The sequence below is a fragment of the Paenibacillus yanchengensis genome (genome assembly GCF_042684845.1).
In the GTDB taxonomy this organism is placed as follows: Bacteria; Bacillota; Bacilli; order Paenibacillales; family Paenibacillaceae; genus Pristimantibacillus; species Pristimantibacillus yanchengensis.
In genome coordinates, this window is record NZ_JBHUMH010000003.1 from 1 (window position 1) to 84,401 (window position 84,401).

Annotated in this window: 93 protein-coding genes, 2 rRNA genes, 2 pseudogenes and 1 other annotated feature; of the genes and pseudogenes, 90 read left to right on the forward strand and 7 right to left on the reverse strand. The window is 40.1% G+C overall.

The annotated features are described in order from the left end of the window. The 10 genes from ACFSTH_RS00240 to pssA form a co-directional block, all read left to right on the forward strand. Window positions 1–126, forward strand: a 23S ribosomal RNA gene (locus ACFSTH_RS00240); the annotation flags it as partial. 79 nt (window positions 127–205) lie between these two features. Then, window positions 206–322: ribosomal RNA gene (rrf, locus tag ACFSTH_RS00245) — 5S ribosomal RNA — on the forward strand. Window positions 323–961: 639 nt separating this feature from the next. Next, on the forward strand, window positions 962–2,419 hold the full coding sequence (locus ACFSTH_RS00250; RefSeq protein WP_377770017.1) for an aldehyde dehydrogenase family protein: 1,458 nt from the start codon (window positions 962–964) through the stop codon (window positions 2,417–2,419). A gap of 246 nt (window positions 2,420–2,665) precedes the next feature. Further along, the gene (locus ACFSTH_RS00255) at window positions 2,666–3,127 is read left to right on the forward strand and encodes a CtsR family transcriptional regulator (protein ID WP_377770018.1); all 462 of its coding nucleotides are present in this window, start codon (window positions 2,666–2,668) and stop codon (window positions 3,125–3,127) included. A gap of 63 nt (window positions 3,128–3,190) precedes the next feature. Continuing rightward, a complete protein-coding gene (locus ACFSTH_RS00260) occupies window positions 3,191–3,715 on the forward strand; it encodes a UvrB/UvrC motif-containing protein (protein WP_377770019.1) in 525 nt (174 codons plus the stop codon). Window positions 3,716–3,741: 26 nt separating this feature from the next. Next, on the forward strand, window positions 3,742–4,827 hold the full coding sequence (locus tag ACFSTH_RS00265; protein ID WP_377770020.1) for a protein arginine kinase: 1,086 nt from the start codon (window positions 3,742–3,744) through the stop codon (window positions 4,825–4,827). Further along, window positions 4,824–7,289, forward strand: a complete 2,466-nt coding sequence (locus ACFSTH_RS00270; RefSeq protein WP_377770021.1) for an ATP-dependent Clp protease ATP-binding subunit — start codon at window positions 4,824–4,826, stop codon at window positions 7,287–7,289. Before ACFSTH_RS00265 ends, ACFSTH_RS00270 begins: the two co-directional genes overlap by 4 nt. Before the next feature lie 201 nt (window positions 7,290–7,490). Continuing rightward, the gene (gene radA, locus ACFSTH_RS00275) at window positions 7,491–8,858 is read left to right on the forward strand and encodes a DNA repair protein RadA (protein WP_377770022.1); all 1,368 of its coding nucleotides are present in this window, start codon (window positions 7,491–7,493) and stop codon (window positions 8,856–8,858) included. Window positions 8,859–8,877: 19 nt separating this feature from the next. Beyond that, window positions 8,878–9,954 (forward strand): DNA integrity scanning diadenylate cyclase DisA, encoded by a 1,077-nt coding sequence (gene disA / locus ACFSTH_RS00280; RefSeq protein ID WP_377770023.1) that lies wholly within the window; start codon window positions 8,878–8,880, stop codon window positions 9,952–9,954. A gap of 33 nt (window positions 9,955–9,987) precedes the next feature. Further along, window positions 9,988–10,728: a CDP-diacylglycerol--serine O-phosphatidyltransferase gene (pssA, locus tag ACFSTH_RS00285; protein WP_377770024.1), complete on the forward strand. Its 741-nt coding sequence runs from the start codon at window positions 9,988–9,990 to the stop codon at window positions 10,726–10,728. 134 nt (window positions 10,729–10,862) lie between these two features. Here pssA and ACFSTH_RS00290 read toward each other — a convergent pair whose 3' ends face one another. Next, window positions 10,863–11,261: a DUF1573 domain-containing protein gene (locus tag ACFSTH_RS00290; RefSeq protein ID WP_377770025.1), complete on the reverse strand. Its 399-nt coding sequence runs from the start codon at window positions 11,259–11,261 to the stop codon at window positions 10,863–10,865. Between the two features lie 177 nt (window positions 11,262–11,438). Here ACFSTH_RS00290 and ACFSTH_RS00295 point away from each other — a divergent pair, with 177 nt between their 5' ends. The 57 genes and pseudogenes from ACFSTH_RS00295 to truA all read left to right on the forward strand — a co-directional run bounded on the left by ACFSTH_RS00295 (window position 11,439) and on the right by truA (window position 55,277). After that, window positions 11,439–12,536, forward strand: coding sequence for a PIN/TRAM domain-containing protein (locus tag ACFSTH_RS00295; protein ID WP_377770026.1), 1,098 nt, complete (start codon window positions 11,439–11,441; stop codon window positions 12,534–12,536). Window positions 12,537–12,592: 56 nt separating this feature from the next. Next, a complete protein-coding gene (ispD, locus tag ACFSTH_RS00300; protein WP_377770027.1) occupies window positions 12,593–13,315 on the forward strand; it encodes a 2-C-methyl-D-erythritol 4-phosphate cytidylyltransferase in 723 nt (240 codons plus the stop codon). Next, a complete protein-coding gene (ispF, locus tag ACFSTH_RS00305; RefSeq protein WP_377770028.1) occupies window positions 13,312–13,794 on the forward strand; it encodes a 2-C-methyl-D-erythritol 2,4-cyclodiphosphate synthase in 483 nt (160 codons plus the stop codon). Before ispD ends, ispF begins: the two co-directional genes overlap by 4 nt. A gap of 7 nt (window positions 13,795–13,801) precedes the next feature. Next, complete coding sequence (gene gltX, locus ACFSTH_RS00310) at window positions 13,802–15,277, forward strand: glutamate--tRNA ligase (protein ID WP_377770029.1); 1,476 nt, start codon at window positions 13,802–13,804, stop codon at window positions 15,275–15,277. A 480-nt stretch (window positions 15,278–15,757) separates the two neighbouring features. Then, complete coding sequence (cysE, locus tag ACFSTH_RS00315; RefSeq protein ID WP_377770030.1) at window positions 15,758–16,486, forward strand: serine O-acetyltransferase; 729 nt, start codon at window positions 15,758–15,760, stop codon at window positions 16,484–16,486. Next, window positions 16,483–17,907 carry a cysteine--tRNA ligase gene (gene cysS / locus ACFSTH_RS00320; RefSeq protein ID WP_377770031.1) on the forward strand — a complete coding sequence of 475 codons (1,425 nt, stop codon included), beginning with the start codon at window positions 16,483–16,485 and terminating at the stop codon, window positions 17,905–17,907. The genes cysE and cysS overlap by 4 nt, the downstream gene beginning before the upstream one ends. Before the next feature lie 22 nt (window positions 17,908–17,929). Continuing rightward, window positions 17,930–18,379, forward strand: a complete 450-nt coding sequence (locus ACFSTH_RS00325) for a Mini-ribonuclease 3 (protein ID WP_377770032.1) — start codon at window positions 17,930–17,932, stop codon at window positions 18,377–18,379. 38 nt (window positions 18,380–18,417) lie between these two features. Continuing rightward, window positions 18,418–19,170 carry a 23S rRNA (guanosine(2251)-2'-O)-methyltransferase RlmB gene (gene rlmB / locus ACFSTH_RS00330; protein WP_377770033.1) on the forward strand — a complete coding sequence of 251 codons (753 nt, stop codon included), beginning with the start codon at window positions 18,418–18,420 and terminating at the stop codon, window positions 19,168–19,170. Window positions 19,171–19,175: 5 nt separating this feature from the next. Further along, the gene (locus ACFSTH_RS00335; RefSeq protein ID WP_377770034.1) at window positions 19,176–19,706 is read left to right on the forward strand and encodes an NYN domain-containing protein; all 531 of its coding nucleotides are present in this window, start codon (window positions 19,176–19,178) and stop codon (window positions 19,704–19,706) included. 180 nt (window positions 19,707–19,886) lie between these two features. Next, a complete protein-coding gene (gene sigH / locus ACFSTH_RS00340) occupies window positions 19,887–20,543 on the forward strand; it encodes an RNA polymerase sporulation sigma factor SigH (RefSeq protein WP_377770035.1) in 657 nt (218 codons plus the stop codon). 306 nt (window positions 20,544–20,849) lie between these two features. After that, window positions 20,850–20,999: a 50S ribosomal protein L33 gene (gene rpmG, locus ACFSTH_RS00345; RefSeq protein ID WP_377770036.1), complete on the forward strand. Its 150-nt coding sequence runs from the start codon at window positions 20,850–20,852 to the stop codon at window positions 20,997–20,999. 20 nt (window positions 21,000–21,019) lie between these two features. Further along, window positions 21,020–21,229: a preprotein translocase subunit SecE gene (secE, locus tag ACFSTH_RS00350; protein ID WP_377770037.1), complete on the forward strand. Its 210-nt coding sequence runs from the start codon at window positions 21,020–21,022 to the stop codon at window positions 21,227–21,229. 24 nt (window positions 21,230–21,253) lie between these two features. Further along, complete coding sequence (nusG, locus tag ACFSTH_RS00355; protein WP_377770105.1) at window positions 21,254–21,787, forward strand: transcription termination/antitermination protein NusG; 534 nt, start codon at window positions 21,254–21,256, stop codon at window positions 21,785–21,787. A gap of 57 nt (window positions 21,788–21,844) precedes the next feature. Further along, window positions 21,845–22,270 carry a 50S ribosomal protein L11 gene (rplK, locus tag ACFSTH_RS00360; protein ID WP_377770038.1) on the forward strand — a complete coding sequence of 142 codons (426 nt, stop codon included), beginning with the start codon at window positions 21,845–21,847 and terminating at the stop codon, window positions 22,268–22,270. A gap of 134 nt (window positions 22,271–22,404) precedes the next feature. Then, window positions 22,405–23,097, forward strand: coding sequence for a 50S ribosomal protein L1 (gene rplA, locus ACFSTH_RS00365; protein ID WP_377770039.1), 693 nt, complete (start codon window positions 22,405–22,407; stop codon window positions 23,095–23,097). 33 nt (window positions 23,098–23,130) lie between these two features. Then, window positions 23,131–23,294: a sequence feature (ribosomal protein L10 leader region), on the forward strand. A 58-nt stretch (window positions 23,295–23,352) separates the two neighbouring features. Then, complete coding sequence (gene rplJ, locus ACFSTH_RS00370) at window positions 23,353–23,862, forward strand: 50S ribosomal protein L10 (protein ID WP_377770040.1); 510 nt, start codon at window positions 23,353–23,355, stop codon at window positions 23,860–23,862. A 101-nt stretch (window positions 23,863–23,963) separates the two neighbouring features. Beyond that, the gene (rplL, locus tag ACFSTH_RS00375) at window positions 23,964–24,329 is read left to right on the forward strand and encodes a 50S ribosomal protein L7/L12 (RefSeq protein ID WP_377770041.1); all 366 of its coding nucleotides are present in this window, start codon (window positions 23,964–23,966) and stop codon (window positions 24,327–24,329) included. A 141-nt stretch (window positions 24,330–24,470) separates the two neighbouring features. Beyond that, complete coding sequence (locus ACFSTH_RS00380) at window positions 24,471–25,082, forward strand: class I SAM-dependent methyltransferase (protein ID WP_377770106.1); 612 nt, start codon at window positions 24,471–24,473, stop codon at window positions 25,080–25,082. 411 nt (window positions 25,083–25,493) lie between these two features. Then, the gene (rpoB, locus tag ACFSTH_RS00385) at window positions 25,494–29,036 is read left to right on the forward strand and encodes a DNA-directed RNA polymerase subunit beta (RefSeq protein ID WP_377770042.1); all 3,543 of its coding nucleotides are present in this window, start codon (window positions 25,494–25,496) and stop codon (window positions 29,034–29,036) included. A gap of 31 nt (window positions 29,037–29,067) precedes the next feature. Continuing rightward, a complete protein-coding gene (rpoC, locus tag ACFSTH_RS00390) occupies window positions 29,068–32,691 on the forward strand; it encodes a DNA-directed RNA polymerase subunit beta' (protein WP_377770043.1) in 3,624 nt (1,207 codons plus the stop codon). A 972-nt stretch (window positions 32,692–33,663) separates the two neighbouring features. Beyond that, entirely contained in the window at window positions 33,664–34,083 is a 420-nt protein-coding gene (rpsL, locus tag ACFSTH_RS00395) for a 30S ribosomal protein S12 (RefSeq protein ID WP_377770044.1), read from the forward strand. Between the two features lie 74 nt (window positions 34,084–34,157). Next, window positions 34,158–34,628: a 30S ribosomal protein S7 gene (gene rpsG, locus ACFSTH_RS00400; protein ID WP_377770045.1), complete on the forward strand. Its 471-nt coding sequence runs from the start codon at window positions 34,158–34,160 to the stop codon at window positions 34,626–34,628. Between the two features lie 35 nt (window positions 34,629–34,663). Then, a complete protein-coding gene (gene fusA, locus ACFSTH_RS00405) occupies window positions 34,664–36,739 on the forward strand; it encodes an elongation factor G (protein WP_377770046.1) in 2,076 nt (691 codons plus the stop codon). Between the two features lie 132 nt (window positions 36,740–36,871). Then, window positions 36,872–38,062 carry an elongation factor Tu gene (gene tuf / locus ACFSTH_RS00410; RefSeq protein ID WP_377770047.1) on the forward strand — a complete coding sequence of 397 codons (1,191 nt, stop codon included), beginning with the start codon at window positions 36,872–36,874 and terminating at the stop codon, window positions 38,060–38,062. A gap of 126 nt (window positions 38,063–38,188) precedes the next feature. Continuing rightward, a pseudogene (locus tag ACFSTH_RS00415) lies at window positions 38,189–38,899 on the forward strand (ABC transporter ATP-binding protein); the annotation flags it as partial. A gap of 297 nt (window positions 38,900–39,196) precedes the next feature. Continuing rightward, on the forward strand, window positions 39,197–39,505 hold the full coding sequence (gene rpsJ, locus ACFSTH_RS00420; protein WP_005544556.1) for a 30S ribosomal protein S10: 309 nt from the start codon (window positions 39,197–39,199) through the stop codon (window positions 39,503–39,505). A gap of 58 nt (window positions 39,506–39,563) precedes the next feature. Next, on the forward strand, window positions 39,564–40,187 hold the full coding sequence (gene rplC, locus ACFSTH_RS00425) for a 50S ribosomal protein L3 (RefSeq protein ID WP_377770048.1): 624 nt from the start codon (window positions 39,564–39,566) through the stop codon (window positions 40,185–40,187). A 26-nt stretch (window positions 40,188–40,213) separates the two neighbouring features. After that, the gene (rplD, locus tag ACFSTH_RS00430) at window positions 40,214–40,837 is read left to right on the forward strand and encodes a 50S ribosomal protein L4 (protein ID WP_377770049.1); all 624 of its coding nucleotides are present in this window, start codon (window positions 40,214–40,216) and stop codon (window positions 40,835–40,837) included. Beyond that, a complete protein-coding gene (rplW, locus tag ACFSTH_RS00435; protein ID WP_377770050.1) occupies window positions 40,837–41,130 on the forward strand; it encodes a 50S ribosomal protein L23 in 294 nt (97 codons plus the stop codon). The genes rplD and rplW overlap by 1 nt, the downstream gene beginning before the upstream one ends. 17 nt (window positions 41,131–41,147) lie before the next feature. Continuing rightward, on the forward strand, window positions 41,148–41,978 hold the full coding sequence (gene rplB / locus ACFSTH_RS00440; protein ID WP_377770051.1) for a 50S ribosomal protein L2: 831 nt from the start codon (window positions 41,148–41,150) through the stop codon (window positions 41,976–41,978). A gap of 80 nt (window positions 41,979–42,058) precedes the next feature. Next, complete coding sequence (rpsS, locus tag ACFSTH_RS00445) at window positions 42,059–42,340, forward strand: 30S ribosomal protein S19 (RefSeq protein ID WP_377770052.1); 282 nt, start codon at window positions 42,059–42,061, stop codon at window positions 42,338–42,340. A gap of 41 nt (window positions 42,341–42,381) precedes the next feature. Beyond that, the gene (rplV, locus tag ACFSTH_RS00450; RefSeq protein WP_377770053.1) at window positions 42,382–42,717 is read left to right on the forward strand and encodes a 50S ribosomal protein L22; all 336 of its coding nucleotides are present in this window, start codon (window positions 42,382–42,384) and stop codon (window positions 42,715–42,717) included. Window positions 42,718–42,730: 13 nt separating this feature from the next. Next, a complete protein-coding gene (gene rpsC, locus ACFSTH_RS00455) occupies window positions 42,731–43,393 on the forward strand; it encodes a 30S ribosomal protein S3 (RefSeq protein ID WP_377770054.1) in 663 nt (220 codons plus the stop codon). Window positions 43,394–43,395: 2 nt separating this feature from the next. Then, the gene (rplP, locus tag ACFSTH_RS00460) at window positions 43,396–43,830 is read left to right on the forward strand and encodes a 50S ribosomal protein L16 (protein ID WP_377770055.1); all 435 of its coding nucleotides are present in this window, start codon (window positions 43,396–43,398) and stop codon (window positions 43,828–43,830) included. Continuing rightward, window positions 43,820–44,020 carry a 50S ribosomal protein L29 gene (gene rpmC, locus ACFSTH_RS00465; protein WP_377770056.1) on the forward strand — a complete coding sequence of 67 codons (201 nt, stop codon included), beginning with the start codon at window positions 43,820–43,822 and terminating at the stop codon, window positions 44,018–44,020. Before rplP ends, rpmC begins: the two co-directional genes overlap by 11 nt. 51 nt (window positions 44,021–44,071) lie before the next feature. After that, window positions 44,072–44,335 carry a 30S ribosomal protein S17 gene (gene rpsQ / locus ACFSTH_RS00470; RefSeq protein WP_377770057.1) on the forward strand — a complete coding sequence of 88 codons (264 nt, stop codon included), beginning with the start codon at window positions 44,072–44,074 and terminating at the stop codon, window positions 44,333–44,335. Between the two features lie 55 nt (window positions 44,336–44,390). Then, complete coding sequence (gene rplN, locus ACFSTH_RS00475) at window positions 44,391–44,759, forward strand: 50S ribosomal protein L14 (protein ID WP_377770058.1); 369 nt, start codon at window positions 44,391–44,393, stop codon at window positions 44,757–44,759. A gap of 48 nt (window positions 44,760–44,807) precedes the next feature. Then, window positions 44,808–45,161 carry a 50S ribosomal protein L24 gene (rplX, locus tag ACFSTH_RS00480; RefSeq protein ID WP_377770059.1) on the forward strand — a complete coding sequence of 118 codons (354 nt, stop codon included), beginning with the start codon at window positions 44,808–44,810 and terminating at the stop codon, window positions 45,159–45,161. Between the two features lie 30 nt (window positions 45,162–45,191). Continuing rightward, complete coding sequence (rplE, locus tag ACFSTH_RS00485; RefSeq protein ID WP_377770060.1) at window positions 45,192–45,734, forward strand: 50S ribosomal protein L5; 543 nt, start codon at window positions 45,192–45,194, stop codon at window positions 45,732–45,734. A 26-nt stretch (window positions 45,735–45,760) separates the two neighbouring features. Continuing rightward, entirely contained in the window at window positions 45,761–45,946 is a 186-nt protein-coding gene (locus ACFSTH_RS00490; RefSeq protein WP_010348808.1) for a type Z 30S ribosomal protein S14, read from the forward strand. A 30-nt stretch (window positions 45,947–45,976) separates the two neighbouring features. Then, a complete protein-coding gene (gene rpsH, locus ACFSTH_RS00495) occupies window positions 45,977–46,375 on the forward strand; it encodes a 30S ribosomal protein S8 (RefSeq protein ID WP_377770061.1) in 399 nt (132 codons plus the stop codon). Between the two features lie 31 nt (window positions 46,376–46,406). Then, a complete protein-coding gene (gene rplF / locus ACFSTH_RS00500; protein WP_377770062.1) occupies window positions 46,407–46,949 on the forward strand; it encodes a 50S ribosomal protein L6 in 543 nt (180 codons plus the stop codon). 67 nt (window positions 46,950–47,016) lie between these two features. Further along, a complete protein-coding gene (gene rplR / locus ACFSTH_RS00505) occupies window positions 47,017–47,385 on the forward strand; it encodes a 50S ribosomal protein L18 (protein ID WP_377770063.1) in 369 nt (122 codons plus the stop codon). A 26-nt stretch (window positions 47,386–47,411) separates the two neighbouring features. Beyond that, window positions 47,412–47,909: a 30S ribosomal protein S5 gene (gene rpsE, locus ACFSTH_RS00510; protein ID WP_377770064.1), complete on the forward strand. Its 498-nt coding sequence runs from the start codon at window positions 47,412–47,414 to the stop codon at window positions 47,907–47,909. Window positions 47,910–47,922: 13 nt separating this feature from the next. Beyond that, window positions 47,923–48,105, forward strand: a complete 183-nt coding sequence (gene rpmD, locus ACFSTH_RS00515; protein WP_377770065.1) for a 50S ribosomal protein L30 — start codon at window positions 47,923–47,925, stop codon at window positions 48,103–48,105. Between the two features lie 50 nt (window positions 48,106–48,155). After that, the gene (rplO, locus tag ACFSTH_RS00520) at window positions 48,156–48,596 is read left to right on the forward strand and encodes a 50S ribosomal protein L15 (protein WP_377770066.1); all 441 of its coding nucleotides are present in this window, start codon (window positions 48,156–48,158) and stop codon (window positions 48,594–48,596) included. Beyond that, a complete protein-coding gene (gene secY / locus ACFSTH_RS00525; RefSeq protein ID WP_377770067.1) occupies window positions 48,597–49,895 on the forward strand; it encodes a preprotein translocase subunit SecY in 1,299 nt (432 codons plus the stop codon). Between the two features lie 88 nt (window positions 49,896–49,983). Beyond that, on the forward strand, window positions 49,984–50,634 hold the full coding sequence (locus tag ACFSTH_RS00530; protein ID WP_377770068.1) for an adenylate kinase: 651 nt from the start codon (window positions 49,984–49,986) through the stop codon (window positions 50,632–50,634). Then, the gene (map, locus tag ACFSTH_RS00535) at window positions 50,634–51,392 is read left to right on the forward strand and encodes a type I methionyl aminopeptidase (protein ID WP_377770069.1); all 759 of its coding nucleotides are present in this window, start codon (window positions 50,634–50,636) and stop codon (window positions 51,390–51,392) included. The genes ACFSTH_RS00530 and map overlap by 1 nt, the downstream gene beginning before the upstream one ends. Continuing rightward, on the forward strand, window positions 51,392–51,694 hold the full coding sequence (locus ACFSTH_RS00540; protein WP_377770070.1) for a hypothetical protein: 303 nt from the start codon (window positions 51,392–51,394) through the stop codon (window positions 51,692–51,694). The genes map and ACFSTH_RS00540 overlap by 1 nt, the downstream gene beginning before the upstream one ends. Window positions 51,695–51,696: 2 nt before the next feature. Then, on the forward strand, window positions 51,697–51,912 hold the full coding sequence (gene infA / locus ACFSTH_RS00545; protein WP_377770071.1) for a translation initiation factor IF-1: 216 nt from the start codon (window positions 51,697–51,699) through the stop codon (window positions 51,910–51,912). Window positions 51,913–51,958: 46 nt separating this feature from the next. Then, on the forward strand, window positions 51,959–52,072 hold the full coding sequence (gene rpmJ, locus ACFSTH_RS00550; RefSeq protein ID WP_015253313.1) for a 50S ribosomal protein L36: 114 nt from the start codon (window positions 51,959–51,961) through the stop codon (window positions 52,070–52,072). Window positions 52,073–52,087: 15 nt separating this feature from the next. Next, the gene (gene rpsM / locus ACFSTH_RS00555) at window positions 52,088–52,456 is read left to right on the forward strand and encodes a 30S ribosomal protein S13 (RefSeq protein WP_377770072.1); all 369 of its coding nucleotides are present in this window, start codon (window positions 52,088–52,090) and stop codon (window positions 52,454–52,456) included. Between the two features lie 19 nt (window positions 52,457–52,475). Next, complete coding sequence (gene rpsK / locus ACFSTH_RS00560) at window positions 52,476–52,871, forward strand: 30S ribosomal protein S11 (RefSeq protein ID WP_377770073.1); 396 nt, start codon at window positions 52,476–52,478, stop codon at window positions 52,869–52,871. Window positions 52,872–52,998: 127 nt separating this feature from the next. Further along, window positions 52,999–53,943 carry a DNA-directed RNA polymerase subunit alpha gene (locus ACFSTH_RS00565; RefSeq protein WP_377770074.1) on the forward strand — a complete coding sequence of 315 codons (945 nt, stop codon included), beginning with the start codon at window positions 52,999–53,001 and terminating at the stop codon, window positions 53,941–53,943. A gap of 45 nt (window positions 53,944–53,988) precedes the next feature. Beyond that, window positions 53,989–54,372, forward strand: coding sequence for a 50S ribosomal protein L17 (rplQ, locus tag ACFSTH_RS00570; RefSeq protein WP_377770075.1), 384 nt, complete (start codon window positions 53,989–53,991; stop codon window positions 54,370–54,372). Between the two features lie 158 nt (window positions 54,373–54,530). Next, the gene (truA, locus tag ACFSTH_RS00575) at window positions 54,531–55,277 is read left to right on the forward strand and encodes a tRNA pseudouridine(38-40) synthase TruA (protein WP_377770076.1); all 747 of its coding nucleotides are present in this window, start codon (window positions 54,531–54,533) and stop codon (window positions 55,275–55,277) included. Window positions 55,278–55,340: 63 nt separating this feature from the next. Here the strand turns inward: truA and ACFSTH_RS00580 are convergent, their stop codons facing one another. Both ACFSTH_RS00580 and ACFSTH_RS00585 read right to left on the reverse strand, forming a co-directional pair. Continuing rightward, window positions 55,341–56,360 (reverse strand): DUF4097 family beta strand repeat-containing protein, encoded by a 1,020-nt coding sequence (locus ACFSTH_RS00580; protein ID WP_377770077.1) that lies wholly within the window; start codon window positions 56,358–56,360, stop codon window positions 55,341–55,343. A 19-nt stretch (window positions 56,361–56,379) separates the two neighbouring features. Further along, window positions 56,380–57,348, reverse strand: a complete 969-nt coding sequence (locus ACFSTH_RS00585; RefSeq protein WP_377770078.1) for a DUF4097 family beta strand repeat-containing protein — start codon at window positions 57,346–57,348, stop codon at window positions 56,380–56,382. 364 nt (window positions 57,349–57,712) lie between these two features. Here ACFSTH_RS00585 and rplM point away from each other — a divergent pair, with 364 nt between their 5' ends. From rplM to ACFSTH_RS00605, 4 genes are all read left to right on the forward strand, one after another. After that, complete coding sequence (gene rplM / locus ACFSTH_RS00590) at window positions 57,713–58,150, forward strand: 50S ribosomal protein L13 (RefSeq protein ID WP_377770079.1); 438 nt, start codon at window positions 57,713–57,715, stop codon at window positions 58,148–58,150. A 20-nt stretch (window positions 58,151–58,170) separates the two neighbouring features. Then, complete coding sequence (gene rpsI / locus ACFSTH_RS00595) at window positions 58,171–58,563, forward strand: 30S ribosomal protein S9 (RefSeq protein ID WP_377770080.1); 393 nt, start codon at window positions 58,171–58,173, stop codon at window positions 58,561–58,563. 237 nt (window positions 58,564–58,800) lie between these two features. Further along, window positions 58,801–59,220, forward strand: coding sequence for a MarR family winged helix-turn-helix transcriptional regulator (locus tag ACFSTH_RS00600; RefSeq protein ID WP_377770081.1), 420 nt, complete (start codon window positions 58,801–58,803; stop codon window positions 59,218–59,220). Between the two features lie 174 nt (window positions 59,221–59,394). Beyond that, window positions 59,395–60,180: a DUF4097 family beta strand repeat-containing protein gene (locus ACFSTH_RS00605; protein WP_377770082.1), complete on the forward strand. Its 786-nt coding sequence runs from the start codon at window positions 59,395–59,397 to the stop codon at window positions 60,178–60,180. 51 nt (window positions 60,181–60,231) lie between these two features. Here ACFSTH_RS00605 and ACFSTH_RS00610 read toward each other — a convergent pair whose 3' ends face one another. After that, window positions 60,232–61,113 (reverse strand): alpha/beta hydrolase, encoded by an 882-nt coding sequence (locus tag ACFSTH_RS00610; protein ID WP_377770083.1) that lies wholly within the window; start codon window positions 61,111–61,113, stop codon window positions 60,232–60,234. 221 nt (window positions 61,114–61,334) lie between these two features. On the opposite strand from ACFSTH_RS00610, the gene fdrA reads away from it, so the two are divergent. From fdrA to ACFSTH_RS00665, 11 genes and pseudogenes are all read left to right on the forward strand, one after another. After that, entirely contained in the window at window positions 61,335–63,083 is a 1,749-nt protein-coding gene (fdrA, locus tag ACFSTH_RS00615; RefSeq protein WP_377770084.1) for an acyl-CoA synthetase FdrA, read from the forward strand. A 41-nt stretch (window positions 63,084–63,124) separates the two neighbouring features. After that, a complete protein-coding gene (locus ACFSTH_RS00620) occupies window positions 63,125–64,390 on the forward strand; it encodes a YlbE family protein (RefSeq protein ID WP_377770085.1) in 1,266 nt (421 codons plus the stop codon). Beyond that, window positions 64,387–65,319: a DUF2877 domain-containing protein gene (locus tag ACFSTH_RS00625; protein ID WP_377770086.1), complete on the forward strand. Its 933-nt coding sequence runs from the start codon at window positions 64,387–64,389 to the stop codon at window positions 65,317–65,319. Before ACFSTH_RS00620 ends, ACFSTH_RS00625 begins: the two co-directional genes overlap by 4 nt. Next, the gene (arcC, locus tag ACFSTH_RS00630; protein ID WP_377770087.1) at window positions 65,304–66,248 is read left to right on the forward strand and encodes a carbamate kinase; all 945 of its coding nucleotides are present in this window, start codon (window positions 65,304–65,306) and stop codon (window positions 66,246–66,248) included. Before ACFSTH_RS00625 ends, arcC begins: the two co-directional genes overlap by 16 nt. Window positions 66,249–66,327: 79 nt before the next feature. Next, window positions 66,328–68,955 (forward strand): sensor histidine kinase, encoded by a 2,628-nt coding sequence (locus ACFSTH_RS00635; RefSeq protein ID WP_377770088.1) that lies wholly within the window; start codon window positions 66,328–66,330, stop codon window positions 68,953–68,955. Then, window positions 68,952–69,665, forward strand: a complete 714-nt coding sequence (locus ACFSTH_RS00640) for a response regulator transcription factor (protein WP_377770089.1) — start codon at window positions 68,952–68,954, stop codon at window positions 69,663–69,665. Before ACFSTH_RS00635 ends, ACFSTH_RS00640 begins: the two co-directional genes overlap by 4 nt. Window positions 69,666–69,916: 251 nt before the next feature. Further along, window positions 69,917–71,170 carry an MFS transporter gene (locus ACFSTH_RS00645; RefSeq protein ID WP_377770090.1) on the forward strand — a complete coding sequence of 418 codons (1,254 nt, stop codon included), beginning with the start codon at window positions 69,917–69,919 and terminating at the stop codon, window positions 71,168–71,170. Between the two features lie 206 nt (window positions 71,171–71,376). Beyond that, the gene (locus tag ACFSTH_RS00650; RefSeq protein ID WP_377770091.1) at window positions 71,377–71,844 is read left to right on the forward strand and encodes a MarR family winged helix-turn-helix transcriptional regulator; all 468 of its coding nucleotides are present in this window, start codon (window positions 71,377–71,379) and stop codon (window positions 71,842–71,844) included. 161 nt (window positions 71,845–72,005) lie between these two features. Continuing rightward, on the forward strand, window positions 72,006–72,944 hold the full coding sequence (locus ACFSTH_RS00655; RefSeq protein ID WP_377770092.1) for a ring-cleaving dioxygenase: 939 nt from the start codon (window positions 72,006–72,008) through the stop codon (window positions 72,942–72,944). A 20-nt stretch (window positions 72,945–72,964) separates the two neighbouring features. After that, window positions 72,965–73,573 (forward strand): flavin reductase family protein, encoded by a 609-nt coding sequence (locus ACFSTH_RS00660; protein ID WP_377770093.1) that lies wholly within the window; start codon window positions 72,965–72,967, stop codon window positions 73,571–73,573. 87 nt (window positions 73,574–73,660) lie between these two features. Further along, window positions 73,661–73,810 (forward strand): annotated as a pseudogene (locus ACFSTH_RS00665) (NAD(P)H:quinone oxidoreductase, type IV); the annotation flags it as partial. 184 nt (window positions 73,811–73,994) lie between these two features. Here the strand turns inward: ACFSTH_RS00665 and ACFSTH_RS00670 are convergent. Further along, on the reverse strand, window positions 73,995–75,107 hold the full coding sequence (locus ACFSTH_RS00670; RefSeq protein WP_377770094.1) for a nitric oxide synthase oxygenase: 1,113 nt from the start codon (window positions 75,105–75,107) through the stop codon (window positions 73,995–73,997). Window positions 75,108–75,679: 572 nt separating this feature from the next. Here ACFSTH_RS00670 and ahpC point away from each other — a divergent pair. The 5 genes from ahpC (at window position 75,680) to ACFSTH_RS00695 (ending at window position 80,511) form a co-directional block, all read left to right on the forward strand. After that, window positions 75,680–76,249: an alkyl hydroperoxide reductase subunit C gene (ahpC, locus tag ACFSTH_RS00675; RefSeq protein ID WP_377770095.1), complete on the forward strand. Its 570-nt coding sequence runs from the start codon at window positions 75,680–75,682 to the stop codon at window positions 76,247–76,249. A 12-nt stretch (window positions 76,250–76,261) separates the two neighbouring features. Then, the gene (gene ahpF, locus ACFSTH_RS00680) at window positions 76,262–77,791 is read left to right on the forward strand and encodes an alkyl hydroperoxide reductase subunit F (protein ID WP_377770096.1); all 1,530 of its coding nucleotides are present in this window, start codon (window positions 76,262–76,264) and stop codon (window positions 77,789–77,791) included. 180 nt (window positions 77,792–77,971) lie between these two features. After that, window positions 77,972–78,499 (forward strand): CueP family metal-binding protein, encoded by a 528-nt coding sequence (locus ACFSTH_RS00685; RefSeq protein ID WP_377770097.1) that lies wholly within the window; start codon window positions 77,972–77,974, stop codon window positions 78,497–78,499. Window positions 78,500–78,602: 103 nt separating this feature from the next. Next, window positions 78,603–79,358 (forward strand): N-acetylmuramoyl-L-alanine amidase CwlD, encoded by a 756-nt coding sequence (cwlD, locus tag ACFSTH_RS00690; RefSeq protein ID WP_377770098.1) that lies wholly within the window; start codon window positions 78,603–78,605, stop codon window positions 79,356–79,358. Window positions 79,359–79,446: 88 nt separating this feature from the next. Further along, window positions 79,447–80,511 (forward strand): Mrp/NBP35 family ATP-binding protein, encoded by a 1,065-nt coding sequence (locus ACFSTH_RS00695; RefSeq protein ID WP_377770099.1) that lies wholly within the window; start codon window positions 79,447–79,449, stop codon window positions 80,509–80,511. Window positions 80,512–80,609: 98 nt separating this feature from the next. On the opposite strand, the gene gerD is transcribed toward ACFSTH_RS00695, so the two are convergent. Next, window positions 80,610–81,362, reverse strand: a complete 753-nt coding sequence (gene gerD, locus ACFSTH_RS00700; RefSeq protein ID WP_377770100.1) for a spore germination lipoprotein GerD — start codon at window positions 81,360–81,362, stop codon at window positions 80,610–80,612. A gap of 148 nt (window positions 81,363–81,510) precedes the next feature. Between gerD and ACFSTH_RS00705 the strand changes: the two genes are divergently transcribed. Continuing rightward, complete coding sequence (locus ACFSTH_RS00705) at window positions 81,511–82,137, forward strand: KinB-signaling pathway activation protein (protein WP_377770101.1); 627 nt, start codon at window positions 81,511–81,513, stop codon at window positions 82,135–82,137. 3 nt (window positions 82,138–82,140) lie between these two features. Here ACFSTH_RS00705 and pdaB read toward each other — a convergent pair whose 3' ends face one another. Next, complete coding sequence (gene pdaB, locus ACFSTH_RS00710) at window positions 82,141–82,959, reverse strand: polysaccharide deacetylase family sporulation protein PdaB (protein WP_377770102.1); 819 nt, start codon at window positions 82,957–82,959, stop codon at window positions 82,141–82,143. A 121-nt stretch (window positions 82,960–83,080) separates the two neighbouring features. Here pdaB and ACFSTH_RS00715 point away from each other — a divergent pair, with 121 nt between their 5' ends. Continuing rightward, the gene (locus ACFSTH_RS00715; protein ID WP_377770103.1) at window positions 83,081–83,707 is read left to right on the forward strand and encodes a stage II sporulation protein M; all 627 of its coding nucleotides are present in this window, start codon (window positions 83,081–83,083) and stop codon (window positions 83,705–83,707) included. Window positions 83,708–83,870: 163 nt separating this feature from the next. Continuing rightward, window positions 83,871–84,092, forward strand: a complete 222-nt coding sequence (locus ACFSTH_RS00720) for a hypothetical protein (protein ID WP_377770104.1) — start codon at window positions 83,871–83,873, stop codon at window positions 84,090–84,092. The last annotated feature ends 309 nt before the right edge of the window (window positions 84,093–84,401 follow it).

The following is an 84,401-nucleotide window of genomic DNA, read 5'->3' on the forward strand; positions in this document are numbered from 1 at the left end:
GCCCCCCTTAAGATGAATTTTCCCAATTAGTAAGACCCCTTGAAGACGACGAGGTTGATAGGTTCGGGGTGGAAGCACAGTAATGTGCGGAGCTGACGAATACTAATCGGTCGAGGGCTTATCCTAATGAATGAAGCAAGCGGTGTGTAACAAGCGACGATGTTCCTATCCAGTTTTGAAGGTGTAAACTTTCTTTTGTTTGACGTTTGGTGGTGATGGCGGAGGGGAACCACGCGTACCCATCTCGAACACGACCGTTAAGTCCTCCAGCGCCGATGGTACTTGAACCGCAGGGTTCTGGGAGAGTAGGAGGCTGCCAAGCGACGAAGGGCCTGTCACAGTTACTGTGACAGGTTTTTTGTTTTGTTGTTTTAAGGTTTTTATCCTCTATAATATTCTATCGCCTTCTTTTTTTCTTTTGATACGTATCCTCTTTGCTCAGTAGATGTAATGTGGAATTTTAAATTAAAAATTCTAACGAAGAATAATCACCTTATTTACCCAACAAACGCCCTTTTAAAAATCTAAGGAAGATTTATAACGTTAATCATGCCATATACCACTATTTGGAGCTCCTTTTCTATACATAAGACTTAAAATCTTCTTTAGAAATTATTTCACCTCGATATTCATCATTTAGCGATACAATTCTTCTTTAGTCTGTGATGCCTACGGCTATTCATGCTAGTAAGGTTATAGATATATGGCAACTGACAGTGGTATCTCTTCTACTATGTATTCTTATCGGAATTACAAACGAATCTATAGAGAGGGACGTTTTAAGTAACTGCATTGCATAGCGTTATGTTTTAATTAAGTATAGCGTATCTACTTTGTTTAGTAACTACTGAGCCTAGGGGATACGCTATACATGTTGTAAATTTCAATGTCTTTGTAGGACTAAGTCGTTTCAATTTGATATGATAAAGCTGAAATAATAAAGTGACGGAACGAGGGTGGAATGATGTTGCGATATGGTGTAAAAAAGTTATGGATTGATGGCAAGTGGTGTGAAGCGACAAAGTATAGTCAATTGATTGCTCCTTATTCCAAGGAGCGGATAGCAAGTATTGCGGTGGCAGGTGAAGCTGATATAGCAGCGGCAATTGCAGCTGCTGATCGTGCGCGCCAAACAATGAAGCGAATGGCTGCTCATGAACGAGCCGCAATTTTGGAACGGGTCGCTGTGCAATTGAAGGAGCGAGAAGTGGAAGCAGCACAATTAATTGCATATGAAGCAGCAAAACCGCTGAAATTAGCTTTAGCAGAAATAGAGCGAACGGTTCAGACGTATAAGTTTGCAGCGGAGGAAGCGAAACGGATATATGGGGAGACAATACCATTAGATGCACAAAGGGGAGCGGAAGGTAAAGTTGCTTATACGATGCAGGAACCGCTTGGTGTTATCGCAGCGATTACGCCATTTAATTTTCCGTTTAACTTAGTTGCTCATAAAGTTGGTCCTGCGATTGCAGCTGGTAATACGGTCGTTTTAAAACCGGCTTCACAAACGCCACTATCGGCTTATTTTATTGCGGAGATATTTCATCAAGCAGGTTTGCCGAGCGGCGCATTAAACGTTATTACTGCTCCAGGAGCAGTAGCTGGTGATGTGCTTACTCGGGATGAGCGAGTGGCGATGATTACTTTTACAGGTAGTGAACAGATTGGAAAGCAGTTACAGCAGCAAGCAGGTATGAAAAAAGTAGTGTTAGAGCTTGGTTCGAATGCAGCGTTGATTGTAGATAATAATGTGAATATAGCGGCTATTGCCGAACGAGTAGTGACAGGAGCGTTTGCTTATCAAGGACAGGTTTGTATTGCTGTACAGCGGATTTACGTGCATGAATCGAGCTATGAGCAATTAGTTAATACGTTAGTAGAGCGAAGTAAGCAGTTAAAGTTAGGACACCCGCTCGAGCTGGAGACAAATATGTCGGCTCTTATATCGGAACGAGAAGATGAACGGGTACAGCAATGGTTGGAAGAAGCGAAGGCAAAAGGTGCAAAGGTTGTTTTGGGTGGTACGGTAATTGATGGCATATTTGCTCCGACAATAGTCGTTGATGCTCATCCCGATTTGCAAATATGTCGTGAGGAACTATTCGCACCAGTAGTAGTAATAACAGCTGTTTCATCGATGGATGAAGCATTCGTACAAGTGAATGATTCACGTTACGGTTTGCAGGCTGGTATTTATACAAATGATATGACTACTGCATTGCGAGCTGCACAACAATTAGAAGTTGGTGGAGTTATTATTAATGATATTCCTACGTTTCGTGTAGATCATATGCCGTATGGTGGAGTGAAAAGTAGCGGAATTGGTAGAGAAGGCGTGAAGTATGCTATGCAAGCGATGATGCAACTAAAGTTAGTAGTGATGAATAGTATGCCAGCTGCGATACCTCCGATTTGATCATAAGAAAAGCGTAATTGGATGTATAAATTGTACAGAAAACAGCAAACTGTAGAGGAGAAGTATTTTAAGATTTATCGGGAAAAGTGTAAAAGAAAATTTGAGTGAATAGATAAAAAAATAAAGTAGAGGGGTTGCAAAACGTAAAATTTTGCGTATAATAATTATTAAGGTCAAAGAAAGTCAAAGTCAAGTAAAGCAAGTATGAAAGTAAATTAAACTACACTATTCAGGAGGTTGGTGCCATTGCGGAATATTTCCGATCTCATTGAACAGTTTTTGAAACTTAAACTAGATAAAAGTGATGATGGCGCTGTAGAGATTCAACGTAATGAATTGGCTGATCGATTTTCTTGTGTTCCTTCTCAGATTAATTATGTTATTAGTACACGATTTACACTAGAGAAGGGATATATGGTAGAGAGTAAACGTGGAGGTGGTGGCTATATTCGGATTCAACGAGTAGAATTGCCAGCTTTGCAAATGATTTCGCACCATATTGAAAAAACGATAGGTAACAGTTTAGATCAAACGAATGCAGAAGGGTTAATTTATCAATTAGTCCAGGCAGAGATGATTACAGCACGTGAAGTAAATTTATTAAAAGCCGCTATTCACCGTGAAACGATAGGATTAACATTACCGCTGAGAGATCAAGTAAGAGCAAGATTATTACGAGCAATGTTAATTGCTTTGTTATCGCGTTAGATGTGTAGCAGCTGTCTTATAATTGTAGTATAAAGTCTATCCTATAGAAGGGAGGAATCAGGCATGTTCTGTCAAGAATGTGGTAAGCGACAGGCAACTCTTCATTTCACTAAAATAATTAACGGTGATAAAACAGAATTTCATTTGTGCGAAAGCTGCGCGAGAGACAAAGGGGAAGCGATGCCGGGAGCAACGAATAGTTTTTCGATACACAGCCTGTTGTCTGGACTGCTTGATTTTGAAAAGCTGGGCAGTAGTCCATCTGCTCTTCCGACTGACGCTCAACAATCGATGCGTTGTGAAGAATGTGGGCTTACTTATACACAGTTTAGTAAAATAGGCAGATTCGGCTGTAGTAGTTGTTATCAGCAATTTTCACCTCGTCTAGACCCATTGTTGAAACGAGTACATGGTAACACTACCCATAGTGGTAAAGTGCCAAAACGTACTGGTGGTAGAATTCAATGTAAACGTGAAATCGAACAACTTCGTAAAGAAATGCAAACATATATTCAGCAAGAAGAGTTTGAACAAGCGGCTAGTTTACGTGATCGAATTCGTGAGTTAGAGCGAAAAATAAATGGTTAATAATACGGATGAGAGGAGTGAGACTGTTGGATAAGCAACGATTTACTGAACATGCATTAAATGATTGGATGAAAGGCGGCGGTCCGGAAATTGAAATCGTCATTAGTAGCCGAGTAAGGCTAGCCCGAAACCTAGGTGATCAGCCGTTTCCGATGTTAGCGACTAATCAGCAAGCAGCGGATGTATTGGAGCAATTGCAAGCAGCAGCTCAATCGTTTGATACAGCTCCATTCGGCTCACTGGAAACAATATTGCTATCCGAGCTGGATGATCTCGATAGACAAGTGTTGGTAGAGAAACATTTGATCAGTCCAAGCTTGGTCAATGAATCTCGTGTTGGTGCTGTTTTGCTTAGTGAGAACGAATCCATCAGTATTATGATCAATGAAGAAGATCACCTACGTATTCAATCGATATATCCTGGATTTCAAATAAAAGAAGCATGGCAACTAGCTAATCAGTTGGATGATGCCTTTGAACATGAGCTTGATTATGCATTTGATGAACAGCATGGGTATTTGACGGCATGTCCAACGAATGTAGGGACAGGGTTGCGAGCGTCTGTGATGATGCACTTGCCAGCGCTGGTGTTAACTAAGCAAATTAACCGCATATTGTCGGCAGTGACGCAGGTCGGTTTAGCTGTACGTGGGCTATATGGAGAAGGTAGCGAAGCGTTAGGTAACTTATTTCAAATATCGAATCAAATTACTTTAGGATTATCTGAGGAAGAAATTATTGATAACTTGCATAGTGTGGCTGCACAAATCATAGAACATGAGAAGGCAGCTCGCAGAAAGTTGCTAGAAGAATCCAAATTACGCATGGAGGATCGTATTAGACGTTCTTATGGTATTTTATCACATGCGGCAATTATGGATTCCAAAGAGGCAGCTCAACGGTTGTCCGATGTTTGGCTTGGTGTAGATACCGGTATATTGACTGGCATCTCTTCACAAACATTAAATGAGTTGTTAGTAAAGACTCAGCCCGGATTTTTGCAAAAAATATTTAAAGATACGTTGACACCGGAGCAGCGAGACTTACGTCGAGCGGAACTAATCCGCAATCATTTGAATAGTAATTATGAAGATGGAGGTGCTAATGAATGATGTTTGGACGATTTACAGAACGAGCACAGAAGGTTTTGACATTGGCGCAGGAAGAAGCGGTACGTTTAGGTCATAATAATATAGGAACAGAGCATATATTGCTTGGCTTGATTCGCGAAGGGGAAGGCATAGCTGCAAAGGCACTAACTGGTTTTGGATTAGGATTGGAAAAAATTCAAGATGAAGTGGAAGCTTTAATCGGGCGTGGACAAGAGCAGCCAACAAATATTGCCTATACACCGCGTGCGAAAAAAGTAATTGAATTATCGATGGATGAAGCTCGTAAGTTGGGTCATACGTATGTAGGAACAGAGCATATATTGCTTGGACTGATCCGTGAAGGAGAAGGTGTTGCTGCTCGTGTGCTTAACAATTTGGGCATTAACTTAAATAAAGCACGTCAACAAGTACTGCAATTGCTTGGTAGTAGTGAGGCGGCATCAAGCAATCATAGCGCACCATCGAATATGAGTACTCCTACTTTAGATGGTTTGGCTCGTGATTTGACTGCTGCTGCTAAGGAAGGAAATTTAGACCCTGTTATTGGGCGTGGCAAAGAAATTGAGCGTGTTATTCAAGTGTTAAGTCGTCGTACGAAAAACAACCCTGTCTTAATTGGAGAGCCTGGTGTTGGTAAAACGGCGGTAGCAGAAGGATTAGCGCAAAAAATTATTGACAACGAAATTCCAGAAACATTGCGTGATAAACGAGTAATGACTTTAGATATGGGATCTGTCGTAGCTGGTACAAAATATCGTGGTGAATTCGAAGATCGTTTGAAAAAAATAATGGATGAAATTCGTCAAGCAGGTAACGTCATTTTATTTATTGACGAGCTGCATACGTTAATTGGTGCTGGAGGAGCGGAAGGAGCAATTGATGCTTCTAACATTTTGAAGCCGGCACTAGCTCGTGGGGAACTGCAATGTATTGGTGCAACAACGTTGGATGAATATCGTAAATATATCGAAAAAGATGCTGCCTTAGAGCGTCGTTTCCAACCAATTACAGTGGATCAACCGTCACCAGAAGAAGCGATTCAAATATTATACGGATTACGTGATCGCTATGAAGCACATCACCGTGTAAAAATTACAGATGAAGCTATTTTGCAAGCTGTGAAGTTGTCTGATCGTTATATTACGGATCGTTTTTTACCGGATAAAGCAATCGATTTAATCGATGAAGCAGGTTCGAAAGTTCGTTTGCAAACATATACAGTTCCACCTAATCTTAAAGAACTAGAAAATAGATTGGAAGATATTCGCAAGGAAAAAGATGCAGCAGTCCAAAGTCAGGAATTTGAAAAAGCTGCGGCTCTTCGTGATACGGAACAAAAAATTCGTAATGAACTTGATACGACGAAAAATGAATGGAAAGAAAAACAAGGTCGTACCGATTCTGAAGTGACACCAAATGATATTGCACAAGTAGTAGCTAGCTGGACAGGAATTCCGGTTACCAAAATGGCAGAAGAAGAAACAGATCGACTATTGAAGATGGAGTCGATACTACATGGTCGTGTGATTGGGCAAGAAGAAGCGGTCAAATCAGTATCGAGAGCGGTTCGTCGGGCAAGAGCCGGCTTGAAAGATCCGAAGCGTCCAATAGGTTCATTTATTTTCTTAGGACCGACTGGTGTTGGTAAGACGGAACTAGCACGTGCGCTTGCAGAAGCTATGTTCGGTGATGAAGATGCTGTTATCCGGATAGATATGTCGGAGTACATGGAGAAACATGCAACTTCTCGTTTAGTTGGTGCCCCTCCGGGATATGTTGGTTATGAAGAAGGTGGACAACTGACGGAAAAAGTAAGACGTAAACCGTACTCTGTTGTCTTGTTAGATGAAATTGAAAAGGCGCATCCAGAAGTATTTAACATCTTGTTGCAAGTGTTAGAAGATGGTCGTCTGACAGATTCTAAAGGGCGTTTAGTCGATTTCCGTAACACAATTATTATTATGACATCTAATGTTGGTGCAGATCAAATTAAAAAGAATTCATCGCTTGGCTTTACAGCAGTAGAAGATGCTGGACACGAGTTCTCTGTTATGAAAAACAAAGTGTTGGATGAATTGAAAAAGAGCTTCCGTCCAGAGTTCTTGAACCGTATCGATGAAATAATTGTGTTCCATTCATTGGAGAAAAAACATATTTCAGAGATTGTTACGTTGATGGCTGATGAATTGCGTCATCGACTGCAAGAACAAGAAATTAATTTTACCGTAACGGATGCGGCTAAGCAGTTTTTGGCAAAAGAAGGTTTCGATCCACAATATGGTGCTAGACCGTTGCGTCGAGCGATTCAAAAACATATTGAAGATCGGTTGTCAGAAGAATTATTGCTTGGTAACATCAAAAAAGGTGATACGTTCATCATTGATGAGCAAGATGGCAAACTAATTGTAGATAAATCAGATACTGTCGTTAAGCAAGAGGAAGCAGCAGAGTCAGCGAAGTAATGTAACGATCAAATAGTATAAACGAAGAAAGCTACTTAGAAGTCAGTGTAAATTGACGACTGGGTAGCTTTTTTTCTGTAGATAGATGTGCAGAAGCGGGTAGCATAGGTAAATATATATGGATGAAGTGACAAATTTTCTTTCTTGGTTGTAGAGATAATGGTACAATTTATAAGGATGAGTATGGAGTAGGTGAATTTGGTGGCAAAAGTGAAAACAAAGTTTGTTTGTACAGAGTGTGGCGCAGAATATGCCAAATGGTACGGCAAATGTCCAGGGTGTCACGCATGGAATACGATGGTAGAAGAGAAAGAAACCATATTGAAAACAAAAGGTGTAGGTTTGTCGTCGATTCATACGAAAGAAAAGCCGCAGTCGATCATACATATAGATAATGAGCGGGAACCGCGAATTGAAACTTCGTTGGTGGAATTGAATCGAGTATTAGGTGGTGGAGTTGTCCCAGGCTCTTTGATTTTGGTCGGAGGCGATCCGGGAATCGGTAAGTCAACGCTACTATTACAAACTTCACATGCGCTCGCAAGTAAAGGGTTAAAGGTTTTATATATATCAGGTGAGGAATCTGTCCGTCAAACGCGTATGCGCGCAGATCGGCTAGGTGCGTTAACTGAAACGTTGTATGTGCTATGCGAAACGAATATGGATCATGTAAACGAGGCAATCGAATCTTTAGAGCCAGACTTTTTAGTTATCGATTCTATTCAGACGGTTTTTGATCCTACGGTACAGTCTGCTCCTGGCAGTGTATCTCAAGTAAGAGAATGTACTGCTCATTTTATGCGCACAGCCAAAATAAAAGGTATTGCGACTGTGTTAGTCGGGCATGTTACGAAGGAAGGAGCTATTGCTGGACCAAGGCTACTGGAACATATGGTAGATAGTGTGCTGTATTTTGAAGGAGAACGCCATCATACATATCGGTTGCTGCGCGCGGTGAAAAATCGATTTGGATCTACTAATGAAATTGGGATTTTTGAAATGGGTGAAAGTGGACTTAGAGAAGTTTCTAATCCATCGGAGTTGTTTTTATCGGAGCGTCCGCTTGGTGTGGCAGGTTCTACCGTTGTTTGTAGTATGGAAGGAACTAGACCGGTTTTAGTGGAATTGCAAGCGCTGGTAGCGACAACGAATTTCCCTTCACCTCGCCGTATGTGTACCGGAATGGACCATAACCGAATGGCGTTAATTATTGCTGTATTGGAAAAAAGAAATGGTATGTTTTTACAAACGCAAGATGCTTATTTAAATGTCGCTGGTGGTGTAAAATTAGATGAGCCAGCGGTGGATTTGGCAGCTGCAGTAAGCTTGGCATCAAGCTTCCGAGATGCGCCTACAAGACCATATGATGTTGTATTTGGTGAAGTAGGGCTGACTGGAGAAGTTCGGGCAGTTTCACGAGCAGAGCAGCGGGTTAGAGAAGCGGCTAAATTAGGATTTAAACGAGTGATTATGCCAGAGAAAAGTATGAAAGGCTGGAAAGCGCCTGCTGGAATAGAATTAGTTGGAGTAAATACAGTATCGGAAGCTTTAAAAGCGGCACTGGGATAAAGGGGGAAGTACAGAGATAATGAAAGAACCGACACCACAAGAAATAATGAATCAATTATTACCGCTCGTAGCTCCTGGTACAGCATTTCGAGATGGACTAGAAAATGTTTTGCGAGCAAAAACAGGTGCTCTAATTGTAGTTGGTTATAGCCCGGAAGTGATGGAAGTAGTCGATGGAGGGTTTTCGATTAATTGTGACTTCTCCCCTAACTATTTGTATGAACTTGCTAAAATGGACGGTGCTATTATTATGAGTGAAGATATGCGGCGGATATTGTATGCCAATACCCAACTTATCCCTCTAAGCACTATTCCTTCTACCGAAACAGGCATTAGACATCGTACAGCAGAACGTGTAGCCAAACAAACCGGAAAATTAGTCGTATCGATATCGCAACGTCGTAATGTTATTACACTCTATATGGGTAATTTACGTTATTCGCTCAAAGATATTGGCGTTATTCTGACCAAAGCAAACCAAGCGATTCAAACGTTGGAAAAATATAAAGCGGTACTTATTCAAGCGTTAACGAATTTGTCAGCCTTTGAGTTTGAGGAATTGGTGACGTTACAAGAAGTGGCACATGTTATTCAGCGAGTAGAAATGGTATTGCGGGTCAAAATGGAAATTAAACGTTATGTTAATGAGCTTGGTACAGAAGGCCGACTGATTAGTATGCAAATGGAGGAGCTAATTGGTGGCGTGGAGCAGGATGCTTGGTATATGTTAAAGGATTATGCAAAAGAAAACAGTGACGAGAAGATTAGAGATATTCGTACAGCGCTACGCAAACTAACATGGGATGAATTACTTGATTTAACACCGATTATCAGATTAATTGGCTACCCACATGTCAATACTATTCTCGAAGAATCCGTTGCTGCAAGAGGATATCGCATTTTGAGTAAAATTCCAAGATTACCTATTATTATTATAAATAATTTAATAGAAAAATTTGGACATTTACCGCGTATTCAAATGGCTACTATCGAAGAATTGGATGCGGTGGATGGTATTGGAGAAATCCGTGCTCGCTCCATACAAGATGGTCTCAGAAGAATAAGGGAACAAATGTTTATTGACAGGCAAATATAAACCTCCTACAATTGATGGAAGCGAGGTGTGAACATGATAGCCAAATCAATTCCTAGTTTGTTCACCATTGGCAACTTATTTTTAGGTATTATAGCAATTATAATGGTCTTTAACGGAGATACACCGATGGCCGTAATGATGATAATTATAGCTATGTTACTCGATGGTGTAGATGGTCGTATTGCTCGTGCGTTAAACGCACAAAGCGAGTTTGGTAAAGAGTTAGATTCTTTGGCGGACGTTGTTTCTTTCGGTGCCGCTCCAGCGTTTATTATGTATGTAGTTGCTTTTCAAGATATGTACTCTCCAGCTGCTTGGATTATAACTGCACTATTTCCTATCTGTGGTGCGCTTAGATTGGCACGATTCAATGTCATTACGAGCAATGCTGGTTACTTCATAGGGCTTCCAATTCCGGCGGCGGGCAGTGTGTTAGCTACATTATCTTTGTTTAGTGATAGTATTCCTTTGGGAATATTAGTATTAGCGACAGTGGTGTTAGCACTATTGATGGTTAGTACAGTACGTTACCCTAATTTCAAACGTGTTGGTATTTCTAAGACAGCACTTTGGCTTGTACCGATTGTCATTATTGTTTCATTGGTACTAGGGATTATGTTTACCGATCATTTGTCCAAAATTATTTTTATTCCATTATTGCTATATGCGCTGTACGGATTTAAGAAAACATTTGATCGGCGCCATGTACGTAAAAAAAAACGAGCTAGTTCCATTGAACAAGACGAAGATGCTCCACCAGAATTTTTAGCATAACTTCTGTAGGAGATATAATTAACATTAAATATTAGAAAAGTAAGACGCTCCCGCTTTGTAATAAGCGAAGAGCGTCTTTTTGCTGTGTACGATGATCTTTTTAAAAAAAGGGTCACTGCTACAGCTATCGAACTTTACGTTAAATTAAAAACACCGAGGGTAGAACATTTTTTCGATTCATTAGCAACAACTTCTGTCAACTGAATGTCTAGCAAATTGCATAATGCAGTTGTATAAAATAAGTTTCGTCCCAGCTCAGTTTTCAGTATATCTTGACAATGTTCGCATAGATCGCCAGATAGATGGCTTTGCATCGTAGCTTTTGCTTCGTCCAGATCATCGGAGTAAGATTGTTTGCGGGCGTTAATTTCGATGCAGCCGCAATCAGTTACTGCTTTCGTAACGGCGCGATTCACAGCTGTATTGGACTGTCCAAATTTGGACATAACATCAAGTAAGCTGCGGTGTCTCAGTAGCAATTCCGATACTTGCTGTTGAAATTCTTCTAACGACGGAGTATGATTCGGTTCCACTTCTTTCACCCACCTCTATTCATGTAATCTCTCTCTATTATAGACTCCCTGAGCGCTGTTTACAAAAGTTGATTGCTAAAATAAACAAAATTTTTTTTAATAATTTTCGCTTAAATAGGGAATGGACGATTAAAGTTGTAAATATTGAACATAATTGTTAATGGAGGTGAACCATTAATGATGAAACGTATTATACAACTCATTGGTTTGTTCGTTGGCGGTTTGGCAGGTAGAGAATTATACAAGCTGTTCTCACCCATGTCGAGCTGGTCAACATTATCGTCATCGCTCTTACAGCATACAAGCACTTATTACATTAGTTTAGCGGTAGGAGCGTTAGGTGGTTTGATTGCTGCATCGATATTGGCAAGTAGAATTACAGGTTATTTGCAACAAACAGTTGAAGCTACAGCTGCGTTACCATTAAAACAATTAGTATCAGGATCACTAGGACTACTTTCTGGATTGCTGTTATCTGTTATGTTGTATCCTTCCGTAGCTGATTTGGGTGGTCTGGGACAGCTAGTACCAGCATTTTTATCGTTAGTATTTGGCTATGTAGGGCTGCGTATTGGTCTACTCAAGCAAGAAGAGTTAAGTGCTACTGTCCATATGTTGTTTGAACGTAAAGCGGGAGCCGAAGTTGCGGTAGAGGAAAGTAGATACGAAGAACATAAAATTTTGGATACTAGCGTTATTATTGATGGACGGATTGCAGATATTTGTAAAACAGGCTTTATCGAAGGAATTTTGGTTATTCCGCAGTTTGTATTAGAAGAATTGCAGCATATTGCTGATTCGTCGGATTTGTTGAAAAGAAATAGAGGTCGACGTGGGTTAGATATTTTAAATAAAATTCAAAAAGAATTAGAAATTAAAGTATTAATCTATGAAGGCGATTATGAAGAAATTGGTGAAGTAGATAGTAAGTTAGTGAAGCTGGCGAAAGCATTACACGGAAAAGTGGTTACGAACGATTATAATTTAAACAAAGTTTGTGAGCTACAAGGAGTGTCCGTTCTAAATATTAATGATTTAGCGAATGCGGTTAAACCTGTCGTGTTGCCAGGAGAAGAAATCGTCGTACAAGTAATCAAGGATGGCAAAGAATTTGGACAAGGTGTCGCTTATTTAGATGATGGGACGATGATTGTAGTAGAAGGCGGCAGAGAGTATATTGGGCTGACGATGGAAGTGTTAGTTACTAGTGTACTACAAACCTCCGCAGGACGAATGATATTTGCTAAGCCGAAATTGTTGGAAAAAGCACTGTAACCATTGTACAATATATAGTAACGTATTGAATTACAGTGTGAGGCGGTAGAGATATAGTGGTTGTAACGAATCAGTTTGGCGCAGTTATTGTAGCAGCAGGTCGCGGAACACGTATGGGGACGAAAGAAAGCAAACAATATTTGACCCTTGCCGGTCAACCGATTATTATACATACGTTGCAAACATTCGCTAAACTTGCGTTTATAAGTGAAATGGTTGTTGTTGTAGGAGAGCATGATGTAGCTAGACTACAGCAGATGGTAAGCGACTACCAGATAGATAAAGTTACAGCTGTTATCGCTGGTGGCACAGAGCGACAGCATTCCGTATGGCAGGGAATACAACATATGAAGTCGGAGTGGATACTTGTCCATGATGGAGTAAGACCGCTGGTCACTCCAGAGGCTATCGCTACATGTTGCGCTGCTGCGGAGCAAAATGATGGTGCTGCTGTTCTAGCGGTACCAGTGAAAGATACGATTAAACAAGTGAATGAGCAAGGTGTTATTATAGCGACTCCGGATAGAAAAAGCTTGTGGGCGATCCAAACGCCACAGGCTTTTCAGCGTACTATTTTGTATGCTGCGCATGAGCAAGCACAAAAGGAGCAATTCGTTGGTACCGATGATGCGATGATCGTCGAGCGAATGGGCACGAAAGTGGTGGTAGCAGAAGGGGAATATACGAATATTAAAATTACAACTCCTGATGATTTGCCATTCGCTGAATTGTTATTACAAACGAGACAACAGAGACAAGAAGGAGAGAAATTAGTATGATACGAGTGGGAACTGGTTTCGATGTTCACCAATTAGTAGAGGGTAGACCATGCATTATTGGTGGCGTCACTATTCCGTATGAAAAAGGATTAGTCGGACATTCCGATGCAGATGTATTACTACATGCCGTAACCGATGCTGTGCTGGGAGCAGTTGGATTAGGCGATATCGGCACTCATTTTCCGGATACAGATGAAGCGTATAAAGATGCGGATAGTTTAAAATTGCTAGAAGATGTTTGGAAACTAATTAAAGAACAAGGCTATCGATTAGGTAATATCGATTGTACAATTATGGCGCAACGTCCAAAAATGTTGCCATATATACCAGAAATGCGTACTATTATTGCTAAAGCATTGGATGCGGACATAACGCAAGTGAATGTGAAAGCAACGACGACAGAACAGTTAGGGTTTGTTGGTAGAGGAGAAGGAATCGCTGCACAAACCGTAGTATGTTTAATACGCCAGGAGGGGTAAGACGACAATGACAGATCAAATTAGAGTACGTTATGCACCATCACCAACAGGACATCTGCATATCGGGAATGCAAGAACGGCATTATTCAATTATTTATTTGCACGTAGTCAAGGCGGTAAATTTATTATTCGGATAGAAGATACCGATGTGAAACGGAATGTTGCTGGCGGAGAAGAAAATCAGCTGCACTATTTGCGTTGGTTAGGAATAGATTGGGATGAGAGTGTTGATGTTGGTGGAGATTACGGTCCATATCGACAAACAGAGCGACTAGAACTTTATATGAAATACGCAGAGCAGTTAATGGATGCTGGTTTAGCGTATCGTTGCTATTGTACAGAAGAAGAATTGGAAGCAGAGCGGGAAGAGCAGAAAGCTCGTGGCGAAACACCACGTTATTCTGGGAAGCACCGTGATCTGACTTTGATGCAGCAAGCGGCTTTTGAAGCGGAAGGACGGGTAGCAAGTATTCGTTTTCGAGTACCAGAAAACCGTAATTATACTTTTGATGATTTGGTTAAAGGGACGATCAGCTTCGATACGACCGAAATGGGCGACTTTGTCATTATTAAAAAAGATGGCATTGCAACGTACAACTTTGCTGTTGTGATTGATGATCAATTGATGAAAATTAGTCATGTATTACGGGGGGAAGATCATATCTCCAATACACCAAGGCAATTAATGATTTATGAAGCATTAGATTTTCCAGCGCCAATATTTGGGCATATGACCTTAATTGTTAACGAAAGTCGTAAAAAGCTAAGTAAACGCGATGAGTCGATTATTCAGTTTATTGGGCAGTATGACGATCTTGGATATTTGCCAGAGGCGATGTTTAACTTTATAACACTGTTAGGCTGGTCGCCGGAAGGTGAGCGAGAATTGTACTCGCGTGAAGAGCTTATCGAAATATTTAAAGCAGAACGATTGGCTAAAAGCCCAGCATTGTTTGATATGAATAAGTTAAGCTGGATTAATGGTGAATATATTAAGCAAGCAGCAGTAGAGCAAGTAGTGGCACTTTGTTTGCCGCATTTGCAACGAGCCAATTTGGTAAATGAGCAATTGGAAGAAACGAAGCAACAATGGGTGCGAGCGCTTGTAGCGCTGTATCAGGATCGTCTGCGTTATGGTGCGGAAATTGTATCGCTTACAGCGACCTTTTTTGAGCAAGCGGTAATCGATGAAGAAGAAGCGCAAGCAGTATTGGCAGAAGAACAAGTACCTGTCGTACTTCAAGCGTTGTTGGCACAAATGGGGGACTGTACAGAAGAACAGTTTTCTGCTGATAAGGTGAAAGAGATGATTAAAGCGGTGCAGAAGGAAACGGGATGTAAAGGGAAACAACTATTTATGCCGATTCGTGCTGCGCTGACTGGTCAAACGCATGGTCCAGATTTGAACCAATCCATTTGGCTTTTGGGTAAAGAAAAAGTAACGACACGGTTAACGGCTAGATTAGACTTGTTAACAGTGTAACTATTCGCTATACTAGGGCTAAAATAAGGCTAAAAAGAGCTATCATTTAAAAATAAGAGCGATGATCAGGAAAAGTATGTTTTGGCTAGATGCTCAGAGAAGGTAATCATGTTTCTAACGATATCTGTTATGAAGCGGCTGGAAGTTACCTCATCTGCCAGAACGGAAAATGCACCTGTGAGCATTGTTCCGAACTGTTAATCGTGCGCAATCGATGGATGGATGTGGCGCAGTGATATTAGCACAGTAGGCAGCAACGTAACTCTGCGTTAAAGAGATGGAGATGATTGTCAGCACTAGTGTCCGTTAAAGCGTCATACGTTGTAATGCGGCACGATGTACTGCACACTCAAGCAGAGTGGAACCGCGTAATATATATGCCTCTGTAGCAATTGTTGCTACAGAGGCATTATTTTGTTTTTTTTGATGTACGAGAGTGAAAAAAAGCTGTGCTTAAGTGGAGGCGAGGGGGTCAATCGTTTGTTTCGTCAATTGCGATCAGATATTGCTGTTATTTTTGAGAATGATCCAGCTGCTAGAAGCAAGCTGGAAGTCATTTTATCGTATTCTGGATTACATGCTATTTGGGGACATCGAGTAGCGCATAAACTATATAAAAAGAAATGGTTTATACTGGCGCGTTTTGTATCACAGTTTAGTCGATTTATGACAGGTATTGAAATTCATCCAGGAGCAACGATCGGTCAGCGGTTATTTATCGATCATGGGATGGGTGTCGTTATTGGAGAAACTTGTGAAATTGGCGATGATGTTATTATTTATCAAGGAGTTACGCTTGGCGGTACAGGAAAAGAAAAAGGAAAGCGACATCCGACGATTGGTAATCGTGTCGTTATCGGATGTGGAGCGAAAGTACTCGGATCATTTCGTGTTGGAGATCATTCCAATGTTGGATCGAACGCTGTCGTGTTACGTGAAGTGCCAGATAACTCTACTGTAGTAGGCAATCCGGGTCGAGTGGTGAAACGGAATGGCGAGCGAGTGGATCGATTAGATCATACGAAACTACCCGATCCGGTTATAGAATTATGCCGTAGTATGCAGGATGATATTGCTAAATTGCAGGAAGAATTGGATCGATTGCGCCATGATCAATCAAGTTTTGTAGAGCAAAGGAAGCAAAATGATGTAGATCCATCAAGTGAAGGAGCTATAGTGATGGGATCGCAAAAGGAGAATGAGAAATGAGTATCAGTATTTATAATACGATGACGCGTCAGAAAGAATTGTTTCAGCCGCTGGAAGCAGGAAAAGTAAAGATGTACGTATGTGGTCCAACCGTTTATGATTATATTCATATTGGTAATGCCCGTCCAGCTATCTTTTTTGATGTGGTGAGAAGATATTTAGAATATGCGGGATATGACGTTAACTACATTACTAACTTTACCGATATTGATGATCGGCTTATTCAAAAAGCAGAGCAATTGGGAACGACAGTACCAGAAGTTGCAGAGCGATTCATTGCTGCTTTTCATGATGATGTACAGGCGCTTGGTGTGAAGGAGTCAACAAAGTATCCACGAGTGACGGAGCATGTCGCAGAAATAATTACGTTTATTACTGGTTTGATTGATAAAGGGCATGCTTATGAAAGCGAAGGCGATGTATACTTTAATACGTCTACATTTGCTGACTATGGTAAATTATCGCATCAAAAATTGGATGAGTTACAATTCGGTATTCGAATCGAAACGGATGAACGTAAACATTCGGAGCAAGACTTTGTACTGTGGAAAACGGCGAAGCCGGGTGAAATGTTCTGGGACAGCCCTTGGGGACAAGGAAGACCGGGTTGGCATATTGAATGCTCGGCAATGGCTCGCACATATTTGGGTGATACACTCGATATTCACGGTGGTGGTAGTGACCTGCAGTTTCCGCATCATGAGTGTGAAGTAGCACAGTCAGAAGCGTTGACTGGTCAACCGTTTGCGAACTATTGGATGCATAATGGGTATATAAATATTGATAATGTAAAAATGTCCAAATCGCTAGGAAATGGTATATCAGTACACGAGCTTGTCAAACAAATTGAGCCGCGAGCGATTCGCTATTTTATGCTGGCTACCCACTATCGTAGCCCGCTTAATTTTAGTACAGATACGATTAAACAAGCTGAAAATAGTGTGGAGCGTATCGACAATTGCATTAATAATTTGCGCCATCAGCTTAGTAGTAATGAATTGGAAAGTGGAGCAGAGCAAGGAGCGGGGATCGAACAGTTACAAGTACGGGTAGCGCGAATTGTTCAAACATTTGAAGCGAAAATGAATGATGATTTTAATACTTCAGATGCGATAACAGCATTGTTTGAATTAGTGCTGGAAGCGAATCAGTATATGAATAATTCGAAGGAGCTAGCAACAAAAGCCGGGTTACAATTGTTGTTGGATCAGTTTGAGCGTATAGATGCTACACTAGGGCTACTACCAGCAGTACAAGAGGTTGAGCTATTGGATGCGGATATTGAGCAGTTGATTGCAGAACGGGTAGAAGCACGTCAAGCGAAAAATTGGGCTAGAGCAGATGAAATTCGTGATCTCCTACAAGCTCGTCAAATATTACTGGAAGATACACCACAAGGCATGAAATGGCGTCGTAAATAACAGCAAGAGATATGTAATTTAAGTGGAAAGGGGCGAAGCGTTAGTGCCAGAGTGGAGTGGAGGAGTAGGTTATCAACCTAATAAATCGCCTGAACAGACGAATCCAGTAGTACTTGCCTACATCGGTGATGCCGTGTATGAGATGCTCATTAGGCAATATTTAATTTCATTACCGAATCAAAAGCCACATCATCTGCATAAACAGGCTACAAAGTTTGTTTCTGCTGCTGCTCAACGCCAAATATTGGAGCAGTGGCAGCCTCATTTGAGTGAGGAAGAAAAAGATGTTGTACGAAGAGGGCGAAATACGAAATCTGGAGCGCCACCGAAAAATGCAGATGTTGCCGATTATAGACAAGCTACTGCATTGGAATGTTTGGTCGGTTATTTGTATTATAAAAATCAAATGGAACGAATTATGGAATTGTTAGCGATAGTATTACCGCATGAAGAAAATAAGTTAGAGACGTAAATAATAAGTTAAAACAAAATATAGAACGGAGGTTGTTTATGTTAGGGGAAACAACGGAGGAGAATTATATTGCTGGGAAGCATCCAGTGCTAGAAGCATTGCGATCAGAAAGAGAAATTAATAAAATATGGATGGTTGAAGGCGGCAAAAAGAATATAGTAGGACCGATCATGGCAGAGGCGAAACAACAAGGGATTATTGTGCAATATGTCGATCGACGCAAGTTAGATGCAATGGTTCCTGGTGTTGTCCATCAAGGAGTTGTAGCGCAGGCTGCTGCGATCGCTTATGTAGAGGTAGAACAGTTGCTTGAGCGGGCAGAAGAACGGGGAGAGCAACCGTTTCTGCTTATATTGGACGAGCTGGAAGATCCGCACAATCTTGGTTCGATACTTCGAACGGCGGAATGTATGGGAGTTCACGGTGTTGTTATACCTAAGCGCCGCTCCGCTAGTTTAACAGCGACTGTATTGAAAATATCAGCGGGAGCCGCAGAATATGTACCGGTAGCACGGGTTACTAATTTGGTAGCTACGATTGAAAAGTTGAAGGAAAAAGGTGTTTGGGTAGGTGGGGCAGACGCTGGAAGCGGTCAGTCTGTTCATAATACTGATTTTTCCATACCGCTAGCACTAGTTATTGGTAATGAAAGTAAAGGATTAGGCAGATTAGTAAAAGAAAAATGCGATTTTATTGTAAACTTGCCACTACGCGGGCAGCTAAATTCATTAAATGCGTCTGTAGCCGCTGGAATATTAATGTATGAAGTTGTAAGACAACGACGAGTTTAATAGCAATGAAACGTCGAGCAGATATACTGTTAGTGGATGGCTATAACATAATAGGTGCTTGGCCGGAGCTTAATCAGTTAAAAGAACATCATCAACTGGAAGATGCGCGTGATCGTTTGCTAGATATGTTAGCTGATTATCAAGGATACACCGGAATGGAAGTATACGTCATATTTGATGCACATCAAGTTCCAGGTCGAGGAGCTACCTACAAACAGCATAAACTGACGGTTATGTTTACAAAAGAAAAAGAAACAGCGGACGAATGTATCGAACGACTATGTCATGAATTATATTCTCGACGTTATAATATTTATGTAGCTACATCTGATCTTGTCGAGCAGCACGTTGCGTTTGGACAAGGAGCATTGCGATTATCAGCGCGCGAATTGTTGAATGAAGTAGGGCATTGTCGTGCAATGATTCGAAAAAAGGTCAAAGAGGACATTCATAGCAACAAAAGAAACACTGTAGATGAAATAATTCATGTGGATGTGTGGAGTAAATTGGAGCAAATGCGCCGAGGGGAAAAATAACAAATAAGCGGAAATGCAGAGGAAAACAGGATTATTGTAACAAAATGACAGGATTTCTATTAAATCGTCTGAATTCGCTGCAAATCGGTTGACGTTATAACGTCTCATCATGTATACTGACTCTATATTTCAAGGGTATAAGTATAATGGTGTACGCCTTGCAGGCCGGAGGGATAGTTAGTGAGTATCGACCTCAGAGAATGGAGTACGCTCGATTACGATTGCAGTTCAGACGAGGAAGTTGTGGAAGCATTCCGACAAGGCGATAGCTTGGCTTTAGAGTTTTTGATCAATAAATACAAGAGCTTTGTAAGAGCAAAAGCCAGATCTTATTTTCTTATTGGCGCTGATCGAGAAGATATAGTGCAAGAAGGCATGATCGGACTTTATAAGGCGATACGAGATTTCCGTGGAGACAAGCTAGCTAGCTTTAAAGCATTTGCGGAATTATGTATTACAAGGCAAATTATTACTGCGATCAAAACAGCTACCCGGCAAAAACATATTCCTCTTAATTCTTACATCTCGCTAGATAAACCTATTTATGATGAAGATTCCGATCGAACATTACTAGATGTTATTGGTGGTAATAGAGTTTCTGATCCGGAAGAGTTGATCATTAGTCAAGAAGAATTCAGCGGGCTAGAGTACAAGATGTCTGAAATTTTAAGTGATCTAGAGCGCAGAGTGCTCATGCTGTATTTGGACGGCCGATCCTATCAAGAAATTGCTGTTGATCTGGACAGGCACGTCAAATCGATTGATAATGCACTTCAGAGAGTAAAGCGTAAGTTGGAACGTTATTTGGAACTTAGAGATTTGGGTGGCAAGGTATGAGGATGGGCTGTCTTCAAGATCTGACTGGTTCGGGCATTGAAGACAGCCCGTTAGTTATGTAATCCATTGTATTTGTCTATAATGGAAGTAGAAAAAGAAGTTAGTGAACGAAGTAAGCAATGAGGGGAAACAATCGATACAATCGTCGTATTGACAACATAGTTGCCAATGTGATAAATTGTTTAGGTAGGCCTTGGAATAAGGTTTTTTTTCGTTGTGGAAATCGTTTGGAAATTGGAATCAATGAACATTCACATATATAGCTTCATGATTCGTATTTTTGAGCAGTTCGGGAGGTGTAATTCAATGCGGGTTATTATCACGTTGGCATGCACAAACTGCAAACAGAGAAACTATGCAAGCACCAAGAACAAGCGCAATCACCCCGACCGCATCGAGTTGAAGAAGTTTTGCAAGTTTTGTAACTCGCAGACTCCTCATCGCGAGACGAGATAGTCAAATATGGAGGTGTGACCGTGGCATTTCTAGCTAGGGTAAAGCAAGGTTTCAGTTCAATGTTCAAGTTTTTTGCCGATAGTTGGGCGGAACTAAAGAAAGTTCGCTGGCCAAATCGTAAAGAAATGACAAGCTACACAATCGTTGTATTGGTTACTGTAGCGCTTATTACTGTTTATTTCTGGGTGGTTGACATCGGAATCACTTCTCTGATTGAACTTATTGTTTAAGAAGGGAATTAAGGTGGATTGATGATGGAAAAAAGATGGTATGTCGTGCATACTTACTCCGGATATGAGAACAAAGTCAAAGCCAATTTGGAACGTCGAGTGGAATCGATGTCGATGGAAGATAAAATTTTCCGGGTACTGGTTCCTATGGAAGAAGAAATTGTGGAGAAGGACGGTAAGAAAAAAACTGTTCAACGCAAAGTCTATCCTGGGTATGTACTAGTCGAGATGGTTCAAACGGATGATTCTTGGTATGTTGTTCGTAATACACCGGGCGTTACTGGATTCGTAGGTTCGACGGGGTCAGGTTCGAAGCCAACGCCACTATTGCCTGAAGAAGTGGATCAAATATTGAAACACATGGGCATGGAAGAGCCAAAACCAAAGATCGAATTTGAATTGAAAGAAGCAGTGCGTGTAAAAGTAGGACCTTTCACAGATTTTGTTGGTACGGTGGAAGAAATTTTGCTAGACAAAGCGAAGCTTAAGGTTCACGTAAACATGTTTGGCAGGGAAACACCGCTTGAGCTTGACTATACTCAAGTGGAAAAGGTGTAGCAATGTATGAAGCGTTTGTAGCTGATGCATCGATATTAGAGCAAGGAGGTGTCAGTCATGGCTAAAAAAGTTATTAAACTGGTTAAACTACAAGTACCGGCAGGTAAAGCTAATCCGGCTCCTCCTATTGGTCCGGCACTTGGTCAAGCAGGCGTTAACATTATGGCTTTCTGTAAGGAATTTAACGCTCGTACGGCTGATCAAGCAGGTTTGATCATTCCAGTTGTAATTTCTGTATTCGAGGATCGTTCCTTTACTTTCGAAACTAAAACTCCGCCAGCGGCAGTGTTGCTACGTGTAGCAGCAGGTATCGATAAAGGTTCAGGCGAGCCTAACAAGAAAAAAGTTGCAAGTGTAAGCCGAGCGAAAGTTCGCGAAATTGCAGAAACAAAAATGCCCGATTTGAACGCAGCTAATGTAGAATCGGCGATGCGTATGGTTGAAGGTACAGCTAGAAGTATCGGAATTACGATTACAGACTAATGTACTTGTAAGTGATGATTTATGATCGAAGTCCGAGCTATAGTAGCTCGTCGCTATGCAAGACTGTTGTTGTCTTGTGTGGGAGGATGATCCTAATAGAGGATTTCCGATATAACCACGGAGGAGGATATAAAATGGCAAAACGCGGTAAAAAGTATGTTGAAGCGGCTAAGCTGATCGATAGAGAAGCTGCATATGCGCCGGCTCAAGCAATTGAGATCGTTAAGAAAACGGCTACTGCTAAGTTCGATGAGTCTATTGAAATGGCTGTTCGTCTAGGAGTAGATCCACGTAAGCAAGATCAAGCTGTTCGTGGGGTAGTAGTACTTCCTCATGGTACTGGTAAAAGCCAAAAAGTACTTGTATTCGCAAAAGGCGAAAAAGTAAAAGAGGCTGAAGCTGCTGGTGCTGACTATGTTGGCGATGCAGATATGATTAATAAAATTCAACAAGGCTGGTTCGATTTTGATGTCTGTGTGGCTACACCAGATATGATGGCTGAAGTTGGTAAGCTTGGACGTATTCTTGGTGGTAAAGGCTTGATGCCAAACCCTAAAGCTGGTACAGTTACATTTGATGTAGCTAAAGCTGTTCAAGAAATCAAAGCTGGTAAAATCGAGTACCGTCTAGACAAAGCAGGTCAAATCCATGCGCCAATCGGAAAAGCTTCATTCGATGCTGATAAGTTAGTTGATAACCTTAATGCATTGATCGAAGCACTAAACCGTGCGAAACCAGCTGCGGCAAAAGGGATTTACTTGAAAAATGTATCTGTTTCATCTACAATGGGTCCTGGCGTACGTGTTGACGCTTCAGAATTACGTTAATTATCGGTTAACTCCGATAAGAGAAACAGAGATGACTATTGAATATGCATACCGTAGACAGTAGGTGCTGCGAAGCTTAATTTCCTACCGAGGTGTTATGATATACGTTTATAGATGAAACATGTCTGTTGGACATGTGCACCGATAACGAATCATGGCCTTCGCGTTTGTCTGCGAAGGCCATTTTCATGCATCGAGGCGTGGGGAACTACGCAAGAAGAACGGGATGTACGAATAATATAGGAGGTGTACAGTTTGGCTAACGCGAAAATCATTCAACAAAAAGAAGCTGCAGTAGCTGAAATTTCTTCAAAATTGTCGCAAAGCTCTACTACTGTAGTTGCTGACTACCGTGGTTTGAACGTAGCGCAAGTTACAGAACTACGTAAGCAACTGCGCGAAGCAGGCGTTGAGTTTCAAGTATTGAAAAACTCATTAGTACGCCGCGCAACTGAAGGTGCAGGGTTGTCGGATCTGAACGAAGTATTGACAGGTCCAACAGCAATCGCATTCAGTGGCGAAGATGCAATCGCTCCGGCGAAAATTTTGAACGACTTTGCTAAAAAGAACGAAGCTTTGAAACTTAAAGGTGGCGTTGTTGAAGGTAAAGTTGTAGATGTATCTCAAATTAAGGCGCTTGCTGAGCTTCCTTCACGCGAAGGTTTGCTTTCTATGTTGCTTAGCGTATTGCAAGCTCCAATGCGTAACTTTGCACTTGCAGTTAAAGCGGTTGGAGAAAAGCAAGAAGCAGAAGCACAAGCGTAATAGAATAGCAGCGTAAGCTTGCTATTTATGTAGAGTAATAGATAAAGATCGACATTGTGCGATCTTAATAAAAAAATAAAACCATTTTCGGAGGTATAATCATGTCTAATGAGCAAATTCTAGAAGCGATCAAAGGTATGACTGTTCTTGAACTAAACGATCTAGTTAAAGCAATTGAAGATGAATTCGGTGTTACTGCAGCAGCTCCAGTAGCTGTTATGGGTGGTGCTGGTGCTGGCGAAGCTGAAGCAGCACAAACTGAGTTTGACGTTATTTTGAATAGCCCAGGCGGTTCAAAAATCAACGTAATTAAAATCGTTCGCGAAATTACAGGTCTTGGCTTGAAAGAAGCTAAAGAACTTGTTGACGCAGCTCCAAAAGCAATCAAAGAAAAAGTTAGCCAAGAAGAAGCAGACACTGTTAAAGCTAAGCTTGAAGAAGCTGGCGCTGTAGTAGAAGTAAAGTAATTTAATAAAACAAGCTATACAATAGCTACTACCCCTTGATACTGTTGTTTCAAGGGGTTTATATTTTTTTATAGGAAATAATAAGTATAGCATTACATAGCAATGGTTCATGGCAGGGAGTGGATATATATGAAGGATCGAATGAATGGCCACTATTATACAGAACAACCGCAAGTAGCTCATCAGCGTCAAGAGTATAGTACAGTTTTGCGTGGCGAGAAATTTCGTTTTAAAACAGACAGTGGTGTGTTTTCTAAAACGAATGTCGATTATGGTAGCCGTGTTCTTATTGAAGCGGTGCAATTAACTTCTACTGATCAAGTGTTAGATGTTGGTTGCGGTTATGGTCCTATTGGATTATCGCTATCTAAACTAGTTAAAGACGGTCAAGTAACGATGGTAGATATTAACGAACGGGCGATAGAACTAGCAAGGCAGAATGCAAAGTTGAACAATATCGATAATGTTACTATTTTACAAAGTGATTTGTACACCTCATTGGTTAGTCAACTAGCGAGCTTTGATGTAATCGTGACCAATCCTCCGATTCGAGCTGGTAAAGAAGTCGTTCATCGTATATTTGAAGAAGGTGAGCGATGGTTAAAGCCAGGAGGAAGCATGTGGGTTGTTATTCAAAAGAAACAAGGTGCTCCATCTGCTGAGCGTAAGTTACTAGAGTTGTATGAACGAGTGGAAGAAGTAACGAAAGATAAAGGCTATCGTGTATTCCGCGCATACAAAGCGCTACACTAGTATTTAGTCACTAAAAATGTCTGCTAATAGATTGGTTTTGCAAATAACGAAAAAATATCATGAATATATGAAAAAAACATTGACTTGACTTTTTGAATATGTTAACATTATAAAATGTCAGCATAAAATAGGGTAATAATGCTTTAGTGCACTAAAATGTCAAGAAGAAATTTTGCTATGCAAAACTATGGAATTTGGCGTTTATGTCTATTGCATTCTATTTATGGGTAAAATTATTGGATATGAATACCATCGTATTTGCTTGATGAATGGGAACTTATGAAATATGCTCTTTTTTCGAATTGTTCGATAAGGGCTTTTCTTTATTTATCATTATAGGCGACTGTCACGTGTCGTCAAGTCCTATTCGCAAATTGATGCTGTTATACAGACATGAGGGGTGAGGTTAAGTTGGCAGAACAACTTGTTCAGTATGGTCGGCGCACACGTCGTAGTTACTCTCGGATTAAAGAGGTGCTGGATGTTCCGAACTTGATTGAAATCCAGCAAAAATCGTACGAGAAGTTTCTTGAACATGACCTGTTGGAATTGTTTCATGATATTTCTCCGATTTCGGACTTTACAGGCAATCTGTCGCTTGAGTTTATTGATTACAGTTTGGGTGAGCCGAAGTACTCGGTTGATGAATCCAAAGAACGCGATGTAACTTACGCGGCTCCATTGCGTGTTAAAGTGCGTTTGATCAATAAAGAGACTGGCGAAGTTAAGGAACAAGAGGTGTTCATGGGCGATTTTCCGCTTATGACTGAGACCGGTACTTTTATTATTAACGGAGCTGAGCGTGTTATTGTTAGTCAATTGGTTCGCTCCCCGAGTGTGTACTTCAGTTCCAAGTTAGATAAAAATGCCAAACGAGCGTTTACTGCTACAGTAATTCCGAATCGTGGTGCTTGGTTGGAATTGGAAATGGATGCGAAAGACATTATTTATGTTCGTATCGATCGTACACGTAAAATTCCAGTGACGGTGCTGTTGCGCGCTATAGGATTTGGTACCAATGCAGAAATTATAGAATTGCTGGGTGATGACGAGTACATTCGCAATACACTCGACAAAGATACTACCGATTCTACGGAAAAAGCGTTGATTGAAATTTATGAACGTCTTCGTCCGGGTGAGCCTCCGACATTAGATAATGCGAAGAGCTTACTAATCGCTCGTTTCTTTGATCCAAAGCGCTATGATTTGGCGAACGTAGGGCGTTATAAGATTAATAAGAAGCTACACATTAAAAATAGATTATTCAACCAACAGTTGGCAGAAACGTTGGTAGATCCTTCTACTGGCGAAATTATTGCCGAGAGCGGACAGATGATTGATCGCCGTTTGTTGGATGAAATTTTAGAAAAGCTGGAGACAAATGTAGGATTCAAGACGTATCAAGTAGCTAATGGCATACTAGATGCGGATAGCATTCCAATGCAAGAAATTAGCGTATTTTCTCCACATGATGAAAGTAAAATCATTAAACTAATCTCTAATGGGATTATCGATAAAACGGTGAAGCATATTACTCCTGCTGATATTATTGCCTCAATTAATTATTTTATTAATTTGTTGCATGGTGTTGGTAGTACGGATGATATTGATCACCTGGGTAACCGTCGTTTACGTTCGGTTGGTGAGTTGTTGCAAAATCAATTCCGTATTGGTCTTTCTAGAATGGAACGTGTCGTACGCGAGAGAATGTCCATTCAAGATGCTAATGCGATAACGCCTCAAGCGTTAATTAATATTAGACCAGTAATAGCTTCGGTCAAAGAGTTCTTTGGTTCTTCTCAGTTGTCACAGTTTATGGACCAGACGAATCCATTGGCAGAACTTACGCACAAACGCCGTCTATCTGCACTAGGACCTGGTGGTCTTACGCGGGAACGTGCTGGTTTCGAAGTGCGTGACGTGCATAACTCTCACTACGGGAGAATGTGTCCAATCGAGACGCCGGAAGGTCCGAATATCGGTTTGATTAACTCGTTGTCATCCTATGCTCGAATTAACGAGTACGGATTTATCGAAGCGCCTTATCGCTGGGTAGATCCAAAAACGGGAGTTGTAACGGAACAAATCGCATATTTGACAGCTGACGAAGAAGATAACTACATTATTGCACAAGCAAATGCTCCGCTAAACGATGATAATACGTTTGCTGAGCCACAAACAATTGTGCGTTACAATAAGCAAGCAGATAACATTTTAACTATGCTTAGTAGCCGTGTGGATTATATGGACGTATCGCCAAAACAAGTTGTTTCGGTAGCTACAGCGTTAATTCCATTTTTGGAAAATGATGACTCTAACCGTGCGCTTATGGGATCGAACATGCAGCGACAAGCTGTTCCTTTGCTTGTGCCAGAAGCTCCGTTTGTTGGTACAGGGATGGAGCACAAAGCAGCAAAAGATTCTGGAGTATGTATCGTATCTAAATATGACGGTATTATCGAAAGATCATCCGCTAATGAGATATGGTTGCGTCGTACAGAAACGATCGATGGTAACATCGTGACAGGTGACTTGATCAAGCATAAATTGCATAAGTTTACTCGTTCTAACCAAGGAACTTGTATTAACCAACGCCCACTTGTTCGCAAAGGCGATAGAGTTAGTAAAGGTGAAATATTGGCAGATGGTCCTTCTACAGAAACAGGTGAATTAGCACTGGGACGTAACGTAGTCGTAGCATTTATGACATGGGAAGGTTACAACTACGAGGATGCTATATTGCTAAGTGAACGATTAGTGAAGGAAGATGTGTTTACTTCGATTCATATTGAAGAATACGAGTCGGAAGCACGTGATACGAAGCTTGGACCAGAAGAAATAACACGTGATATTCCAAACGTTGGTGAGGAAGCATTAAGAAATCTTGATGAGCGTGGTATTATTCGCATCGGTGCGGAAATTAGTGCAGGCGATATTCTTGTTGGGAAAGTAACACCAAAAGGAGTAACGGAATTAACAGCAGAAGAAAGATTGCTACACGCTATTTTCGGAGAAAAAGCTCGTGAAGTTCGAGATACATCTCTTAGAGTACCGCATGGTACAGACGGAATCGTAGTAGATGTTAAAGTATTTACACGCGAAAATGGCGATGAGTTGCCACCAGGTGTGAATCAGCTAGTACGTGCTTATATTGCTCAAAAACGTAAAATTTCCGAAGGCGATAAGATGGCTGGTCGTCACGGTAACAAAGGTGTTATCGCACGAGTAATGCCAGAAGAAGATATGCCATTTTTACCAGATGGTACCCCGGTACAAGTTGTACTTAACCCACTAGGAGTACCTTCACGGATGAACATTGGGCAAGCGCTCGAAGTGCATTTGGGTATGGCGTGTAAACATCTTGGTATTCATGCAGCTACACCAGTTTTTGACGGTGCGAGTGAAATTGATGTATTCGACACGATGGAAGAAGCTGGTATGAAGCGCGACGGGAAAACAGTCTTGTATGATGGTCGTACCGGTGAGCGATTCGACCGTGAAGTTACGGTTGGCGTTATGTATATGATTAAACTAGCGCATATGGTTGATGACAAAATCCATGCTCGTTCAACAGGACCTTACTCACTTGTTACGCAACAGCCACTTGGTGGTAAAGCGCAGTTCGGTGGACAACGTTTTGGAGAGATGGAAGTTTGGGCGCTTGAAGCATATGGAGCAGCTTATACGCTGCAAGAGATATTGACAGTGAAGTCTGATGACGTTGTTGGACGTGTCAAAACTTACGAATCTATCGTCAAAGGCGAAAACGTGCCAGAGCCTGGTGTTCCAGAATCATTTAAAGTATTGATCAAGGAGCTACAAAGTTTAGGTATGGACGTTAAGATTTTGTCGGCGGATGAAGAAGAGATCGAAATGCGAGAAATTGACGATGATGATGCAACAAGCGATAAGCTTAATTTAAATTTGGAAGGCGCAGAAGTCGGCGCTGAATAAATAGCGATACATGACGAAGGAGGGTTGCTCCTTGTTGGACGTTAATAACTTCGAGTATATGAAGATAGGTTTGGCATCGCCAGACAAAATTCGCTCGTGGTCCCGCGGAGAAGTCAAGAAGCCGGAGACAATCAATTACAGGACGCTTAAACCAGAAAAGGAAGGTCTTTTCTGCGAGAAAATTTTTGGACCTACTAAGGACTGGGAATGTCATTGCGGAAAGTACAAGCGTGTACGTTATAAGGGAGTAGTTTGCGACCGCTGTGGTGTTGAAGTAACACGTGCAAAAGTGCGTCGTGAGCGGATGGGGCATATCGAGCTTGCTGCCCCGGTTTCTCATATTTGGTATTTCAAAGGCATTCCGAGTAGGATGGGATTAGCGCTTGATATGTCACCACGTTCGTTGGAGGAAATTATTTATTTTGCCTCTTATGTGGTAACAGACCCAGGTGAAACTCCTCTTGAGAAAAAACAACTATTGTCGGAAAAAGAATATCGCAGTTATCGCGAAAAATACGGATACGGATTTCAAGCAGGTATGGGAGCAGAAGCGGTTAAAAAACTGTTGTTCGATATCGATATTGATAAAGAATTGAAACAGCTAAAAGAAGAATTGCTAACTGCCCAAGGTCAGCGTCGTAACCGTGCGATCAAGCGTTTGGAAGTTATGGAAGCATTCCGTCATTCTGGTAATGAGCCGGATTGGATGATCTTAGATGTTCTACCGGTTATTCCACCGGAACTTCGTCCAATGGTACAGCTAGATGGTGGTCGGTTTGCAACATCTGACTTGAACGATTTATATCGTCGAGTGATTAACCGTAACAACCGTCTGAAGCGTCTGCTTGATCTTGGCGCACCTGATATTATTGTACAGAACGAAAAACGTATGCTTCAAGAAGCAGTTGATGCATTGATCGATAACGGTCGTCGTGGACGTCCTGTTACAGGTCCGGGTAATCGTCCGCTGAAATCACTTAGCCATATGTTGAAGGGGAAACAAGGTCGTTTCCGCCAAAACTTGCTAGGTAAACGGGTAGATTATTCTGGTCGTTCCGTAATCGTAGTTGGTCCGAACTTGAAAATGTATCAGTGCGGATTGCCGAAAGAAATGGCGCTAGAGTTGTTTAAGCCGTTCGTAATGAAAGAGCTTGTCAACAAAGGTCTAGCTCATAATATAAAAAGTGCTAAACGTAAAGTAGAACGAGTAAGCCCAGAAGTATGGGATGTACTTGAAGAAGTAATTCGAGAGCATCCAGTATTGCTTAACCGTGCACCTACGTTGCATAGACTTGGTATTCAAGCATTTGAGCCGATACTTGTTGAAGGTCGTGCGATTAAACTGCATCCACTTGTTTGTACAGCTTACAACGCTGACTTTGATGGGGATCAGATGGCAGTTCACGTTCCTTTATCGGCAGAAGCTCAAGCGGAAGCACGCCTTCTAATGCTTGCATCTGGTAACATACTGAACCCGAAAGATGGTAAGCCAGTTGTTACACCATCACAGGATATGGTATTGGGTAGTTATTACTTGACGATGGATAACAACAAAGCTGAAGGTAGCGGATCTGTATTCTCTTCCGTGAATGAAGCAGTTTCTGCTTATCAGCGAGGTGCGGTATCATTGCATGCTCGTGTGTTTATTCCAGCGAGACAGTTGAATAAAAAACAGTTGACGGAAGAACAACTGGATTCCCTACTTGTTACGACAGTAGGTAAAATTATATTTAATGAAAACTTACCGGATGACTTCCCGTATCTTAACGAAGCTTCAAAAGGTAATCTATTGCAAGGTACACCGGATAAATATTTTGTAAAAGAAAAAGGTGCTGACCTTCGTAAATATGTGGAAGATGCTTATATTCCAGCGGCGATTGGTAAAGATTATTTAGCGCTTGTTATTGCGGAATGTTTCCGTATATATGATACGACATTGACAGCTGTCATATTGGACCGTATCAAAGAGCTAGGTTTTACGTATTCCACAAAAGCCGGTATTACTATTGGGGTAGCGGATGTTATCATTCCACCTGAAAAAACAGCTATCATGCAGGCTTCTGACGAAAAAGTAGAAACTGTAATGAAACAATATCGTCGTGGTTTAATTACTAACGATGAGCGTTACGACCGTATTATTGATATTTGGGGTACTTGTAAAGAAGAAGTTACTGAAATATTAATGAAGTCAATGGATCGCTATAACAACATTATGTTGATGGTTGATTCTAAAGCACGGGGTAACAAATCGCAGATTACACAGCTAGGCGGTATGCGTGGGCTGATGGCGAACCCATCTGGACGTATCATTGAATTACCGATTAAATCTAATTTCCGTGAAGGACTTACCGTTTTGGAATACTTTATTTCTACTCACGGTGCTCGTAAAGGTCTTGCGGATACGGCACTACGTACAGCTGACTCTGGTTACTTGACAAGACGTCTAGTTGACGTAGCACAAGATGTGATTGTTCGGGAAGATGATTGTGGTACGGACAAAGGCTTTATGGTAAGTAAAATCCAAGATGGTAAAGAAGTTATCGAGGATTTGTATGACCGTATTGAAGGTCGCTATGCATTTGAAACATTGCGTAATCCTGCAACAGGCGAAGTGATCGTTAACCGTTCTGAGTTAATCGATGCTACGAAAGCAGAAAAAATTGTAAGCTCAGGCATTGAAAAACTGCAAATTCGTTCCGTATTAAGTTGCCGTGCTCGTCACGGTGTATGTAAAATTTGTTATGGACGAAACTTGGCGACTGGTAAGCATGTAGAGATTGGTGAAGCAGTTGGTATTATTGCTGCTCAATCTATCGGTGAGCCGGGTACACAGTTAACGATGCGTACGTTCCATACCGGTGGGGTTGCTGGAGACGATATTACGCAAGGTTTGCCTCGTATTCAAGAGTTGTTCGAGGCGCGTAATCCGAAAGGGCAAGCGATTATCTCCGAATTGGATGGTACAATTAAAGAAATTCGTGAAACAAAAGATCGCCGCGAAATCGAAGTACAAGGTGAAGCGGAATCTAAAGTATATGCTGTCACATACGGTTCCCGTATTCGAGTGGCGGTAGGACAGCAGATTGAAGCTGGAGATGAATTGACAGACGGATCTATCGATCCAAAGGATATGTTGCGTATTAAAGGTATTCGCGGCGTGCAAAATTATATTTTGCAAGAAGTACAACGTGTTTACCGAAATCAAGGTGTTGAAATTAACGACAAGCATATTGAAGTTATGATCAAACAAATGTTGCGCAAAATCCGGATCGTTGATGCGGGCGGTACTACGCTATTGCCAGGTGCTTTTGTCGATATACACGAGTATGAAGCAGCTAACCATGAAGCGATCTTCTCAGATCGTGAACCGGCGGTTGCAAAACCTGTGTTGCTTGGTATTACTAAAGCATCTCTAGAAACTGATTCCTTCTTGTCAGCAGCATCGTTCCAAGAAACAACGAGAGTACTTACTGATGCAGCAATTAAAGGTAAAGTTGACCAATTGCTAGGACTGAAAGAAAACGTCATTATCGGTAAGTTGATCCCAGCTGGTACAGGGATGCATCGTTATCGCAACATCCGCTTTGCTGGAATGGAAGAAGAAGCAGAGAAAACTGTAGAGTCGGAAGAAGGAAAGATGTTAGCAGTCGAATAACATCATTTGGAAAATACGATAATACATGATATAGAAGTAGCACATCTTGAAGTCAACAGATTTTGAGATGTGCTACTTTTTTGTTTGTTGGCGATGCGACTATGCTGTAGAGGGATGGGTAGCTAATGCTAAGGAAGAATCGAGACTGTCTATTAATTGTGGGCAACTTGGAGTAAACCAATAAAACGATCACGGAAAGCTGTTGTGCCCAAATTGTTTTGGCGCAATGAATCAAGCCTCACGTTGTAAGGTGCTGCGGCTGCATTTGCTTACGAAGATTTTTCACGTTATATCACATATTTCAGCACTTTATTAAATGTAACGAAGATATTCTTTCTTATTCGCACAAACTGAACCTCAAAACAGCTATTTTCAAGCAAATAACGTGGAATATCTTCCTTAGGTTTTAAAATGGCCTGATTTCAGCAAATTAAAGCTATATTTCTTCGTTACACCTTGCAAAGTCCAACCATAGCTATATGCTATATCCCCTAACCTAGTATCATGAAACGACAAATAGTTAGAAATAAGCTATTTATTAACAGCTAATCGACAGCCTCCTGAGCGATCTTATTCAGATGTTTTGTGCTCATTTCCAGATACTAAGGGAACTGTACTCTTTTATTAGCTGGTATTACAACTGAATTACTATGGTTTGAGCGAAATAGTGTTATAAACTTTGTGTAGAGCCACAGTGTGGGAGATAGAGACTAGATTAACTATGCGGAATAATGGATATAAGGGAATATATGAGACTGTTAATTGTGACAAGCAATATAAAACAAAAAAATATAGGCAATTTACTTGACAGACGTTCTTACAAAATGATACTATATCTGAGTGTGCCTGAGATAAAGGTTTGAGTATTCGTTTGATTTAAAATGAACCGCCTGGATCTGTGGGCTTAAAATGGGGTTAAATGTTTTATTTATTATATAGAATAAAGCAAAATTAGAGGAAGGAGGTGGCAGAATGCCAACAATTAACCAATTAGTGCGTAAAGGCCGTCAAGCGAAAGTTGTTAAAACTAAGTCTCCGGCTTTGCATAGAGGATATAACGCTCTTACACGTGAAATAACTGAGATCAGATCACCGCAAAAACGTGGAGTTTGTACACGTGTAGGTACAATGACACCGAAAAAGCCAAACTCTGCTCTTCGTAAATACGCTCGTGTGCGTCTTACTAACCGTGTAGAGGTTACTGCTTATATTCCGGGTATTGGACACAACTTGCAAGAGCATAGTGTTGTACTTATTCGTGGAGGACGTGTGAAAGACCTTCCGGGGGTACGTTACCATATTGTTCGTGGAGCACTAGATACAGCAGGTGTGAACAACCGTAATCAAGCTCGTTCGAAATATGGAACGAAACGTCCTAAAGTTAAAAAGTAATAGGATGAGTAGGTAATTGTAATAGTAGAGTTGTAACTACAATTCTGCCAATTGAGAGGAAAGGGGGATTTTTCATGCCACGTAAAGGTCCTGTAACAAAACGTGATGTATTGCCAGATCCGGTTTACAATAGTAAATTGGTTACTCGTTTGATCAACCGTATTATGATCGACGGAAAAAGAGGCGTTGCACAAACGTTACTATATGATGCATTCAAGCTAGTTCAAGAGCGTACAAGCAAAGAGCCTATGGAAGTTTTTGAAGCAGCTTTGAAAAATATTATGCCAGTACTTGAAGTTAAAGCACGCCGTGTTGGTGGTTCTAACTATCAAGTGCCAATCGAAGTAAAACCTGAGCGCCGTACGGCACTTGGTCTTCGTTGGCTCGTTAATTACTCGCGTAATCGCGGTGAGAAAACGATGGAGGAGCGTCTAGCAGCAGAAATTATTGACGCATCTAACAACACTGGTGCTGCTGTTAAGAAACGTGAAGATACACACAAAATGGCGGAAGCTAACCGTGCATTTGCACATTACCGTTGGTAATCGTTATATAACAAGAATCGAAAGGAGACATAATTATGGCAAGAGAGTTCTCCTTGAAAAATACGCGTAATATCGGGATTATGGCGCATATTGACGCAGGTAAGACTACTACAACTGAACGGATTTTGTTCTTTACAGGTCGTACTCACAAAATTGGTGAGACACACGAAGGTTCTGCAACGATGGACTGGATGGAGCAAGAACAAGAGCGCGGTATTACTATTACATCCGCTGCTACTACCGCTCAATGGAATGGTCACCGCATCAATATTATCGACACCCCGGGACACGTTGACTTCACTGTTGAAGTTGAGCGTTCCCTACGCGTATTGGACGGGGCCGTTGGTGTTTTCAGTGCTAAAGAAGGTGTAGAACCGCAATCTGAAACCGTATGGCGTCAGGCGGATCGATATGGTGTTCCTCGTATTGCATACATTAACAAAATGGATATTATTGGAGCAGACTACTTAAATGTTATTAAAGACATGCGTGAGCGTCTACAAGCAAACGCAGTAGCTATCCAACTACCGATTGGTGCAGAATCTGACTTTATTGGTGTAATTGATATTATTGAGCGTGTTGCATACAAGTATGAAGATGATCTTGGGCGTGATCCTAAGAAAATCGAAATTCCAGCCGAATATTTGGAGCAAGTGGAAGAACTTCGTATGGACTTGGTAGAGAAAGTTGCTGAGTTGGATGAAGAACTTACTATGAAATATTTGGAAGGTGAAGAGATTACTGTTGCGGAAATTAAAGCAACATTACGCAAAGGCGTAATTGATGTTAAAATTTTCCCAGTAGTAGCTGGTTCATCTTATCGTAATAAAGGTGTTCAAATGGTATTGGATGCTGTTGTTGATTATTTACCTTCACCACTTGACGTACCTGCTATTACAGGTTTGCTTGAAAATGGTGAACAAGATACTCGTCCATCTTCTGATGAAGCACCGTTTTCTGCACTAGCATTTAAAATTATGACTGACCCTTATGTTGGCCGTTTGACATTCTTCCGCGTATATTCAGGTCTAATTAACTCTGGATCATACGTGCTAAATGCTACAAAAGGCAAGCGTGAGCGTATCGGACGTATATTGCAAATGCATGCAAACAGCCGTGAAGAAATTTCAATCGTTTATTCAGGCGATATCGCTGCTGCTGTTGGTCTTAAAGATACAACAACAGGGGATACACTTTGTGATGAGAAGCACCCTATCGTATTGGAATCGATGGACTTCCCAGATCCAGTTATCTCTGTAGCAATTGAACCAAAAACAAAAGCTGACCAAGATAGACTTGGTATTGCTATTTCTAAATTGTCTGAAGAAGACCCAACTTTCCGTGCACATACGGACGAAGAAACAAATCAAACGATTATTTCTGGTATGGGTGAGTTGCACTTGGAAGTACTGGTTGACCGTATGATGCGTGAATTCAAAGTAGAAACTAACGTGGGTAAACCACAGGTTGCTTACCGAGAAACATTCCGTACAGCTGCTAAGGTTGAAGGTAAGTTTGTACGTCAATCCGGTGGTAAAGGTCAATATGGCCATTGCTGGGTTGAGTATACGCCTCTTGAGCCAGGTACAGGCTTCGTATTCGAAAACAAGGTTGTTGGTGGATCTATTCCTCGTGAATATATCGCTCCTATCCAAGCTGGTATTGAAGAGTCTATGAAAAATGGTGTAATTGCTGGTTATCCGTTAGTAGACGTTAAAGCGACTGTCTTTGATGGTTCTTATCACGACGTTGACTCCTCGGAGATGGCATTTAAAATCGCCGGTTCTATGTCACTTAAAGCAGCTAAAGAAAAGTGTAACCCTGTATTGTTGGAGCCAATTATGAAAGTAGAGGTAACTGTTCCTGAAGAGTACATGGGTGATGTTATGGGTATCCTTAACTCACGTCGTGGACGTATTGAAGGAATGGATGCTCGTGGTGGAGCACAAATTATTCGGGCTAAGGTGCCTTTGTCTGAAATGTTTGGTTATTCTACTACGCTTCGTTCTGGAACACAAGGTCGTGGTGTATTCTCTATGGAGCTATCACACTATGAAGAAGTTCCTAAGTCGATTTCGGAAGAAATTATCGCTAAACATAAAGGCGAATAATACGACTTGCTGAACTGCTTGTCTACAGGTAAAATGATTTATAAATGGTCGTCATCTGATGTGGCTACACATTTAGATGTCGACCTAAAAATATAAAAACTAATGAAACTATTTTGAGGAGGTTCAAGTTCAATGGCTAAGTCTAAATTTGAACGTAATAAACCACACGTTAATATTGGTACAATCGGTCACGTTGACCACGGTAAAACTACATTGACAGCTGCAATCACTAAAGTTCTTTCTACTCGCTATGGCGGTGCTGCAATGGACTATGACCAAATTGATAAAGCTCCAGAAGAGCGCGAGCGCGGTATTACAATCTCAACTTCTCACGTTGAGTATGAAACACCTAATCGTCACTACGCTCACGTTGACTGCCCAGGTCACGCTGACTACGTTAAAAACATGATTACTGGTGCTGCACAAATGGACGGCGGTATTCTAGTTGTTTCCGCTGCTGATGGTCCGATGCCACAAACTCGTGAGCATATCTTGCTTTCACGTCAAGTTGGTGTTCCTTACATCGTAGTATTCTTGAACAAATGTGATATGGTTGAAGACGAAGAGCTTCTAGAGCTTGTTGAGATGGAAGTTCGTGACCTTCTTTCTGAATATGATTTCCCAGGCGATGATACTCCAATTATCCGTGGTTCTGCTCGTGAAGCATTGCAAGATCCTAACGGTTCTTGGGCTGACAAAGTTATTGAACTTTTTGAGCAAATCGATACGTACATCCCAACTCCAGAGCGTGATACTGAAAAACCTTTCTTGATGCCAGTTGAGGACGTGTTTACAATTACAGGCCGTGGTACTGTTGCTACAGGTCGTGTAGAGCGTGGTATTGTTAAAGTTGGTGACGAGATTGAAATCGTTGGTCTTGCTGAAGAAGCTCGTAAGTCTGTAGTTACAGGCGTTGAGATGTTCCGTAAATTGCTTGATTCTGCTCAAGCTGGTGACAACATTGGTGCACTACTTCGTGGTGTTGACCGTGCTGACATCGAGCGTGGACAAGTTTTGGCAAAACCAGGTTCAGTTAAGCAACATACTAACTTTACAGCTTCTGTATACGTTTTGTCTAAAGAAGAGGGTGGCCGTCACAAGCCTTTCTTTACAGGATACCGTCCACAGTTCTACTTCCGTACAACTGACGTTACAGGTATTGTAAATCTTCCAGAAGGTACTGAAATGGTTATGCCTGGCGATAACATTACTGTTACTGTTGAGCTAATCTCACCAATCGCTGTTGAAGAAGGTACTCGCTTCTCCATCCGTGAAGGTGGCCGTACTGTAGGCGCTGGAGCAGTTGCTTCTATCCAAAAATAATTGCAATTTTATTGCAATATTATAAGAGCTTCGCTTTTAAAAGCGAAGCTCTTTTTTTGTTACTACTTTGCTTGCCGATGAAAATGTTTTTACTTAAGATAATTTATAAACTGAGAAATATGACATATGAAGCCGCAAGACTTCGTAACGATTATTGGAAGTAATGGAGCTGGGAAGTCGACGCTAATGAATATTATTTCTGGTGTGATGAAGCCAGATACCGGTGAAGTGAAAATAGCTGGTCAGTTAATTAGCCATCTACCAGAATATAAACGTAGTCGCTAGATCGGAAGAGTTTTTCAAGATCCAACGGCTGGAACAGCACCGCAAATGACAATTGAAGAAAAATTAGCAATGGCTTATGCGAGAAGGGAACAGCGGGGCTTTGCATTAGGTGTTAATAATAAGAAACGGAAATTGTTCAGAGAAAATTTGTCTCGATTAGGGATTGGATTAGAAAACAGACTGAATGCTAAAGTTGGATTGTTGTCAGGTGGAGAAAGACAGGCATTGAGTTTATTAATGGCAACATTTACAAAACCACAAATATTGTTACTAGATGAACATACTGCTGCGCTTGACCCAGCCCGTGCTGAACTGATCACACAGTTAACAGAGTCGATTGTAAAAGAAATGAAACTAACGACTTTAATGGTTACCCACAATATGGAACAAGCGATTCGACTTGGGAATCGATTAATTATGATGGACAAAGGTAGAATTATTCTGGTAGTTAATGACGAAAATAAGCAACAGTTATCGATAGAGCAATTATTAGGTGAATTCCAAAAGATAAGTGGTAAGAAAATGAGTAATGATCGAGTAGTGCTTGGTTAATTCAATATAGATGCTGTTTATGAAACTTTTCTAGTGATATCAGTAGAATGATACCTATATGAAAAGTAGATAAATAGCATTTCTTCTATTCTATTGACGAGAATAGAGCAGTATGAAAAAAAGTTTAAAAAATACTTGCAATTGCCTACTCATTCCGATATAATATTGACTGTTGGTCTGACGTTGCGATGATGTGAGAGGTTGCCGACACACCCGGTCCCTTTGCCATGGGACTGTGAAGGGTTTTCTCACGGAGTATGTCCGATAAAAAATTGGGCGATAGAAGGAGGGATTTATATGGCAAAGCAAAAGATTCGTATTCGCTTGAAAGCATACGATCATAGAATTCTTGACCAATCTGCTGAAAAGATTGTAGAAACTGCAAAACGTTCGGGTGCAGGTGTATCTGGACCGATTCCGTTGCCAACGGAAAAGCAAATCATCACAATTCTACGTGCGGTACACAAGTACAAAGATTCTCGGGAACAATTCGAAATGCGTACTCATAAACGTTTGATCGATATTGTTAATCCGACGCCGCAAACTGTAGATGCATTGATGCGTCTAGATCTGCCATCCGGTGTAGATATCGAGATTAAACTGTAAGAGGTATTACAAGCAAGGACATATTAAATAGAAGCTAGAGAAGAAACGAGGTGTCAACATGAAAGGTATCTTAGGTAAAAAACTAGGCATGACGCAAGTATTTACTCCGGAAGGTAATGTTATTCCGGTAACAGTTATCGAAGCTGGTCCTAACGTAGTTCTTCAAAAGAAAGACGTAGAGTCAGACGGATATGAAGCTGTACAACTTGGTTATGCTGATAAAAAAGAGAGTAGATCGAATAAGCCTGAGCAAGGACATGCGAAAAAGGCAAATTCGACTCCTAAGCGCTACGTTCGTGAAATTCGTGGCGTAAACCTGGCTGACTACGAAGTTGGTCAAGTGGTAAAAGCTGATCTGTTTGAAACAGGCGAATTCGTTGACGTAACAGGGGTTTCAAAAGGTAAAGGATTTGCGGGTGTTATTAAACGTTGGGGTCAAAGTACTGGACCAAACAGTCACGGTTCGCGTTATCACCGTGGTCCTGGTTCAATGGGTTCGATCCAAGCTAATCGTGTTCCAAAAGGTAAGAAATTGCCAGGACATATGGGTAATGAAACGGTAACGATCCAAGGTCTTGAAGTTATTCGCGTAGACGCTGAGCGTAACGTGATTCTTGTAAAAGGTTCAATTCCTGGACCTAAGAACGGATTTGTAAGAGTAAAAGAAACAATTAAGAAATAATTTTTACGTAGAAAGGAGGAACAAACATGCCTAAAGTTACAGTTTATAATGTGAGCGGATCACAAGTAGGTGAAATCGAACTATCCGAAAGTATTTTCGGAATCGAGCCGAATTCTCACGTTATGCATAGCGCAGTATTGCTTCAACAAGCTGCTGAGCGTATGGGAACTCACAAAACTAAAGTGCGCTCCGAAGTGCGCGGCGGTGGTCGTAAACCTTGGAAGCAAAAAGGAACAGGACGTGCTCGTCAGGGAAGTACACGCTCGCCACAATGGGTTGGAGGCGGAGTAGTATTCGGACCGACACCACGTACGTACGGTTTTAAATTACCAAAGAAAGTTCGTCGTCTAGCAATCAAATCTGCTTTGTCATCAAAAGTGATAGCTGGTGAATTGATCGTTTTGGATCAACTTGCAATGGCAGCGCCGAAGACAAAGGAATTTGCAAGTATTCTTGCAAACTTGAAAGCAGATCGCAAAGCATTAGTTGTAACAGCTCAATACGAAGATAATGTGGCACTATCTGCCCGCAATATTCCAGGTGTTAAGTTTGTTGCTGCTGAAGGCATTAATGTTCGTGATGTATTGCTTTACGATAAGCTGATTATTACTAAAGAAGCAGTCGAAAAAGTACAGGAGGTGCTTGTGTAATGAAAAATCCTCGCGATCTTATCAAGCGCCCGGTTATTACGGAACGTACAAGTGATTATATGGCAGAAAAACGCTACGTATTCGAAGTAGCACTAAATGCTAACAAAACTGAAATCAAAAATGCTATCGAGCAAATTTTTGGTGTAAAAGTAACCGGCGTTAACACAATGCGTGTAACGGGTAAGTTAAAACGTTATGGTAAACATAGCGGATATAGACCAAATTGGAAAAAAGCAATCGTTCAATTGAGCGATGACAGCAAAGAATTAGAATTCTTTGAAACGTCTGTGTAGAAAAGGAGGGAAATTAAGTGTCGATCAAAAAGTACAAACCATCATCTCCTGCTCGTCGTAACATGTCAGTTTCTACATTTGAAGAAATTACGACTAGCACTCCAGAGAAATCGTTGCTTGCTCCACTTCATAAAAAAGCTGGACGCAACAACCAAGGTAAAATTACAGTACGTCATCAAGGTGGCGGACACAAACGTCAATATCGTATTATTGACTTCAAACGTAACAAAGATGGTATTCCAGGAAAAGTTGCATCTATTGAGTATGACCCGAACCGTACATCTAATATTGCATTGATTCATTATGTTGATGGAGCAAAAGCATATATTATCGCACCTAAAGGTCTTAAAGTTGGCAACATGATAGAATCTGGTCCGAATTCTGATATTCAGATCGGTAATGCATTGCCACTTATCAACATTCCTGTCGGTACAGTTATCCACAATATTGAACTTAAACCAGGTGCAGGTGGACAACTAGTTCGTTCTGCTGGTACAGAAGCTCAATTGCTTGGTAAAGAAGGAATGTACGTTTCTATTCGTCTTAGTTCAGGTGAAGTACGTCGTATATTGAACACTTGCCGTGCAACGATTGGTGCTGTAGGTAACGGTGACCATGAATTGATTAAAATTGGTAAAGCTGGTCGTAGTCGCTGGCTAGGTAAACGTCCATCTGTTCGTGGATCTGTTATGAACCCGAATGATCACCCACACGGTGGTGGTGAAGGACGCGCGCCAATCGGTCGTAAGTCTCCTGTTTCGCCTTGGGGCAAGCCGACTCTTGGTTACAAGACTCGTCAGAAAAAGAAAGCATCAAGCCAATATATCATTCGTAGACGCACGAAGTAATAAAAGCTTGAAAACAAGCGCGTAGATATGGTGATTTTCATGTCATACCTGCTGTTGTTTTCGTGAAGGGAGGAACACACATGGGCCGCAGTTTGAAAAAAGGGCCGTTTGTAGACGGGCATCTTTTTAAAAAAGTTGAGGTTTTGAACGAAGGTAACAAGAAAGTTGTTATCAAAACGTGGTCTCGTCGCTCAACGATATTCCCGCAATTTATCGGTCATACATTTGCTGTTTATGATGGACGCAAACATGTACCGGTATATGTGACAGAAGATATGGTCGGACACAAGCTTGGTGAATTTGCACCAACTCGTACGTATAAAGGTCATGCAGGCGACGACAAAAAGACGGGCAGACGTTAATTGCCCGATAACATTTTTTAAAGCGAGAGGAGGTTCCCTACATGTCAGAAGCTAAAGCGCATGCTATGTTTATTCGCATCGCTCCTCGTAAAGCACAGTTAGTAGCGGATTTGATCCGTGGTAAGCAAGTAGCTGAAGCAATCGCAATTTTGCGCCATACGCCTAAAGCAGCTTCTCCAATCTTGGAAAAATTGCTTAACTCGGCTATTGCTAACGCTGAGCATAATTACCAATTGGATGTTAATAAGCTCGTGGTTTCTCAAGCATATGTAAACCAAGGGCCAACTATGAAACGTTTCCGTCCGCGAGCTATGGGTCGCGCTAGCCGGATAAATAAAAGAACCAGCCACATCACCTTGGCGGTATCAGAAAAATAAGGAGGGATAACGCGTGGGTCAAAAGGTAAATCCAGTCGGTCTGCGTATCGGGATTAATCGTGATTGGGAATCCAGATGGTACGCTGATAAGGACTTCGGTGATCTTCTTCTAGAAGATGTTAAGATTCGTGAATACCTGTTTAAAAAGCTGAAAGATGCTGCTGTATCTCGTGTTGAAATTGAGCGTGCAGCTAATCGCGTGAACGTTACTGTTCATACAGCTAAACCAGGTATTGTTATTGGTAGAGGCGGTTCAGAAGTAGAAAATCTACGTAATGAACTTGGAAAAATTACAAATGGCAAGAGAGTACACATCAACATTACTGAAATTAAACAAATTGATATGGATGCAACTTTGGTAGCAGAAAGTATTGCTCAGCAACTAGAGCGCCGTGTGTCATTCCGTCGTGCGCTTAAACAAGCGATTCAACGTTCGATTCGTGCAGGAGCAAAAGGAATCAAAACTGCAGTTAGTGGTCGTCTGGGCGGTGCGGAAATGGCACGTACAGAAGGATATAGCGAAGGTTCCGTTCCATTGCATACACTACGTGCTGATATTGATTATGGTACAGCGGAAGCACACACTACATTCGGTCTTATCGGTGTAAAAGTGTGGATCTACCGTGGTGAAATCCTTTCAGCGAAGAAGAAAGCTCCCCAGGAAGGAGGCAATTAATCATGTTGGTACCTAAACGTGTAAAGCACCGTAAACAACAACGCGGTCATATGAAAGGTCGTGCCAAAGGCGGCACAACAGTAACGTTTGGTGAGTATGGATTGCAGGCTCTAGAGCCAGCATGGATTACTAACCGCCAAATTGAAGCGGCACGTATTGCGATGACTCGTTATATCAAACGTGGCGGTAAAGTTTGGATCAAAATTTTCCCACATAAGCCAATAACACAAAAGCCTCTTGAAGTTCGTATGGGTAGTGGTAAAGGTAACGTGGAAAAATGGGTTTCTGTTGTAAAACCTGGTAAAATTATGTTTGAGCTTGCGGGTGTACCGGAAGAAATTGCTCGCGAAGCGCTTCGTCTAGCAGCTCACAAACTACCAGTAAAAACGAAGTTCGTGAAACGCGAAGAATTGGGTGGTGAAGCAAATGAAAGCTAGTGAAATTCGCAACCTAACCTCTGTTGAGATAGAACAAAAAATAGCTGGTTTTAAAGAAGAGCTTTTTAACCTTCGTTTTCAATTGGCAACCGGGCAACTTGATAATCCAACCCGGATTCGCGATGTACGTAAGGAAATAGCTCGTGCTAAAACCGTTTTGCGTGAAAGAGAACTTGGAATAAGTGGTTAATCCAACCAATATCCTTTATAGTTGTTCACGGAAAAAGGAAGGAGGAAGAACATGAGCGAACGCAATGCCCGTAAAGTTCAAATTGGCAAGGTAGTTAGTGACAAGATGGACAAAACGATTGTTGTTGCTGTTGAAACTTACAAAGAGCATCATTTGTACCACAAACGTATGCGTTATACGAAAAAGTACAAAGCGCATGATGAGAACAATCAAGCGAAGATTGGCGATACTGTGAAAATCATGGAAACTCGTCCACTTTCCAAAGACAAGCGTTTTAGACTTGTTGAGATTGTAGAATCAGCGATCGTTCTTTAATAATAGAGCCTTTTGGCCGACATAAGCAATTTGTTCCGAAAGGAGGACATCCGACATGATTCAACCATTTACAAGATTAAAAGTAGCTGATAACTCAGGTGCTAAAGAAGTAATGTGTATTCGTATACTAGGTGGTACTGGACGTCGTGCGGCTGCTATTGGTGATTTGATCGTTTGCTCCGTCAAACAAGCAACACCAGGGGGCGTTGTCAAAAAGGGTGACGTTGTAAGAGCTGTTATCGTTCGTACGAAAAGCTCGGTACGTCGTAAAGACGGTTCATATATTTCTTTTGATGAGAATGCAGCAGTTGTCGTTAAAGATGACAAGAGCCCTCGTGGTACTCGTATCTTTGGACCAGTTGCTCGTGAATTGCGTGATAAAGAGTTTATGAAAATCATATCACTAGCACCAGAAGTAATCTAAGAAATTCCATATAAGCTTGCATGCACAAGCGCGCAGGAGGTGTAACTCATGCCAAAGGTAAAAAAGCAAAAAGAATCGCATAACAATAAATTGCACGTGAAGAAGGATGACACAGTAATGATCATTACTGGAAAAGACAAAGGTAAAAAAGGTCGTGTCATCGCTGCATATCCTCGTGAAAACCGTGTTCTAATTGAAGGTGTTAATATGGTGAAAAAACATACTCGCCCTTCTCAGATGAACCAAGCGGGTGGAATAGTAGAGCAAGAAGCTCCAATTCACGTGTCAAACGTAATGCATATTGATCCGAAGAGCGGAAAAGTAACACGAATCGGATACAAAGTGCTTGACAATGGCAAAAAAGTTCGGGTCGCGAAGCGTTCCGGAGCAGTGATTGACTAATTGTACTGAACTGGAAAGGAGGTCAAACTTATGACAGCAAGACTGAAAGGTCGCTTTCTTAATGAAATTACTCCTGCTTTGATGCAGAAGTTTAATTATACAACGGTTATGCAAGTGCCGAAGGTTGAGAAAGTAGTAATCAATATGGGTATTGGTGAAGCAGTATCCAACTCAAAAGTACTTGATGTAGCAGTAGAGGAATTAAGCATTATCTCTGGTCAAAAACCAGTTGTAACTCGTGCTAAAAAATCTATTGCGGGCTTTAAATTGCGTGAGCAAATGCCAATCGGAGCGAAAGTTACACTACGTGGTGAACGTATGTACCATTTCCTAGATAAGCTATTCAACATTACGTTGCCGCGTGTACGTGACTTCCACGGTGTGTCTAACAAAGCATTTGACGGACGTGGAAACTATACACTTGGGCTTAAAGAGCAATTAATTTTCCCGGAAATCGAGTATGACAAAGTAGACAAAGTGCGTGGTATGGACATCGTTATCGTCACGACAGCACAAACTGACGAAGAATCTCGTGAATTGCTAGCCCAAATGGGTATGCCATTTGCGAAGTAATCCACTATTAGGAGGTGTAGAACCCAGTGGCAAAAACTTCGATGAAAGTTAAGCAACAACGTGCTCCAAAATTTAAGGTACGTGCTTATACACGTTGCGAACGTTGCGGCCGTCCTCACTCAGTGTTGCAGAAATTTAAAATTTGCCGGATTTGTTTCCGCGAATTAGCATATAAAGGCCAGATTCCTGGCGTTAAAAAAGCAAGCTGGTAATCAGCCTAGTTCGGGAAGGAGGTTAACACAATGGTTATGTCTGATCCGATTGCAGATATGTTGACACGCATCCGTAATGCGAATACAGTTCGCCATGAAACGGTAGAAATGCCTGCTTCTAAAATGAAGAAGCAAATTGCTGAAATCTTGAAGCGCGAGGGCTTTATTCGCGATGCAGAATATATCGAGGACAACAAACAAGGGATTATTCGTATTTTCTTAAAATACGGCCCGAACCAAGAGCGCGTAATTACAGGTTTGAAACGTATTTCCAAGCCAGGTCTACGCGTATATACTCAATCTACTGAAGTACCTCGAGTACTTGGTGGATTAGGAATTGCGATTATTTCGACATCCAAAGGAATTTTGACGGACAAAGAAGCTCGTCAAGGTAAATCCGGCGGAGAAGTCGTTTGCTACGTGTGGTAAGAAAGAAGTCAGAAAGTTTGGAGGTGTAACAATGTCTCGTATTGGTCGTAAACCGATTGCTGTCCCAGGTGGCGTAACGGTTAACTTGGATAACTTGGTACTTACAGTAAAAGGACCTAAGGGAACGCTAACTCGTCAGTTTCACAAAGAAGTTATTATCAAAGTGGAAGCTAATGAAATCGTAGTTGAGCGTCCTTCTGAAAATAAATTGCATCGCTCTTTGCATGGTACTACTCGCAGCCTTATTTCTAACATGGTCAACGGTGTAACCGAAGGATTTGCTAGAAATTTGGAGTTAGTAGGCGTTGGTTACCGTGCTAGTAAATCAGGAGACAAAATAGTGCTTAACGTTGGCTATTCTCATCCTGTTGAAATTACACCAGAGCCTGGTATCGAATTTGATGTTCCTTCAAATACGAAAATTACAGTTCGTGGAATTGACAAAGAGCGCGTAGGTGCTATGGCAGCTCAAATCCGTTCCGTACGTGAACCAGAACCTTACAAAGGTAAAGGTATTAAGTATGAAGGCGAACGTATTATTCGTAAAGAAGGTAAAGCTGGTAAGAAAAAATAAGTAGCCGCATGAGCGGACTATAGCTTGATATAGTATTATAAGGCACAAAGAAAGGAGGCAACCTGGTATGATTACGAAAGGCGATAAAAACAAGGCCCGTCTGAAAAGACGCCTGCGTGTTCGTAAAAAAATAAGTGGAACAGCTGCGCGTCCGCGTTTGTCTGTATTCCGTTCCTCCAAGCATATTTATGCACAAGTGATTGACGATGTTACTGGTGTAACATTAGTATCCGCATCAACCAAAGATAAGGAATTGAGCGGTGCTGTAAGCAATGGTGGAAATATTGAAGCGGCTGCCAAAGTAGGCGAATTGGTCGCAAAACGAGCTAAAGATAAAGGCGTAACCGAGATTGTATTCGATCGTGGCGGTTACTTGTATCATGGAAGAATTGCAGCACTAGCTACAGCAGCTCGCGAAGCTGGCTTGCAATTCTAATTATCTCTAAAAGGAGGTTTAATGACTTGCGTGTAGATCCTAATACGTTAGAACTAACTGAAAAAGTTGTAAATATTAATCGCGTTGCTAAAGTTGTTAAAGGTGGACGTCGTTTCAGCTTTAGCGCACTTGTAGTAGTTGGCGATGGCAAAGGCTACGTAGGCGCAGGGATCGGTAAAGCAAACGAAGTACCAGATGCGATTCGCAAAGGTATTGATGATGCTAAGAAAAACTTGATCCATGTACCACTTGTAGGAACAACAATTCCTCACCTTGTGCTAGGTCGTTTTGGAGCAGGAGAAGTTTTACTAAAACCTGCTCACGAAGGTACTGGAGTTATTGCTGGCGGTCCTGTTCGTGCAGTTCTTGAGCTAGCAGGTGTCGGCGACATCTTGACTAAATCGCTAGGTTCTTCGAACTCTATGAATATGGTTAACGCAACACTTGAAGGTTTGTCCCGCCTAAAACGTGCGGAAGAAGTTGCTAAACTTCGTGGAAAAACAGTCGAAGAGCTGCTAGGTTAAGGAGGGAATGACGATGGCAAAATTGCAGATCACCCTCGTTCGCAGCTTAATTGGACGCAACGAGAAACAACGTGCGACGGTTGAAGCACTAGGTCTTAAAAAAGCAAATCATTCCGTTGTTCAAAACGATAGCCCAGCTATCCGTGGAATGATTAATGTTGTCAGCCATTTGGTTAAAGTAGAAGAAGTACAATAAGTACAATAATAGATCGTTTTTCATGAATTCAATAAGGAGGTGCACGAACGATGAAATTGCATGAGTTAGCACCAGCACCTGGTTCTACCCAAGAAGCGAAACGTAAAGGTCGTGGAATGGGATCAGGAAATGGCAAGACGGCCGGTAGAGGGCATAAAGGTCAAAATGCACGCTCCGGTGGCGGCGTTCGTCCAGGCTTTGAGGGTGGACAGAACCCATTGTACCGTCGTTTGCCTAAACGAGGCTTCAACAATCCATTCCGCAAAGAATATGCGATTGTTAACATCGAGGAACTTAACAGCTTTCCTGCGGGTACTTTAGTAACACCTGAAGTACTTCTAGAGCAAGGGATTGTAAAAAATTCACTAGCCGGAATTAAAATTTTGGGCAATGGTGAAATTCAAGTAGCCCTCACTGTTAAAGCTAAGAAGTTTTCTCAATCAGCAGTAGAGAAAATCGAAGCTGCCGGCGGTAAAACCGAGGTGATTTAGTTGTTTAAAACCATATCAAATATATGGAAAGTTGCTGATCTTCGTACGCGAATTTTGTTTACACTATTTGTTTTATTAGTATATCGTATTGGTACCTTTATACCAGTACCTGGTGTAGATGCAGAAGTGTTGAAACAAGCGAATGAAATGAGCCAAAACATATTTGGTTTGCTCAATACATTTTCTGGTGGAGCGCTTTTCCAATTTTCTATTTTTGCAATAGGGATTACTCCTTATATTACGTCCTCAATTATAGTTCAACTATTGTCGATGGATGTTATTCCGAAGTTTTCTGAGTGGCAAAAAGAAGGAGAAGTTGGTAAAAAGAAGTTAGCTCAAATTACTCGTTACGGAACGGTAGTTCTAGCTTTAGTGCAAGGTTTTGCTACAGCGATTGGTTTTAATCGTATGTACACGTCACAAATGATCCCTAATGCTTCGTTTGTCGATTACTTAATTGTAGCGATTATACTTACAGCAGGTACTTCATTCTTGATGTGGCTAGGTGAGCAAATTACGGAAAAAGGAATCGGAAACGGTATTTCCGTTATCATTTTCGCGGCAATTGTATCTGGAATTCCAACGATGATTCAAACAATCGTAGAAGATCAATTTATTGCTGCAGATAATGTATTGTGGAATATCGGTAAGATGGTGCTTATATTATTAGTCGCTATTGGGATTGTAATAGGAGTCATCTTTATTCAGCAAGGTATACGTAAAATTCCAGTACAATATGCAAAGCGCGTTGTAGGACGCAAAATGTATGGTGGACAATCAACTCATATTCCAATGAAAGTTAACGGTGCAGGTGTTATTCCAGTAATCTTTGCATCAGCTTTAATTAGTTTCCCAATGACGATTGCTGGTTTTTGGCAAGGTGCTGGATGGGCAAACTGGATTATGGAAAACTTGAATATGTCTAAACCGCTTGGAATGGTACTTTTCGTCTTGCTAATTATCGGATTTACATTTTTCTACACGTTTGTACAAATTAATCCCGTGCAAATGGCAGATCAAATGAAGAAAAACGGCGGTTATATTCCAGGTATTCGACCAGGAAAACCAACTTCGTCATACTTAACTCGTGTACTTACACGTCTTACATTGACAGGTGCTGTATTTTTAGCTTTGATTTCTGTCTTGCCAGTATTCCTTGGTGCTATTGCAGGGTTGCCGGATTCTGTACAATTGGGCGGTACCTCATTGCTTATCGTTGTCGGGGTTGCACTTGATACGATGAAGCAAATCGAAACTCAGTTGATTAAACGCCATTACAAAGGGTTTATCAATAAATAAAATAGGTAGTGATCGGGCGGCCGTTTGCTTCGACTAAGTTTTTCGGTGCCCGTTTGAGCCTATTATATATAAAGTGAGGAACATGATAATGAATGTATTAATTATGGGTCCTCCAGGGGCCGGTAAAGGTACACAAGCTGAAAAAATTGTGCAAGAGTTCGGTATTCCGCATATATCCACAGGAGACGCGTTTCGTTTGGCAATGAAAGAAGGAACAGAGCTTGGTCAAAAAGCGAAAGCGTTCGTTGATCAAGGTTTACTCGTTCCCGATGAAATTACAAACGGAATTGTGAAAGAGCGACTTGCACTTGCAGATTGTGAAAAAGGTTTCTTATTGGATGGTTTTCCAAGAACAATACAACAAGCTGAAACGCTTGATGGTATATTGCAAGAACTTGGCAAGAAAATTGACCATGTTGTCGATTTAAAGGTTGATCGTGGGTTTCTGCTTGCCCGTCTAACAGGCAGACGTCTCTGTAAAACTTGCGGAGCAACTTATCATGTAATGTTCAATCCTCCCCAAATGGAAGGCATTTGCGATAAAGATGGTGAGGAACTGTATCAACGTTCGGATGATACAGAAGCGAAAGTAGGAACTAGATTAGATGAGTACACATCTAAAACTGCTCCTTTGCTTGCATATTATAGTGAAAAAGGCTTGTTGCGCGAAGTCAATGGTGAGAAGGATATTGATGCGGTAACGATAGATATCATTTCTTGCTTGAGAGGTTCATTGTAATGATTATATGCAAATCTCAGTCTGAGCTAGCATATATGAGGGAAGCTGGACGTATTGTAGCTATGACGCATCAACTGATGCAACAGGCGATTACACCGGGTGTCACGACAGCCGAGCTTGATAAGATAGCAGAAGACTTTATTACAAGTCAAAACGCTATCCCCTCTTTCAAAGGTTACAATGGTTTTCCTTTCAGTATATGTGCTTCAGTAAATGATGAACTAGTACATGGCTTCCCAGGTTCTCGCAAGTTAAAAGAAGGTGACATCATTAGTTTGGACATCGGAGCGCAATATGAAGGATATCATGGAGATTCTGCTTGGACTTATCCAGTTGGATTAGTAAGTGATGAAGTGCAGAAGTTACTTGAAGTAACGGAGCAATCTTTGTATGCCGGTTTAGCATTAGTGAAACCAGATGTTCGTCTATATACGATATCACATGCCATTCAACAAGTTGCAGAGGAAGCTGGTTTTTCTATTGTACGGGAGTATGTTGGACATGGAATTGGTCAAGAACTACATGAAGAACCACAAATTCCTAACTACGGTATTCCAGATCGAGGACCGCGTCTAAAGCCAGGGATGGTACTTGCCATCGAGCCGATGGTTAATATCGGTGAACGGTATGTCAGAACGCTCGAAGATAATTGGACAGTTGTAACACAGGACGGCTCATGGTGCGCTCATTTCGAGCATACCGTTGCTGTAACAAAGGACGGCTTTGAAATTTTGACTATGTTGCCGAAGGACTCGTAATGGTCAAAACGCTTGTTGCAAATGCAGCAATTCCGCACATCGGTCAACTTGTCAAAGTGCTTCGTGGCAAGGATGAAAACAGCTATGCCGTTGTTATAGCTATTGTCGATGACAAATTTGTTATGATTGTAGACGGTAATAAGCGAAGGTTTGATCAGCCGAAGAAAAAAAACGTTCTGCATCTTGAGTTACTGCCTGTCATTAGTCAAGAGGTAACAAGCAGCTTGCTGGAAACAGGCAGGGTGACCAATGCCAAGTTACGTTATGTGATTCAGAAGTACACGTATTCGAAAGGAGAATGACGGTGGCTAAGGAAGACGTCATTGAGGTCGAAGGTACGGTTATTGAGCCGTTGCCGAATGCCATGTTCAAGGTGGAGCTGGAGAACGGACATCAGATTCTCGCACATGTATCCGGAAAGCTTAGAATGCACTATATTCGTATTCTAACAGGAGACAAAGTGGTTATACAGTTATCGCCTTATGATTTATCAAGAGGGCGCATCACCTATCGGAAGTAAATGGCTGGAAGTTATTTACTAACGAGAGATTCGGGAGGTAATCACAATGAAGGTTAGACCTTCGGTTAAGCCAATTTGCGAAAAATGTAAAGTTATTCGTCGCAAGGGCAATGTAATGGTTATTTGTGAAAATCCGAGACACAAACAAAAACAAGGGTAAAGGAGGTAATCGTCCATGGCACGTATAGCTGGTGTAGATATTCCGCGCGATAAGCGCGTTGAAATCGCCCTGACGTACATTTTTGGAATCGGCAAGAAAACTGCTCAAAAAGTACTTGCTGAATCAGATATTAATGCTGATACTCGCGTTCGTGATTTGACGGAAGATGAACTATCTCGTCTGCGCGAAACGATTGATAAAACTGTTAAAGTGGAAGGCGACTTGCGTCGTGAAGTTTCACTGAATATTAAACGTCTAACTGAGATCGGCTGCTACCGTGGTCTTCGTCATCGTCGTGGATTGCCTGTTCGTGGGCAACGTACAAAGACAAATGCGCGCACGCGCAAAGGACCTCGTCGCACAGTGGCTAACAAGAAGAAATAAGAAGGGAGGATAATGGACAATGGCTAAAGGAAAAAAAGTCGTTCGTACGAAGCGTCGTGACCGGAAAAATATTGACACTGGCGTTGCACATATTCGTTCAACGTTTAACAATACAATTGTGACGATTACAGATCCACATGGAAATGCTATTTCGTGGGCTAGTTCAGGTAACCTTGGTTTCAAAGGTTCTCGTAAAAGCACACCTTTTGCAGCTCAAATGGCTGCAGAAACAGCAGCAAAAGCAGCGATGGAGCATGGCATGAGAACTGTTGAAGTTATGGTTAAAGGGCCGGGTGCTGGTCGTGAGGCAGCAATTCGTTCGCTTCAAGCAGCCGGATTGGAAGTTAACCTCATCAAGGATGTAACCCCAGTTCCGCATAATGGATGCCGTCCACCGAAACGTCGTCGCGTATAGCTTATTCCTTAGGTGGTATCAAATAACCAGAACTTGTGAATAATGATTGTGAAGGTTTGGCATACTACTAGGTTTAACAAAAGATCGACAGGTATCACGGAGTGACGTTTGAAGGAGGGTACTATTAGTGATTGAGATCGAAAAGCCGAAAATCGAAACCGTAGAATTAAATGATGATGGAACTTATGGGCGCTTCGTAGTCGAGCCGTTGGAACGTGGATACGGTACGACACTAGGAAATTCGCTTCGTCGAATTTTACTTTCGTCGTTGCCTGGTGCAGCCGTTACTTCGGTACAAATTGATGGAGTTCTTCATGAGTTCTCTACTGTTCCTGGAGTAATCGAGGACGTAACAGAAATCATTCTAAACCTGAAGCGGCTATCTTTAAAAATTCACTCTGATGAGGAAAAAGTTTTGGAGATCGATGCTGATGGTGAAGGTAACATAACAGCGGGAGACATTCGAGCAGACAGCGATGTCGAGATTTTAAGCCCTGATCTTCACATTGCCACCTTGGCCTCCGGTGCACGACTCCATATGCGAATTTTTGCTAATCGGGGACGCGGATATGTACAGGCGGACCGGAACAAGAGTGATGATCAACCTATTGGCGTAATTCCAGTTGACTCGATCTATACGCCGATTACGCGTGTTAATTACAGCGTAGAAAATACGCGTGTAGGTCAAGTAACAAACTATGACAAGCTTGCGCTTGAAGTTTGGACTGACGGGAGTATTCGTCCAGAAGAAGCAGTTAGTCTTGGCGCAAAAATCTTAACTGAGCATTTGGATTTGTTTGTTGGATTGACGGATGAAGCCAAAGACGCAGAGATTATGGTTGAAAAAGAAGAGGACAAGAAAGAGAAAGTTCTGGAGATGACAATCGAAGAACTGGACCTTTCCGTACGTTCATATAACTGCTTGAAGCGTGCTGGCATTAACACGGTACAAGAACTAATCACCAAATCGGAAGAAGATATGATGAAAGTTCGTAACCTTGGACGTAAATCGCTCGAAGAAGTTCAAGAAAAATTGGATGAACTCGGACTAGGATTGCGTAAGGAAGACTAGTGGACAGCATAGCGGAGACAAACGAGCAAGGGAGGGGAAAAGACTATGTCATACCAAAAGTTAGGACGTGACTCTAGCGCGCGTAAAGCATTGTTTCGTGATTTAGTGACAGATTTGTTCTTGTATGAGCGAATCCAAACGACAGAAGCAAAAGCGAAAGAAGTTCGTTCCATCGCTGAAAAGTTGATTACAAAAGCTAAAAAAGGCGATCTACATGCTCGTCGTCAAGTAGCGGCATTTGTACGTCGTGAAAAATTAGTGAGTACTGACGGTGAAGTTAGTGACAAAGATGCTATTCAGAAACTATTTTCTGAACTAGCTGAACGTTACGCTGAGCGTCCAGGAGGATATACTCGTATACTAAAGCTAGGACCTCGTCGTGGGGATGCTGCGCCTATGGTGTACTTGGAGCTGGTTGATCGCACATAAGCGATCATTCCTGTTTATATGCCCAAAAAAGGTGTGCCATGCCGGCCGCCTTTTTTTGGTGTCTTTATCATTAAAGCGATTCAGGCAGCAAGTATGTAGAAACACGATATAGTGCGGATATAGATGTCAGATGAAGAGAAAGGATTGAACTATTCACAATGCGTAATATTGCAGTGAAGGTAAGCTACGATGGTAGTAAATTTAACGGATTTCAAACACAGCCTTACGGTAGAACAGTGCAGGATGAAATTGAAAAGGTTCTGAGAAAAATTACGAAAGAATCAACTGATATTCATGCTTCTGGTAGAACAGATGCTGGAGTGCATGCGACAGGTCAAGTATTTCATTTTTTTACTAACAGTTCTATCCCCGTTGAGCGGATTCCTATTGCACTAAACACCATTTTGCCAAAGGACATCGTTATATTAACAGCAGTCGAAGTCGATGAGCGATTTCATGCTCGTCATTCAGCGCTTCGAAAAACGTACCGTTATACGATAGATACCGGTAAGTTTCCAGCCGTTTTAGGTAGGCAGTATCGTTTGCATCATCCTCAATCGCTTAACTTTGTTGCGATGCAGGAAGGGCTAGCTTATATTGTAGGAGAACACGATTTTACATCGTATACGTCTACGAGATCGACTAAAGCTCATCATGTAAGAACGATATATGAAGCGAAGTTAGAGTCTGAAGGGCTATTTTGGCATTTAACAGTGACTGGCAATGGTTTTACGTACAATATGGTGAGAACGATTATGGGTACTTTGTTGTGGGTCGGACAAGGGAAAAAACAACCGATAGACATTAAACACATATTAGAAAGATGTGATCGATCTTTGGCTGGACCAACTGCGCTTGCACATGGTTTAGTGTTAGCAGAAGTTGCATATGATATACAAATATAAAATACGTTGTCAGCCTTCCCATAAGAGAAGAAGCTAACAACGTATTTTTAAGTAGCGTTATTTTTACTGTAAAGTAAAGTTACCAGAGCTTGTTTGGACGATTAACGAAGTTGTACCATTACCGAATAAGCCACGAATTTCATTACGATGATCATTTTTATGCCGGACGATAAACCCATCTTTGTGAACCTTACCTATACCAGAGCGACCAGCATAATCAACTGCTAAATGTTGCGAAGGACTTAACAACGATAACATAATATTTCCGCTTTTTGCTGACAGAGTAGAATGATGAATGATTTGATCAAGTAGCAGCTTAATATTTCCCGACTTGGCATCACCATCGATTCCCATACTTCCCCCGCTTATATGAACATTACCGCTAACTGCTGCAAATTGTAGGTTGTTGGTTTGAAGTCGAGCTGCTTTAATATTTCCACTCTTCGTATGTAAAGATGTGAGTGTATTATTGATATCGTCTAATTTTATATTACCACTAAGAACATCTACCGAGAGTTGCGAGCTATCCATATGAGTAGCTATTACGTTTCCGCTAATGGATTTGACTTGAATGTTGGTAGCTTGACAGTTGTTCATCGTTATATTACCAGAGGTTGCTTTGATCCGCACAGATGACCAATGCTTTTCTGGCAAATCGATAATAAGCTTTAAAAAAGAAAAACTAAAAAATGATCGTAGGTAGTTATTACTACCTGTTGAAATAGTAATCGTTTCTGTTGTATCATCGAATGATATATCTAGCTCATCAGAAGAAAGATGACTACTTTTTCCTATTAACTGTACAGTAGCTGTAGATGATAGACTTTTTCTTATTTCAATATTCGTGTTGATCGATTCAATAACAAGGGATTGAGCAGCATCGCTATTAAAATGTTTTTCCACTAAAACAGGATGAGTCAACGATGACTTTAAAAAGTAAGCTAACGTTATTAATCCAATCAAAATTGCTGATAGTAGCCACCAAATGTACGAGCGTGATGTTGCAACTAAGTTGGGAAAGTAAAAAAGTAATGAAATTCCTACTAGGATAAGTATGAGACCCCTCAAAGTTGATTTTTTCAAAATTACACAGCCCCTTCAACTATTCTAAAGAAAAATTACCCGATCGAGTTTTAACCTCTAGTTTCATTTCCCCTGAACCGAATTGTCCGATAAAGTTATGTCGATCATTGTTTTTAAGTCTATATTCAAAGCCAGTCTTGGATATGCTGCCCTTGCCAGAATTACCGATGAAATCAACAGTTAAATTAGTAGGTTTTTCTCGTAGCTTTACTTTGACATTACCACTATTAGCTTGTAAAAGTGAATCTTCAGTAATAGCATCTAACTCTAACTTCATATTACCAGATTTCGTTTCTCCAATGACTTGCATCGCCCCACCGTCAAAATTTGCGTTTCCACTTTGAGTATTAAACTGTAATTTTTCGGCATGGAGTTGCTTTACTTTTACATTTCCACTTGACGTTTGTAGATTTACTTTAAAACTATCCAATTGTTCTAATTTCACATTGCCACTTGCAGTCTGAATGTCTATATTAGCTGCGCTTAATTCTGATGCTGTAACATTACCAGATTTTGCTTGAATAACTAATTCATCTGCTAATTGTTCTGCTACATTAATATTACCACTTTTTGTTTGAATAGTAAGTGCAGACCATGTTTTTTCGGGAAGAGTTACAATTAATTTAACGTTAGAAAAACCGATCTGTAATATATTATTACTATTTGTACCCGCCGATAAAATTGCCTTTGCATCATTCTCTTGTAGATCCAAAAAATAATCTTTGTTCGCTAAGCCGCGCACAGTGCCAGTTAAGTGAGCTGTAGCTTCGGGCTGCTGTCCTTTTCTGACTACAACATTAACGCTGGAAGTATCAATGACTAATTGTTCTAGCAGGTCTGTTGGTAGTTGCTCTTGCAAATTTATTTCTTTAGATAGGGAGGACCAAAGTTTTTGAAAAGAGGTTGCACCGGAATCAGTCGTCAAAACTAATAACAAAGCGATGCCTATGACAACTAACAATAATCCCCCTAATGAAGATTTTTTCATAAGTAGTTGACTCCTTTAAAGTTATCTTGTTTATCATTAAAAAAAGGTTAATACATTAAACTCAACATCTTTATTGTAACAAACATAGAGGAGCTGCTAAACGGTCTGCTGGAGGAAATGAACTACGACTTTAGTCTAATAAGCGCATCTGACTAAGACATATATTGTGTACTAATTTTCAGGTAGTTATCTTACAAAATTACTTGCACTTGTGGTATTTATGTAGTAAAATATAAGTTGTGCTTTCTTAGTGGCTCTCCCACAGCCCCGACTAAGATTGACCAAAAACTTATATAACATTTAAACATAATCAACGATTTCGTTGCTATAAAGATTAAGGTTAGAGTATGAAGGAGGATCACCCATGGCTACCACTTATATGGCTAAACCATCTGACATTGAGCGCAAATGGTACGTTGTAGACGCTGCCGGTAAAACGCTTGGTCGTTTGGCTACTGAAGTTGCTAGTTTAATTCGCGGTAAACATAAACCGCAATTTACACCGCACTTGGATACAGGAGATTTTGTTGTAGTTGTCAATGCAGAAAAAATCGTGTTAACAGGTAACAAAATGCAAGACAAAATGTACTACCGTCACTCTGGTTACACAGGTGGTTTGAAAACTACACCAGCTCAAGATATGATCAGCAAAAAGCCTGAGCGTGTCATTGAACTTGCTGTACACGGTATGTTGCCGAAAAATCGTCTTGGAAACAAAATGAAACTTAAGCTTAAAGTATATGCAGGTGCGGAACATCCACATCAAGCACAAAACCCAGAAGTTTATGAACTTCGCGGTTAATAAAGAGGAGGACAAGGTTCATGGCTCAAGTGCAATACTATGGAACCGGCCGTCGTAAACACTCTGTAGCACGCGTACGTCTTGTGCCGGGTGAAGGGCGAATCATTATTAATAAACGTGGTCTGGACGAGTATTTTGGTCTAGAAACGTTGAAACTAATTGTAAAACAACCACTTAACCTGACAGAGACATTGTCAAAATACGATGTACTTGTACTAGCTAATGGTGGCGGTATGTCAGGACAAGCAGGAGCAATCCGTCACGGTATCGCTCGTGCTCTACTTAAAGTAGATCCAGAATTCCGCCCTTCATTGAAGCGTGCAGGATTTCTAACTCGTGATCAGCGTATGAAAGAGCGTAAAAAATACGGTCTTCGCGGTGCACGTCGTGCTCCACAGTTTTCGAAACGTTAATATTTTTGTTATATCAACGTTTACAGCCTCTTCCCGAGGGAATCGGGAAGGGGTTTTTTGATGTCAAAATTGAATCGAATAATCCTGAGCCAATAAACCAACTTGATCTTGAAATTTTTCCGTTACCCTGGGTTGTTAAAAAAGTGATTAATAAGACTACATATTGTATCCTTGATATATTAATATACATATTGCTGTATATTTTAAGATAAGAATCAACTGCAAAGGGTGGTTTTAATGGATAAGAATAAGGAAGATTCCGTTCGAGCATTAATGGAGGTAATGTTTAATATTCAAACTAAATCTAGTCGTTTTATGAGATTACTTACTCATGATCAAGATATCTCTGAGAATTTGGTACTTTTGCTACTAAAACTAAAATTATTCGAATTTTTAACAATTACCGAAATTTCGGATCAATTTCTCTTAACTCCAGGTGCTGCAACTAATATGTGTGATAAACTTGAGCAACTAAACTTAATTGAAAGAATAAGGTTAAAAGAAGACCGTAGAGTTGTAAGAGTCACTTTAACAAAAAAAGGTCAAAAAAAAGTTGATGAGATATTTTTTGGGTTTTCTGTTGAACAATTAGAAACTATAACCAGTACCTTATCAGAAATAAATCACTTATTTGAAAAAATAGAAGAGACTATTTGAAACAGATCATAAATAGATCTGTTTTTTTATTGACTAAAGGAGTAGTTTTCTGTATGTTTTAGTTACTAAGTATTTTAGTTATTAAAATACTTAGTAACTAAAACATATACTAAGTAAAGGAATGAATGATCTAAAATGCGGAGAAAAAAGTTTATTTTGGGAGGAATCATTGTAATGACATTATTAGTTGTAGGCTTAAGTATATTAAACAGTTCAAAAAGTAACTTTGAGTACAGTTCAAAGATAAAGAATGTTAATGGTATTAAACTTAATTCCGATTTCTCGAATATTAAGTTAGTCAGTAATTCATCAGATTTATATATTGATATTCAAGGTCAAAAGACCATATTAGGAGAACCGAACATTGATATTACTTATAGTAAGGACAAAGCCATTATTAATGTACTTACGATTAATAAATTTTGGAAGAAACTGCTGCCGAGCCTAAGAAACAAAAGTGAAATTGTCTTAAACGTACCGCCTGGTTTGTTAGCAGATATTCAACTAGAAACAAAAAACGGAAAAATCGATGTAGAGCAAGTTACTGGAGCTAGCCGACTTTCTCTTACTTCTGATGTAGGCACAATTAGAATGAATAACTTTCAAGGAGAACTTCTAAATATTAATGCTGGAAATGGTTCTATTCATTTAGGAGAAGTGGATGGACAAATCAATATAAGAAATAAAGTAGGCAGTTTAAAGAGTTTAGTGCTGAAAAGTATTAATGGCATAAACAATATTAACATTGCTAACGGTAATGTAAAAGTTCAACTACCAAATGTGACCCAAATTGATGATATTGGATTAAACATTTCGACTAAGAATGGTAAGATCTTATCAAAAGAACACAAATTGAATGTTATTAAAAAAGGACCAGGCAAAGAGGTACTTCATAATACTCTAAATAGTGAAGCGAAATTGAATATATCAGTTTTGGTAGGAAATATAGAAATTGATTAATAAGCAAATGAAGCGTGACCGAGATTATTCATCCTGTCACGCTTCATTTGCTTACATCTTGCTTGTCTTAAACTGATCTGTTAGAAATTTTATCGTTTGCTCCACTGCATATATAGCGTTTGGATCGCTCATGTTGGCATCAAAATTATGCTTACCATTATCAATAGTTAATAGTTCATTGCTAACACCAGCAGTATCGAGTTTTAGTTTCATAGCGACTGATTCCGCATAGGGGACATCTTCATCAGCATTGCCATGAATAAGAAACGTTGCTGGATAGTTAGAATCAGCCAGTTCAATCGGAGCAAATTTCTTCAGGGCAGCCGAATCTTCAGCGAGTTTCTTGCCTGCTACCCAATCTAGCCATGAGCCTGTCTGACGGCAGTATAAATATATTGCGTAGCGTGTATGAATTGGAGCTGCGGCGATTGGTGTTGGCTGCACCAGTTGTTCAGCAAGTGATTTAGTAACAGTAGGCATTGCTGTAAAGTGGGAACTAGCATTTCTATACCAATCTCCAGTTATTTGTCCATATCCATAAAAAGAAACGATTGCATCTGGTTTTATGTCAAATGTGCCTGACAGCAGAGCTAAGTAGCCACCTGCCGAATTACCGATAACCGCAACACGCTTCGAATCAAAACCAAATATGGAAGATGCGTCAGTTTTAATCCATTTTAATAAATAAGCAATATCATCTCGAATTTCCGGTAGCTTTGTTTCTGGAGCGAGACGATAATCGACGGAGAATACGTTAAATCCTGCTTCAGTATAGCGCTTGATTTGCTCCTTATGCATATCATCTTTTGAACCCCATACAAGCCCACCGCCGTGTATAAAAATGATTAAAGGTGCATGCTTCAGCGGCGAACGGTGGAGTGTGCCCTCAACTGAGCAATTGCCAACTTCACGATATATAAATGTTTCTGCCATATTGGAATTCCTCCTATTTTTAATATCCATTCCCTTTAATAATCGTCTATTTATCATATACTACCGCATGTCACAAAAATAGTATTTGCTCCGAATTTTTATGTTTTTGTAATGTGGGGCGTTCGGATTTTATTCGTCTGCAATGGCAGCTCATGTACAATGATTTTAAGGTAAAGAATCAGTATATTTGCTGATTTTAATAAAATATGGGAGTGATTTTTGTGCTTCATACGATTATAAAGAAGAATTCGTACCAAGACTCGATCAACCTGATGTTGCTCACGAATGCTGTCTCAACGATGGAAGGGCTTAACAAGGTACAGATCATGATGGCGACACCAGCCAATAAAGATATATTTAAAACAGCTGGTTTGCATACACCAGAATTGGAAGCTGCTGAGTCGAATGATATGGCAATTGTCGTTGATACAGATAGTGCAAGTTTAATTGATTCTGTTTTGGAGAAAGTCGATCAATACTTGCAGGATCAATCTATTAGCAACAAAAAACAAAGTTTTGAAACGGTACGTACTTGGAATAAGGCAATCGATGCTTTGCCAAATGCGAATATAGCTATGATTTCGGTGCCAGGTCAGTATGCGGCAGATGAAGCTGATAAGGCGTTAGATCGTGGTCTTCACGTATTTTTGTTTAGTGATAATGTATCGCTGGATGATGAAATGCGATTAAAGAAAAAAGCACATGATAAAGGGTTACTTGTAATGGGACCTGACTGTGGTACAGGGATAATGGATGGGATTCCGTTCGCTTTTGCAAATGTGGTGAACAAAGGACGTATTGGTATAGTCGGTGCTTCAGGAACGGGTATTCAAGAAGTATCAACCATTATTGATCGCTTGGGGGAAGGTGTCAGCCACGCTATCGGAACGGGTGGACGTGACTTACAAGATGCTATTGGTGCGATTACTATGATGGACGGTATACGTGCACTTGAGAACCATAGTCAGACAGAAATTATTACGATTATTTCGAAGCCTCCCGCAAAACATGTTCGGAACGAAGTAATGGATCTATTACAAAACTTGTCAAAACCAGTTGTAGCAGTATTCCTTGGTGAAAAACCAGAGCAATATGTTGGAAATGTATATCAAGCATACACATTGGCAGAGACAGCTTACATTGCAGTCGACTTAGCCAAAGGAAATAAAGTAAAACCAGATTATAATAGTGGCGATTTTAGCGTGAATAATGTGCAGTTAAAAGAAGGTCAGCGTACGTTGAAAGGTTTATATTCAGGTGGAACGCTTGCTTCGGAAGCTGCGATACTCATTTCAGATGCGCTTGGATTGGGAATAGATATTAAAAATGAAGAAGGCTATGTTTTAAAACACGAAGGTCATGAAGTAGTCGATCTCGGTGACGATAAATATACGCAAGGTAAACCGCATCCGATGATCGATCCTGAAACACGTTCGAAATTTATTGAAGCCGCAGGTGCCGATTCATCAACAGCAGTAATTTTACTTGATTTTGTACTTGGCTATGGTTCACACGATGATATGGCAAGTGCTTTATTACCATCCATTCAAAAAGCTGTTTCAACTGCTCAAGAAGATGGACGTTCTTTGCATATAGTAGCTACTGTATGTGGTACAAAAAATGATCCGCAAAGTTACGATGGGCATGTGAAAGCATTAAAAGCAGCTGGTATTATCGTCAAAGAAACAAATAATGAAGCAGTTCGGACAGCACTTAGCATAGTAGGACTTCAAGTAGAAGATTATAAAAAACAACATGTAGACAGCGTACAGTCTAATAAAACTTTTGAATTGTCTGTATCTGATGAAATCGCTTCACTTGTTGCAGAGCGTCCACGGATCATTAACGTAGGATTGAAAAGTTTTACTAACGCACTTGCAGACACTGGAACACCGTTTGTGCAGTACGATTGGCGCCCAATTGCTGGTGGCAATGCACGGATGGCTAAAATTTTGAGCTTGTTAAAATAAGGTGAAACATCTACAAATATAAAAATTGAGGTGGAACAATTATGAATTACAAGTCAATGGATGAAGCAAATCAAGCGGTAATCGACAAAATTACTGGATCAGCACCATTTCTAGTAGACGTTGCTCCGGCTAAGGAAAAAGTTAAAGAGCTTAATGAAGGGAAAGTGTTACTCCATGCTGGCCCTCCGATTAAGTGGGAAGATATGACTGGTCCAATGCAAGGTTCTTGTATAGGTGCATCGCTCTATGAAGGATGGGCGGCAACAGCTGAAGAAGCGGAACAGCAACTGGCTTCTGGAGAAGTAACATTCATTCCTTGCCATCACGTGAATGCGGTAGGTCCAATGGGTGGGATAACTTCTGCTAATATGCCGGTCTTTGTAGTAGAAAATCGGACCGATGGCAACGAAGCTTATTGTATTATGAACGAAGGGATTGGAAAAGTACTTCGTTTTGGTGCAAACTCACAGGAAGTTGTTGACCGATTGAAGTGGATGCAACAAGTATTAGGACCCACCATTTCCAAGGCACTTAAACTTACAGATGATGGTTTGAACTTGAATGTTATGATTGCAAGAGCAATTACAATGGGGGATGAGTTTCACCAACGTAATATTGCAGCGTCATTAATATTTCTAAAAGAAATTAGTCCTTACATTGTTCAACTTGAAATGGATAATAAAGATCGTAAAGATGTTATTCAGTTTTTGGCTGATACAGATCAGTTCTTTTTGAATATTGCGATGGCAACTAGCAAGGCGGTTATGGACGCAGCACGTCAAATAGAAGCTGGAACTGTCGTTACGGCGATGTGTAGAAACGGCAAAGATTTTGGTATTCGCATTAGTGGGATGGGTGATGAATGGTTTACAGCACCGGTTAATACGCCTCAAGGTCTATTCTTTACCGGATACTCTCAAGATGATGCCAATCCAGATATTGGTGATAGTGCGATTACTGAGACATTTGGTGTTGGAGGAATGGCGATGATCGCAGCTCCAGGAGTTACTCGATTCGTAGGAGCGGGTGGTTTTGAAGACGCCCTTGCAACAAGTAATGAAATGGCAGAAATTTGTATATCCCATAACAGCAATTTTACTATTCCAACATGGGACTTCCAAGGCACATGTCTAGGCATTGATGCCAGAAAAGTTGTAGAGACCGGTATAGAGCCAGTTATTAACACGGGTATTGCTCATAAAAAAGCAGGTGTCGGTCAAGTAGGAGCGGGTACGGTGCGTGCGCCTAAAGAGTGCTTTGAAAAAGCGTTGGAAGCTTATGCTATTAAACTTGGCTTGATTGAATGACTAAACTGACAGGAAATGAAAAGGTAATATTGGCAAAGGAATACGAACAACGTATTCCTCTGCTGCTTTCTGAGCACTCGGAAGGTTATGTGCATAGTGTTTTTCAAAATGGTGTAAATATTCAAATGGGTGGCCGATTATTTTTCATTGGAACGACGAAAAATGGTCAGCTTCCCTTTGGTATTCATCTTGATAATGATACATGGCAACAGTTGCATGGAACTATTAATCAGCAAACTCCAGTAAGATGGTTAGCGGGTGAAAAACTACTTCTATTTAAGTCGCTATCTATTGTCATTTCACTAACTACTGCGACTACATTTGTCTGGCAGTTGTCTTCTTATGCGGGTCAATTCGTTCATACTACCAACAACTTAACAATGCTTATATCTATATTGTTGGAAAATACTACGTGTACTGGTTTGGATTTAGACATTGAACAATTTTTAACAACTTATTTGCAAGAAGCCGAACAAGTTGGCATAATTAATACACAAGTCGACAAGCTAATTACTGTTCTCTCTGTATCGGATGGACAGAATATTGAAAGTAGCTTGCGGTTTTTCTTGGGTCGAGGTCAAGGACTTACTCCTTCTGGCGATGATCACCTTATAGGTTTATTGGCTGTACATGCAGTAGTTAATTTATTCTCTAAAGAAGCACTGGATATGTTGTGGACATTAGTCGTCAATGAACAGTTAACAACGGATGTAAGCCGAGAATATTTGATTTATGCACTAGAGGGAAAGTTCAGTTCTACAGTTGTGGAGGCAACTGTTGCACTGACACAACCAACGAATATAGATAAATTAAAACCATTGATCGAACGATTGCTTGATACGGGTCATAGTTCTGGAACGGATACAGTGTTCGGTATGCTATTAGGTTTGTTAATTAAGAGGAGGAAATTAAAGTGGCAGAAAAAATAGTAATCGCACTCGGAGGAAATGCAATTCTCCAACCAAAACAGGAAGCAACATATGAGAACCAATATGAAAATGTACGTATTAGTACAGAAATCATCTCGAAAATAGTGAAAAACGGTCACACTGTTATTGTGACACATGGCAATGGTCCACAAGTTGGCAACATACTGCGTCAAAACGAAGAAGCGAAAGATGTTGTCCCTCCATTTCCATTAGATGTATGTAGTGCTGAATCACAAGGTTTTATCGGTTATATGATGGAACAAACATTAAAAAATGAGTTGACTAAATTAGGATTGAATAGAGAAGTTGTCAGTTTGCTGACACAAACAGAAGTAGATCCGAACGATGTAGCATTTGAAGATCCTTCTAAGCCAATTGGTGTGTTCTATTCGGAAGAAGAAGCGAAGCTACTGGCAGAAGAAAAAGGTTGGATAGTAAAAGAAGACGCTGGACGAGGTTGGAGACGAGTAGTTGCTTCACCGGAGCCGAAATCTATTTTGAGCTCAGAAACAATTAAGAGACTAACTGATGATGAAGTTATTGTCATCGCTGCAGGCGGTGGCGGTATCCCGGTCATGCGTGAAAAAGACGGCAGACTAAAAGGTGTTGAAGCTGTTATTGACAAAGACCGCAGTGCTTTCCGTCTGGCAGAAGAATCAAAGGCCGATGTACTTATGATTTTAACAGATGTGAATAACGTATTTGTCAACTATGGCAAGCCAGATCAAAAAGCTCTTGGCTCTATTACACTTGAAGAAGCTAAGATATATGCGGATGAAGGTCAATTCTCTGCAGGCAGTATGGGTCCTAAAATGGAAGCAGCCATGAAATTTGCTGAGTTAGGTGGACGAGCTATCATTTGTTCTCTTGGTCAGGCAGATTTGGCTGTGGAAGGAAAAGCAGGTACGCAAATAACAAAGGTACAGTAAATAGTATTATTTAGTTTTGTATACGATAAAGTTATTAAGTAAGCCAATCGGTAAAAGTGAAATTTAAAGGAGGAATTGTGTGAAAAAGAAACGATCCCGCTCATTTCGAGAAGAGTTAAGCTATTCGTTTTTGGCGATTGGGTTGACGGCTATTATTACATTGGGGATTTTTCAGTTTTTTCAGCTTTCCTCCTTAATCAAAGACAATCAGCATAGCCAGACGAAAGTAACGGAATTTTTAGAGGATAATATTGAATCGTATATGGCGGAGCATAGTCGAATCATTGATACGATGGCTGCGATGGTTTCCCCTTTGCTAGAAGCAGATGAAATGCAGAAAGTTGAACAAACGTTGGCTGATATTAAACAGCATTACCCGGGTTTCGTTAATTTATATGTTGGAAATATATATGGTGAGTCGCTTGTTTTCTATCCACCTATTTACACAGATGGTGCCAATCGAGAACACATCGATTTCAGTGATCGATCTTATTACAGTAATCTGTTAGAAACGAAACGACAAGTAGTTTCACACGTTTTTCACGGAAGAGGTGGAACGGATATACTGCTTGTTGCTATTGTGTCACCAATTTTTAACAGCAGTGGTGAGATGCAAGGTTATATTTTGGGGGCAATTGATTTAAATGCATTAGGCGAATACGTATCGACTAGGATTTCTGGTGAAGCAAATTATGCTGTCTTGTTAGATCAAGAGAATAACGTAATTATTCATCCGGATATTGATACAAAAACAGAAATGGTCAATTTCGGTGATTCAAAAATTGTTAAGATCATCAATGAAAATGAGGCTAAGTCTGTTAATAGTTTGACCATCAAAGCGGAAGAGCGAGAAAAGGAATTTATTACCTATACCAAAACACCCAATCTGGGCTGGACGTTATGGATAGCCAATCCAATCACACTAATAATGAAGCCACTGCGAGATGCAGCGCTTACTATTTTTTGGTTTATTCCTTTAACTGCACTTCTGGTCGTTTTAGCAAGTCTTTTCTTAAGCGCTAGGCTTGAACGGACGATCCGCAATTTACTGAACACAATCAAACGATACTCCACCAGTTATAAGTCCAACCAACCTGTACAAATTGCCGAGCAGATTAAAGGACCACAAGAAATGACCGATCTGCTTACCCACTTCAATGAAATGCTATTCGAAATCGAAGAAAATCGAGCTGAGCTTATAGAGTTGAACACGCAGCTTGAAGCACGTGTAAATGAGCGAACGGCAAATCTAGAAATGCGGAATGCAGAACTATCAGCAGTGAACAAGCTGATTACTCCGGTTTCTTCAGAGATTGATTTGCCTCGTTTTATTCAAATGTGTTTGCAAAAGGTAGAACCAACGATACCATTTTCCATCCACATTTGGTACCACGAATTAGCTGTTACACGAGAAAAAATATATACAAAAGTTGGTTTACAGTATTACTTGGAACAATATGTTCAAGGTACGAATCAGCATATAGAACCTATTATTTTAAGTGGACTGCCTAATGGTTATCTTATAGTTGATCTAGCAGAAGGACAGACAATTGAATCGAAAGAGCAATCTTTTCTACAAACCTTTTCTCGATCGTTAGCAATTATGATGCAGAATAAGCTTCTTTTTGAACGCTATCGGAACAAACATGCGGAGTTAGATGCTGTTCTTGAAAGTATGTCAGAAGGAATTATGTTATTAAATAATGACTACCAAGTGGAGTACGTGAATGAATCATTTTTGAACGTTATAGAAGGAGAAGGATTGTATGCTCCACTACATCGTTTGTCGGATGTCTTAAACAGGCTTAGCATCTTATTCGAAAGCACCGAAGAAGAGCTATTATGTTATTTTAATGGCGATAATAGTGAGTTGAAATTGGAGTGCAAGATGGACAATGGAGAAACTGATTTTTATATGTTGCACAAGTTTTCTGTTATCTCAGATGACAAAAAAATTGGTGAAGGGCTGCTTATCCGTGACATTACAAAGGAAGAGGAAATTGATACACTGAAAAACAATCTAATTTCACTAACATCACATGAGTTCAAGACACCAATTACAAACATCCGGGGAAGTGTCGAGACATTGTTACGAGATAATGTGGAGTGGGAACCAGACTTTCAACGTGAGTTACTAGAGGGAGTACATGAAGATATTGAACGTATTCAACAGTTAGTCGACGACTGGATGGACATTTCAAAAATTGAATCAGGTTCATTGTATATTGAACGTAACATGGTACGAGCAGATCACGTTATCGAAAAGTCGATTGATTTGATACCGTTGATTATAAAGCAAGATGCAAAGATCAGGTTTTACAATAAAACAGAAAATGATATATTTTTTTATGCAGACAAAACACGTGTACAGCAAGTGTTGGTAAATTTATTCACTAATGCACTTCGATACAATGATCAACCTCAGAAGAAGATTGACATTACACTTCAAAAAAAGGGTGATTATTTGACAATTGTTGTTTCGGATAATGGAATTGGTATCGCAAAAGAACATCTGCAAAAAGTATTTAATCGTTTCTATCAAGTTGATTTGTCTGCTACAAGACGCTCTGGTGGAACAGGGCTTGGTTTGTCGATTTGTGAAGGAATTATGGAAGCACATGAAGGGAAAATTGAAGCTGACAGCATACCTGGAAAAGGCAGTACGTTTACACTTTACTTTCCGTTAAGAGAGGGTGATGAGGGATGAAACAAAAAATATGTGTGGTAGATGACGAAGCCAAAATATTACGATTCATCTCAGCGAACTTGCGTTCAGTCGGTTATGATGTGGTGACAGTAGCTTCCGGAGAAGAATTGTTAGAGAAGTATGATCTCATTTCACCAGATTTGATATTGCTTGATATTATGATGCCAGGCAAAGATGGTTTTTACGTGTTAAAAGAACTTCGAAAGTTTTCGCATACACCAATTATTATGTTAACTGCTCGTAGCAATCCGAAAGATAAAGTGAGTGGATTGAATTTGGGTGCAGATGATTACTTAACCAAACCATTTTCTTTAGATGAGCTTTTTGCTAGAGTAAATGCCGTCTTGCGTAGAAGCCAGCCATCCCTAACTGAAGGAAACTTTATTGCTTCTTCCATCATTGAGACAGGTTCTCTTCAAATAGATGTAGGCAGCAAGCGAGTATGGATTGATGAAGAAGAATTGAAATTTACACAAACAGAGTTTCTATTGTTAGAAATATTAGCTATTAATTTAGACAAGGTCGTGCAACACGAAACGCTTCTTTCAGAAGTTTGGGGTCCGCAATATCGGGATGATGTGGAGTATTTACGTGTCGGTATTGCTCGGATTAGGCGGAAAATTAAAGAAAGACTAAAAGAACCTGAGGAGTTTATTATTACATACCCAGGCCTTGGTTATATGTTGAAAAGTATAACTAAAACAGTGTAGGTTAATATGAAAAAGTGTGTATTGCATCAATACAATGTGGTTTGTTGGCTGAGGTGAAGGCAGCATAATGCTGGTCTCATGGCAGCCATTTTTTTGTTTATGAACTTCTAAGAAACTTTATAAAAATTTAATGTTTTCGCAATGTCACGCAACTTGATTTTATTCGTCTGCAATGCTGGATATCGTATGCTATGAGTGCAAGGTAAATGATCATTTCCTGAAGTTACAGAAAAAATGAGGAGGCACTCATAATGGGAAAGCAAGCACATAGTAATGGCGAGAAGAAAGAACTGATCCCTTATTGGTTCAAAGCCGTTATTGTATTCTTTCTTGGATGGATTGCAATATATGCGACCCGTGCGATTTTGAATCCTGTCATGGACAATATTCAAAACGAGTTTAGCCTGTCTGCTAGTCAACTTGGTATGATTAGTAGTATTTTCTTTATCGGATATGCAGGACTAAACATTCCATCAGGTATTTTGGGCGACAAAATTGGTAAAAAGAAAGTATTAGTACCTGGAATTATTTTATTCGGTATATTCGCAGCTATAGCAGGTACAATGTCTTCATTCTTCTTATTTGTTTTAATGTGGTTGTTAGTAGGTATTTTCCAAGGGTTTTATTATGGACCACAATATGGGCTTTCTTCAGAAGCTATTCCGAAGAAACATCTCACTTTAGGTTCAGCAATAATAAACAGTGGTATGGCTTTTGGTCTATCAGCAGGGTACTACTTATCCACTTTTACCATTCAAGCAGGAATGTCTTGGAGAACACCATTTTACATCATTGCAATACCGGTTGTAATTATCGGATTACTCATGTGGTGGATTATAAAAGAAAACCCGAAAAAGCGGGAAGCTAATACAACAGAAGTTAAAAAAGAGAAATTAAAATTGAGCGTGTTGTTTAAAAATCGCAACTTGATTTTATCTTACATTACAATTTTTAGTTCTATTTATGGTTTCTTTGTAGTAGTTACGTGGTTACCATACTATCTGCAACATGCTCGTGGCATTGAAGGAAGCGCTGTAGCAACAGTATCATCCCTCGTACCTTGGGCAGCTATTCCAGCATCCATTCTGTTCAGTTGGATTGCCGATCGTTTAGGCAAGAGCCGTCCAGTATTGCTAGTGATGTTACCAATGTCACTAATTTCACTTGTTTCTATAGTAGCATTTGACAATATGACTGTATTGTATATTGCACTTATAGGTTACGGTATATTCGGTAAATTGAGTACAAATCCAGTATTGGTTGCCGTTGTGGCAGATAATGCTCCGAAGTCTTCTTATTCAACTGCATTTGGTGTTTATAACTTTATTGGGATGTGTGGTTCCATATTAGCTCCATACCTAACAGGGTTTTTGACCGATATTACAGGTAGTCTGAATATGGGCTTTTATTTTGCAGGTTTCCTGCTTATCATTGGTACTATAGCAGCATCTCTCATTCGTGAAGATGACCGGAGAAAGAAGCCAGATGAGATAGCCGCTGCCTAAAAGCAATGAACAAGTCGGTAATTGTTGTGGCTGAGTAATAAAAAATAAATCCCTTGATCCCCAGTGATTAAGGGTTTTGTTTTATTTGTAGTTAAATTAGAAATATTAATAATTTTACAGGAAGCTTTATTTAAGTGTAGTTGACAACTAAATAACAGTGTTATATAATTATCTCGAATTCGAGATAATAAACAGAGGTGACCATCATGAATGAAATCCGGGAGGAATTAGCTAATGAGATGCATGACGAGCAGTTATCACTTAAACTATTCATAGTATTAACAAGAGCGTTGAATGCTGTGAAGAAGTGTGTTGAAGATGATATAAAGCGATTAGGACTCAATCCTACGGAATTTGCTGTTCTAGAGTTGATTTATAGCAAAGGAGAGCAACCTATTCAAAAAATTGGCGAAAAAGTGCTTATTGCTAGTAGTAGTATTACTTATGTTGTAGACAAGTTAGAAAAAAAAGCTCTAATTAAGCGAAAACCATGCCCCAAAGATCGGCGTATTACGTATGCGGTTATTACGACAGAGGGTTCTGAATTGATGAATGAAGTTTTTCCAACGCATAGAGCAGCTATTGCTAACATTATGGCTGGTTTATCCGTAAGTGAAAAGCAAGTGATGATCGAACAATTAAAAAAATTAGGTTACTATGCTCAGCAGATGTAATTTTTTTTAATCATATATCTCTAATTAGTAATATATTAATTGATAATAGATGAAGTGGAGTTAAAAAATATTAAATATTTTTTAGGGAAAAATACGTAAAAATTAAACGTTTAATAACGATACGATTGGACAGTATTTAATATACTTTGGAGGGATTAGAAATGAGTAAAAAGACGATGGGAATACATCACATCACAGCTATTGTAGGACATCCACAGCAAAACATTGATTTCTATGCAGGGGTACTTGGATTACGTTTAGTAAAACAAACGGTGAACTTTGACGATCCAAACACGTATCATCTTTATTTTGGAGATGAAGGGGGAAATCCTGGAACTATTATTACTTTCTTTCCTTGGGCAGGCGCTCGTCAAGGAGTTATAGGAGATGGTCAAGTAGGAGTGACAAGTTATGTGGTACCTATAGGAGCATTCAAATTTTGGGAGGAACGATTAAGAAAATTCGAAATACCTTTTACAATCGCTAATCGTTTTAATGAGCAATATTTACAATTTGCTGATCCGCACGGTCTATTATTAGAAATTGTAGAACGTGAAGCAGGGGAACAAAACAAATGGCAATTTGGTGGAGTAACGCCTGACGTTGCAATTAAAGGTTTCGGTGGCGCTACATTGTTCTCTGCTCAGCCCAAGAAGACGGCAAAGTTGCTTGAATCAGTAATGGGGTTAAAACGGATGGATGAAGATGGGGATTTCATTCGTTTTTATTCGACAGCAGCTATTGGGAATGTAATTGATCTAAAAATTACTTCAGCTGGAAGAGGGCAAATGGGTGTTGGGACGGTTCATCATATTGCTTGGAGAGCTGCTGATGATAGTGATCAATTAGAATGGCAAAAACATGTAGCTACCCATGGTTATCATGTAACTCCAGTGCAAGATCGTAATTACTTTAATGCGATATATTTCAGAGAAGAAGGAGAAATATTATTCGAAATTGCGACAGATCCTCCAGGGTTTGCTCATGATGAGTCACAGGAGACGATGGGAGAGAAGTTAATGTTACCTGTACAATATGAGCAATATAGAGAGCAACTGGAACGGAGTTTAATACCGATTAAAGTGCAGGAATTACAATAACTAACACAGGGATGGTGTTTATGCGATCTATAGATCCGAATTTGAATACAGCCAAAGAAAATCATAAATTACTCATTGGTAGTGTTGTGCCACGTCCTATAGCATTCGTTACATCATTATCAGAAAATGGTGTTTTAAATGGTGCACCGTTTAGCTTCTTTAATATCGTATCTTCTAATCCGCCAATGATCTCGCTATCTATACAGCGTTCTGGTGGAAGACAAAAAGATACTGCCAACAATATTACACATACGAAAGAATTCGTCGTTCATATCGTGGATGAGCATAACGTGGAGCAAATTAATAAAACGGCTGCTAGTTTGCTACCTGACCAAAGTGAAGTAGAACTAGCTGAATTGACTTCTATTACTAGTACGAAAATTAAAGTGCCTGGAATTCAACAAGCAAAGGTTCGAATGGAATGTAAATTAGAACAAGTACTAGAACTTGGTGCCGATGGTAACGTAAGCTGTGACTTGGTTATTGGAAAAGTAGTACAATTTCATGTGCAAGATGATATTTATGAAAATGGAAGGATTAACGTTAGAGGCTTGGCAGCTGTTAGCCGATTAGCTGGAGTCAACTATGCGAAAATTGGTGATTTATTTTCTTTAGAAAGACCAGAATAGCTATTTGAATGAATGAAAAGTGAGAGGATGATACGAATTGCAACATGTTTTTAATAAGGGACAGATGCTAATCAACGAACACTCTTGTTACTTCATGGAGCGGGTGGCAACCCATATGGAACGAGCGTAACAGTAGGACAAGATGGGAAAATGATAGAGGACGTGGAAGCAGCAGTAAAACATCAAGCGAAACGTACAATTACAGTTGCTGAATGGGTAAAGAAAGGTAACCAATAACATAGCGAAATGCAAAAAAAGTCAATCTCTTGATCAATGTCAATAATTTTATTTTATGGAAGACGAGAATTAGTGGAATATGATAACCCAAACATATGGTGGTATAACTATTATTTTAATATGTTTACAGTGGCTCAGGTTGCGCTATAGGATAGGGGCGAGTCGCCCCTTGTGCTACATTGTTTTATAAATTGTGGTGTTGATATGGTGACGCTTGATAATGGTAATTAGGACTTTGTTCGACATCGTTATAACTAACGTGAAATAGATCTGTTGTTGCTGGTGAAAGTGGTGGTACTAACCATGACCAGCGACCAGTAATTGAACGCCCAGCATCTTGTTCTTTTCGTTCGAATTGTTTAAATTGTACAGCGGCTGTGTGATGATCTACTATCGTTACTTTTTCTTTTTTGTAGGAATGCAAGACTGCTATATTGAGTTCTACTAGTGCTTGGTCTTTCCATAATGTTGAGGCATGGCTTGTATTTAAATGCAACGCTTTTGCGATATCAACTAATTTATTATATCTATCTTTATCTGCTAAATTTCGTGCTCCTATTTCTGTCCCCATATACCAACCATTGAATGGTGCTGCTGTGTAACTGACCCCACCAATTTCTAAGAGCATATCAGAAACAATCGGAACGGCATACCAACGCATATTTAAATCACTAATCGCCTGTGAAGTAGGATGTTCAATAGGTACTTCTTTAACGATAGTAGCTGGTATTTCAAATAAAACAGGTGTACGATCATCGATTTGGATAACTAGTGGTAAAATATCGTATGCTCCACATAGTGGTTTCCATCCAAGTGCTATACATTGCTTTGTAAAAGAGATGGAAGCGGGATCACCAATAATGGAACCGTCTTTTTGTACGTAACCAGCATATCTCAGTAATTGATGATTCCATATTCTAACTTCTTTTAATGATCCATTCACTACCATCGATTGCTGAAAAATAGAGATAGTCGAACGAATTTTTCCATTATTAGTAGCATATTCAATATGTTGTAATAATGCATCGGCAATACTTTTTTCATCTGTTAATGAACGATGATCAAACACCTGCAATGACTCCCAAAAAAATCGTCCAATACAGCGATTACTATTGCGCCAAGCTAGCTTTGAACCGTACTCAAGCTCGAGACAAGTATGTTCGTATGTACCATGTTGATCTATTTGTTGTTGTATATGGACTAACCGCTGATCTATTTCGGATTGAGATTTTCCCAATTCTGTGTAGCAATTAGAAATGAATTTTTTCGCTTCATTAAAAACTTCCGCAGCAATCATGATTTACTCCTCTTTAGCAGTAATTTACCATTATATTTAATATAGACCTTTTAGAATAATGATAATTGAAATTGTTTGTACGTTCTCTTTGTTGAAAATAGAATATATTCACTATCCCATATTGATTATACAATTTAGATCGACAACTATCCAAGCTTAGATTATCTATTCTGTCTCAATTAGGATGTGAATTCCATCTGTTTATAGCTTACTATTGTATGAAGGAATATTATCTTACACTTACAGTGAGCCATGGACACTAATATTGCGCTGGTGAGTATAACTTGTTACATTGTAAATAGCACAAAAAATTTGACAATCGCTGACTTTTATATGATAATGAGAATGAGTGTCTGATTAGAATAATTATTGATAACGAAGTTACGTTATTAGTTGTTTAATCGGAAGACTCGTTTACGGAGAAGGAGCAAGAAGGTGTTGCAAAGTGGAGTATACTGTTTTGTTTTTGGTAAACAATACTTACGAAGCGGCGTTACATTAACTTGTGAATTTTCAGAAAATACAAGAATCAGCCAAAAGGCCAATATATTATTCTATAGGAGGAATTACTAATGTCTTTAATCGGAAAAGAAGTTTTGTCGTTCAACGCATCAGCATATCATAGCGGTACTGGTCAATTTATCGAGGTTTCTGACGAAAACTTAAAAGGGCAATGGAGCATTGTATGTTTCTACCCAGCAGACTTTACATTCGTATGTCCTACTGAGCTTGAAGATTTGCAAAATCAATACGATGAGCTAAAAAAATTAGGGGTAGAAGTATATTCCGTTTCTACAGATACTCATTTTACACATAAAGCATGGCATGACCATTCTGATGCAATTAGCAAATTGCGTTATGTTATGGTTGGCGATCCATCTCAAAAAATTTCTCGTAACTTCGAAGTGTTGGATGAAGAAAGTGGTCTAGCACAACGCGGTACATTTATCGTTGATCCAGACGGTATCGTACAAGCAGCAGAAATTAATGCTGACGGTATCGGTCGTGATGCAAGTACATTGGTTGGTAAAGTGAAAGCTGCACAATATGTTCGCAACAATCCAGGTGAAGTATGTCCAGCAAAATGGCAAGAAGGATCTGAAACATTGAAACCTAGCCTTGATCTTGTAGGTAAGATTTAAGGAGCGTTTGATATGCTACTAGATGACACAATAAAAGCGCAATTAGCTCAATACCTGGAGCTGTTGGAAGGCGAAGTGTTACTGAAAGTAAGTGCAGGAACTGATCAAGTTTCCCAAGAAATGTTGCAATTAGTAGATCAAATAGCAACGATGTCTACTTTGATTAAAGTAGAGAAAACAGAATTAGAACGTACACCAAGTTTTAGTGTGAATCGTGTTAATGAAGATACAGGCATTACGTTTGCCGGCGTTCCTCTTGGACATGAATTTACTTCTTTAGTATTAGCGTTGTTGCAAGTGAGTGGTCGTGCTCCAAAAGTAGATGAATCTGTTATAGAGCAGGTTAAAAACTTAGATGGAACGTACCATTTTGAAACTTATGTTAGCTTAAGTTGTCAAAACTGTCCGGATGTTGTACAAGCGCTTAATACGATGAGCGTATTAAATGCAGGTATTACTCATACGATGATAGATGGGGCTGCCTTTAAAGAAGAAGTAGAAAGCAAAGATATTATGGCAGTGCCAACGGTGTTTTTAAATGGCGAGCCGTTTGGTAGCGGTCGTATGGCGCTGGAAGAAATTCTTGCGAAACTCGGCAGTACACAAGATGCCTCTGCTTTTGCGGATAAAGATCCTTATGATGTACTTGTCGTAGGTGGTGGACCAGCTGGTGCTAGTGCAGCGATCTATGCTGCTCGTAAAGGCATTCGTACTGGTATTGTTGCTGATCGATTTGGTGGTCAAATATTGGATACTGCATCGATTGAAAACTTTATTAGTGTGAAGCATACAGAAGGTCCGCGATTAGCTGCGAGTTTGGAAGAACACGTCAAAGAATATAATATCGATGTGATGAAACTACAGCGTGCTAAACGTTTGGAAAAGAACGATCTTATTGAGATTGAACTTGAAAACGGCGCGGTATTGAAAAGTAAAACGGTTATTTTATCAACAGGTGCTCGTTGGCGTAATGTCGGCGTTCCTGGGGAAATGGAATTTAAAAATAAAGGCGTTGCGTACTGTCCTCACTGTGATGGACCACTATTTGAAGGTAAGCGGGTAGCTGTTATAGGCGGAGGAAACTCTGGAATTGAAGCAGCTATCGACCTTGCTGGTATTGTGGAGCATGTAACTGTGCTGGAGTTTATGTCTGAACTTAAAGCAGATGCCGTATTACAAAAAAGACTACACAGTTTACCTAACGTAACGGTATTTACTAATGTGCAAACAAAAGAAATTACTGGTACGGATAGAGTAAATGGTATCACTTTTGTAGATCGAGAATCTGGTGAAGAGAAGCATGTTGAGCTTGCTGGAGTATTCGTACAAATCGGCCTAGTCCCTAATACGGATTGGCTTGGTGATACAGTAGAACGCAACAAGTTCGGTGAAATTGTTATCGATGCACGTGGAGCAACCAGTGTTCCTGGTGTATTCGCAGCAGGTGATTGCAGTACAACACCGTACAAACAAATCATTATTTCGATGGGCTCGGGTGCGACTGCTTCATTAAGTGCATTTGATTACTTAGTTAGAAATTAATGATTGAGTTTTAGTCAGATGAGGTGTCTTATACCGTCCAACAGGCGGTGTAGAGCACCTCATCTTTTTTGTTGCAAAGTATTAATTGATGAACCATTCAAATCATTTTCCTATTGATGATAGACATGTTATGATGATGAAAATAAGAATGATGTTGAAATGAGAATAGGGGGAAAAAGTGTGAAAGTAAAAGTTTGGATTCCGTTTATTGTAATGGCATTGTTGTTGGCTGCATGTGGTGGCAATGGGGGTAGTAACAAGGCGGAGATGACAGAAGATCAAGTGAAAGAATTAGTAAATGAATATAGTGTTGGTGATTTTAAAAATATTAGTGCATCTATTACATCGGATGAGTTAATTATTACAGACGAAAAACAGAAAAAAACAGTATATACATTGCCAGAAGCAGAGTTTTTTGTATCAATCGCACCATTTGAAAACCAAACACATCCATGTGGTATTCATAGTTTGACTGGATGCCAAGGGGAAATGGTTACAGAGGAATTTGATGTTCATATTGTAGATGAAAGTGGCAAAGTCATTATTGACGAGAAAATGGCAACATTAGAAAATGGCTTTATTGATCTGTGGTTACCTCGTGATCAAAAATATCAAGTTACCATCAAGCAAGGTGACAAACAAGTAACTTCTGAAATAACTACATTCAAAGGCGATAATACATGTATAACGACAATGCAGCTTCTATAAATAAGCTAACATAATTGCCTAACCTGTCCCATATAATGAAACAGACAAGCGTTACTGTGTGTGTTTCGCAGATTATGGATGGAGATAGGTGAGGTGGTTGTGTATGGGTCGGTGGAAGCGGCATGTTGTTATTTGGTTATCGTATAAAGGAATGCTGCGCTTATCGCTCGCGCTCGTAGCTGTAGTAGTAGTCGTTTTTTTGATGAGTCAACGTATTACTCCAGAAAGTAAATGGACATATTTCAACTTGCCACTAGCCAATCAAAAGATTGTTATCGATGCTGGACATGGAGGAGTAGATGGTGGAGCGGTAAGCAAGCAAGGGTTGATTGAAAAAGATTTAAATTTAGCCATCGCTTTGCAATTACGAGATTATTTACAGCAATCAGGTGCAACAGTAGTTATGACTCGAGAAGGCGATTACGATTTGGCTAGTGCGGATCAAAAAAAGTATAGTAAGCGTAAAACGGAAGATTTATTGCGTCGAGCAGCGATTATTAAGAAAGAAAACCCTACGATTGTTATTAGTGTTCATATGAATAGTGTACCATCGCCTAAGTGGTCAGGAGCACAAACTTTTTATTATGCCGGAAATCAAGCTAATGGAATGAAGTTAGCAGAATTAATACAAGAAGAGTTGCGTCAAAATTTACAAAATACATCACGTTCTGTAGGAGAAGCGGCGAATGTATATTTGTTAAAAGAGATTACGTCATCGCCAATGGCATTAGTAGAGGTCGGATTTTTGTCGCATCCAGAAGAGGCAGTTCGGTTAGCCGATGCAGAATACCAGCGAAAAGTAGCAGCTTCTATTTATCAAGGGGTTTTACGATTTAGTGCAGAAAAAACGTTAGAATAGTAAACGATATCGGATGCATTGTTAGTACCTCACCTATGATATAATATGAAGAGTACAAGCTGATAAGAATAAAGGTGGGGAAAAATAGATGTTGTCACGTGAACAAGCAATAGAAGTAATAACGGAAGCGATGGCTCCATTTCAAGCGGAAGATGTAATATTTCGGGACGTTATGGTACGAAATGAAACAGTTTCTCTTACGGTTATAGGTGCTACTGCTATGCAAGAAGAAAAAGTTAAAGAAGCATTAATAGCCGTACTTGTACCGTTTGGTGTGGAAACGGTACATTGTCGCTTCCGAGTGGCGGCACCAGAAGCAGATGAAGCAGGTGGTCAACCAGGGAAAGTAGCAGGAACAGCTATTGGACATGGTAGTAATTTGAGCAGTTCATTGCTCGATCCGGATAACAATGTGACGTTCATTGCTATTGCAAGTGGAAAAGGTGGCGTTGGAAAATCAACAGTTACTGTTAACTTGGCTGTAGCACTAGCACGTGCAGGTAAACGAGTTGGCATAATTGATGCTGATATTTACGGTTTCAGTGTTCCTGATATGATGGGAATTGAAGAACGACCTGAAGTAATAAATGATAAGATCATTCCAATCAATCGCTTCGGAGTAAAAGTTATTTCCATGGGTTTTTTCGTGGAAGACAACAATCCGATTGTTTGGCGAGGTCCGATGCTTGGCAAGATGCTTCGTAATTTCTTCCAAGAAATTGAATGGGGAGAGATGGATTACATATTGTTAGATTTGCCACCAGGAACAGGTGATATTGCACTTGATATTCATCAAATGATTCCACATAGCAAGGAAATAATTGTGACCACTCCACATGCAACTGCGGCGTTTGTAGCGGCTAGGGCTGGTGCGATGGCTATTAAAACAGAACATGAAATTATCGGTGTAGTTGAAAACATGTCTTATTATGTCTCCACATCTACTGGAGAAAAAGAGTACGTATTTGGTCGTGGCGGCGGTGCTAGATTAGCGGAAACATTGAACAGTGAGTTGTTAGCACAAATTCCATTAGGTCAACCGGAAAATCATCCAATGGAAGCTGATTTCTCGCCATCCGTATATAAAAGCGAATCTGCAATTGGACAACTGTATGATGAATTAGCGGAATCTGTTATTTCCAATTGTGAATAGTATGTAGAACAAGCACTAAGTAACGAGTCGGTTACTATAGTGCTTGTTTTTCTATAATTTAATGAAATTATTTAGGAAGTGGAAGCGGGTGTAACTCATTATTGCTCCTCTTCTTCTTTTTGTTGCTGATCTTGTTGTTCATCTTCACCACTTTGTTCCTCTTCTTGTCCCTTTTCTTCTGATTGACCATCTTGCGGTTCCTGCTGTTCTTGATCCTGTCCTTGCCCTTCATCTTGTCCTTTTTCTTGCCCTTCTTCTTTTTGTTTTTGCACTTTTTCATTCGGCTTTATTTGAAGCTCTTCTTTTACTGCTGCTTTCATTAAATCTAACATTTCAAGGCGGAAAATCGGATTTTGCATAGCATCCTGTATCATGGACATTAACTCTTTTCGGTACTGACCGCTTTTTAAAACTTCCAGTATAAGCTTATCCATTTCTGGCGTTCGCATCGCTTTGATCATATCCGCCTGATACGTAGGATCTTTAATAAGTTGCTTATGAATGTTTTTATTGTCTTTATTAATTGCTTTGGCGAATTCGCCTGCGAATCGAACATCGGTCATCAAGCTTTTAATAACGCGATCATAGCCTGGAGAGCTTATAACTTCTTTTACCGCTAATCGTACCTCTTCTTGATCTTGGACAGAAAGTAATTGTGAAGACTGCGCCTTATAGCCTGTCATCTTTTCCGCAGATTCTTGTAGTGCTTTTTGGGCGTCTTCTGTTTTCAAAATATCGATAACCATCGATTTCATGTCCTTGTAATTCATTTGTTGAGGCTGAGGCTCTGACCCGCAACCTGTTAATAATGCAACAAAAAATATAGTGAAAAGTGTAGAGAAAAAGCGCATATTTATTTACTCCTTTCGAGATACAACTACAAACAGATTGTAAGATAATCTTATTATGCTCATTGTTCACGGGATTATCATCGAAAAGAGTTAGCTTTTTGTTGTGATCGTGGTAAAATAAAGGCAAAACAACAGGAGGCAAATTAGTGTGACAATAAGAAAATGGTTCTTTTTATTTTGGAGTACGATGGCGATTAGCGCTGTTGTATGCGTTGTCGTAGGTTCGATTATGTTGCTCACGAATCAAGAATTCGGATTTTTAGGATTTGAAGCAACTGGATTTAATGCAATGATGATGGCAATTTCAGGCTTGTTAATTGGTGTATTTAGTCAAATGGGATTTTTCGCTTATTTAACACTTAATTACATTGCGCTTAGTGTATTTCGTAAAAAGTATTTATGGAATACGCTCCAAGGCTACATTACTGTATTTGCCATTTTCGCGATGGGTTATGTGTTATACATAGAGAAAACTAATAACTGGTTATTTTGGGTATTACCATTGGGGTTAGTGTTGCTATCTGTGTTAGGTACAGTTATTAAAATTAAACAAACGAATCGTTCGGCGTTAGTACCAACTATGTTTTTACTTTTTACGATTACATTTATCGAAGCTTGGCCAGCTATTCAAGGTGAGCCTAATATTGCCGCTGTTATATTTATGATATCTCCGTTGTTTGCTTGTAATTTTTATCAAAATATGATGATGCATCGGTTACTTAAAAAAAATGAAGCCGATTCGGCAGTAATTACTGCAAAACCGGCTAATTCTTAACTTTTAGTTCGTCATTGATGAAGAAAATGAGTTAACATCTATTTTATTAAATGTTGTTTTATCTTGTACGGGTTTGCCTTGTACTTCCGTTTGTGTAAGCAGATTGGAGACGGAGGCAAACTCGTATCCTTTTGTACGTAGCTGCTCGACGATGGCTGGAAGTGCTAGATGAGTTTGTTGAACAGTATCACTAGCGTGAAGTAAAATAATATCGCCTGGTTGAGCATTAGATACGACGCGATCGACAATTTTTTCAGTACCAATATTCATCCAATCCATGGAGTCGGTATTCCACTGAATAACTTTATAGTTGAGATCACTAGCAATTCTTAATACTCGTTTGTCGAAATCACCGTTTGGCAATCGCAGCAACTGAGGTTTTTCTCCTACAATGTTGGACAAAATAGTGTGAGCTGTAGAAATTTGTTTGTGTATTTCTTCATTTTCTAACTTGCTGTAAAATTCATGCTTGTGTCCATTGCTACCTATTTCAAAACCAGCGTCTTGAATTTTTTTGACTAGTTCAGGCTCTGTTTGTGCCCATAAAGAAGAAATAAAGAAGGTTGCTTGTGTAATATTCTTTTCTTTTAATACTTCCAAAATTGGTTCTACTCGTTTGTTCCCCCAGCTGATGTCAAAGGTGAGTGCAACTACTTTGTTGTCTGTTACTACGTTGTAGATGGCAGCAGGTTGTTCCGTAGGAGCAAATACAGAAATATTTTCTCGCTCGGAATAAATGACACCTACGGCAAATACGAGAGCAATGAGTAAAAATACATATTTTTTAATTTTTCGACCGCTCCATACAAAAAACATATTCATTAGGATAGGCTCTCCTCTCTTTTGGAAACTGTTGCTTGTACTACAATTTATGCTCGTACTAGAAAGATATTCGTATGAAATGAAAATATATTTTAAAAATAGACAAGGGGATCGGAATACTATGTTTAAGTGGCAAGCGATAAAACAACATTTTAAAGAAATGCGCACTTATATTGGTGTTAGTATTGTCTTATTTTTGGCAGGTACTTTTGTTGGGGCTACGGATCATAGCTTTGCCAGCTTTTTGGATGGTCAATTGGCAGGGTTGGAACAGCTTAGTGATGCTATATCACAATCTAAAAACGTTGCCTTAGTTTCTTTTTTAATTATCTTTTTAAATAATGCTGTTAAAGCGGTTATAACGATATATTTGGGCGCTTTTTTTGCTTGGTTTCCTATTAGTTTTTTAACTATTAATGGTATGGTTTTAGGATATATGTTTCAAAAAATTGCTGAAGAAAAATCGATGTCTGTAGCCTTTGAAGTATATGCAAAAGGAATATTGCCGCATGGATGGATTGAAATTCCTGTCATTATTGTGGCGGCTGCTTATGGCGTACGATTCGGTGTGTTAATGATGCAATTGGTTATACATAGTATTTTTTCAAGATCCAAGCTAAAACAAACGTTGAATAACTTGCGATATTTTTTAATAAGGTCTGTTCCTGTGGCGATCTTGGTTGTTGTGTTTTTACTGATTGCAGCCATTATTGAAAGTACATTAACCCCATTAATTTTATCAATTTAGAAAATTGATGTAATAAAATTTCCAATTATTGAGCATAACAGTAAAGCGGTCATTACAACATGAGTTGCTGATGATAGGCAACAGCGGTTTATCTCGCTATGGGATTTAACTAGCTATAAAGGCGTATTCGCATGTTATGCACAATAAGGGGGACTGTATATAAATGTTAGGAATGTTGTTTAATGAAAGAGAGTGTAAAGAACTACACTATATGCTACGTAAAGAGTTGGACGAAATGCTTAGTGACTTGCAGGATGAGCGATTGGATGGGGAAATTAAACGTGCGGTAACTAGAAGGTATAAAGTGATATTTAAGATGTATGCTCGTATGGCTTCACCACAGGAATTATCCCGATACGTAATAAATGAACGTTCTTACCGTTAAACATTAGAAATATTAAAGTATTCGATATTTTTTTCGAGTATTATTTGATAGCTATATATGAAGCGATTTTTCGGGAGAAAATAAAGTGAAAAAAATGTTGAAAAAGGGGTTGCATTTAATTTGTCGACTGTGATATATTATAAAAGTCGCCGATGAGATGCGGTGCACAACAAGCAAAACAACAACAAACAAAACGAAACAATGATTTGTTCTTTGAAAACTGAACAACGAGTGAAGTAATACAAAGCAAGTCAGCAAGAAATGAGCTACAAACTTTTATTGGAGAGTTTGATCCTGGCTCAGGACGAA

What these genes read in the sequence shown, in the direction of transcription:
- ACFSTH_RS00250 (WP_377770017.1), top strand. Translation starts at nt 962, where the DNA reads ATGATGTTGCGATATGGTGTAAAAAAGTTATGGATTGATGGCAAGTGG.
- ACFSTH_RS00260 (WP_377770019.1), top strand. Translation starts at nt 3,191, where the DNA reads ATGTTCTGTCAAGAATGTGGTAAGCGACAGGCAACTCTTCATTTCACT.
- ACFSTH_RS00270 (WP_377770021.1), top strand. Translation starts at nt 4,824, where the DNA reads ATGATGTTTGGACGATTTACAGAACGAGCACAGAAGGTTTTGACATTG.
- disA (WP_377770023.1), top strand. Translation starts at nt 8,878, where the DNA reads ATGAAAGAACCGACACCACAAGAAATAATGAATCAATTATTACCGCTC.
- pssA (WP_377770024.1), top strand. Translation starts at nt 9,988, where the DNA reads ATGATAGCCAAATCAATTCCTAGTTTGTTCACCATTGGCAACTTATTT.
- ACFSTH_RS00295 (WP_377770026.1), top strand. Translation starts at nt 11,439, where the DNA reads ATGATGAAACGTATTATACAACTCATTGGTTTGTTCGTTGGCGGTTTG.
- ispF (WP_377770028.1), top strand. Translation starts at nt 13,312, where the DNA reads ATGATACGAGTGGGAACTGGTTTCGATGTTCACCAATTAGTAGAGGGT.
- gltX (WP_377770029.1), top strand. Translation starts at nt 13,802, where the DNA reads ATGACAGATCAAATTAGAGTACGTTATGCACCATCACCAACAGGACAT.
- cysS (WP_377770031.1), top strand. Translation starts at nt 16,483, where the DNA reads ATGAGTATCAGTATTTATAATACGATGACGCGTCAGAAAGAATTGTTT.
- rlmB (WP_377770033.1), top strand. Translation starts at nt 18,418, where the DNA reads ATGTTAGGGGAAACAACGGAGGAGAATTATATTGCTGGGAAGCATCCA.
- ACFSTH_RS00335 (WP_377770034.1), top strand. Translation starts at nt 19,176, where the DNA reads ATGAAACGTCGAGCAGATATACTGTTAGTGGATGGCTATAACATAATA.
- rpmG (WP_377770036.1), top strand. Translation starts at nt 20,850, where the DNA reads ATGCGGGTTATTATCACGTTGGCATGCACAAACTGCAAACAGAGAAAC.
- nusG (WP_377770105.1), top strand. Translation starts at nt 21,254, where the DNA reads ATGGAAAAAAGATGGTATGTCGTGCATACTTACTCCGGATATGAGAAC.
- rplK (WP_377770038.1), top strand. Translation starts at nt 21,845, where the DNA reads ATGGCTAAAAAAGTTATTAAACTGGTTAAACTACAAGTACCGGCAGGT.
- rplA (WP_377770039.1), top strand. Translation starts at nt 22,405, where the DNA reads ATGGCAAAACGCGGTAAAAAGTATGTTGAAGCGGCTAAGCTGATCGAT.
- rplL (WP_377770041.1), top strand. Translation starts at nt 23,964, where the DNA reads ATGTCTAATGAGCAAATTCTAGAAGCGATCAAAGGTATGACTGTTCTT.
- ACFSTH_RS00380 (WP_377770106.1), top strand. Translation starts at nt 24,471, where the DNA reads ATGAATGGCCACTATTATACAGAACAACCGCAAGTAGCTCATCAGCGT.
- rpsL (WP_377770044.1), top strand. Translation starts at nt 33,664, where the DNA reads ATGCCAACAATTAACCAATTAGTGCGTAAAGGCCGTCAAGCGAAAGTT.
- rpsG (WP_377770045.1), top strand. Translation starts at nt 34,158, where the DNA reads ATGCCACGTAAAGGTCCTGTAACAAAACGTGATGTATTGCCAGATCCG.
- fusA (WP_377770046.1), top strand. Translation starts at nt 34,664, where the DNA reads ATGGCAAGAGAGTTCTCCTTGAAAAATACGCGTAATATCGGGATTATG.
- tuf (WP_377770047.1), top strand. Translation starts at nt 36,872, where the DNA reads ATGGCTAAGTCTAAATTTGAACGTAATAAACCACACGTTAATATTGGT.
- rpsJ (WP_005544556.1), top strand. Translation starts at nt 39,197, where the DNA reads ATGGCAAAGCAAAAGATTCGTATTCGCTTGAAAGCATACGATCATAGA.
- rplC (WP_377770048.1), top strand. Translation starts at nt 39,564, where the DNA reads ATGAAAGGTATCTTAGGTAAAAAACTAGGCATGACGCAAGTATTTACT.
- rplD (WP_377770049.1), top strand. Translation starts at nt 40,214, where the DNA reads ATGCCTAAAGTTACAGTTTATAATGTGAGCGGATCACAAGTAGGTGAA.
- rplW (WP_377770050.1), top strand. Translation starts at nt 40,837, where the DNA reads ATGAAAAATCCTCGCGATCTTATCAAGCGCCCGGTTATTACGGAACGT.
- rpsS (WP_377770052.1), top strand. Translation starts at nt 42,059, where the DNA reads ATGGGCCGCAGTTTGAAAAAAGGGCCGTTTGTAGACGGGCATCTTTTT.
- rplV (WP_377770053.1), top strand. Translation starts at nt 42,382, where the DNA reads ATGTCAGAAGCTAAAGCGCATGCTATGTTTATTCGCATCGCTCCTCGT.
- rplP (WP_377770055.1), top strand. Translation starts at nt 43,396, where the DNA reads ATGTTGGTACCTAAACGTGTAAAGCACCGTAAACAACAACGCGGTCAT.
- rpmC (WP_377770056.1), top strand. Translation starts at nt 43,820, where the DNA reads ATGAAAGCTAGTGAAATTCGCAACCTAACCTCTGTTGAGATAGAACAA.
- rpsQ (WP_377770057.1), top strand. Translation starts at nt 44,072, where the DNA reads ATGAGCGAACGCAATGCCCGTAAAGTTCAAATTGGCAAGGTAGTTAGT.
- rplN (WP_377770058.1), top strand. Translation starts at nt 44,391, where the DNA reads ATGATTCAACCATTTACAAGATTAAAAGTAGCTGATAACTCAGGTGCT.
- rplX (WP_377770059.1), top strand. Translation starts at nt 44,808, where the DNA reads ATGCCAAAGGTAAAAAAGCAAAAAGAATCGCATAACAATAAATTGCAC.
- rplE (WP_377770060.1), top strand. Translation starts at nt 45,192, where the DNA reads ATGACAGCAAGACTGAAAGGTCGCTTTCTTAATGAAATTACTCCTGCT.
- rpsH (WP_377770061.1), top strand. Translation starts at nt 45,977, where the DNA reads ATGGTTATGTCTGATCCGATTGCAGATATGTTGACACGCATCCGTAAT.
- rplF (WP_377770062.1), top strand. Translation starts at nt 46,407, where the DNA reads ATGTCTCGTATTGGTCGTAAACCGATTGCTGTCCCAGGTGGCGTAACG.
- rplR (WP_377770063.1), top strand. Translation starts at nt 47,017, where the DNA reads ATGATTACGAAAGGCGATAAAAACAAGGCCCGTCTGAAAAGACGCCTG.
- rpmD (WP_377770065.1), top strand. Translation starts at nt 47,923, where the DNA reads ATGGCAAAATTGCAGATCACCCTCGTTCGCAGCTTAATTGGACGCAAC.
- rplO (WP_377770066.1), top strand. Translation starts at nt 48,156, where the DNA reads ATGAAATTGCATGAGTTAGCACCAGCACCTGGTTCTACCCAAGAAGCG.
- ACFSTH_RS00530 (WP_377770068.1), top strand. Translation starts at nt 49,984, where the DNA reads ATGAATGTATTAATTATGGGTCCTCCAGGGGCCGGTAAAGGTACACAA.
- map (WP_377770069.1), top strand. Translation starts at nt 50,634, where the DNA reads ATGATTATATGCAAATCTCAGTCTGAGCTAGCATATATGAGGGAAGCT.
- ACFSTH_RS00540 (WP_377770070.1), top strand. Translation starts at nt 51,392, where the DNA reads ATGGTCAAAACGCTTGTTGCAAATGCAGCAATTCCGCACATCGGTCAA.
- rpmJ (WP_015253313.1), top strand. Translation starts at nt 51,959, where the DNA reads ATGAAGGTTAGACCTTCGGTTAAGCCAATTTGCGAAAAATGTAAAGTT.
- rpsM (WP_377770072.1), top strand. Translation starts at nt 52,088, where the DNA reads ATGGCACGTATAGCTGGTGTAGATATTCCGCGCGATAAGCGCGTTGAA.
- rpsK (WP_377770073.1), top strand. Translation starts at nt 52,476, where the DNA reads ATGGCTAAAGGAAAAAAAGTCGTTCGTACGAAGCGTCGTGACCGGAAA.
- rplQ (WP_377770075.1), top strand. Translation starts at nt 53,989, where the DNA reads ATGTCATACCAAAAGTTAGGACGTGACTCTAGCGCGCGTAAAGCATTG.
- truA (WP_377770076.1), top strand. Translation starts at nt 54,531, where the DNA reads ATGCGTAATATTGCAGTGAAGGTAAGCTACGATGGTAGTAAATTTAAC.
- ACFSTH_RS00585 (WP_377770078.1), bottom strand. Translation starts at nt 57,348, where the DNA reads ATGAAAAAATCTTCATTAGGGGGATTATTGTTAGTTGTCATAGGCATC.
- rplM (WP_377770079.1), top strand. Translation starts at nt 57,713, where the DNA reads ATGGCTACCACTTATATGGCTAAACCATCTGACATTGAGCGCAAATGG.
- rpsI (WP_377770080.1), top strand. Translation starts at nt 58,171, where the DNA reads ATGGCTCAAGTGCAATACTATGGAACCGGCCGTCGTAAACACTCTGTA.
- ACFSTH_RS00600 (WP_377770081.1), top strand. Translation starts at nt 58,801, where the DNA reads ATGGATAAGAATAAGGAAGATTCCGTTCGAGCATTAATGGAGGTAATG.
- ACFSTH_RS00605 (WP_377770082.1), top strand. Translation starts at nt 59,395, where the DNA reads ATGACATTATTAGTTGTAGGCTTAAGTATATTAAACAGTTCAAAAAGT.
- ACFSTH_RS00610 (WP_377770083.1), bottom strand. Translation starts at nt 61,113, where the DNA reads ATGGCAGAAACATTTATATATCGTGAAGTTGGCAATTGCTCAGTTGAG.
- ACFSTH_RS00620 (WP_377770085.1), top strand. Translation starts at nt 63,125, where the DNA reads ATGAATTACAAGTCAATGGATGAAGCAAATCAAGCGGTAATCGACAAA.
- ACFSTH_RS00625 (WP_377770086.1), top strand. Translation starts at nt 64,387, where the DNA reads ATGACTAAACTGACAGGAAATGAAAAGGTAATATTGGCAAAGGAATAC.
- ACFSTH_RS00640 (WP_377770089.1), top strand. Translation starts at nt 68,952, where the DNA reads ATGAAACAAAAAATATGTGTGGTAGATGACGAAGCCAAAATATTACGA.
- ACFSTH_RS00645 (WP_377770090.1), top strand. Translation starts at nt 69,917, where the DNA reads ATGGGAAAGCAAGCACATAGTAATGGCGAGAAGAAAGAACTGATCCCT.
- ACFSTH_RS00650 (WP_377770091.1), top strand. Translation starts at nt 71,377, where the DNA reads ATGAATGAAATCCGGGAGGAATTAGCTAATGAGATGCATGACGAGCAG.
- ACFSTH_RS00655 (WP_377770092.1), top strand. Translation starts at nt 72,006, where the DNA reads ATGAGTAAAAAGACGATGGGAATACATCACATCACAGCTATTGTAGGA.
- ACFSTH_RS00660 (WP_377770093.1), top strand. Translation starts at nt 72,965, where the DNA reads ATGCGATCTATAGATCCGAATTTGAATACAGCCAAAGAAAATCATAAA.
- ACFSTH_RS00670 (WP_377770094.1), bottom strand. Translation starts at nt 75,107, where the DNA reads ATGATTGCTGCGGAAGTTTTTAATGAAGCGAAAAAATTCATTTCTAAT.
- ahpC (WP_377770095.1), top strand. Translation starts at nt 75,680, where the DNA reads ATGTCTTTAATCGGAAAAGAAGTTTTGTCGTTCAACGCATCAGCATAT.
- ahpF (WP_377770096.1), top strand. Translation starts at nt 76,262, where the DNA reads ATGCTACTAGATGACACAATAAAAGCGCAATTAGCTCAATACCTGGAG.
- cwlD (WP_377770098.1), top strand. Translation starts at nt 78,603, where the DNA reads ATGGGTCGGTGGAAGCGGCATGTTGTTATTTGGTTATCGTATAAAGGA.
- ACFSTH_RS00695 (WP_377770099.1), top strand. Translation starts at nt 79,447, where the DNA reads ATGTTGTCACGTGAACAAGCAATAGAAGTAATAACGGAAGCGATGGCT.
- gerD (WP_377770100.1), bottom strand. Translation starts at nt 81,362, where the DNA reads ATGCGCTTTTTCTCTACACTTTTCACTATATTTTTTGTTGCATTATTA.
- pdaB (WP_377770102.1), bottom strand. Translation starts at nt 82,959, where the DNA reads ATGAATATGTTTTTTGTATGGAGCGGTCGAAAAATTAAAAAATATGTA.
- ACFSTH_RS00715 (WP_377770103.1), top strand. Translation starts at nt 83,081, where the DNA reads ATGTTTAAGTGGCAAGCGATAAAACAACATTTTAAAGAAATGCGCACT.
- ACFSTH_RS00720 (WP_377770104.1), top strand. Translation starts at nt 83,871, where the DNA reads ATGTTAGGAATGTTGTTTAATGAAAGAGAGTGTAAAGAACTACACTAT.